Source organism: Streptomyces lavendofoliae (assembly GCF_014649735.1).
GTDB lineage: Bacteria > Actinomycetota > Actinomycetes > Streptomycetales > Streptomycetaceae > Streptomyces > Streptomyces lavendofoliae.
The window spans coordinates 1-111,899 of record NZ_BMTP01000009.1; the positions used below are offsets into that span (position 1 = coordinate 1).

General features: G+C 74.0%; 113 protein-coding genes and 2 riboswitches (1 of these 115 running past the window's edge). Of the genes, 63 read left to right on the forward strand and 50 right to left on the reverse strand.

Translation table 11 applies throughout. The features are described from left to right. Positions 1-150: 150 nt before the first annotated feature. From clsA to IE109_RS17995, 10 genes are all read left to right on the forward strand, one after another. Entirely contained in the window at positions 151-759 is a 609-nt protein-coding gene (clsA, locus tag IE109_RS17950; protein WP_189551914.1) for a cardiolipin synthase ClsA, read from the forward strand. 119 nt (positions 760-878) lie between these two features. Beyond that, complete coding sequence (locus tag IE109_RS17955; RefSeq protein ID WP_189551915.1) at positions 879-3,374, forward strand: mannose-1-phosphate guanyltransferase; 2,496 nt, start codon at positions 879-881, stop codon at positions 3,372-3,374. Between the two features lie 101 nt (positions 3,375-3,475). Continuing rightward, a complete protein-coding gene (locus IE109_RS17960; RefSeq protein WP_189551916.1) occupies positions 3,476-4,405 on the forward strand; it encodes a DUF881 domain-containing protein in 930 nt (309 codons plus the stop codon). Further along, the gene (locus tag IE109_RS17965; protein WP_064068997.1) at positions 4,402-4,734 is read left to right on the forward strand and encodes a small basic family protein; all 333 of its coding nucleotides are present in this window, start codon (positions 4,402-4,404) and stop codon (positions 4,732-4,734) included. The genes IE109_RS17960 and IE109_RS17965 overlap by 4 nt, the downstream gene beginning before the upstream one ends. A gap of 5 nt (positions 4,735-4,739) precedes the next feature. Further along, entirely contained in the window at positions 4,740-5,642 is a 903-nt protein-coding gene (locus tag IE109_RS17970) for a DUF881 domain-containing protein (protein WP_229891203.1), read from the forward strand. Positions 5,643-5,811: 169 nt separating this feature from the next. Continuing rightward, positions 5,812-6,753, forward strand: coding sequence for a double zinc ribbon and FHA domain-containing protein (locus IE109_RS34040; protein WP_189552162.1), 942 nt, complete (start codon positions 5,812-5,814; stop codon positions 6,751-6,753). A gap of 17 nt (positions 6,754-6,770) precedes the next feature. Beyond that, the gene (gene ftsR, locus IE109_RS17980) at positions 6,771-7,511 is read left to right on the forward strand and encodes a transcriptional regulator FtsR (protein ID WP_189551917.1); all 741 of its coding nucleotides are present in this window, start codon (positions 6,771-6,773) and stop codon (positions 7,509-7,511) included. Between the two features lie 53 nt (positions 7,512-7,564). Beyond that, positions 7,565-8,038, forward strand: coding sequence for a bifunctional nuclease family protein (locus IE109_RS17985; protein WP_004002801.1), 474 nt, complete (start codon positions 7,565-7,567; stop codon positions 8,036-8,038). Positions 8,039-8,363: 325 nt separating this feature from the next. After that, a complete protein-coding gene (locus tag IE109_RS17990; RefSeq protein WP_189551918.1) occupies positions 8,364-9,017 on the forward strand; it encodes a MerR family transcriptional regulator in 654 nt (217 codons plus the stop codon). 75 nt (positions 9,018-9,092) lie between these two features. Further along, a complete protein-coding gene (locus tag IE109_RS17995; protein ID WP_189551919.1) occupies positions 9,093-10,625 on the forward strand; it encodes a DNA polymerase IV in 1,533 nt (510 codons plus the stop codon). On the opposite strand, the gene IE109_RS18000 is transcribed toward IE109_RS17995, so the two are convergent. After that, positions 10,553-10,918 (reverse strand): PRC-barrel domain-containing protein, encoded by a 366-nt coding sequence (locus tag IE109_RS18000; RefSeq protein ID WP_189551920.1) that lies wholly within the window; start codon positions 10,916-10,918, stop codon positions 10,553-10,555. The two genes, IE109_RS17995 and IE109_RS18000, sit on opposite strands and share 73 nt — an antisense overlap. A 114-nt stretch (positions 10,919-11,032) precedes the next feature. Next, positions 11,033-11,132: riboswitch (glycine riboswitch) on the forward strand. Between the two features lie 184 nt (positions 11,133-11,316). Between IE109_RS18000 and gcvP the strand changes: the two genes are divergently transcribed. Continuing rightward, positions 11,317-14,202, forward strand: a complete 2,886-nt coding sequence (gene gcvP, locus IE109_RS18005; RefSeq protein ID WP_189551921.1) for an aminomethyl-transferring glycine dehydrogenase — start codon at positions 11,317-11,319, stop codon at positions 14,200-14,202. 123 nt (positions 14,203-14,325) lie between these two features. Here the strand turns inward: gcvP and IE109_RS18010 are convergent, their stop codons facing one another. Together IE109_RS18010 and IE109_RS18015 are read right to left on the reverse strand one after the other, a co-directional pair. Next, entirely contained in the window at positions 14,326-14,532 is a 207-nt protein-coding gene (locus IE109_RS18010) for a DUF5999 family protein (protein WP_189551922.1), read from the reverse strand. A gap of 251 nt (positions 14,533-14,783) precedes the next feature. Further along, positions 14,784-15,377, reverse strand: a complete 594-nt coding sequence (locus tag IE109_RS18015) for a hypothetical protein (protein ID WP_189551923.1) — start codon at positions 15,375-15,377, stop codon at positions 14,784-14,786. A 521-nt stretch (positions 15,378-15,898) separates the two neighbouring features. Between IE109_RS18015 and IE109_RS18020 the strand changes: the two genes are divergently transcribed. After that, positions 15,899-17,422 carry a glutamate-cysteine ligase family protein gene (locus IE109_RS18020; protein ID WP_189551924.1) on the forward strand — a complete coding sequence of 508 codons (1,524 nt, stop codon included), beginning with the start codon at positions 15,899-15,901 and terminating at the stop codon, positions 17,420-17,422. A gap of 265 nt (positions 17,423-17,687) precedes the next feature. After that, complete coding sequence (locus tag IE109_RS18025; protein ID WP_189551925.1) at positions 17,688-18,467, forward strand: CPBP family intramembrane glutamic endopeptidase; 780 nt, start codon at positions 17,688-17,690, stop codon at positions 18,465-18,467. 72 nt (positions 18,468-18,539) lie between these two features. Here IE109_RS18025 and IE109_RS18030 read toward each other — a convergent pair whose 3' ends face one another. Beyond that, positions 18,540-19,349 carry a PhzF family phenazine biosynthesis protein gene (locus IE109_RS18030; RefSeq protein WP_189551926.1) on the reverse strand — a complete coding sequence of 270 codons (810 nt, stop codon included), beginning with the start codon at positions 19,347-19,349 and terminating at the stop codon, positions 18,540-18,542. Positions 19,350-19,496: 147 nt separating this feature from the next. Here IE109_RS18030 and IE109_RS18035 point away from each other — a divergent pair, with 147 nt between their 5' ends. The 3 genes from IE109_RS18035 to IE109_RS18045 all read left to right on the forward strand — a co-directional run bounded on the left by IE109_RS18035 (position 19,497) and on the right by IE109_RS18045 (position 22,415). Further along, positions 19,497-20,114: a PadR family transcriptional regulator gene (locus tag IE109_RS18035; protein WP_189551927.1), complete on the forward strand. Its 618-nt coding sequence runs from the start codon at positions 19,497-19,499 to the stop codon at positions 20,112-20,114. Between the two features lie 199 nt (positions 20,115-20,313). Continuing rightward, positions 20,314-21,297, forward strand: a complete 984-nt coding sequence (locus tag IE109_RS18040) for an EamA family transporter (protein ID WP_189551928.1) — start codon at positions 20,314-20,316, stop codon at positions 21,295-21,297. Positions 21,298-21,464: 167 nt separating this feature from the next. Further along, positions 21,465-22,415 carry a DMT family transporter gene (locus IE109_RS18045; RefSeq protein WP_229891207.1) on the forward strand — a complete coding sequence of 317 codons (951 nt, stop codon included), beginning with the start codon at positions 21,465-21,467 and terminating at the stop codon, positions 22,413-22,415. 172 nt (positions 22,416-22,587) lie between these two features. Here IE109_RS18045 and IE109_RS18050 read toward each other — a convergent pair whose 3' ends face one another. Then, complete coding sequence (locus IE109_RS18050) at positions 22,588-23,253, reverse strand: pyridoxamine 5'-phosphate oxidase family protein (protein WP_189551930.1); 666 nt, start codon at positions 23,251-23,253, stop codon at positions 22,588-22,590. A gap of 36 nt (positions 23,254-23,289) precedes the next feature. Here IE109_RS18050 and IE109_RS18055 point away from each other — a divergent pair, with 36 nt between their 5' ends. Continuing rightward, the gene (locus IE109_RS18055) at positions 23,290-24,624 is read left to right on the forward strand and encodes an aminotransferase class I/II-fold pyridoxal phosphate-dependent enzyme (RefSeq protein WP_189551931.1); all 1,335 of its coding nucleotides are present in this window, start codon (positions 23,290-23,292) and stop codon (positions 24,622-24,624) included. On the opposite strand, the gene IE109_RS18060 is transcribed toward IE109_RS18055, so the two are convergent. Then, positions 24,615-25,691, reverse strand: coding sequence for a DMT family transporter (locus IE109_RS18060; RefSeq protein ID WP_229891208.1), 1,077 nt, complete (start codon positions 25,689-25,691; stop codon positions 24,615-24,617). The two genes, IE109_RS18055 and IE109_RS18060, sit on opposite strands and share 10 nt — an antisense overlap. A 38-nt stretch (positions 25,692-25,729) precedes the next feature. Here IE109_RS18060 and IE109_RS18065 point away from each other — a divergent pair, with 38 nt between their 5' ends. Further along, entirely contained in the window at positions 25,730-26,635 is a 906-nt protein-coding gene (locus IE109_RS18065) for a LysR family transcriptional regulator (RefSeq protein ID WP_189551932.1), read from the forward strand. Between the two features lie 67 nt (positions 26,636-26,702). Here the strand turns inward: IE109_RS18065 and IE109_RS18070 are convergent, their stop codons facing one another. Continuing rightward, on the reverse strand, positions 26,703-27,227 hold the full coding sequence (locus IE109_RS18070) for a Rieske (2Fe-2S) protein (RefSeq protein WP_189551933.1): 525 nt from the start codon (positions 27,225-27,227) through the stop codon (positions 26,703-26,705). 75 nt (positions 27,228-27,302) lie between these two features. After that, positions 27,303-29,435 (reverse strand): S9 family peptidase, encoded by a 2,133-nt coding sequence (locus tag IE109_RS18075; RefSeq protein ID WP_189551934.1) that lies wholly within the window; start codon positions 29,433-29,435, stop codon positions 27,303-27,305. A 34-nt stretch (positions 29,436-29,469) separates the two neighbouring features. Between IE109_RS18075 and IE109_RS18080 the strand changes: the two genes are divergently transcribed. From IE109_RS18080 to IE109_RS18110, 7 genes are all read left to right on the forward strand, one after another. Next, on the forward strand, positions 29,470-30,348 hold the full coding sequence (locus IE109_RS18080; protein ID WP_189551935.1) for a HipA family kinase: 879 nt from the start codon (positions 29,470-29,472) through the stop codon (positions 30,346-30,348). Beyond that, positions 30,345-30,728: a DUF3037 domain-containing protein gene (locus IE109_RS18085; RefSeq protein ID WP_189551936.1), complete on the forward strand. Its 384-nt coding sequence runs from the start codon at positions 30,345-30,347 to the stop codon at positions 30,726-30,728. The genes IE109_RS18080 and IE109_RS18085 overlap by 4 nt, the downstream gene beginning before the upstream one ends. Positions 30,729-30,874: 146 nt before the next feature. Beyond that, positions 30,875-31,636 (forward strand): 3-oxoacyl-ACP reductase FabG, encoded by a 762-nt coding sequence (fabG, locus tag IE109_RS18090; protein WP_189551937.1) that lies wholly within the window; start codon positions 30,875-30,877, stop codon positions 31,634-31,636. 17 nt (positions 31,637-31,653) lie between these two features. Further along, positions 31,654-32,421 carry an SDR family oxidoreductase gene (locus tag IE109_RS18095; RefSeq protein ID WP_189551938.1) on the forward strand — a complete coding sequence of 256 codons (768 nt, stop codon included), beginning with the start codon at positions 31,654-31,656 and terminating at the stop codon, positions 32,419-32,421. 119 nt (positions 32,422-32,540) lie between these two features. Further along, a complete protein-coding gene (locus IE109_RS18100; RefSeq protein ID WP_189551939.1) occupies positions 32,541-34,118 on the forward strand; it encodes an ABC transporter substrate-binding protein in 1,578 nt (525 codons plus the stop codon). A 116-nt stretch (positions 34,119-34,234) separates the two neighbouring features. After that, a complete protein-coding gene (ung, locus tag IE109_RS18105) occupies positions 34,235-34,918 on the forward strand; it encodes a uracil-DNA glycosylase (RefSeq protein ID WP_189551940.1) in 684 nt (227 codons plus the stop codon). A 225-nt stretch (positions 34,919-35,143) separates the two neighbouring features. Beyond that, positions 35,144-35,542, forward strand: coding sequence for a hypothetical protein (locus IE109_RS18110; RefSeq protein WP_189552164.1), 399 nt, complete (start codon positions 35,144-35,146; stop codon positions 35,540-35,542). A gap of 129 nt (positions 35,543-35,671) precedes the next feature. Here the strand turns inward: IE109_RS18110 and IE109_RS18115 are convergent, their stop codons facing one another. Together IE109_RS18115 and IE109_RS18120 are read right to left on the reverse strand one after the other, a co-directional pair. Next, the gene (locus IE109_RS18115; RefSeq protein ID WP_189551941.1) at positions 35,672-36,154 is read right to left on the reverse strand and encodes a hypothetical protein; all 483 of its coding nucleotides are present in this window, start codon (positions 36,152-36,154) and stop codon (positions 35,672-35,674) included. Between the two features lie 101 nt (positions 36,155-36,255). After that, positions 36,256-36,846, reverse strand: a complete 591-nt coding sequence (locus tag IE109_RS18120) for a TetR/AcrR family transcriptional regulator (RefSeq protein WP_189551942.1) — start codon at positions 36,844-36,846, stop codon at positions 36,256-36,258. Between the two features lie 83 nt (positions 36,847-36,929). On the opposite strand from IE109_RS18120, the gene IE109_RS18125 reads away from it, so the two are divergent. Together IE109_RS18125 and IE109_RS18130 are read left to right on the forward strand one after the other, a co-directional pair. Next, positions 36,930-38,165 (forward strand): FAD-dependent monooxygenase, encoded by a 1,236-nt coding sequence (locus tag IE109_RS18125; RefSeq protein ID WP_189551943.1) that lies wholly within the window; start codon positions 36,930-36,932, stop codon positions 38,163-38,165. Positions 38,166-38,175: 10 nt separating this feature from the next. After that, positions 38,176-39,084, forward strand: coding sequence for a Gfo/Idh/MocA family protein (locus tag IE109_RS18130; protein ID WP_189551944.1), 909 nt, complete (start codon positions 38,176-38,178; stop codon positions 39,082-39,084). Here the strand turns inward: IE109_RS18130 and lnt are convergent. The 5 genes from lnt to IE109_RS18155 all read right to left on the reverse strand — a co-directional run bounded on the left by lnt (position 39,005) and on the right by IE109_RS18155 (position 43,248). Beyond that, positions 39,005-40,681 carry an apolipoprotein N-acyltransferase gene (gene lnt / locus IE109_RS18135; protein ID WP_189551945.1) on the reverse strand — a complete coding sequence of 559 codons (1,677 nt, stop codon included), beginning with the start codon at positions 40,679-40,681 and terminating at the stop codon, positions 39,005-39,007. The genes IE109_RS18130 and lnt overlap by 80 nt on opposite strands. Before the next feature lie 169 nt (positions 40,682-40,850). Then, positions 40,851-41,066 carry a hypothetical protein gene (locus IE109_RS18140; protein WP_189551946.1) on the reverse strand — a complete coding sequence of 72 codons (216 nt, stop codon included), beginning with the start codon at positions 41,064-41,066 and terminating at the stop codon, positions 40,851-40,853. Positions 41,067-41,467: 401 nt separating this feature from the next. Beyond that, positions 41,468-41,647, reverse strand: coding sequence for a hypothetical protein (locus IE109_RS18145; protein WP_189551947.1), 180 nt, complete (start codon positions 41,645-41,647; stop codon positions 41,468-41,470). Between the two features lie 129 nt (positions 41,648-41,776). After that, positions 41,777-42,652, reverse strand: a complete 876-nt coding sequence (locus IE109_RS18150) for an undecaprenyl-diphosphate phosphatase (RefSeq protein ID WP_189551948.1) — start codon at positions 42,650-42,652, stop codon at positions 41,777-41,779. Positions 42,653-42,792: 140 nt separating this feature from the next. Then, positions 42,793-43,248, reverse strand: a complete 456-nt coding sequence (locus IE109_RS18155; RefSeq protein ID WP_189551949.1) for a winged helix-turn-helix transcriptional regulator — start codon at positions 43,246-43,248, stop codon at positions 42,793-42,795. A 231-nt stretch (positions 43,249-43,479) separates the two neighbouring features. On the opposite strand from IE109_RS18155, the gene IE109_RS18160 reads away from it, so the two are divergent. After that, a complete protein-coding gene (locus IE109_RS18160) occupies positions 43,480-44,649 on the forward strand; it encodes a thiolase family protein (protein ID WP_189551950.1) in 1,170 nt (389 codons plus the stop codon). Between the two features lie 49 nt (positions 44,650-44,698). Here the strand turns inward: IE109_RS18160 and IE109_RS18165 are convergent, their stop codons facing one another. Further along, a complete protein-coding gene (locus IE109_RS18165) occupies positions 44,699-45,406 on the reverse strand; it encodes a TVP38/TMEM64 family protein (protein ID WP_189551951.1) in 708 nt (235 codons plus the stop codon). Positions 45,407-45,756: 350 nt separating this feature from the next. On the opposite strand from IE109_RS18165, the gene tuf reads away from it, so the two are divergent. Together tuf and IE109_RS18175 are read left to right on the forward strand one after the other, a co-directional pair. After that, positions 45,757-46,926: an elongation factor Tu gene (gene tuf, locus IE109_RS18170; RefSeq protein ID WP_189551952.1), complete on the forward strand. Its 1,170-nt coding sequence runs from the start codon at positions 45,757-45,759 to the stop codon at positions 46,924-46,926. Between the two features lie 243 nt (positions 46,927-47,169). After that, positions 47,170-47,961: a spermidine synthase gene (locus IE109_RS18175; protein ID WP_189552165.1), complete on the forward strand. Its 792-nt coding sequence runs from the start codon at positions 47,170-47,172 to the stop codon at positions 47,959-47,961. Here the strand turns inward: IE109_RS18175 and IE109_RS18180 are convergent. Then, positions 47,923-49,239 (reverse strand): MFS transporter, encoded by a 1,317-nt coding sequence (locus tag IE109_RS18180; protein ID WP_189551953.1) that lies wholly within the window; start codon positions 49,237-49,239, stop codon positions 47,923-47,925. The two genes, IE109_RS18175 and IE109_RS18180, sit on opposite strands and share 39 nt — an antisense overlap. A 56-nt stretch (positions 49,240-49,295) precedes the next feature. Continuing rightward, the gene (locus IE109_RS18185; protein ID WP_189551954.1) at positions 49,296-50,393 is read right to left on the reverse strand and encodes a DUF8017 domain-containing protein; all 1,098 of its coding nucleotides are present in this window, start codon (positions 50,391-50,393) and stop codon (positions 49,296-49,298) included. A gap of 106 nt (positions 50,394-50,499) precedes the next feature. Here IE109_RS18185 and IE109_RS18190 point away from each other — a divergent pair, with 106 nt between their 5' ends. The 3 genes from IE109_RS18190 to IE109_RS18200 all read left to right on the forward strand — a co-directional run bounded on the left by IE109_RS18190 (position 50,500) and on the right by IE109_RS18200 (position 54,370). Continuing rightward, positions 50,500-50,952 carry a DUF4442 domain-containing protein gene (locus tag IE109_RS18190; RefSeq protein ID WP_189551955.1) on the forward strand — a complete coding sequence of 151 codons (453 nt, stop codon included), beginning with the start codon at positions 50,500-50,502 and terminating at the stop codon, positions 50,950-50,952. Positions 50,953-51,116: 164 nt separating this feature from the next. Continuing rightward, the gene (locus IE109_RS18195; RefSeq protein WP_189551956.1) at positions 51,117-53,576 is read left to right on the forward strand and encodes a beta-glucosidase; all 2,460 of its coding nucleotides are present in this window, start codon (positions 51,117-51,119) and stop codon (positions 53,574-53,576) included. A gap of 125 nt (positions 53,577-53,701) precedes the next feature. Further along, a complete protein-coding gene (locus IE109_RS18200; RefSeq protein ID WP_189551957.1) occupies positions 53,702-54,370 on the forward strand; it encodes a DedA family protein in 669 nt (222 codons plus the stop codon). A 238-nt stretch (positions 54,371-54,608) separates the two neighbouring features. Here the strand turns inward: IE109_RS18200 and IE109_RS18205 are convergent, their stop codons facing one another. After that, a complete protein-coding gene (locus IE109_RS18205; RefSeq protein ID WP_189551958.1) occupies positions 54,609-55,139 on the reverse strand; it encodes a gamma carbonic anhydrase family protein in 531 nt (176 codons plus the stop codon). A 130-nt stretch (positions 55,140-55,269) separates the two neighbouring features. Between IE109_RS18205 and IE109_RS18210 the strand changes: the two genes are divergently transcribed. Further along, positions 55,270-56,019, forward strand: a complete 750-nt coding sequence (locus tag IE109_RS18210; RefSeq protein WP_189551959.1) for an acyltransferase — start codon at positions 55,270-55,272, stop codon at positions 56,017-56,019. On the opposite strand, the gene IE109_RS18215 is transcribed toward IE109_RS18210, so the two are convergent. Then, complete coding sequence (locus IE109_RS18215; protein ID WP_189551960.1) at positions 56,020-56,886, reverse strand: DMT family transporter; 867 nt, start codon at positions 56,884-56,886, stop codon at positions 56,020-56,022. It abuts the gene before it with no gap. 92 nt (positions 56,887-56,978) lie between these two features. Between IE109_RS18215 and IE109_RS18220 the strand changes: the two genes are divergently transcribed. Next, positions 56,979-57,551 (forward strand): helix-turn-helix domain-containing protein, encoded by a 573-nt coding sequence (locus tag IE109_RS18220; RefSeq protein WP_189551961.1) that lies wholly within the window; start codon positions 56,979-56,981, stop codon positions 57,549-57,551. 163 nt (positions 57,552-57,714) lie between these two features. Here the strand turns inward: IE109_RS18220 and IE109_RS18225 are convergent, their stop codons facing one another. Then, the gene (locus IE109_RS18225; protein WP_189551962.1) at positions 57,715-58,128 is read right to left on the reverse strand and encodes a CoA-binding protein; all 414 of its coding nucleotides are present in this window, start codon (positions 58,126-58,128) and stop codon (positions 57,715-57,717) included. A 91-nt stretch (positions 58,129-58,219) separates the two neighbouring features. Here IE109_RS18225 and IE109_RS18230 point away from each other — a divergent pair, with 91 nt between their 5' ends. From IE109_RS18230 to IE109_RS18240, 3 genes are all read left to right on the forward strand, one after another. Beyond that, positions 58,220-58,846, forward strand: coding sequence for a YigZ family protein (locus tag IE109_RS18230; protein WP_189551963.1), 627 nt, complete (start codon positions 58,220-58,222; stop codon positions 58,844-58,846). 195 nt (positions 58,847-59,041) lie between these two features. Next, entirely contained in the window at positions 59,042-60,208 is a 1,167-nt protein-coding gene (locus IE109_RS18235; protein ID WP_189551964.1) for an exonuclease SbcCD subunit D, read from the forward strand. Beyond that, positions 60,205-63,291, forward strand: coding sequence for an AAA family ATPase (locus tag IE109_RS18240; protein ID WP_189551965.1), 3,087 nt, complete (start codon positions 60,205-60,207; stop codon positions 63,289-63,291). The genes IE109_RS18235 and IE109_RS18240 overlap by 4 nt, the downstream gene beginning before the upstream one ends. Here IE109_RS18240 and IE109_RS18245 read toward each other — a convergent pair. After that, the gene (locus IE109_RS18245) at positions 63,281-63,727 is read right to left on the reverse strand and encodes an Lrp/AsnC family transcriptional regulator (RefSeq protein WP_189551966.1); all 447 of its coding nucleotides are present in this window, start codon (positions 63,725-63,727) and stop codon (positions 63,281-63,283) included. The two genes, IE109_RS18240 and IE109_RS18245, sit on opposite strands and share 11 nt — an antisense overlap. A gap of 95 nt (positions 63,728-63,822) precedes the next feature. Here IE109_RS18245 and IE109_RS18250 point away from each other — a divergent pair, with 95 nt between their 5' ends. Further along, positions 63,823-64,320: a rhodanese-like domain-containing protein gene (locus IE109_RS18250; protein WP_189551967.1), complete on the forward strand. Its 498-nt coding sequence runs from the start codon at positions 63,823-63,825 to the stop codon at positions 64,318-64,320. Positions 64,321-64,327: 7 nt separating this feature from the next. Here IE109_RS18250 and IE109_RS18255 read toward each other — a convergent pair whose 3' ends face one another. Both IE109_RS18255 and IE109_RS18260 read right to left on the reverse strand, forming a co-directional pair. Further along, positions 64,328-66,019, reverse strand: coding sequence for a DUF885 domain-containing protein (locus IE109_RS18255; RefSeq protein ID WP_189551968.1), 1,692 nt, complete (start codon positions 66,017-66,019; stop codon positions 64,328-64,330). Between the two features lie 38 nt (positions 66,020-66,057). Further along, entirely contained in the window at positions 66,058-66,564 is a 507-nt protein-coding gene (locus IE109_RS18260) for an Lrp/AsnC family transcriptional regulator (protein WP_189551969.1), read from the reverse strand. Positions 66,565-66,624: 60 nt separating this feature from the next. Between IE109_RS18260 and IE109_RS18265 the strand changes: the two genes are divergently transcribed. Further along, positions 66,625-67,839 carry a trans-sulfuration enzyme family protein gene (locus tag IE109_RS18265; RefSeq protein ID WP_189551970.1) on the forward strand — a complete coding sequence of 405 codons (1,215 nt, stop codon included), beginning with the start codon at positions 66,625-66,627 and terminating at the stop codon, positions 67,837-67,839. Here IE109_RS18265 and IE109_RS18270 read toward each other — a convergent pair. Continuing rightward, the gene (locus IE109_RS18270; RefSeq protein WP_189551971.1) at positions 67,772-69,175 is read right to left on the reverse strand and encodes a GNAT family N-acetyltransferase; all 1,404 of its coding nucleotides are present in this window, start codon (positions 69,173-69,175) and stop codon (positions 67,772-67,774) included. The two genes, IE109_RS18265 and IE109_RS18270, sit on opposite strands and share 68 nt — an antisense overlap. Positions 69,176-69,402: 227 nt before the next feature. Next, positions 69,403-70,821: a MocR-like pyridoxine biosynthesis transcription factor PdxR gene (gene pdxR, locus IE109_RS18275; RefSeq protein WP_189551972.1), complete on the reverse strand. Its 1,419-nt coding sequence runs from the start codon at positions 70,819-70,821 to the stop codon at positions 69,403-69,405. Positions 70,822-70,958: 137 nt separating this feature from the next. Here pdxR and IE109_RS18280 point away from each other — a divergent pair, with 137 nt between their 5' ends. The 3 genes from IE109_RS18280 to IE109_RS18290 all read left to right on the forward strand — a co-directional run bounded on the left by IE109_RS18280 (position 70,959) and on the right by IE109_RS18290 (position 74,196). Beyond that, a complete protein-coding gene (locus IE109_RS18280) occupies positions 70,959-72,071 on the forward strand; it encodes a DMT family transporter (RefSeq protein ID WP_189551973.1) in 1,113 nt (370 codons plus the stop codon). Positions 72,072-72,266: 195 nt separating this feature from the next. Further along, positions 72,267-73,178, forward strand: a complete 912-nt coding sequence (locus tag IE109_RS18285; RefSeq protein ID WP_189551974.1) for an RNA polymerase sigma-70 factor — start codon at positions 72,267-72,269, stop codon at positions 73,176-73,178. 271 nt (positions 73,179-73,449) lie between these two features. Continuing rightward, on the forward strand, positions 73,450-74,196 hold the full coding sequence (locus tag IE109_RS18290) for a GntR family transcriptional regulator (protein ID WP_189551975.1): 747 nt from the start codon (positions 73,450-73,452) through the stop codon (positions 74,194-74,196). A 39-nt stretch (positions 74,197-74,235) separates the two neighbouring features. Here IE109_RS18290 and IE109_RS18295 read toward each other — a convergent pair whose 3' ends face one another. Then, positions 74,236-75,393 (reverse strand): ROK family transcriptional regulator, encoded by a 1,158-nt coding sequence (locus tag IE109_RS18295; protein ID WP_189551976.1) that lies wholly within the window; start codon positions 75,391-75,393, stop codon positions 74,236-74,238. A gap of 163 nt (positions 75,394-75,556) precedes the next feature. Here IE109_RS18295 and IE109_RS18300 point away from each other — a divergent pair, with 163 nt between their 5' ends. Next, on the forward strand, positions 75,557-75,994 hold the full coding sequence (locus IE109_RS18300) for a hypothetical protein (RefSeq protein WP_189551977.1): 438 nt from the start codon (positions 75,557-75,559) through the stop codon (positions 75,992-75,994). Positions 75,995-76,181: 187 nt separating this feature from the next. Here the strand turns inward: IE109_RS18300 and mug are convergent, their stop codons facing one another. The 6 genes from mug to IE109_RS18330 form a co-directional block, all read right to left on the reverse strand. After that, positions 76,182-76,727, reverse strand: coding sequence for a G/U mismatch-specific DNA glycosylase (mug, locus tag IE109_RS18305; protein ID WP_189551978.1), 546 nt, complete (start codon positions 76,725-76,727; stop codon positions 76,182-76,184). A 19-nt stretch (positions 76,728-76,746) separates the two neighbouring features. Further along, a complete protein-coding gene (gene purB / locus IE109_RS18310) occupies positions 76,747-78,189 on the reverse strand; it encodes an adenylosuccinate lyase (protein ID WP_189551979.1) in 1,443 nt (480 codons plus the stop codon). A gap of 141 nt (positions 78,190-78,330) precedes the next feature. Next, positions 78,331-79,122, reverse strand: a complete 792-nt coding sequence (locus tag IE109_RS18315) for an SGNH/GDSL hydrolase family protein (protein ID WP_189551980.1) — start codon at positions 79,120-79,122, stop codon at positions 78,331-78,333. A gap of 195 nt (positions 79,123-79,317) precedes the next feature. Next, entirely contained in the window at positions 79,318-80,334 is a 1,017-nt protein-coding gene (locus IE109_RS18320; protein ID WP_189551981.1) for a hemolysin family protein, read from the reverse strand. After that, a complete protein-coding gene (locus tag IE109_RS18325; RefSeq protein ID WP_189551982.1) occupies positions 80,331-81,788 on the reverse strand; it encodes a hemolysin family protein in 1,458 nt (485 codons plus the stop codon). The genes IE109_RS18320 and IE109_RS18325 overlap by 4 nt, the downstream gene beginning before the upstream one ends. 151 nt (positions 81,789-81,939) lie before the next feature. Beyond that, positions 81,940-82,374 (reverse strand): GNAT family N-acetyltransferase, encoded by a 435-nt coding sequence (locus tag IE109_RS18330; protein WP_189551983.1) that lies wholly within the window; start codon positions 82,372-82,374, stop codon positions 81,940-81,942. Between the two features lie 114 nt (positions 82,375-82,488). On the opposite strand from IE109_RS18330, the gene IE109_RS18335 reads away from it, so the two are divergent. Next, the gene (locus IE109_RS18335) at positions 82,489-82,725 is read left to right on the forward strand and encodes an antitoxin (RefSeq protein ID WP_189551984.1); all 237 of its coding nucleotides are present in this window, start codon (positions 82,489-82,491) and stop codon (positions 82,723-82,725) included. 34 nt (positions 82,726-82,759) lie between these two features. Beyond that, positions 82,760-83,131, forward strand: coding sequence for a fic family toxin-antitoxin system, toxin component (locus IE109_RS18340; protein WP_189551985.1), 372 nt, complete (start codon positions 82,760-82,762; stop codon positions 83,129-83,131). A gap of 34 nt (positions 83,132-83,165) precedes the next feature. Here the strand turns inward: IE109_RS18340 and IE109_RS18345 are convergent, their stop codons facing one another. From IE109_RS18345 to bioB, 6 genes are all read right to left on the reverse strand, one after another. Then, on the reverse strand, positions 83,166-83,945 hold the full coding sequence (locus tag IE109_RS18345) for an SDR family NAD(P)-dependent oxidoreductase (RefSeq protein ID WP_189551986.1): 780 nt from the start codon (positions 83,943-83,945) through the stop codon (positions 83,166-83,168). Positions 83,946-84,001: 56 nt separating this feature from the next. Further along, the gene (locus IE109_RS18350) at positions 84,002-84,646 is read right to left on the reverse strand and encodes a class I SAM-dependent methyltransferase (RefSeq protein ID WP_189551987.1); all 645 of its coding nucleotides are present in this window, start codon (positions 84,644-84,646) and stop codon (positions 84,002-84,004) included. Positions 84,647-84,737: 91 nt separating this feature from the next. Then, complete coding sequence (locus tag IE109_RS18355) at positions 84,738-85,082, reverse strand: VOC family protein (RefSeq protein ID WP_189551988.1); 345 nt, start codon at positions 85,080-85,082, stop codon at positions 84,738-84,740. A gap of 2 nt (positions 85,083-85,084) precedes the next feature. Continuing rightward, entirely contained in the window at positions 85,085-85,804 is a 720-nt protein-coding gene (gene bioD / locus IE109_RS18360) for a dethiobiotin synthase (RefSeq protein WP_189551989.1), read from the reverse strand. 1 nt (position 85,805) lies between these two features. Further along, complete coding sequence (locus IE109_RS18365) at positions 85,806-87,095, reverse strand: adenosylmethionine--8-amino-7-oxononanoate transaminase (RefSeq protein ID WP_189551990.1); 1,290 nt, start codon at positions 87,093-87,095, stop codon at positions 85,806-85,808. Continuing rightward, positions 87,088-88,263: a biotin synthase BioB gene (bioB, locus tag IE109_RS18370; protein ID WP_189551991.1), complete on the reverse strand. Its 1,176-nt coding sequence runs from the start codon at positions 88,261-88,263 to the stop codon at positions 87,088-87,090. The genes IE109_RS18365 and bioB overlap by 8 nt, the downstream gene beginning before the upstream one ends. 143 nt (positions 88,264-88,406) lie before the next feature. On the opposite strand from bioB, the gene IE109_RS18375 reads away from it, so the two are divergent. Then, positions 88,407-89,630, forward strand: a complete 1,224-nt coding sequence (locus IE109_RS18375; protein WP_189551992.1) for an 8-amino-7-oxononanoate synthase — start codon at positions 88,407-88,409, stop codon at positions 89,628-89,630. Here the strand turns inward: IE109_RS18375 and IE109_RS18380 are convergent. Next, the gene (locus IE109_RS18380) at positions 89,587-89,808 is read right to left on the reverse strand and encodes a DUF397 domain-containing protein (protein WP_189551993.1); all 222 of its coding nucleotides are present in this window, start codon (positions 89,806-89,808) and stop codon (positions 89,587-89,589) included. The genes IE109_RS18375 and IE109_RS18380 overlap by 44 nt on opposite strands. Positions 89,809-89,823: 15 nt before the next feature. Further along, positions 89,824-90,690 (reverse strand): helix-turn-helix domain-containing protein, encoded by an 867-nt coding sequence (locus IE109_RS18385; protein ID WP_189551994.1) that lies wholly within the window; start codon positions 90,688-90,690, stop codon positions 89,824-89,826. 229 nt (positions 90,691-90,919) lie between these two features. On the opposite strand from IE109_RS18385, the gene IE109_RS18390 reads away from it, so the two are divergent. Then, positions 90,920-91,351 carry an ATP-binding protein gene (locus IE109_RS18390; RefSeq protein ID WP_189551995.1) on the forward strand — a complete coding sequence of 144 codons (432 nt, stop codon included), beginning with the start codon at positions 90,920-90,922 and terminating at the stop codon, positions 91,349-91,351. A 160-nt stretch (positions 91,352-91,511) separates the two neighbouring features. Here the strand turns inward: IE109_RS18390 and IE109_RS18395 are convergent, their stop codons facing one another. The 4 genes from IE109_RS18395 to IE109_RS18410 form a co-directional block, all read right to left on the reverse strand. Beyond that, entirely contained in the window at positions 91,512-92,048 is a 537-nt protein-coding gene (locus IE109_RS18395) for a DUF6328 family protein (protein WP_189551996.1), read from the reverse strand. 42 nt (positions 92,049-92,090) lie between these two features. Further along, positions 92,091-92,567, reverse strand: a complete 477-nt coding sequence (locus IE109_RS18400; RefSeq protein WP_189551997.1) for a C40 family peptidase — start codon at positions 92,565-92,567, stop codon at positions 92,091-92,093. Positions 92,568-92,570: 3 nt separating this feature from the next. Further along, a riboswitch (cyclic di-AMP (ydaO/yuaA leader) is annotated at positions 92,571-92,744 on the reverse strand. Positions 92,745-93,072: 328 nt separating this feature from the next. Beyond that, entirely contained in the window at positions 93,073-93,390 is a 318-nt protein-coding gene (locus IE109_RS18405) for a hypothetical protein (protein ID WP_189551998.1), read from the reverse strand. Between the two features lie 3 nt (positions 93,391-93,393). Further along, positions 93,394-94,002, reverse strand: a complete 609-nt coding sequence (locus IE109_RS18410) for an ATP-dependent Clp protease proteolytic subunit (protein ID WP_189551999.1) — start codon at positions 94,000-94,002, stop codon at positions 93,394-93,396. Positions 94,003-94,062: 60 nt separating this feature from the next. On the opposite strand from IE109_RS18410, the gene IE109_RS18415 reads away from it, so the two are divergent. From IE109_RS18415 to IE109_RS18445, 7 genes are all read left to right on the forward strand, one after another. Further along, positions 94,063-94,353, forward strand: coding sequence for a type II toxin-antitoxin system Phd/YefM family antitoxin (locus IE109_RS18415; protein WP_189552000.1), 291 nt, complete (start codon positions 94,063-94,065; stop codon positions 94,351-94,353). Positions 94,354-94,749: 396 nt separating this feature from the next. Next, entirely contained in the window at positions 94,750-95,052 is a 303-nt protein-coding gene (locus IE109_RS18420) for an urease subunit gamma (protein ID WP_189552001.1), read from the forward strand. Between the two features lie 16 nt (positions 95,053-95,068). Further along, positions 95,069-95,380, forward strand: a complete 312-nt coding sequence (locus IE109_RS18425) for an urease subunit beta (RefSeq protein ID WP_189552002.1) — start codon at positions 95,069-95,071, stop codon at positions 95,378-95,380. After that, positions 95,373-97,094 carry an urease subunit alpha gene (locus IE109_RS18430; RefSeq protein WP_189552003.1) on the forward strand — a complete coding sequence of 574 codons (1,722 nt, stop codon included), beginning with the start codon at positions 95,373-95,375 and terminating at the stop codon, positions 97,092-97,094. The genes IE109_RS18425 and IE109_RS18430 overlap by 8 nt, the downstream gene beginning before the upstream one ends. 10 nt (positions 97,095-97,104) lie before the next feature. Beyond that, on the forward strand, positions 97,105-97,767 hold the full coding sequence (locus IE109_RS18435; protein WP_189552004.1) for an urease accessory protein UreF: 663 nt from the start codon (positions 97,105-97,107) through the stop codon (positions 97,765-97,767). 125 nt (positions 97,768-97,892) lie between these two features. After that, on the forward strand, positions 97,893-98,576 hold the full coding sequence (gene ureG / locus IE109_RS18440; protein ID WP_189552005.1) for an urease accessory protein UreG: 684 nt from the start codon (positions 97,893-97,895) through the stop codon (positions 98,574-98,576). Then, on the forward strand, positions 98,573-99,304 hold the full coding sequence (locus IE109_RS18445; protein ID WP_189552006.1) for an urease accessory protein UreD: 732 nt from the start codon (positions 98,573-98,575) through the stop codon (positions 99,302-99,304). Before ureG ends, IE109_RS18445 begins: the two co-directional genes overlap by 4 nt. A gap of 131 nt (positions 99,305-99,435) precedes the next feature. On the opposite strand, the gene IE109_RS18450 is transcribed toward IE109_RS18445, so the two are convergent. Together IE109_RS18450 and IE109_RS18455 are read right to left on the reverse strand one after the other, a co-directional pair. After that, complete coding sequence (locus IE109_RS18450; protein WP_189552007.1) at positions 99,436-99,729, reverse strand: DUF4190 domain-containing protein; 294 nt, start codon at positions 99,727-99,729, stop codon at positions 99,436-99,438. A gap of 234 nt (positions 99,730-99,963) precedes the next feature. Next, entirely contained in the window at positions 99,964-100,677 is a 714-nt protein-coding gene (locus tag IE109_RS18455; RefSeq protein ID WP_189552008.1) for a lysophospholipid acyltransferase family protein, read from the reverse strand. 158 nt (positions 100,678-100,835) lie between these two features. Here IE109_RS18455 and IE109_RS18460 point away from each other — a divergent pair, with 158 nt between their 5' ends. The 5 genes from IE109_RS18460 (at position 100,836) to IE109_RS18480 (ending at position 107,919) form a co-directional block, all read left to right on the forward strand. Next, positions 100,836-101,231 (forward strand): VOC family protein, encoded by a 396-nt coding sequence (locus IE109_RS18460; RefSeq protein ID WP_189552009.1) that lies wholly within the window; start codon positions 100,836-100,838, stop codon positions 101,229-101,231. A gap of 139 nt (positions 101,232-101,370) precedes the next feature. Next, on the forward strand, positions 101,371-103,956 hold the full coding sequence (gene lanKC, locus IE109_RS18465; RefSeq protein ID WP_189552010.1) for a class III lanthionine synthetase LanKC: 2,586 nt from the start codon (positions 101,371-101,373) through the stop codon (positions 103,954-103,956). After that, positions 103,953-104,081 carry a SapB/AmfS family lanthipeptide gene (locus tag IE109_RS18470; protein WP_073755677.1) on the forward strand — a complete coding sequence of 43 codons (129 nt, stop codon included), beginning with the start codon at positions 103,953-103,955 and terminating at the stop codon, positions 104,079-104,081. The genes lanKC and IE109_RS18470 overlap by 4 nt, the downstream gene beginning before the upstream one ends. A gap of 113 nt (positions 104,082-104,194) precedes the next feature. Continuing rightward, positions 104,195-106,186, forward strand: a complete 1,992-nt coding sequence (locus IE109_RS18475) for an ABC transporter ATP-binding protein (RefSeq protein WP_189552011.1) — start codon at positions 104,195-104,197, stop codon at positions 106,184-106,186. Then, entirely contained in the window at positions 106,183-107,919 is a 1,737-nt protein-coding gene (locus IE109_RS18480) for an ATP-binding cassette domain-containing protein (RefSeq protein WP_229891211.1), read from the forward strand. The genes IE109_RS18475 and IE109_RS18480 overlap by 4 nt, the downstream gene beginning before the upstream one ends. Positions 107,920-107,950: 31 nt before the next feature. Here the strand turns inward: IE109_RS18480 and IE109_RS18485 are convergent, their stop codons facing one another. After that, positions 107,951-108,559: a response regulator transcription factor gene (locus IE109_RS18485; RefSeq protein WP_229891213.1), complete on the reverse strand. Its 609-nt coding sequence runs from the start codon at positions 108,557-108,559 to the stop codon at positions 107,951-107,953. A gap of 349 nt (positions 108,560-108,908) precedes the next feature. On the opposite strand from IE109_RS18485, the gene IE109_RS18490 reads away from it, so the two are divergent. The 3 genes from IE109_RS18490 to IE109_RS18500 all read left to right on the forward strand — a co-directional run bounded on the left by IE109_RS18490 (position 108,909) and on the right by IE109_RS18500 (position 111,372). Then, positions 108,909-109,379 carry a DUF6098 family protein gene (locus IE109_RS18490; RefSeq protein ID WP_189552014.1) on the forward strand — a complete coding sequence of 157 codons (471 nt, stop codon included), beginning with the start codon at positions 108,909-108,911 and terminating at the stop codon, positions 109,377-109,379. Positions 109,380-109,548: 169 nt separating this feature from the next. After that, positions 109,549-110,868, forward strand: coding sequence for an APC family permease (locus IE109_RS18495; protein WP_189552015.1), 1,320 nt, complete (start codon positions 109,549-109,551; stop codon positions 110,866-110,868). A 105-nt stretch (positions 110,869-110,973) separates the two neighbouring features. After that, the gene (locus tag IE109_RS18500; RefSeq protein ID WP_189552016.1) at positions 110,974-111,372 is read left to right on the forward strand and encodes an SSI family serine proteinase inhibitor; all 399 of its coding nucleotides are present in this window, start codon (positions 110,974-110,976) and stop codon (positions 111,370-111,372) included. Between the two features lie 31 nt (positions 111,373-111,403). Here IE109_RS18500 and IE109_RS18505 read toward each other — a convergent pair whose 3' ends face one another. Continuing rightward, a complete protein-coding gene (locus tag IE109_RS18505; protein WP_189552017.1) occupies positions 111,404-111,562 on the reverse strand; it encodes a hypothetical protein in 159 nt (52 codons plus the stop codon). A gap of 172 nt (positions 111,563-111,734) precedes the next feature. Next, a protein-coding gene (locus tag IE109_RS18510) for a cytochrome c oxidase assembly protein (protein WP_189552018.1) crosses the window boundary here: on the reverse strand, positions 111,735-111,899 show its final stretch. 798 nt of this gene lie beyond the right edge of the window; the window shows 165 of its 963 coding nt (coding positions 799-963); the start codon falls outside the window, past its right edge — the gene reads right to left on this strand; its stop codon occupies positions 111,735-111,737.

Consider the following 111,899-nt stretch of genomic DNA (forward strand, 5'->3'; position numbering starts at 1 on the left):
CGAACAATTATTGTGGGGAAGCCCCGCACCTTATGGTGCGGGGCTTTTCTGCGTTTCAGGGGGACCCGGACACCCCTGTGCGTCGGCCGGCCCGGGCTGACGGTAAAGTCAGGGCGGCATCATCGGCACGTTTCCACAGGAGGCACCCGGGTGGAGGTACAGGAGACTCGCGTTCAGACGGACCGGGTCCTCACCATCCCCAACATCCTGAGCATGGCTCGCCTCGCCGGTGTGCCCCTGTTCCTGTGGCTGATTCTCCGCCCCGAGTTCGGCGGGCCGAAGAGCGACGGCTGGGCGTTGCTCGTCCTGATGATCAGCGGTGTCAGCGACTACCTCGACGGCAAGCTCGCTCGGCGGTGGAACCAGATCAGCAGCCTGGGGCGGCTTCTCGACCCGGCGGCCGACCGGCTCTACATCCTTTCCACGCTTCTCGGCCTGACATGGCGCGAGATCCTGCCGCTGTGGCTGACCCTGGCCCTTTTGGCCCGTGAGCTGATGCTGCTGGTGATGGTGGGAATCCTCCGCCGGCACGGGTATCCACCGCCGCAGGTGAACTTCCTGGGGAAGGCGGCGACCTTCAACTTGATGTATGCCTTCCCGCTCCTTCTGCTCAGTGACGGCAGTGGATGGCTGTCGTCACTCGCTGAAGTTTTCGGGTGGGCGTTCGCCGGATGGGGTACAACTCTGTATTGGTGGGCAGGGATCCTGTATGTGGTCCAGGTCCGCCGACTTGTCAAGGCGGATACCGTGGCCGATTGAGCCCGTCTCTCCGGTGCCATGTGGTGTGAGACAGCGCCTGTGTTCGTTCTGGGAGCACCGCTGTCACGGACGGGTGAAGTCGGCTTGACCGTCATCTTCGCAAGGAGGACGCTTCCGACATGAAGGCCGTCGTAATGGCCGGTGGCGAGGGAACCCGCCTTCGCCCCATGACCTCGAGCATGCCCAAGCCGCTCCTGCCGGTCGCCAATCGACCGATCATGGAGCATGTGCTGCGGCTGCTGAAGAGGCACGGGCTCAATGAGACCGTGGTGACCGTGCAGTTCCTCGCCTCGCTCGTAAAGAACTATTTCGGTGACGGCGAAGAGCTCGGCATGGAACTCACCTATGCCAACGAGGAGAAGCCACTCGGTACTGCGGGAAGCGTCAAGAATGCCGAGGAGGCACTCAAGGACGATGCCTTCCTCGTCATCTCCGGTGACGCGCTCACCGATTTCGACCTGACCGACCTCATCGCGTTCCACAAGGAAAAGGGCGCGATGGTCACGGTGTGCCTGACGCGGGTGCCGAACCCTCTGGAGTTCGGCATCACCATCGTGGACGAGGAAGGGAAGGTGGAGCGCTTCCTCGAGAAGCCCACCTGGGGGCAGGTCTTCTCCGACACGGTCAACACCGGTATCTACGTCATGGAGCCCGAGGTCTTCGACTACGTCGAAGCGGATGTTCCGGTCGACTGGTCCGGTGACGTGTTCCCGCAGCTCATGAAGGAAGGCAAGCCGATCTACGGCTATGTCGCCGAGGGCTACTGGGAGGACGTCGGCACGCACGAGAGCTATGTGAAGGCCCAGGCCGACGTGCTCGAGGGCAAGGTCGACGTCGACGTCGACGGCTTCGAGATCTCGCCGGGAGTGTGGGTGGCGGAGGGTGCGGAAGTGCACCCGGACGCGGTGCTCCGCGGGCCGCTCTACATCGGGGACTACGCCAAGGTCGAGGCCGGCGTGGAAATCCGCGAGCACACCGTCGTGGGTTCCAACGTCGTCGTGAAGAGCGGTGCGTTCCTGCACAAGGCGGTCGTCCACGACAACGTCTACATCGGGCCTCACAGCAATCTCCGAGGCTGTGTGATCGGTAAGAACACCGACATCATGCGGGCCGCCCGGATCGAGGACGGGGCCGTCATCGGTGACGAGTGCCTGGTCGGTGAAGAATCGATCGTTCAGGGCAATGTCCGCGTCTATCCCTTCAAGACCATCGAGGCCGGCGCCTTCGTCAACACCTCGGTGATCTGGGAGTCCCGCGGGCAGGCGCACCTGTTCGGCGCGCGTGGCGTCTCCGGCATCCTGAACGTCGAGATCACCCCCGAGCTGGCCGTCAGGCTGGCCGGAGCGTACGCGACGACGCTCAAGAAGGGCGCCACGGTCACCACGGCGCGTGACCACTCGCGAGGCGCGCGAGCGCTCAAGCGGGCCGTGATCTCGGCCCTCCAGGCCAGCGCCATCGACGTACGGGACCTGGAGAACGTGCCGCTTCCCGTCGCGCGGCAGCAGACGGCGCGCGGCAGCGCCGGCGGCATCATGATCCGTACGACGCCGGGTGTCCCCGACTCGGTCGACATCATGTTCTTCGACGAGCGGGGCGCCGACCTGTCGCAGGCGGGGCAGCGGAAGCTGGACCGGGTGTTCGCGCGCCAGGAGTACCGGCGTGCCTTCCCGGGCGAGATCGGCGACCTGAGCTTCCCGTCGAGCGTCTTCGACTCGTACACCGGATCGCTGCTGCGGAACGTCGACACGACAGGCGTGGCGGACGCGGGCCTCAAGGTCGTCGTCGACGCGTCGAACGGCAGCGCCGGCCTCGTCCTGCCCAGCCTCCTGGGACGGCTCGGGGTGGACTCGCTGACGATCAACCCCGGCCTGGACGAGTCGCGTCCCACCGAGTCCGCCGAATCCCGCCGCGCGGGACTGGTCCGGCTCGGCGAGATAGTGGCCTCGGCGCGTGCGGCGTTCGGCGTGCGGTTCGACACCGTCGGCGAGCGGCTGTCGCTCGTCGACGAGCGCGGCCGGATCATCGAGGACGACCGGGCGCTGCTCGTGATGCTCGACCTGGTGGCCGCCGAGCGGCGCAGCGGGCGTGTGGCCCTGCCGGTGACGACGACACGGATCGCCGAGCAGGTCGCGGCCTACCACGGCACGCAGGTGGACTGGACGACGACCTCGCCGGACGACCTGACGAGGGTCGGCCGTGAGGAGTCGACGATCTTCGGCGGTGACGGCCGCGGCGGCTTCATCGTCCCGGAGTTCAGCAGCGTGTTCGACGGCACCGCGGCGTTCGTGCGGCTGATCGGACTGGTGGCGCGTACGCAGCTCACGCTGAGCCAGATCGACGCGCGCATCCCGCGGGCGCATGTGCTCAAGCGGGACCTGGCGACGCCGTGGGCCGTCAAGGGCCTGGTGATGCGCAGGGTGGTCGAGGCGGCCGGCGACCGGCACGTGGACACCACCGACGGCGTGCGTGTGGTGGAGGCCGACGGCCGGTGGGTGATGGTGCTGCCCGACCCCGCCGAGGCCGTCACCCACCTGTGGGCGGAAGGTCCGGACGACGCCTCCGCCGAGGCCCTGCTGGACGAGTGGGCCGCGGTGGTGGACAGCGCGGGCTGCTGACCCCGAGTGGACCCCTGAGCCGGGAGGCGTCACTGGACGCCTCCCGGCTCTTCGGTGGGGCCATTCGGCGGTAGCCCCTCCGACGTGCGACGATGTGCGGCATGTCGCAGCAGCCCCCCGTTCGGAGCACCGGCTCCCCGCCTCCGCGTCCCGATGCGTCCATGTCGCTGCTGACCAACGTGATGGACCACGCGCTCGACGACGGGTACGCCGAGGCCTCGGCCCGCAGGGCCTCCGAGGGCGGCGGTCTGCCGCGTACGCTCCGGGCCAAACTGGGACTGGCGGCGGGGCTCGTGCTGGCCGCGCTCGTCGTCACCCTGGGGGCCGCCCAGGCGCGGATATCGGCACCGGTGGTGGCGAAGGAGCGCGAGGAGCTCATCGACCGCATCGAGGACGAGACCTCGGCGGCGGACGGCCTCGAGAAGCGGATCGAGGAGCTGCGCGCCGAGGTGGGGGAGCGGCAGCGCAAGGCGCTGGAGCAGCACGGCGGCGACCAGGGACAGCTCGTGGCGCTCCTGTCGGGAGCGACGCCGGTGCACGGCCCGGGCGTCAAGCTCGTCGTGGACGACGCCGAGGAGACCGAGGACGGCGGCGGCGGTCCGCGGGAGAGCAGCGGTTTCGCCGACACGGGCCGGGTCCGGGACCGTGATATGCAGCGGGTCGTCAACGGACTGTGGCAGGCGGGCGCGGAAGCCGTCGCGATCAACGGGCAGCGGCTGACCGCGCTGTCGGCGATCCGGGCGGCGGGCGACGCCATACTGGTCGACAACAAACCGCTGGTGCCGCCGTACACGGTGCTGGCGGTGGGGGACGGGAAGAAGCTGCGGACGACGTTCCAGGACAGCGCCGACGGGCAGTACCTGCACGTGCTGCAGGAGAACTTCGGTATCCGCACCAGCATTTCGGACCAGGGCGAGGTGCGTCTGCCGGCCGCGCCGAGCCTGATCGTACGTACAGCACAGCCGAGCGAGACCGGAGCCGGAACGGGTGACGGGCGGGGCGCGGCCGAAACAGGGAAGGGCACATCTTGATCGCCGTACTGGGCCTCGTCGTGGGAGTCGTGGTCGGACTGTTCATCCGGCCCGAGGTGCCGGCTGTGGTCGAGCCCTATCTCCCGATCGCCGTCGTGGCCGCTCTGGACGCCGTCTTCGGCGGCCTGCGGGCCATGCTCGACGGGATCTTCGTCGACAAGGTCTTCGTCGTCTCCTTCCTGTCGAACGTCGTCGTGGCCGCGCTCATCGTGTTCCTCGGCGACAAGCTGGGCGTCGGCGCACAGCTGTCCACCGGCGTGGTCGTCGTGCTCGGCATCCGGATCTTCTCCAACGCCGCCGCCATCCGGCGGCACGTCTTCCGGGCGTGAGGCCGATGAGCAACGCAGAGACACCCGAGCCGACTCCCGGGCAGTCCCCGGACCGGACGCCCTCCGAGAACCCTCCCCCGGCCCCTCCGCCGGCTGCGGCCCCGTCACCGTCGCCGGCTCCGTCGGCGGCCGCTGGTCCGGGCCCCCGGCCCGGGCCGGAACCCGGACCCGGACCGGAGGAGTCCGCACCGACCGGCCGGCAGCGGCTGATCGCGGGCCTGTGGCCGCCGCGCGTGACCCGGGCACAACTCATCGTGGCCGTCCTGCTGTTCGGGCTGGGACTGGGACTGGCCATCCAGGTCCGCTCGACCAGTGACACCGGCGCGCTGCGCGGCGCGCGCCAGGAGGACCTGGTGCGCATCCTCGACGAGCTCGACGACCGCACGCAGCGCCTGGAGGACGAGAAGGCGCGCCTGGAGGACCAGCGCACGGAGCTGGAGAACAGCTCCGACCAGGCGGAGGAGGCGCGCAAGCAGACGCTGGAGAAGGAGCGGCAACTGGGAATCCTGGCCGGTACCGTGGCGGCCCGGGGCCCCGGCATCTCGCTCACCATCGACGACGGCGCGGGCGCGGTCGAGTCGGACATGCTGCTCGACGCCATCCAGGAGCTCCGGGCGGCCGGCGCGGAGGCGATCCAGGTCAACGGCGTCAGGGTGGTCGCCGACTCGTACTTCTCGGGTGAGGCCGGCGGCATAGAGGTGGACGGGCGCAAGATCAAGGCTCCGTACCGCTTCGAGGTGATCGGGAAGCCGCAGGACCTGGAACCGGCGCTGAACATCCCGGGAGGCGTGGTACAGACGCTGGAGAAGGAGCAGGCCACCGCCACGGTCACCCGGTCGCAGAAGATCGTCGTGGACGCCTTGCGACCGGCGGAGCGGCCTGACTACGCTCGGTCGTCATCGCGGTGAGGCGGGGGTGCATGGGGGTGACGCGACAGGGGCCGGCCGACGGCGGGCCGGATCGGGGCGCGGGAACGCGGTCCGGTGTGCGCGGACGCACGGCGGGAACCGTAAGAGGGGCGCCGGGACGCGGGGTTGCGGGGGGTCGGCGCATCACATACGTGGTGCGTGATGGAAACTGTCCGGAGGATACGGACGTTGTGATGATGTCCGGGTCGGCAGGTGTGTTCATTCAGGGTTCGTCCTGCCCCACGGGCGGGTCTGTTTCGTTCAAGGGGAATCGCCCGTGAAGTTGTTTGCGAAGTTGTTCGGCAAGAGCGCACGCGAGGACCGCGGCAACACTGCCCGGCACCGCGCGTCGCGCCATGACCAGAGCGAGGAGCAGGGCGCCGAGCGCCCGCTCTTCCGTGACGAGGTTGCGCGCCCGGGTGGTGACATTCCGGGAGGCCAGGGCGCGTCTGTTGACCCTGCCGGTTCCGGCCGCATAGGTTTCGGGGACCCATCAACCTCGAGTACGGGTGGAGGGTTTACGTCCGACCCGTACGCGACGAGCGCCCACGCGGGCCAGCCGCGGCAGGAGGATTCGTCCATGCCGGTGTGTACGAGGTGCGGACACCGCAACGCCGAGGCGAGCCGGTTCTGCTCCAACTGCGGTGCGCCGCTGCGCGGGGGTGTTCCGGCGGAGCGCGCGTCCGAGACGACGTCGACGATCTCGATCTCCGGCCTGGAGGCGTACGACTCCGAGGTGACCGGCCAGACGCAGCTGCCGTCGCTGTCTCCCGAGGCGCAGGCGGCCGTCGAGGCGCTGCCGCTGGGTTCGGCGCTGCTGGTGGTCCGGCGTGGCCCGAACTCGGGCAGCCGTTTCCTGCTGGACAGTGATCTGACCACGGCGGGGCGCCATCCGCAGAGCGACATCTTCCTCGACGACGTGACGGTGTCGCGTCGCCACGTGGAGTTCCGCCGCTCGCCCGACGGCAGCTTCACGGTGTCGGACGTCGGCAGCCTCAACGGCACCTACGTCAACCGCGAGCGGATCGACTCGGTTCCGCTGGCGAACGGCGACGAGGTGCAGATCGGCAAGTACCGGCTGGTCTTCTACGCGAGCCAGCGGGGCGTGTGACCCGGCAGGGGAGGCCCATGCTGCGAACCACGACGGGCGGTGCCGGCAACGGCACCGCCGAGCAGCTGGTGAGCATCGGGACGGTGCTCAACCAGCTGCGCGAGGAGTTTCCCGAGGTCACCATCTCCAAGATCAGATTTTTGGAGGCGGAGGGGCTCGTCGAGCCGCAGCGGACGGCTTCCGGCTACCGGAAGTTCAGTCCGCGCGACGTGGAGCGGCTGGCGCGGATCCTGCGGATGCAGCGCGACCACTACCTGCCGCTGAAGGTGATCCGCGAGCACCTGGACGCGGTGGAGCGGGGCGAGCAGGTGGAGCTGCCGTCCGCTCCGGGGCCGCAGCGAGACGCCGCGGACGGGGACCCCTGGGACCCGGTGCCGGACCGCCCGACGGCCGCCAGGGTGGGCAGGGCGGAGCTCCTGGCCGCCGCGGGCGCGGGCGAGGAGGAACTCGCCGAGTGGGAGGCGTACGGGCTCGTCGTGCAGGGCGTGGACGGCGGGTACGACGCCGAGGCGGTCACGGTCGCGAAGCTTGTCGCGGATCTGGGGAGATTCGGTCTGGAGCCGCGGCACCTGCGGGCCGTGAAGGCCGCCGCCGAGCGGGAGGCCGGGCTGGTGGAGCAGGTCGTCGCGCCGTTGCGCAGACACCGTAATCCGCAGACCAGAGCCCATGCGGAGGCCACCGTGAAGGAGCTGGCGGCACTGTCCGTCCGGCTGCACGCGGCGCTGGTGCAGACGGCTCTCGGCGTCCGCTTGCCCTGATCTTGACAGGGCCCGACTATCCAAACCGGTCCGGCACGTCCTAGGGTTGCAATGTGAACGAGCTCGATGTTGTCGGTGTCCGGGTGGAAATGCCGTCCAACCAGCCGATCGTGCTCCTGCGTGAAGTGGGAGGCGACCGGTACCTCCCGATCTGGATCGGTCCGGGAGAGGCGACGGCGATCGCCTTCGCCCAGCAGGGCATGGCCCCCGCCCGGCCGCTCACGCATGACCTTTTCAAGGATGTGCTCGAGGCCGTTGGCCAGGAGCTGACCGAGGTCCGCATCACGGACCTGCGGGAAGGGGTCTTCTACGCGGAGCTGGTCTTCGCCAGTGGTGTGGAGGTGAGCGCCAGGCCCTCCGACGCCATAGCGCTGGCCCTGCGCACCGGGACCCCGATCTACGGGAGCGACGGCGTGCTCGACGATGCCGGGATCGCCATCCCGGACGAGCAGGAGGACGAAGTGGAGAAGTTCCGCGAGTTTCTCGACCAGATCTCGCCCGAGGACTTCGGCACCAGCAGCCAGTGACGCGCTGCGGCCCGTCGGCGGTGGACCCGCGGACGGGCCTCGCGCTGCCGGTGGGTGCGAGCGCCCACCCGGGGCCGCCGGTGACACCGCCGTCCGCCCGCTCTCCCGGCTCTCGCTCCGTGGTATCCCTCCGGAGCCGCGCGTGCCCGAGGCGGTCGATCGTCGGGGTGTTTCAGCCCATTCGAGTAGCCTTTCCCGCTTTTGGGATACGGGAAACCACTCTCAGGGTGATTATCACTCGGCGTGCCGAGTGTGGCGATCGTTGACGCACCCCTGGTGACTGCCTACCGTCGAGATGGCAGGTCAAGGACGGAGGGTCGGCGTGATGAGCAGCGGCGACGGTGCGACTGGGGGCCTCCCCGGACGAAGTCTGGGGCAGAGCGGGCCGTATCCGCTTCACGGGAGCGCGGCCGACCCGCGCCACGCGGGCGTGGCCGGCGTGGGCGCCGGCCCGGCGCGGGAGGACGGAGCCGATCCGGAGACCGACACGGTCGGCTACCGGGGGCCCACCGCCTGCGCGGCGGCGGGCATCACGTACCGGCAGCTCGACTACTGGGCGCGGACCGGGCTGGTCGAGCCGAGCGTGCGGCCCGCGTACGGCTCGGGGACGCAGCGGCTGTACAGCTTCCGGGACGTGGTCGTCCTGAAGATCGTCAAGCGTTTCCTGGACACCGGTGTCGCGCTGCAGAACATCCGCGCGGCCGTCCAGCACCTGCGCGCGCGGGGTTTCCGCGATCTGGAGCGGATGACGCTCATGAGCGACGGGGCCACGGTGTACGAGTGCTCGTCGCCCGACGAGGTCGTGGATCTGCTCCAGGGCGGCCAAGGAGTCTTCGGGATCGCCGTGGGCGTGGTGTGGCGGGACGTCGAAGCGGCGCTCTCGCAGTTGCACGGGGAGCGGGTCGACACCGGGGAGACGCTGGTGCGGCACAACCCGTCCGACGAGCTGGCCCGCCGGAGGCGCGACCGGGCCGTCTGAGCCGGCCGTACGCGCGCCGGGCCCCGGTGCCCGGGACCGGGGCGATTGTCAGTGGCGTAGGGCAGCATCGGTGGTGTGAGAGCCGCGCCGACCATCCTGCATCTGGACATGGATGCCTTCTACGCGGCCGCCGAGCAGGCGGCGAAGCCGAGCCTGCGCGGGAAACCGGTGGTGGTCGGCGGGCTGGGGCCGCGCGGGGTCGTCGCCACCGCGTCGTACGAGGCCCGGCGTTTCGGGGTGCACTCGGCGATGCCGATGGCGCAGGCGCGGCGGCTGGCGCCGAACGCCGCGTACCTGGTGCCCCGCTTCACGCTGTACCGGGCGGTGAGCGAGCAGGTCATGGAGCTGTTGCGGGGGCTGTCGCCCCTCGTCGAGCCGCTGAGCCTCGACGAGGCCTTCGTGGACCTGGAGGCCGGGGGAGCGGCGCGGGACGCGGCGGGCGCGCGCGAGACCGGTGAGCGGCTGCGCAGGGACATCCACGAGGTCACGGGCCTCACCGGGTCGGTGGGGCTGGCGGGCTCGAAGATGCTGGCGAAGATCGCGTCGGAGGAGGCCAAACCGGACGGGCTGGTGCTGATCGAGCCGGGGACCGAGCGGGAGCTGCTGGGCCCGAAGTCGGTGCGGATCCTGCCGGGGGTGGGACCGGCCACCGGCGAGCACCTGCGGCGGGCCGGTATGACGACGGTGGCCGACCTGGCCGGGGCCGGTGAGGACGAGCTCGTACGGCTGCTGGGGAAGGCGCACGGGGAGTCGCTGTACCGGATGGCGAGGGGGTACGACGACCGGCCCGTGGTCGCGGAGCGGGACGCCAAGTCGGTGTCCGTGGAGGACACCTTCGACGTGGACCTGCACGACCGGGTGCGGGTGCGGATGGAGGTGGAGCGGCTGGCCGAGCGGTGCGTGGGGCGGCTGCGCGGCGCGGGGCGGTCGGGGCGGACGGTGGTGCTGAAGGTCCGGCGCTACGACTTCTCGACGCTGACCCGGTCCGAGACGCTGCGGGGGCCGACGGACGATCTCGTGGTGGTGCGCGAGGCGGCGGCGCGGCTGCTGGAGGGGGTGGACACCACCGGGGGCGTGCGGTTGCTGGGCGTCGGGGTCACGGGACTCGCGGACTACACCCAGGAGGACCTGTTCGCGCAGGCCGCGGCGGAGAGGGCGGCCGCGGAGACGGGTGGCGGGGAGACGAGTGGGACGGAGGCGGGCGGGACGGACGCCGGTGGCGTGGAGGGTCGGTGGCCGGTCGGGGGCGCCGAGGGGGCGGCGGCCGGTGGGGCGGGCGTGCCGGGTGAGCCTGCCGGGCCGCAGGGCGCGGTGGGCGCGGTGGGCGCGGCGGAGGAGGTCCGGGAGGAGCGGCGGTGGATGGCCGGCCAGGACGTGCGGCACACCGAGTACGGCGCCGGGTGGGTGCAGGGCAGTGGGCTGGGGCGGGTGACCGTGCGGTTCGAGGAGCCGTGGTCGGCGCCCGGGCGGGTGCGTACGTTCCGGGCCGACGACCCGGAGCTGGCGCCGTCCGATCCGCTGCCCCTGGTGGCGGGTCAGTCCTCCTGGCCGGCGAGCTTGCCGAAGTCGCGGTCCGTGGAGGGCGGCGGCGGGAGCGCCAGGCCGTAGTGGTGGTAGAGCTGGAGCTCCTGCTCGGGCGAGAGGTGACGGCCGACGCCGAAGTCGGGGGCGTCCTTGATCAGGGCCCGTTCGTAGGGGACGTGCAGGCCGTCCTCCGCCACGTCGCTCGGCTCCAGGGGGACGAAGGCGTCGCGACCGAACAGGCCCGTCCGGACGGCGGCCCACTCCGGCTCGCCCGTCGCGTCGTCCAGGTAGACCTCGTCAATGGTCCCGATCTTGTGGCCGTTGCGGTCGAAGGCCTTGCGGCCGATCAGGCTGCGCGGATCGATATCGGTCTGCACGGTCCCTCCATCTGCTCGCAACCGCTCCCTAGGCACTACGAAAGTGCACATCGGTGACGTCGGCCACTCGAGGGATCGGGCCCGGACCGCGCTGGTAGGCTGGCAGACGGCCGCTGACCCCGTGCGGGAGAGTCCTCCGAAGGCACCTTTCGGAGGCGCCGAAGGAGCAAATCCTCCCCGGAATCTCTCAGGCACCCGGTACCGCACGGACGAGGTCACTCTGGAAAGCAGGGCGGGCGTCGGACGGCATCCGCTCTCACCGACGGTGAAAGCCGGTCCGGCCCGTATTTCGGGTGGGCCCGGTGAAGCTCTCAGGTTGAGATGACAGAGGGGGAGGCCGTCCGGGCACCCGCGCCGTGGTGCCCCTCGCAGGTCGTATCGACCAGGAGGCCTCCGCCATGACCGCCAACCGCACTCCGCTCTCCGTACTCGAACAGGGCATTCCGTTCGAGCAGCGGCACATCGGGCCCGACGAAGAGGCCCGCGCCAAGATGCTGGCGCAGGTGGGCTACGGTTCGCTCGACGAGCTCACGGCCGCCGCGGTGCCGGATGTGATCAAGAGCGCCGAGGCCCTCGGGCTGCCGGACGCGCGCACCGAGGCCGAGGTCCTGGCCGAGCTCCGCTCGCTCGCCGACCGCAACCAGGTGCTCGCCCCCATGATCGGCCTCGGCTACTACGGCACGTTCACGCCGCCGGTCATCCTGCGCAACGTCATGGAGAACCCGGCCTGGTACACCGCCTACACGCCGTACCAGCCGGAGATCTCGCAGGGCCGCCTGGAGGCGCTCCTCAACTTCCAGACCATGGTCGCCGACCTCACCGGCCTGCCCACCTCCGGCGCCTCGCTGCTCGACGAGGGCACCGCCGCGGCCGAGGCCATGTCGCTGGCCCGCCGCGTCGGCAAGGTCAAGAACGGTGTCTTCCTGGTCGACGCCGACGCCCTGCCGCAGACCATCGCCGTCATCGAGACCCGCGCCGAGCCGACCGGCGTCGAGGTCGTCGTCGCCGACCTCAGCGAGGGCATCCCGGCCGAGGTCGCCGAGCGCGGCGTGTTCGGCGTCCTACTCCAGTACCCGGGCGCCTCCGGTGCCGTCCGGGACATCAAGGCCGTCATCGACCAGGCGCACGAGCTGGGCGCCATCGTCACGGTCTCCGCCGACCTGCTGGCGCTGACCCTGCTGACGTCGCCCGGCGAGCTGGGCGCCGACATCGCGGTGGGCACCACCCAGCGCTTCGGCGTGCCGATGGGCTTCGGCGGCCCGCACGCCGGCTACATGGCCGTCCGCGACACGTTCGCCCGCAGCCTGCCGGGCCGGCTCGTCGGCGTCTCCGTCGACGCCGACGGCAACAGGGCCTACCGTCTCGCGCTCCAGACGCGTGAGCAGCACATCCGCCGCGAGAAGGCGACCAGCAACATCTGCACGGCACAGGTGCTGCTCGCCGTGATGGCCGGCATGTACGCGGTCTACCACGGCCCGGACGGGCTCAAGCAGATCGCCCAGCGCGTGCACCGCTACGCCGTCGTCCTCGCCGAGGGCCTGCGCGCCGGGGGCGTGGAGGTCGTCCACGACACGTTCTTCGACACCGTGACCGCGCGCGTGCCGGGCAAGGCGGCCGAGGCCGTCGCCGCCGCCCGCGAGAACGGGGTGAACCTGCGCCTGGTCGACGCCGACCACGTCTCCGCGGCGTGCGACGAGACCACCGGCCGCGCCCAGATCGCCGCCGTCTGGGACGCCTTCGGCGTGCACGGCGACATCGAGGCGCTCGACGCCGCCACCGCCGACGTCCTGCCCGAGGAGCGCCTGCGCTCCGACGCGTACCTCACGCACCCGGTCTTCCACGCGCACCGCTCCGAGACCGCGATGCTGCGCTACCTGCGCAAGCTCGCCGACCGCGACTACGCGCTGGACCGCGGCATGATCCCGCTGGGCTCCTGCACCATGAAGCTGAACGCGACCACCGAGATGGAGCCGGTGACCTGGCCGGAGTTCGGCCACATGCACCCCTTCGCCCCGGTCGACCAGGCGCAGGGCTACCTGACCCTCATCCGGGAGCTGGAGGAGCGCCTCGCCGAGGTGACCGGCTACGACAAGGTCTCCATCCAGCCCAACGCCGGTTCGCAGGGCGAGCTGGCCGGTCTGCTCGCGGTCCGCGCCTACCACCGCGCCAACGGCGACACGCAGCGCACGGTCTGCCTGATCCCGTCGTCCGCGCACGGCACCAACGCGGCCAGTGCCGTGATGGCCGGGATGAAGGTCGTGGTGGTCAAGACCGCCGACGACGGCGAGATCGACGTCGAGGACCTGCGCGCCAAGATCGAGCAGTACCGCGACGAGCTGTCCGTCCTGATGATCACCTACCCGTCCACGCACGGCGTGTTCGAGGAGCACGTCGCGGACATCTGCGCCCAGGTCCACGAGGCCGGCGGTCAGGTGTACGTGGACGGTGCCAACCTCAACGCCCTGGTGGGGCTGGCCAAGCCGGGCGAGTTCGGCGGCGACGTCTCGCACCTGAACCTGCACAAGACCTTCTGCATCCCGCACGGCGGCGGCGGCCCCGGCGTCGGGCCGGTCGGTGTGCGGGAGCACCTCGCCCCGTACCTGCCCAACCACCCGCTCCAGCCGAGCGCCGGCCCGGACACGGGCGTCGGCCCGATCTCGGCCGCTCCGTGGGGCTCGGCCGGCATCCTGCCGATCTCCTGGGCGTACGTACGGCTGATGGGCGGCGAGGGGCTCAAGCGCGCCACGCAGGTCGCCGTCCTCGCGGCCAACTACATCGCCAAGCGCCTGGAGCCGCACTACCCGGTGCTCTACACCGGCCCGGCCGGCCTGGTCGCCCACGAGTGCATCGTGGACCTGCGCCCGATCTCCAAGGCGACCGGCGTCAGCGTCGACGACATCGCCAAGCGGCTGATCGACTACGGCTTCCACGCCCCGACCATGTCGTTCCCGGTGGCCGGCACGCTGATGATCGAGCCGACCGAGAGCGAGGACCTGGCCGAGCTCGACCGGTTCTGCGACACGATGATCGCCATTCGCGCGGAGGTCGAGAAGGTCGCTTCGGGCGAGTGGCCCGCGGACGACAATCCGCTGCGCAACGCCCCGCACACGGCGTCCGCGCTGGGCGGCGAGTGGTCGCACGCGTACAGCCGTGAGGAGGCGGTCTTCCCGGCCGGCGTCTCGGCGGCGGACAAGTACTGGCCGCCGGTGCGCCGCATCGACGGTGCGTTCGGCGACCGCAACCTGGTCTGCTCCTGCCCGCCGCTGGACGAGTACGACCACTGACGGCCGGCCGCGGCGCGGCCACGACGGAGGGCCGGTACGGAGGTGGACTCCGTACCGGCCCTTCGCCGTGCGGTGTGTGCGGTGCGTGGTGCTGCGCGTGCGGGTGGGTCCGTGCGGTGTGCCTCAGGCGGCCGTCACGACCTTCGACGCGCTCAGTGGCCGGTGCGGCGCGATGATCTGGCCGTCCGGCAGCAGTTCACCGGTGTCCTCGAAGAGCAGGACGCCGTTGCACAGCAGGCTCCAGCCCTGTTCCGGGTGGTGAGCCACCAGGCGGGCCGCCTCCCTGTCGGCGGAGTCGGCGGTCGGACAGGCTGGCTGGTGCTGGCACATGGGTCGGTTCTTTCGCTGCGGTGTGGTGTGTGTCCTGCGGCTCGATGCGGTGTTCATGGCCGCCCCCCGTTTTGTCGGTCGGTCCGCTCCCAGTGTTGCCCCACCGGCGTCAATCCGCAGGGATTTCGCGGTAGCGCATCCTCCTCCTCAATGACGTGTCACCCGCGCGGATGGTTCAGCTCAACCACCCTGTCCGTTCGGGTGGTTCGGGATGGCCCCAGTGGGCTAGTCCGAACGGACCGGGCCGGTCATCACGCCGTTGACTCCAGCAGCGGCGGGGGGACCAGGCGCAGCGACAGGACGGGCAGCAGGTCGGCGACCCGGTACGGCAGGTGCGAGGCGATCCCCGGAGGCGCGGGCGCCAGCGGGATCAGGAGGTCGGCCGGGGCCGGTGCTCCGGTGGCCGGATCGGCCTCGGTGTCCCCGTGCAGCCACAGCGTCAGCATGTACAGGTCCGGTACGGACAGCAGGCGCGGCTGGTGGCGGGTCGCCATGGACTCCGCCTGGCGCAGGGCCCGCTCCGTCGAGGCGAGGTAGGGGCCCTCGAAGAAGTGCGAGAACGCCCATCCGTCCGGGGTGAGCACGGTGTCCGCGGCGGCCACCGGGCGGTCGCCGCCGCGGATCAGGAACCGCCAGCCGGCCAGCCGGGTGCGCGGCGCGCCGGCGGACGGAGAGATCGGGTCCCGGACGTCGAGCACGTGGAGAGGGAGCGGGAGTTCGGGGCTCAGCGGTCCCTGGACGGACCGGAGAGCGGGGGTGTGGGCCTCGCGGACGGCGGCGGAACCGAGCGCCGCGAGAACGCTGCGCAGGGCGGGCGCGGGGGCAGGGGAGACGTGCAGCGGCATGGTGGGTCGCCTCTCAGTCAAGAGACAGGGTGATGCGAGAAAGGTGCGGACGGCAGTGTCAGCTTCGGGGTCAGAGGGTGCCGGAGGGGGCCGACGGGCCGTTGCCGGACTCGACTCTCTGCCTCGTTCGCGGAGTTTATACGACGCGTGTTCACGCAATGTTTCCGCTAGCCGTCGGCGATATTACCGTCAAGGCCGAAACGGGTCCTTAATTTGCGGCTTTTCTGTAGATTTCCCGTGACGGCAAGGCCGCTGCCTGCGGTGTTGCCCGGTCCGCGGTAGGCCGAATGGCGCCGCCGTATCGGCCGTCGAAGCGTCTCACGCCGGAGGCGGCGTCGGGCGTCGGCCGCCGGTAACTGCGCGCTGTCCCATGCCTCCGGAATGTGCCGGACAAACAATGTATCCAGCCTACCGCCCACGCCCTGTCGGCGCGGGCGTTACAGATCAGTACGGCTGGGCATTATCGTCCGTGACGCGGGCGGAGGGCGCCGCGCGCCGCCCACTCGAGGAGGGACGCTTCGATGGGGGAGAAGATCGCGGCAGGCGGCTTCGACCTGTCCGATCGGCAGAGGTACCGCAGGAAACTCCAGGAGTGCCTGACGGGACTTGAGCGACTCCTTGCCGACAAGAGGTTCGACCGGCCGCGCAATCTCGTGGGCCTGGAGATCGAGCTGAATCTGGCGGGCGCCGACGGCATGCCGCGCATGATGAATGCGGAGGTGCTGGAGCGCATCGCGAGCCGGGATTTCCAGACGGAACTCGGAATGTTCAACCTGGAAGTGAACATTGCCCCGCACCGGCTCGGCGGGCGGGTCTTCGACCAGCTCGCCGAGGAGTTGCGAACGGGCCTGGCGTACGCGCACCGCAAGGCGCAGGAGGTCGACGCCGGCATTGTGATGATCGGTATTCTGCCGACTCTGTCGCAGGACGACCTGGTGTCCGGGAACCTGTCGGACGTCGACCGTTACCGGCTGCTGAACGACGAGATCGTCGCCGCGCGGGGCGAGGACTTCACCCTCGACATCGAGGGAGTGGAGCGGCTGAGCTGTACGGCGAGCTCCATCGTCCCGGAGGCGGCCTGCACCTCGGTGCAGCTGCACCTCCAGGTGACGCCCGAGCGGTTCGCCGACGTCTGGAACGCCGCGCAGGCCCTCGCCGCCGTGCAGATCGCGGTGGGTGCCAACGCGCCCTTCCTCTTCGGCCGCGAGCTGTGGCGCGAGTCCCGCCCACCGCTGTTCACCCAGGCCACGGACACCCGCCCACCCGAGCTGCAGGCGCAGGGCGTACGACCGCGCACCTGGTTCGGCGAGCGGTGGATCTCCTCGGCGTACGAGCTCTTCGAGGAGAACGTCCGGTACTTCCCCGCCCTGCTGCCGATCTGCGACGACGAGGAGCCGCTGCGCGTCCTCGACGAGGGCGGGGTCCCGGGCCTCCAGGAGCTGGCCCTGCACAACGGCACGGTCTACCGCTGGAACCGGCCGGTGTACGGCGTGGTGGACGGCGTCCCGCACCTGCGCGTCGAGAACCGGGTGCTCCCGGCCGGGCCGACGGTCGACGACGTCCTCGCCAACGCCGCCTTCTACTACGGCCTGGTCCGCGCGCTCGCGGAGGAGCCCCGGCCCGTGTGGAAGCGGCTGCCGTTCGAGGACGCCGCCGCGAACTTCGACGCGGCCTGCCGGTACGGGATCGACGCCGAGCTGCGCTGGCCGCGCCCCGGGAGGAGCGGGGTCACCACGGTTCCGGCGGTGAAGCTGGTCCGGGACGAACTGCTGCCGCTGGCCGCCGCGGGCCTCGACGCCTGGGGCGTGGAGCGCACCGACCGGGAGCGGTACCTCGGCATCATCGAGGAGCGGTGCAAGCGGCGGGTGAACGGGGCCTCCTGGCAGGTGGAGACCTTCCACCGGGCGCTGGAGGCGGGGCTCGGCCGGGAGGCCGCGCTGGCCGCGACCACCCGTCAGTACTGCCGGCTGATGCGCCAGGGGAAGCCGGTGCACACCTGGCCGGTGGGTTTCCCGGGCCGGCCGGACGCCCAGCTGGAGGGCTGAGACCACCGCCGGGCCGGGCGCGGGTCCGGCGTGCGGTGCCGGGAGCCGCGCGGGCGGGGTGCGGTGCGGGCGGGGTGCGGCGCCGGGAGCCGGGTGCCTGCCGGACGGGTGTGGTGCCGGGTCGGTGCGGTGGCGGGTGCGGGATGGCCGGGGCTCCGGGGGCTGGGGTCGGCGCGGTGTCGGCTGGGGCCGGCTGGGTGGCCGGTGCGATCGTCGGGCAAGCTGTGTCACCCATGGCGGTCGACCGAGGCAGGTGTGCGCGTACGTGGCTGGATCTCTTCCCGCGGAGGGCGCGGGGGTGCGGACCCTGCGGTCCGAGACCCTGATCGTCCTGGCCCTCTCCCTGGGGGCGAGCGGGGTCTCGGCGCTGATCAGCTTCGTCGGTTCACTGACGAAACCGGGTGGGCTGAAGGAGCAGGCGGCCACGCTCAACGGCTCGTACGCGCCCGGGCGCCCCTGGCTCGACCTGGCCTGGCAGCTCTTCGGGATCGCGACCGCGCTGGTGCCCGTCGTACTGGTGGCGCACCTGCTGACGCGGGAGGGCGCGGGGCTGCGGGCGATCGGCTTCGACCGCTCCCGGCCGTGGCCCGATCTGGGACGCGGGGCGCTGGTCGCGGCCGGTATCGGCAGCGCGGGGCTCGCCTTCTACCTGGCCGCGCGGGCCGGCGGGGCGAACCTGACGGTGGTGCCGGAGGCGCTGCCCGACGTGTGGTGGAAGTACCCGGTGCTGATCCTCTCGGCGGTGCAGAACTCCGTGCTGGAGGAGGTCATCGTCGTGGGGTACCTGCTGCGCAGGCTGGACGGGCTGGGATGGAGCCCGGTGGCGGCGCTGGCGGCGAGTTCGGTGCTGCGTGGTTCGTACCACCTCTACCAGGGCGTGGGCGGGTTCATCGGCAACATGGTGATGGGCGCGGTCTTCGTGCTGCTCTACCGGCGGTGGGGGCGGGTGGGCCCGCTGGTGGTGGCGCACGCGCTGCTCGACATCGTGGCGTTCGTCGGCTACGCCCTGCTGGCGGGCCGGGTGGGATGGCTGCCCACGGCGTGAGGCGGCCGGACCGAAGGGGCGTACGGAGGGTTCCGTACGCCCCTTCGCCGTGAACCGGACCCACCGGTCGGCTCACACCAGCAGGTCGCCCTCGATCACCGTCACCGCGTTCCCGGTGAGGAGCGTCCGCTCGCCGCGCAGCGCCGTCCGTACCAGCCCGGTGCGGGCGCCGCCCTGCAGGCCGGTCAGTTCCTTCCGGCCGAGGCGGGCCGACCAGAAGGGCGCGAGCGCGGTGTGCGCGCTGCCCGTCACCGGGTCCTCGTCGATACCGAGGGCGGGGAAGAAGCAGCGTGAGACGAAGTCGTACCCGCGCTCCGGGTCCTCGGCGGCGGCGGTGGTGATGACGCCCCGGTCCGCCATGGACGCCAGGGCGGCGAAGTCCGGCGCGAGGGACCGTACGGACCGCTCGTCCGGCAACTCGACCAGCAGGTCGCCGATGTGTGCGGCGGTGTCGTGGACACCGACGATGTCGCAGCCGAGCGCCGAGGCGAGACCGTCGGGGACGGGGACGGGTGTCAGGGGGGAGGTCGGGAAGTCCAGCGTGAGGGAGCCGTCCTCGGCCGCCGTAGCGGAGAGGATGCCGCACCGCGCCGTGAAACGGACGGTGCCGGTGGCGCGCCCGGTGGTGTGCAGGACGTGCGCGGTGGCGAGCGTGGCATGGCCGCACATGTCGACCTCGGCGACCGGGGTGAGCCAGCGCAGCGCCCAGTCGGCTTCGCCGCCGGGCGGCAGGGGGTGGGCGAACGCGGTCTCGGAGAGGTTGACCTCCGCGGCGACCTTCTGGAGCCAGTGGTCGTCCGGGAAGGCGTCCAACAGCACGACTCCCGCAGGATTGCCGGAGAAGGGGCGGTCGGTGAAGGCGTCGACGATTCGGATGCGCATGGCCCGACCGTAGGGGGGCGAGGGCCTCCGGGACCAAGGCCAATCGTGCCGCACTGGATCGACCTCACACCAGACGATTGCTCGACGAACAGTTCCGATATATCGTTGAAGCATCGCGAACGAACGATGAGGGAAGGAGTGTGCGACATGCGTACGCACCGGGGCCATGGGCACGGCCATCGTGGATGGGGCGGCGAGCGTCCGGGGGACTTCGACGGGCGGCGGGGCGCCTTCGGCCCGTTCGGACCGGGGTTCGGCGGCGGACCGTTCGCCGGCGGGCCCTTCGGAGGAGGGCCGTTCGGCGGTGGCCGGGGACGCGGCGGCCGGGCGCGGCGCGGTGACGTCCGCGCGTCGATCCTCGCGCTGCTCAAGGACCGGTCGATGCACGGCTACGAGATGATCCAGGAGATCGCCGAGCGCAGCGGCGGGACCTGGCGGCCCAGCCCGGGATCGGTCTACCCGACCCTCCAACTGCTGGAGGACGAAGGGCTGATTACCAGCAGGAGTGAGGGCGGCAAGAAGCTGTTCACGCTCACCGACGCCGGACGGACGGAGGCGGAGGCGGTCGCCGACGCGCCGTGGGAAGGTGCCGGAAGCGGAGTCGACCGGGAGGCCCTGCACGAGGTCCGGCAGGCCGGCTTCGGTCTGCTGGAGGCGTTCGGGCAGGTCTGGAAGACCGGGGACGCCGACCAGCGGCAGAAGGCCCTGGCCGTCATGAACGACGCCCGCAGGAAGCTGTACCTGATCCTCGCCGACGAGCACTGAGCCGTGCGGCCCGTCGCCGTCACGGGCTCGGCTCGTCACGGCGCCACGCCGGACGCCGCCCCCCGGGCTCGTTCGGCGGCAGTGCGCGGGCGGTGGCGCGGTGGCGGCGCGGGGGGCGGGCGGTGTGCCCGCCCGGTGAGTCGTCTCAACAGGTGTCACCGGCTTTACGCTCCTGACCGGCCGCTGCCATGATGTGCCGATGCACGCGTCTCAGGGGAGAAACGCCGGCCTGGGACTCGCCCTGGCCTCGGCGTTCGCATTCGGTGGATCAGGTGTCGCGGCCAAGCCGCTCATCGAGGCCGGGCTCGATCCGCTGCACGTGGTGTGGCTGCGGGTCACCGGCGCCGCGCTCGTGATGCTGCCCGTCGCCTGGCGCCACCGCGCCCTGCTGCGCCGCAAGCCCGCGCTGCTCGCCGGCTTCGGGCTGCTCGCCGTCGCCGGGGTCCAGGCCTGCTACTTCGCGGCCATCTCCCGCATCCCCGTCGGTGTCGCGCTCCTCATCGAGTACCTCGCCCCCGCCCTGGTGCTCGCGTGGGTGCGCTTCGTGCAGCGCCGGCCGGTCACGCGTGCCGCCGGGGCAGGTGTGGTTCTCGCCGTCGGCGGCCTGGCCTGCGTCGTCGAGGTGTGGTCCGGGCTGCGTTTCGACCTCGTGGGGCTGCTGCTCGCCCTGGGTGCCGCCTGCTGCCAGGTCGGCTACTTCGTCCTGTCCGACCACGGCGGCGACGAGGCCGAACCGGTCGATCCGCTCGGTGTCATCGCCTACGGGCTGCTCATCGGCGCCGTCGTCCTCACCTTCGTGGCACGACCGTGGGGCATGGACCGGCAGGTGCTCGGCGGCACCGCCGACATGGGAGGCGCCGCCGTCCCGGCGTGGCTGCTGCTGGGGTGGATCGTGCTGGTCGCCACCGTCGTCGCGTACGTCACCGGCGTCATCGCCGTCCGCAGGCTCTCCCCGCAAGTGGCCGGAGTGGTGGCCTGCCTGGAGGCGGTCATCGCGACCGTTTGCGCCTGGGTGCTGCTCGGGGAGCACCTCTCCGGGCCGCAGATCCTGGGCGGCGCGGTGGTACTGGTGGGCGCCTTCATCGCCCAGTCGTCGACGCCCAAGGCGCCCTCGGGCCCGGTGGCCGGATCGGACCGGGCGGCGGCCGGGGACGAGTTGTCGGCCGGGCGGACCGCCACGTAAGGTCTCGGACCATGCACGCGACCGTACTTCCGCCGCCCGCCGCGTAACGCGGGCGGCACCACCCCTCCTGACGCGGACCGGCCCGGGCAGTCCCCGGGTGGCTCGTCGCTGCCCGCGTGCGCAGTCGAACGGCCCCTCAACCGTCTGTTGTCGTACGGAGAAGTCACGTGTCCGACCTGTCCGCTGTGCCCATCGGGCGCAGCCTCTTCTATCTGATCGTCGCCGGGGTCGCCTGGGGCACCGCCGGGGCGGCCGCCTCGCTGGTGTTCCTGGTGAGCGACCTCGGCCCGCTGGCCCTGTCGTTCTGGCGCTGCGCCGGCGGCCTGGTGCTGCTGCTCGGCGCGCTGGCGGTACGCCGCCGTCGCGCGGCGAGGGCGGCCGAGTCCCGCCGGCGGTGGGCGCTGCGCGTCCTCGGTACGGGGATCGGGCTCACCCTCTTCCAGAGCGCCTACTTCGCCGCCGTCGAGTCGACCGGCCTCGCGGTCGCCACGGTCGTCACGCTGGGCGCCGGGCCCGTGCTCATCGCGCTCGGCGCCCGGCTGACCATGGGGGAGCGGCTCGGGCGCGGCGGGGTGATCGCGGTCGTGGGCGCGCTGGCCGGGCTCGTCGTGCTGGTGCTCGGCGGCGGTGGCGTCGCGGTGCGGCCCGCCGGGGTGGCCCTGGCGGTGCTGTCGGCCGCCGGGTACGCCGGGATCACCCTGCTGACCCGGTGGCTCGGACGGGACGGCGGCGGGGGTGACCCGCTGGCCACGAGCACCTGGGCCTTCGCGGTCGGCGCGGTCGGGTTGCTGCCGATGGCGGCGTCCGAGGGACTGGTCCCGCACACCGCCGAACCGGCCGAGGTGGTGGGGCTGCTGGTGTACGTGGCGGCCGTGCCGACCGCGCTCGCGTACGCGCTGTACTTCGCGGGCGCGGCCGTGGTGCGCGCGGCGACCGTCTCCGTGATCATGCTCCTGGAGCCGGTGAGCGCGGCCGTCATCGCGGTCACGGTCCTGGGCGAGCGCCTGACCGGGGCGACCGTGTGCGGCACGGTCCTCCTGCTCGCCGCCGTCGTCGGGCTGGCGGCGTCGGAGGCGCGCGGCGCGATGGGCAGGCGCCGGGCGGAGGCGCCGGCCTGAGCCGGTCGCGCGGGCCGACGGGCGAGGCCGGGGCCGGGGAAGCCGGGGGCCGGGACCGCGGGAACCCGAGGCGGGGGACCGGGACCGCGGAGCCCGGGGGCCGGGGAGCGAGGCGCCGGAGCGCGCCCCGGGGCCTCGCTCCCGGCCGCCCCCGCCCCGGCGGTCGCGTCGCTCAGAGCGCGGCGAGGTAGCCGGGCAGAGGGACGGACGGGTCCATGTCGTCGGCCGGGACGGGGGCGCCGTACGCCGTGCGGACCGGCACCACGCCCGTCCAGTGCGGGAGCCCGAGGTCCTCGGGCTCGTCGTTGGGGCCTCCCGTCCGGAGCTTCGCGGACACCTCGGCGAGGTCCAGCCGGAGGACGGCGGTCGCGGCGAGCTCCTTGCCGTTGGCCGGGCGCGAGTCGGCGGAGCGGCCGGGGACCACGTGGTCGACGAGGGCGTCCAGCGCCGTGCGCTTCTCGTCCGCGTCGGTCACCTGGTGGGCGGTGCCGTGGACGACGACCGAGCGGTAGTTGAGGGAGTGGTGGAAGGCCGAGCGGGCCAGCACCAGGCCGTCGACGTGCGTGACGGTCAGGCAGACGGGCAGGCCCGGGTCCGCCTGGCCCGCCATGCGCAGCGGGCGCGATCCGGTGGACCCGTGGACGTAGAGACGCTCGCCCACACGGCCGTACAGGGTCGGCAGGACGACCGGTGCCCCGTCGCGGACGAAACCGAGGTGGCAGACGTACGCCGCGTCGAGTATCGCGTGCACCAGTTCCCGGTCGTAGGCGGCGCGCTCACGGGAACGGGTCGGCACGGTGCGGTCGGTGGGCTGGTAGGCGGTCTCGGTGCCCGGCATTTGCGCTCCCTATTGCACTAGTGCATAATCTGGTTTGTGCTAGGAGAGTATCGGATCGTCGGGCGGCGCGCATCGGAGATCGCCGCGAGCGTCGAGCGGGCCGTGGGGTCCGGAGAGCTGGAGCCGGGCCAACTCCTGCCGCCCATGCGGGAGTTGGCGTCCGAGCTGGGCGTGAACCCCAACACGGTCGCCGCCGCCTACCGCACCCTGCGAGAGCGGGGGGTGATCGAGACGGCCGGGCGCAGGGGCAGCCGGGTGCGGCCGCGCCCCGCCACCACCGCGCGCGGGTCCCTGCGGATCGACGCGCCGGCGGGCGTGCGGGACGTGGGCCGGGGCAACCCCGACCCGGCCCTCCTGCCGCCGCTCGGAGAGGCACTGGCGGTTGCCGCGCGGTGCGCGGCCGAGGAGCCCGTGCTCTACGGGCAGGCCCCGGTGGACGAGGACTTCGCCCGGCTCGCGCGGGCGGCGCTGGACGCCGACGGGGTGCCGGACGGGCCGGTCGCCGTCACGTCCGGCTCGCTGGACGCCATCGAGCGCGTGCTCTCCGCCCACCTGCGGCCGGGTGACGCCGTGGCGCTGGAGGACCCCGGCTGGGGCGCCCTCCTCGACCTCGTACCGGCGCTCGGGCTGAAACCCGTGCCCGTCGCCCTCGACGACGACGGCCCGCTGCCGGACGCGGTGGAGCGGGCGGTGCGCGACGCCGGGGCGCGGGCCCTGATCGTCACCGACCGGGCGCAGAACCCGACCGGTGCGGCGGTGGGCGCGGCGCGGGCGGCGGAGCTGCGGCGGGTGCTGGCCGCGCATCCGGGCGTCCTGCTGATCGAGGACGACCACGGGCACGGGTTCGTGGACGTGCCGCTGCACCCGCTCGCGGGGGTGACCGACCACTGGGTGCTGGTGCGGTCGGTGGCCAAGGCGTACGGGCCGGACCTGCGGGTCGCCGCGCTGACCGGCGACGCGGTCACCGTCGACCGGGTGCTGGGCCGGCAGAACCTCGGGCCCGGCTGGGTGAGCCATCTGCTGCAACGGGCCGTGGTGCACCTGTGGCGGACCGGCGCGGTGGACACGCGGGCGGTGGCGGCGGCGTACGCGGACCGGCGCGACACACTGGTGGCGGCCCTGGAGAGGCGGGGCGTCCAGGCGCACGGGCGCAGCGGCATGAACGTGTGGGTGCCGGTGGCCGACGAGACCGGCGCGGTGGCCCGCCTGCTGCACGCCGGGTGGGCCGTGGCGCCGGGGGCCCGGTTCCGGATGGCCGCGGGGCCGGGCGTACGGATCACCGTCTCGGGCCTGCCGCCGGCCGGTCTGGAGCCGCTCGCGGACGCGGTGGCCGCGGCGGCCGGTCCGGTGCGGGCGCGCAGCTACGGCTGACGGGCCGGGCCGGCCTTGGGGCGGCTCTGCGTGAGGGCCGCCCCGGCCAGCACGATCAGGGCCCCGACCGGGGTGTTCCAGGTCAGCGCCTCGTCCAGGAGCGTCACCCCGGCGGCGGTGGCGATGACCGGAATGAAGTAGGTGACCATCTGGCCGGTCGTGGGGCCGACCTCGGCGACGATCCCGTACTGGATCAGGACCGCCAGGCCGGTGCCCAGCGCCCCGAGCGCGATCACCGCGAGCAGCGGCACGACCGGGAAGGCGGCCGGCCACGTGGTGAACAGCGGGGTGACGAGCGCCAGTTGCAGGGTGGCGAGGAAAAGCTGAGCCCCGGTGAGCGACAGGTGCGACTCGCTGCGGCCCGCGAGCGTACGACGGACGTATATCCAGCCGATGGGGTAGCTCAGCGAGGCCAGCAGCGCCATCGCGGTACCCGTGGCGTCCAGCCCGGAGAAGCCCTGCCACGCCCCGAGCACCGTCAGGACGCCGATGAAGCCGATCCCGAGCCCGGCCACCCGGCGGCGCGTCGGGCGGTCCTCCGACAGGGCGACCAGGGACAGGATCATGCCCCACAGCGGGGAGGTGGCGTTGCAGATGCCGGCCAGCGTCGAGGGGATGGTGAGCTCGGCGTACGCGAAGAGGGAGAACGGCAGGGCGTTGAGGAAGAACGCCGCCACCATGAGGTGGCCCCAGGTGCGGACGCCACGCGGCGGGCCGGCGCGCTTCACCGCCATGGCGACGGCGAGCACCGCCGTACCGAACAACAGGCGGCCGAACGTGACCTGGAAGGGGGCGTAGGCGGTGGTGCCCACCTTGATCAGCAGGAAGCTGAAGCCCCAGACCAGGGAGAGCAGGGCGAAGCGGACGCGCCAGTCGACCGCGGGGCGCCGTGCGGGCGGTGCGGCGTCACCGGTCGGGCCGGCGGCGCCCGTGGGATCCGCGGCTCCGGCGGGGTGTGCGGCGCCCATCGGCGCGGCGCCGGGGGAGGTGGGGGTCGGCGAGGGGTCGGAGGCTGCGGTCGCGGTGCTCATGACGACCACCTTGGCCTCCACGACGTCGTAGAACAAGCGAGATTTCGTGGTGACATTCGCTTAGCATTGCTTACATGTTGAACCTGGAGCGCCTGCGGACCCTCGACGCCCTCGCCCGCCACGGCTCGGTGAGCGGCGCGGCGGACGGGCTGCACGTGACGACCTCGGCGGTGTCGCAGCAACTCGCCAAACTGGAGCGGGAGGTGGGCCAGCAGCTCGTCGCCAAGAACGGGCGCGGCGTGCGGCTGACCGACGCGGGCCTGCTGCTGGCCGACCACGCGGCGCGGATCCTGTCCCAGGTGGAGCTGGCGCAGGCGGACATCGAGGCCCAGCGCGGCCAGGTGGTGGGCGAGGTGCGGCTGGCCGGGTTCCCCACGGCGGCGCGCGGGCTGTTCCCGGCGGCCATCACCGCACTGCGCGGGGACCACCCCGACCTGGTCGTCCGGATCAGCGAACTGGAGCCCGAGCAGGGTGTCCGCAAGGTGCTGCGCGGCGACATGGACCTGGCCGTCGTGCTCGACTGGAGCAACAAGCGGCTTCCCGTGCCCGCCGGTCTGGCCAGGGCGGAGCTGCTGGACGACACCGCCGACGTGGCGCTGCCGGCCGGGCACCCCCTCGCCGGGCGGGCGGAGCTGGACCTGGAGGAGCTCGCCGACGAGGACTGGGTGTCGTGGCCGGAGGGCGAGTTCTGCTACGAGTGGCTGATGTTCACCCTGCGCTCGAAGGGCATCGAGCCGCGCATCGCGCACCTGGCCGGCGAGCACCACACCCAGCTGGCGCTGATCCGGGCGGGCCTCGGGGTGTGCGTCACGCCCCGGCTGGGGCGCGGAGCGGTCCCGGAGGGCGTCGCCCTGGTGCCCGTACGCCATCGGATGCGACGGCACATCTACGCGGTGTGGCGCACGGACGCGGATCGCCGGCCTTCGATCAGGGCGGCGGTGGAGGCGCTGCGCGAGGTGGGCCTGGCGGTCGGCAGCTGACGGGTGGCGGGTGACGGCGGTCGCGGGCGGGGTCGGGGCGGCACCTCGGCCGGCGCCCGACCCGGGATCACGCCAGCTTGATCACACCGCCCTCGACGGTGATCGGCGCGGGCGGCAGCGGGGCGGTGGCCGGGCCCGCCTTGACACTGCCGTCCGCCGCGTCGAACGCGCTGCCGTGGCAGGGGCAGTTGATGACCCCGTCGGCGACGTCCTTGACCGCGCAGCCCGCGTGCGTGCACTTCGAGGAGAACGCCTTGAACGCGCCCGCCGTCGGCTGGGTCACCACGACATCCCCGACGACCTTGCCCCCGCCCTCGGGGATGTCCGTCGTCCTCGCCAGCACCTTGCCGCCGGAGCCCGATCCGGCACCCGGCCCCGATCCGGCACCCGGCCCCGATCCGGCACCCGGCCCCGATTCGGCACCGGGGGCGGCTCCGGTGCCGCCCCCGCCCGCCGGGGCGTTCCCGACGGACGCTGCTGGGGAGTCCGATTCCCCGCAGGCGGTGAGCACGGCGGCCAGGCCGGCCCCGCTCGCCGCGGCGACGACCGTACGGCGCGCCACCGCCCTGCCGGTCCCCTGCGATCCGGTCATTACGGCACCCCTTCCCTGGTGGTCGACCCGACGCCGACGCGTCATGCAGGAGTACGGGAGGGCCGCCGGGGCCGTTCACCCACCCAGGGACCTCTTCAGGAACGCCACCTCCGCCGTCAACTGGCCACTGACCACCTCTTCGCGGGTGACCTGGTGTGTCGCGCCGGGGAGCGGGACGAATGAATGCGGCCGACCGGCCGCCAGCAGCGCGGCGGAGAACCGCAGGGTATGGGCGGCCACCACATTGTCGTCGGCGAACCCGTGCATCAGCAGCAGTGGCCGGGTCAGCAGGTGTGCGTGCGCCACATGGGAGGAGCGCATGTAGTTCTCCGGCTGGACATCGGGGTGGCCGAGGAAGCGCTCCTCCCAGTGGGTGTCGTACAGCAGGCGGTCGGTCGGAGCCGCGCCCGCCACGGCCGCGTGGAACACGTCCGGCCGGTGGAGCACCGCGCCGATCGCGAGGTAGCCGCCGTACGACCAGCCCCGGACGCCCACCCGCGCGAGGTCCAGGTCCGGGTACCGCTCGGCCGCCGCGCGCAACGCGTCCACCTGGTCCTCCAGGGGCGCGGTCAGCCGGTCGCCGTGGATCGCCGTCTCCCACGCCCGGCCGCGCCCCGGGGTGCCGCGCCCGTCGGTGACCAGCACCGCGAAGCCCTGCTCGGCGAACCACTGCGCCACCGCGCCGTACCAGCCGCTCGCCCGCACGGCCAGTTGGACGCCGTGCCCGGCGTACGGGCTGAGCAGCACGGGCAGCCGGCCCGAGCCCGGCACGTGCCAGGACGGCAGGTGGAGGTGGGCGCGCAGCTCCCGCGCGCCAAGCGACAGGTGGACCGGCCGGGGCGTCACCGGGGGCGACGCGGTGAGCACGGCGATGCTCCCGGCGGGCGTCCCGCCGCGCAGGACCGTCACCGTCCGCCCCTCGGGCGTCCGGCTGTCCAGGACCACGGTGTCACCGCCCATCGCCGCCGTGTGCACGCCCTGCTCCCGGCTGACCCGGTCGAACCCGGTCTCCGGGTCGTACGCCCACACGTGCGTCTCGGCGGGGTCCTCGCTCGCGGTGAAGAACACCCGTTCGCCGGCCGCGCCCAGAACGGCCCGGACCTGCAGTCCCGGCGGACTCGGCACGCCGCCGACGCGCAGGCCGCGTGCGTCGTCGCGTACGGCGGCGACGACCGGCGTCCCGGAGGCGGTCCGCAGCGGGACGCCCGGCGTGAGGTCCACCCAGGCGGGGTCGGTGCGCAGCGCCAGGGGGCGGGTCGCGCCGGTGGCGGGGTCGACGGCCAGCCACCGGACCGACCGCTGGTCGCGCGTCTGGACCTCGGCGAACGGCCCGGCGCCGTCCCACCCGGCGGCCGTGACGTACTCGTACCGGGTGTCCGTCCACTCGCCCGGCGGATGGGCCGCCGCGTCCGCCCGCTCCGGCAGCCGGACGGGTGTCCGCCGCCCGCCGAGGCGCAGGACGTGCAGCGACACCTCGGCGTTGGCCGTGCCGGCGGCCGGGTAGCGGACGGCGCGCGGCGGCCTCGCCGGATCGGCGGGGTCCGCGAGGTACCACCGGCCCACGCGCGCGTGGTCCGTCCGCACCACCAGCAGGGCGTCCCCGTCCGGGGACCACCAGTGGCCGCGCAGCCGTCCGACCGACTCGGCCGACACGTGGTCCGACAGCCCGTACGTCACCTCCGGACCCTCCGGCACGGCCAGCGGCCGGTCCTGAGACCCGTCGGCGGTGCGGACGACGCGCAGGACCCCGTCCGTCACGTACGCGACCAGCGAACCGTCCGGCGAGAGCCTCGGGTCGACGGCCGGCCCCGCCGTCGGGACCCGCCACGGGGCGCCGCCGCCGGTGCGCACCGTCCACACCGCGCCGCCCAGCGCGAACACCGCCACCCGCGCGTGCCGGTCGACGGCGTAACCGGTCACGCCGGTCGACGTCACCCGGGCCCGCTCCCGGCGCACCCGCTCCGCCTCCGGCACGTCGTCCTCCGCGTCGCCGCCCAGGGCGGCCGGGTCGGCGAGCAACCGCTCCTCGCCGTCCTCGTACAGCCACAGCCGCCCGGCCGGGTCGGTCCCGGAACCGGTGCGCACGAACAGCACCCGCCGGCCGTCCGGGGAGACGGTGAAGGCGCCGGGAGCGCCCAGTGAGAAGCGGCGGGTGCGGGCGAACCGACGGGGGAAACCGGGCACTTGGAGGGTCGTCGCGGCGATCATGGGGAGGATCATGACAGCCACGTAGGCTGGGGGAATGCTTTCCGAAGTCACAGCGACCCGCTACGTCACGCCCTTGCGTGAGGGCGGCTCGCTCCCCGGGATCGTCGAGGCCGACGACCTCGGCACGTACGTCATGAAGTTCACCGGCGCGGGGCAGGGCCGCAAGACCCTCGTGGCCGAGGTCGTCTGCGGGCAGCTCGGCCGCCGGCTCGGCCTGCGCGTGCCGGAGCTGGTCACCATCCAGCTGGACCCCGTCATCGGACTCGGCGAGCCCGATCAGGAGGTGCAGGAGCTGCTCAAGGCGAGCGGCGGGCTGAACCTCGGCATGGACTACCTGCCCGGGTCGCTCGGGTTCGACCCGCTCGCCTACACCATGGACCCGGTGGAGGCGGGCCGGGTCGTCTGGTTCGACGCCCTGATCAACAACGTCGACCGCTCCTGGCGCAACCCCAACATGCTGGTCTGGCACGGCGAGCCATGGCTGATCGACCACGGCGCCACCATGATCTGGCACCACAACTGGCCCGGCGCGCGGGCCTCCGCCGCCAAGCCCTACGACGCCTCGGACCACGTCCTCGCCCCCTTCGCGCCCGACGTCGACGCCGCCGCGGCCGAGCTCGCGCCCCTGGTCACCGAGGAACTCCTGACCGAGGTGGCCGCCGACGTCCCCGACGAGTGGCTGGTCGGCGAACCGGGCTTCGACACGCCCGACGCGCTGCGCCGGGCCTACGTCGAGGCGCTGCTGCCGCGCGCCGCCACCATCCACGAGCGGCTCACCCTGGGGAAGCGGACCGAACGGGGGCCGTCCCGGGCGCCCGGGTGGCTCACCGACCACCTGACCCCCTGGCCGCACCCCACCAAGGACGGCGGGACCGGCGGGATCGGCGCGAGGACCGAGGACGGCACCACGTGAGCGGCCGGGACGTCTTCGAGTACGCGCTGCTGCGAGTCGTGCCGCGGGTCGAGCGCGGTGAGTGCTTCAACGCCGGCGTGGTGGTCTACTGCCGCGCCAAGGCTCTCGTGTGCGCCCGTACGCACCTGGACGAGGCGAAGCTGCGGGCCCTGGACCCGGCGGCCGACGTGACCGGCGTACGGGCCGCCCTGCACGCAGTGGAGGGCCTCTGCCAGGGCGGTGATCACGCCGGGCAGGCGGCGCGCGACGACGCCGGGCGGCGCTTCCGGTGGCTGATCGCACCGCGCTCCACCGTGGTCCAGCCCGGGCCGGTGCACACGGGGCTGACCGCCGATCCGGAGGGCGAGGCGGAACGCCTGCTCGACCTGCTGGTGCGCTGAGTGACCGGGCGCACCCGGCGGGCCGTTGACACCGGGTGCCAGGGTCTCTAGCGTCTCGTCTGCTGAAGGTACTAAGCGGTCGCTCACCGGCATGGACGTTGCCGGCCGAGCCGCTTATCCGGGATCCAAGGGCGAGGAGAACCAGCATGTCCACCACCGAGCAGCGCGTCGCCGTCGTGACCGGGGCCGCGCGGGGCATTGGCGCCGCCACCGCGGTCCGGCTCGCGGCCGAGGGTCGCGCCGTCGCCGTACTCGACCTCGACGAGGCGGCCTGCAAGGACACCGTCGAGAAGATCACCGCGGCGGGCGGCAAGGCCGTCGCCATCGGCTGCGACGTCTCCGACGGCGCCCAGGTGGAGGCCGCCGTGGCGCGCGTCGCCACCGAGCTCGGGGCGCCGACGATCCTCGTCAACAACGCGGGCGTGCTGCGCGACAACCTGCTGTTCAAGATGAGCGAGTCCGACTGGGACACGGTCATGAACGTGCACCTGAAGGGCGCGTTCCTGATGGCCAAGGCCTGTCAGAAGCACATGGTCGACGCGGGCTTCGGCCGCATCGTCAGCCTCTCCTCGTCCTCCGCGCTCGGCAACCGAGGCCAGGCCAACTACGCCGCAGTCAAGGCCGGCCTCCAGGGCTTCACCAAGACCCTCGCCAAGGAGCTCGGCAAGTTCGGCATCACGGCCAACGCCGTGGCGCCCGGCTTCATCGTCACCGAGATGACCGCCCAGACCGCCGCGCGCGTGGGCATGGGCTTCGAGGAGTTCCAGGCCGCCGCCGCCACCCAGATCCCCGTCCAGCGCGTCGGCCGGCCCGAGGACGTCGCCCACGCGATCGCCTTCTTCACGGGTGACGACGCCGGCTTCATCTCGGGCCAGGTCATGTACGTGGCCGGCGGCCCGCTCAACTGAACGGAAGGGTGACGGTCATGACCGCACAGGAACTGCCCCCGCTGTCCGGCAAGGTCGCCCTGGTGACGGGCGCCAGCCGGGGCATCGGCTACGGCGTCGCGGAGGCCCTCGTCGCGCGTGGCGACCGGGTCTGCATCACCGGCCGCGGCGAGGAGGCGCTCAAGGAGGCCGTCGAGAAGCTGGGCGCCGACCGCGTGATCGGCGTCGCCGGCAAGGCCCACGACGAGGCGCACCAGGCCCTGGCCGTGGAGCGCACCATGGAGGCGTTCGGCCGCGTCGACCACCTGATCAACAACGCGGGTACGAACCCGGTCTTCGGGCCCATGGCCGAGATGGACCTGAACGTCGCGCGCAAGGTCTTCGAGACCAACGTCATCTCCGCCCTCGGCTTCGCCCAGCAGACGTGGAAGGCGTGGCAGAAGGACAACGGCGGCGCCATCGTGAACATCGCGTCCGTCGCGGGCATCGCGCCGTCGCCGTTCATCGGCGCCTACGGCATGAGCAAGGCCGCCATGGTCAACCTGACCCTCCAGCTGGCGCACGAGTTCGCCCCCCGGGTCCGGGTCAACGCGATCGCCCCGGCCGTCGTGAAGACGAAGTTCGCCCAGGCCCTGTACGAGGGCCGCGAGGCCGAGGCCGCGGCCGCGTACCCGCTGGGCAGGCTGGGGGTGCCCGAGGACATCGGCGGCGCCGCCGCGTTCCTCACCTCCGACCAGTCGGACTGGATCACCGGCCAGACGCTGGTCGTCGACGGCGGAATCTTCCTCAATGCCGGAGTCGGCTGATCCGGATTTACCCGGTTGACCGCTGAATGCCTCGAGTGCCCCGCCCGGCCACCACATTGACCTGGCGGGGCACTGCGGTATGGTCGGCCGACCCATGGCTGAACGAGGAGCGTGCGCACGTGTTCAACCGGACCAGTCTGCAGGCGGCTGCAGCCCTTGCGTCCATATCCCTGCTGGCGGGATGCAGCCTCTTTTCGGGCGATGACGCCGATGGGGAGAGCAAGATCGTAGTCGGTACGACGAGCGAACCCAGCACGCTCGACCCCGCCGCTGCCTGGGACGGTTCCTGGGAGCTCTACCGGAACGTCTTCCAGACCCTGCTGAGCTTCCCGACCGGCAGCGCGACCCCCCAGCCGGACGCGGCCGAGTGCAAGTTCACCGACACCGTGAGCAAGGTCTTCGAGTGCCGGCTCAAGGAAGGGCTGGCGTTCTCCGACGGGGCCGAGCTCGACGCCCGCGCCGTGAAGCACTCCATCGACCGGATCCGCACGATCAACGCCAAGGGTGGCCCCGCCCCGCTCCTCGGGTCCCTCGACAAGATCGTCACCAGTGGCGACCTGACCGTCACGTTCCAGCTGAAGAAGTCGGACGCCACCTTCCCCTACATCCTGGCCACGCCCGCCATGTCCATCGTCCCGCCGGACCGCTACCCTGCGGACGCGCTGCGCGAGGACGGCAAGCTCACCGGTTCCGGCCCCTACGTGCTGGACTCGTACGAAGAGGGCACCCGGGCCGAGCTGACCAAGAACCCCACCTACAAGGGGTTCGCCAACCGCAAGAACGACGCCGTCACCATCCGGTACTTCAAGGAGTCCGAGGCGATGGTCGGCGCTCTCCGCAAGAAGGAGATCGACGCCACCTACCGCGGTCTGACCGCCGAGGAAGTCGTCCAGTTGCAGGAGAAGAGCCCGGAGAACGAGGGGCTCCAGCTGGTCGAGTCGACCGGCGCGGACATCCGCTACCTGGTGTTCAACGCCCAGGACCCGTCCGTGAGCAAGGTCGCCGTCCGCCGGGCGATCGCCCAGGTCGTCGACCGCGACGCGCTGGTCGCCAAGGTGTACCAGGGCACCGCCGAGCCGCTCTACTCCATGGTCCCCAAGGGCATCGCCGGACACACCACCGCCTTCTTCGACCGGTACGGCGACCCGGACGTCGGCAAGGCGGAGAAGCTCCTGGAGGAGGCGGGCGTCGACGGACCCGTCGACCTGACCCTCTGGTACACCACCGACCGCTACGGATCGGCCACCGAATCGGAGTTCCAGGAGCTCAAGCGGCAGCTGGAGGCGTCCAAGCTGTTCCGCGTGACCCTGAAGGGCAAGCCGTGGAAGGAGTTCCAGGCGGGCTACCAGAAGGGCCAGTACCCGGCGTTCGGCCGTGGCTGGTTCCCCGACTTCCCGGACCCGGACAACTTCATCGCACCGTTCGTCGGCAAGGAGAACGTGCTGTCCACGCCGTACGTCCGGCCGGAGATCACCGACCAGCTGCTCCCCAAGTCGCGCAAGGTCAGCGACCGGGGAGCGGTCACCGAGGAGTTCGAGCGGGCGCAGGAGATCCTGGTGGACGACGTCCGGCTGCTGCCGCTGTGGCAGGGCAAGCTCTACATCGCGGCGAGCGAGGAGATCGCCGGCGGTGAGCGCGCGCTCGACCCGCAGACGGTCCTGCAGATGTGGGAGTTGCAGCGCAAGACCAGTTGGTGAGCCGGGCGGGGACCGCCGGACCGGACGGCGGGCGCCCGGCGGCGGGACCGGTTGTCAGTGGTCGCCGGTAGGTTCTGTGAACAGACAAGGCGATCACCCCACCGGAGGTTGTTGACGTGACCGACACCGACATGCTGCCCGAGTCCTGGCGCGGCGTCCTCGGAGACGAGCTGCAGAAGCCCTACTTCGAGCAGCTCACCGAGTTCGTCGAGGAGGAGCGGGCGAAGGGGCCGGTCTATCCGCCGCGCGAGGAGGTGTTCGCCGCCCTCGACGCCACTCCGTACGACGAGGTCAAGGTCCTCATCCTCGGCCAGGACCCGTACCACGGCGAGGGGCAGGGGCACGGACTGTGCTTCTCCGTGCGGCCGGGCGTCAAGACGCCGCCCTCGCTGCGCAACATCTACAAGGAGATGCAGGAGGAGCTCGGGCACCCCGTGCCGGACAACGGCTACCTGATGCCGTGGGCCGAGCAGGGTGTCCTGCTCCTCAACGCGGTGCTGACGGTCCGGGCCGGCGAGCCCAACTCCCACAAGGGCAAGGGGTGGGAGAAGTTCACGGACGCGGTGATCCGCGCGGTGGACGCGCGGCCCGACCCCGTCGTCTTCGTGCTGTGGGGCAACTACGCGCAGAAGAAGCTGCCGCTGATCGACGAGAGCCGCCACGTGGTGGTGAAGGGCGCGCACCCCTCGCCGCTGTCCGCGAAGAAGTTCTTCGGCTCCCGCCCCTTCACCCAGATCGACAAGGCCGTCGCCGATCAGGGGCACGAGCCGATCGACTGGCGCATCCCCGACCTGGGCTGACCTCCGGCACCGGCTCGCCCGGGCGTCGTGCCGGGCGGAGTCGCCTCGCAGCGCGCCCCGCCTGAGCGGCATCGCGGGCGACTGCGGATAGCGTCGGAACACCGTCCCGGCCTCGCCGGCCCGGGGCCGGTCGCCGACGGACGAGTGGAGGCCGCAGTGCGGGAGCAGCAGCAGGACGCGTCGGACGCGTCGGAGGACGCCGTCCTGACCAGGATCGGGCAGACGATGATGCTGCTCCACGGAGGCGACCGGGAGGAGGCGCGCAACCGCTTCGGCCGCCTGTGGGAGCAGCTCGGCGCGGACGGCGACCCCCTTCAGCGGTGCACCCTGGCGCACTGCATGGCCGATGCCCAGGACGACCCGTACGACGAGCTGGCCTGGGACCTGCGTGCGCTGACCGCCGCCGAGGGGGTGGGCGGCGGCGGTCACGTGGCGGTGCGGGCCCTGTACCCCTCGCTGCACCTCAACCTCGCGGCCGACTACGTCAAGCTGCGGCGCCCCGACGCCGCGCGGATCCACCTGGACCGCGCCCGCGCCGCCTCCGCCACCCTGGACGACGATCGGTACGGAGCCGGAGTCCGCGCCGCCATCGCCCGCCTGGCGGAGCGCCTCGCCGCCGAGTGACCCCGCTTCCGCGGGGGCGGGGAAGCCGGGCCGCCGCCGGGCGGGCCCGCTCCGGAGCGCCGCTGTCGCGCGGTGCGCGGAATCCGTACGCGTACGCCTCCCGGGCGAGGGCCCGTACGGCCTGGCGGGTCAGTGGCCGTACGCCTCCCGGCAGAGCTCGGCCTGCCGGCTGTGCGGGTCCCAGCCGCCGTGGGCGCGGCCGAGGGCGCACACGTCGGGGACGGTGCCCGTGACCGCGACGGTCGGCAGGGCCGGGGGGCGGACCCGGGGGAGCTGCTCGCGGAGTCGCTCCGGTGGGGACACCCGGGGCTGCCGGGCGGCGGGTGGCGCCGCGTGCGGGGTGGCGGGCGGCGCGGCGCCCGGCGCCCGGTCGGACACGGCCCGGGACGGGGGCCGCGGCGCGGGCTCGGCGGCCGGCGGCGGCAGCGCCGCCTCCAGCGCCTCCCGGGCGGGGCCCTCGACGATCTGCGGCGCGGCGTCCTGCTCCGCCGCGCGGCTCGCCTCCGGGGCGGCCGGTACGACAGCGGGGCCCGCGTCCACCGCCACGCACCCGGAGACGGCGGCCACGGCGACGGCCGCCAGCACCCTCGCTGCGATTCTGGTTCGATGCACCCAGCAACTCTGCTCGCTCACCGACCCGTTGAGACTCCCTACCGGTGGTTATTGGCCCGCACGGGTGATGGCCGGCGGTGCGGGTGCGGCCGTCGGAGGGATCAGCGCCCGGCCGGAGGGCGGCCGAAGAGCATGCCGCCGAGCAACTCGGCGAAGCCGGTGCGCAGTTCCTCCCGGCTCGGTGCGGCGGAGTGGAACGGCCCCACCGCGCAGGAGAACATCACCCCCTCGCACCAGGCGATCAGGGACAGCGTGTGCGCTTCGGGCCGGGCCGAGCCCGCCGCGCGCATCAGCGCCGTCAGCGGCTCCCTGAACCGGCGGCCGGTCTCGTCGTAGAACGCGCGCAGCTCCGGGCGGCGGGTGGCCTCCAGGGCCAGCTCGTAGCGGGCGACGAGCAGCTCGCGATGGCCGGTCAGGTAGCGGTGCAGGGCCAGGGACACGGCGTCCAGTAGTCCGTCCGGGTCGGCGTCCGGGTCCGGCAGCTCCTCGACGTTCAGGACCTGCGCCTCCCGGTCGGCGAGCCGGCGGACCGCCGTCTCCAGGAGGGCCTGCCGTGTGCGCGCGCTGTTGGACGTCGACCCCTGGGGGAGTCCGGCGGCCTCGTCCACCGCGCGGTGGGTCAGCCCGCGCATGCCCCGCTCGGCGAGCAGGGCCAGGGCGGTGTCGGCGATCAGGTCGGCACGTGCGGTCATACGGACAACCTACCGCCCGCACTACATCCGTAGTACGGTAAGGAGGTCACTACAGCTGTAGTAAACGGCCTCCCGGAGGAGCCATGGACAACCGGACCACCACGCCCCACGCCGTCGTCATCGGCAGCGGGATCGGTGGCCTCACCGCCGCCGTCGCCCTGCACGCCCGTGGCTGGCGCGTCACCGTCCTGGAGCGCGCCGCGTCGCTCCAGCCGGTCGGCGCCGGCATCGGCCTGGCGCCCAACGCGCTGCGCGCCCTCGACGTCATCGGCGCCGGCGACGACATCCGCGCCCTCGCGACCTGGCAGGGCGACGGCGGCATGCGCGCCCCCGACGGCCGCTGGCTCGCCCGGACGAGCGCGCGGGCGGCCACCGAACGGTTCGGCGACCTGCTGGTCCCCGTCCACCGGGCCACGCTCATCGACATCCTCGCCTCCCGCCTGCCGGACGGAACCGTCCGCACCGGCACCCCCGGCACGCTCACCGACCCGGGGGCCGCCGCCGGGGGCCGCCGCGCCGTGGTCACCACCCCGGACGGCGACCTGCCGGCCGACCTCGTCATCGGCGCCGACGGCATCAACTCCGCCGTCCGCCCCGTACTGTTCCCCGGCCACCCCGAGCCGTCGTACGCGGGCCTCACCACCTGGCGCGTCGTCGTGCCCGCCCCCGACCGGCCCTTCGCCCCCCACGAGACCTGGGGCCGCGGAGCACTCTGGGGCACCCAGCCGCTCAAGGACGGCCGCGTCTACGCCTACGCGGCGGCCGTCGCCCCCGCGGGCACACGCGCCCCCGACGACGAACGCGCCGAACTGCGGCGCCGCTTCGCCGACTGGCACGACCCGATCCCCGCCCTCATCGACGCCGCCGCCCCCGGCCAGGTCCTCCGGCACGACGTCCGCCACCTCACCACCCCGCTGCCCGCCTTCCACCGGGGCCGGACCCTGCTGCTCGGCGACGCCGCCCACCCCATGGCCCCCATGCTCGGACAGGGCGGCAACCAGGCCATCGAGGACGGCGTCGTGCTCGCCCACCACCTGCCGCCCCACGGCGACCCCGGCGCCGGACTCGCCGCGTACTCGGCCGCCCGCGTACCGCGCACCACCGGCGTCGTCCGCGCGTCCGCCCGCGTCGCCCGGCTGCTGACGTTCACCAGCGCCCCCGCCGTCGCCGTGCGGGAGACCCTGATGTCCCTCTCGCGCTTCGGCCCCGGCCTCGCGCTGCGCGCCTTCGACGGGATCGCCGACTGGCGACCGCCCCAGCGCACGTATTCTGACCGGGCGCAGGGCCCCGGGGACGGGCACGAGCACGCACGGCGATAGGGAGACCACTGTGAAGATCGGCTGCATCGGACTCGGCGACATCGCGCGGAAGGCCTACCTGCCGGTGCTCACCACCGTCCCGGGAGCCGAACTGCACCTCCAGACCCGTACCCCGGCCACCCTCTCCCGGGTCGCCGGGACCTACCACGTGCCCGCCGGCCGGTGCCACACCGACCTGGACTCGCTGCTGGCGGCCGGGCTCGACGCGGCGTTCGTGCACGCCCCGACGTCCGCGCACGCCGAGATCGTCAGCCGGCTGCTCGAAGCCGGCGTGCCGACGTACGTGGACAAGCCCCTGGCGTACGAACTCGCCGACTCCCGCCGCCTGGTGGAGCTCGCCGAGCGGCGCGGCGTCAGCCTCGCCGTCGGGTTCAACCGCCGCCTCGCACCCGGCTACGCGCAGTGCCTGGACCACCCGCGCGAGCTGATCCTCATGCAGAAGAACCGGGTCGGGCTGCCCGAGGACCCGCGCACCCTGGTCCTGGACGACTTCATCCACGTCGTCGACACCCTGCGCTTCCTGCTGCCCGGACAGGTCGAGCACACCGGCGTCCGGGCCCGGATCCGCGACGGCCTGCTGCACCACGTCGTGCTCCAGCTGTCCGGCGACGGCTTCACCGCCATCGGCATGATGAACCGGATGAACGGCTCCACCGAGGAGATCCTCGAAGTGTCAGGGCAGGACACCAAGCGCCAGGTCGTCAACCTCGCCGACGTCATCGACCACAAGGGGCAGCCCACCGTCCGCCGGCGCGGCGACTGGGTGCCGGTCGCCCGCCAGCGCGGGATCGAGCAGGCCGTGCACGCCTTCCTCGACGCCGTACGGGCCGGGCACAGGCTCAGCGCCCGGGACGCACTCGCGACCCATGAGCTGTGCGAGCGGGTGGTACGGGAGTGCCTGGAGCAGTCCGCCGCCTGAGCCACCGGCCGCCCGCCGAGGCGCCCAGCGCCGCCAGCACCGCCAGCGCCCCGTACACCGCCCAGTCGCCGAACCGGACGTAAGGGGTCGTCGTCGCGCCGGCCAGCGGAACCTCGTACACCGCGGCCGCGCCGAGCTCCGTACCGAGCGGGGCGCCGACGCGGCCGCCGTCCGGCCCGTACACCGCGCTCACCCCGGTCAGCGTCGCGTGCACCATCGGCCTTCCCGTCTCGGCGGCCCGCAGCGCCGCCAGCGAGGCGTGCTGCCCGGGCGCCCAGCTGTCCTGGAACGTCGACGTCGCCGACTGCGCCACCAGCACCCGCGCGCCCTCACGGACCAGGTGACGGCTCATGTCGGGGAACGCCGTCTCGAAGCAGACCAGCGGGCCCAGCCGCAGCCCGCGCTCCCCGGCCGTCATCACCACCGGCCGGTCACCGCGCCGGCGGTCCTCGGCCGCCGCCTTGCCGACCGACGTGGCCCAGCCCAGCACGGAACGGAACGGGACGTACTCTCCGAACGGCACCAGCCGCATCTTGTCGTACCGTTCGCCCGTGGTGCCTTCGGGGCCCACCAGGACGCTGCTCTTGTAGATGCCCGGCCGGTCGGCGCGGCGCGCGTCCACGTTGACCAGCACCTCCGCGCCGACCAGCCGCGACAGAGCCGAAAGCCGTTCGGCGTACTCGGGCCGAGCCGTCAGGTCCGAACCGACGCTGCTCTCGCCCCACACCACCAGGTCCACGTCACCCCGGCCGGCCAGCTCCCGCGTCAGCTCCTCGCCCCGGGCGAACCGCCGTTCCGCCCCGCCCGCCCCGTCGATGACGCCCGGCTGCACGACGGCGACCCGGACGTGCCCGGCCGTTTGGGGGGCCGGCGACCACCACCCGGCCGCCGCGACGGCGACCGCGCACGCGGTGAGTCCCCCCGCCGCCGTCAGCCGCAGGGCGCGCACCGACACCAGCAGGGCCACCGCCGTGTTGACCGCCACCACGAGCAGCGTCACCAGCCACACGCCGCCCAGTGACGCCACCCGCAGGGCGGCCGGCACCTGCCACTGACTGGCCCCCAGCAGCCCCCACGGTCCGCCCAGGCCCTCCCAGGACCGGACCAGTTCGACCACCAGCCAGCCCGACGGCACGACGGCGAGCGCCGCCGAGGCACGCGCGCGTGACGGCGCCCCGGCCAGCATCAGCCGCACCAGCGCACCCCACGGCGCCCACAACAGCCCGAGCAGCGCGGCGAGGAGCAGGATGAACACGTGCAGGCTCGGCATCAGCCAGTGGTGGACGGCCAGCATGAACCCGGTACCGCCCAGCCAGCCGTCCAGCGCCGCCCGGCGTCCGGTGGGGGCCGTGCGGACCAGCAGCATCCAGGGCACCAGCGCCACGTACGCCCACCACCACAGGGACGGCGCGGGGAAGGCGAGCGCGGGCAGGGCTCCCGCCGCCACGGCGGCCCCGCCCCGCCACCAGGGCGACTCCGGCCGCCACCAGGGCGACGCCGACCGCGCTGCCGCCGGCCGTCGTTCCTCGTCGGCGCGCCGGCCGACCACGTTCCCCTTGCGCCCCCCGTCGCCCCGCCGGGCGACCGCGTTCCGCATTCCGCGCCTCCTCGCGCAGTGGGCTCCGCTGACGCCTCCAGTGTGCGGGAACCGCTCATTCCGCCGACAGTACGCCCCGGTCGCGCCGCCTGGGGGCCCGGCGGGGACCGGGTGCCGGTGCGCCGGGCGGCATTGCGCCCGGGGCCGCGACCGGGGCCGCCCCGGTGCGTCAGGCGGCCTCCCAGTGGTGGGCCCGGCCGCCGCGCCATTCCACGAGGCGGGGGTCGTCCAGCGACACGTCCGCCTCGTCCAGCCCGGCGCGCCTCAAGAACTCCAGGAGGTCCGCGTCGTTGTGCGCGAGCCCCGCGATCCGTCCGCGAATCGTGACGCGCCGCCCGCCGCCGGGGGAGGGGCGGTGCACGACGACGGGTGTCTGGCCGGCCATGGGACCAGGGTGCGCCGCGCGGCGGGTGATCGCAGCACGAGCGGCCACCGGCCCGGGGGGCGGCGGGGGGACGGCGACGAGCCGGTTCACACGGGGTGTGAACGCCATGCGTGCGTATGTGTGCCGTGCGCCCTCGCGCCGGACCCCGTCGTGCGGGAGGCTCGCAGCGCGTACCCGGGACGGAGGACCCGGGCATCGGGCCGCCGGTCACCCCCCTGCCGGCGGCCCCCGCGCGTGTCCGCGAGCCCCGGCCGTCGGGCTGCCGGCGACCGCCGGATGCGGTCCGGCAGGGTGCGGGCGGCCTCGTCGAGGTCAACGTCGGCCGGAGCCCGGAGGCGGAGCCCGGAAGCGGAGCCCGGAGGCGGAGCCCGGAAGCGCAGGCGCCCGGGGGTCGCCGAGGGTTACGCGGCCTCGGTGACGTCCCCCTGCGGCGACGAGCGGGCGTACTGGAGCACCAGGGCGCTGTAGATCCGCTGCTCGTCCGGCGACAGCTGCCCGCCCGAGCGCACCCACAACTCGCGGATCGCCGCGTTCAGGGCTTCGGCGTCCGGGGTGGGCAGGTCGTCGGGGGATCGGGTCATGGCACCCAGCGTAGGCAGAGGGCCGGGGGGTCCGGCTACTTCTGGGGGTGCTTTGTGACCAACCTCCCCCGGGCCGGCCCCTGTGGCCGGTGTCTCGACGCTCCCGGCGGGCCGGGGGTCAGGGGGCGGTCAGCCGCCGGACTCGCCGGCGTGCGGGCTGAGGACACCGAGGCCGACCAGTGCGAACAGCACCAGGCCGAGCAGGATCCGGTAGATCACGAACGGCATGAAGCTCTTGGTCGTGATGAACTTCATGAACCACGCGATCACCGCGTACCCGACCCCGAAGGCGACGACCGTCGCGAAGATCGTCGGGCCCCACGACACATGACCGCCCTCGGTCGCGTCCTTGAGCTCGAACAGGCCGGAGGCCAGCACCGCGGGGATGGCGAGGAGGAACGAGTACCGGGCCGCCGCCTCGCGGGTGTAGCTCATCAGCAGGCCGCCGCTGATCGTCGCGCCGGACCGGGAGACGCCGGGGATCAGCGCCATCGCCTGGCACATGCCGAAGATCAGGCCGTCCCTGACGCCGAGGTCCGTCAGGGTCTTCCGCTCGGGCGCGGCGCGGTGCCGCCCGCCCTCCTCCACCCGGGCCGCCAGCCGGTCGGCGATGCCCAGGACGATGCCCATGACGATCAGGGTCGTGGCGATCAGGCGCAGGTCGCGGAAGGGGCCCTCGATGTGGTCCTTGAGGGTGACGCCGAGCACGCCGATGGGGATGGAGCCGACGATGACCAGCCAGCCCATCTGGGCGTCGTGGTCGGCGCGCATCGCGCTGTTCGTCAGCGAGCGGAACCAGGCGGAGACGATGCGCGCGATGTCCTTGCGGAAGTAGATGAGTACGGCCGCCTCCGTACCGATCTGGGTGATCGCCGTGAAGGCCGCGCCGGGGTCGTGCCAGCCCGCGAAGGCCGCGGTGAGGCGCAGGTGCGCGCTGGATGAAATGGGGAGGAACTCCGTCAGCCCCTGGACGAGCCCGAGGATGAGTGATTCGAACCAATTCATGGGGCTACGGCCGTCCCGAAGGTGCTCGTGCGGTCAATGGGGGGCGGCCGCTGATCGACGGCCGGTCGGTGCGCAGCGTACAGCCCCCAGGTGAATGAACCGGTCCCAGGCCCCGGCCGGAGCCGCGTGGGCCGGCCGTCTCAGGCCCCGGCCGGGCCCGCCGTGGTCCAGCCCGGGGCCCGCACGTGGGGGGTCAGGCTGTCGGTGGGCGCCTGTCCGCCGCAGTGGGCGCACACCACGACGGGGCTGAGCGGGGCGCCGCAGGAGTGTTCGACGACGGTGGGCGGCTCGGCGTTCAGGTACCGGTCGCCCCATGCCATCAGGGTGAGCAGGACGGGGTGGAGGTCGCGCCCCGCGTCGGTGGGCCGGTACTCGAAGCGGGGCGGGCGCTCGCTGTAGGCGGCCTTCTCCAGGATGCCCGCGTCGACGAGGCGGCGGAGGCGGGCGGTCAGGACGTCGCGGGGGGCGCCGGTGTTGCGGGCGATGCGGTCGAAGCGGCGTACGCCCAGGAACACCTCGCGCAGCACCAGGAGCGCGTACTTCTCCCCGACGAGCGCCAGGGTGTCCGCGATCGAACAGGGGCGGGGCTCCTTCATGCGGCGTCCTCCATGCGGTCGGTCCAGGTCGTGCCGGGTCGGTCCAGGTCGTGCCGGGTCGGTGCGGGACACCTCGTACGGGTCGGTACGGGACACGCCGTACCGGTCCACACGGGCCGCACACCCAAGAGGGTTGGATTTCCCAACCCACTCGGCTAGGTTACCGGTTCCCAGGTAAGTCCAGATTTCCAACTCACTCGCCCACTCCCGCGCGAAAGAGGAGCCGTACCCATGCGCGACGCCGTCATCGTCGAGGCCGTCCGGACCCCCATCGGCAAGGGGAAGCGGAACGGTGCCCTGGCCGGAACCCACCCCGTCGAGCTGCTCTCCCACACCCTCCGCACACTCGTCGAGCGCAGCGGGATCGATCCCGCGCTCGTCGACGACGTGATCGGCGGCTGTGTCGACCAGGTCGGCGAGCAGGCCATGAACACCACGCGGTACGCCTGGCTGGGCGCCGGGCTGCCCGAGTCGGTGCCGGCCACCACCGTCGACCGCCAGTGCGGCTCCTCCCAGCAGGCGACGCACTTCGCCGCGCAGGGCGTGCTGTCGGGCGCGTACGACATCGCCGTCGCGTGCGGCGTCGAGTCGATGAGCCGCGTCCCCATGTGGTCCAACGTGCCGCCCGGCGCCGACCCCTTCGGCCCCGGTGTCGCCGCCCGCTACCCCGAGGGCCTGGTCCCGCAGGGCATCAGCGCCGAGCTGATCGCGGCCAAGTGGTCCATCGACCGCACGGCGATGGACGAGTACGCGGTGACGTCGCACCGGCGCGCCGCCGCCGCCTGGACGGGCGGGCTGTTCGACGCCGAGGTGGCGCCCCTCGCGGACCTCAGCAGCGACGAGTGCGTCCGGCCCGGCACGACGCCGGAGGTGCTGGCCGGGCTGCGGCCCGCGTACCACGACCCGGCCTTCGCCGAGCGGTTCCCGCAGATCGCCTGGTCCGTCACCGCCGGCAACGCCAGTCCCGTCAACGACGGGGCGTCGGCCGTGCTGGTCATGTCCGGCGACACCGCCCGGCGGCTGGGTCTCCGGCCGCTCGCCCGGCTGCACAGCTTCGCCGTCACCGGCTCCGACCCGCTGCTGATGCTGACCGGCGTGATCCCGGCGACCGAGAAGGTGCTGCGCAGGGCCGGACTCCGGCTCGACGACATCGACCTGTTCGAGGTCAACGAGGCCTTCGCCGCCGTCGTCCTCGCCTGGCAGCAGGAGACCGGCGCCGACCTGGCCCGCGTCAACGTCCACGGCGGGGCGATCGCGCTGGGCCACCCGCTGGGCGCCAGCGGCACCCGGCTGACGACGACGCTGGTCCACGCCATGCGTGAACGCGGGGCCCGCTACGGCCTCCAGACGATGTGCGAGGCGGGCGGACTGGCCAACGCCCTGGTCCTCGAGGCGCTGTGAGCGTCACCGGAGCGCTGTGGGGGAGCACCGGCCCCCCGGCCGGCGGTGCTCACCGGCTGTCGCGCAGGCGGTGCCGCTTGCACCAGGCGACCACCGCCCCGCCCAGCCCGCTCAGCACGATGAACCCCATCGCGAACAGGAAGGCGGGCGAGGTCGGCGACGCGGCCTCGCTCCCGGCCACCACGTAGGCCGCCGTGTTCGGGATGGACCCCAGCCCCGTCGCCAGCAGGAACGGCGCGTACCCCATCCGCGACACCGCGGCGCAGTAGTTGGCGGCGGCGAACGGCACCCCCGGGAACAGCCGGATCGCCAGCATCGAACGGAACCCGTGCCGGCTCAACTGGCCGTCAGCCGCCTCCAGCCAGCGCCCCCGCACCAGCGGCCGCAGCGCGTCCTGGCCCAGCAGCCGGCCGAGCGTGAACGCGATGCCGGCGCCCAGCACCGTCCCGGCCACCGCCGCCGCGAGCCCCGCCTGCGAGCCGAACAGCGCCCCCGCCGCCAGGTTCAGGATCGGCCGCGGTACGAAGGCGGCGGTGCACAGCCCGTACGCCAGCGCGAACAGCACCACCGCGCCAGCGCCGCCCACCTGTGGTGGCCAGCCCGCCGCGAGCAGCCGCTGTGGCTCGTACAGCACCACGGTCACCGCGGCGGACGCGAGGACGACGAGGAGCAACGACAGCCGCGACCACGGCGACAGAAGGGCGCGGGAGCAGCGGACGGCGAGACCGGCCTGGGGCCTGGTGACGGGGTCGAGCATCCGGGGAGACTAACCGACATGGCCCGGTGATCGCCGTAACGTCCGCCTCACGCATGCCACAGCGGCCCCGGCGGCCCCATCGGCACCACCCGCCCCACCCGCGCCGAAATTCGGTCGACGCGGACGGCCGTCTCGGCCATGATCGGCGCATGTTCCGGTACGCCTTCCCCGCAGCGCCGTCCGCAGTCGCGGACGCGCCGAAGGCTGCCGTCGCCCCGGCGCTCCTGATCCTCGACGGCGCCCGAAGCTGACCCTCCCCCGTTCGTCCGGCGGACCCCGCAGGGGGAGGGTCGGCCAGGCCGCGGGGTCCCTCACACGCTTCGAGTTCCGGGAAGGAACCGCCAACAGCCATGCCCAAGACGGCATACGTGCGGACCAAGCCGCACCTCAACATCGGCACCATGGGCCACGTCGACCATGGCAAGACCACCCTCACCGCCGCCATCACCAAGGTCCTCAGCGAGCGCGGGACCGGCACGTTCGTGCCGTTCGACCGGATCGACCGGGCGCCGGAGGAGGCCCAGCGCGGCATCACCATCAACATCGCGCACGTCGAGTACGAGACCGACACCCGGCACTACGCGCACGTCGACATGCCCGGCCACGCCGACTACGTCAAGAACATGGTCACCGGGGCCGCTCAGCTCGACGGGGCGATCCTCGTCGTCTCCGCGCTCGACGGGATCATGCCGCAGACCGCCGAGCACGTGCTGCTCGCCCGCCAGGTCGGCGTCGACCACATCGTCGTCGCGCTCAACAAGGCCGACGCCGGCGACGAGGAGCTGACCGACCTGGTCGAGCTGGAGGTCCGGGAGCTGCTGACCGCCCACGGCTACGGCGGCGACGCCGTCCCCGTCGTACGGGTCTCGGGGCTGAAGGCCCTGGAGGGCGACCCGCGGTGGACCGGTGCCGTCGAGGCGCTGCTCGACGCGGTGGACACCTATGTGCCGATGCCCGTGCGGTACGTGGACGCGCCGTTCCTGATGCCGGTGGAGAACGTGCTCACCATCACCGGCCGCGGCACGGTCGTCACCGGTGCCGTCGAGCGCGGCACGGTACGGGTCGGCGACCGCGTGGAGGTGCTGGGCGCCGACACGGAGACGGTGGTCACCGGGCTGGAGACCTTCGGCAAGCCGATGGAGTCGGCCCAGGCGGGCGACAACGTGGCGCTGCTGCTGCGCGGGGTCCCGCGCGACGCGGTCCGCCGCGGTCACGTCGTGGCGGCTCCCGGGAGCGTCGCGCCGCGCCGCCGCTTCACCGCGCGGGTCTATGTCCTGTCCGGGCGCGAGGGCGGGCGGACCACGCCGGTCACGACCGGCTACCGGCCGCAGTTCTACATCCGCACCGCGGACGTCGTCGGCGACGTCGACCTCGGCGAGGCGGCCGTCGCGCGCCCCGGCGACACGGTCACCATGACCGTCGAGCTGGGCCGCGACGTGCCGCTGGAGCCGGGCCTCGGCTTCGCGATCCGCGAGGGCGGCCGTACGGTCGGCGCCGGCACGGTGACCGAGGTGCTGTGAGCAGCGCCGCCCGCCGCCGCCGGGGGGACGCCCCCGCGGCGGCGGGCGCGCGCCCGCCCGCCAGGCCGACCGGCCCGTCCGCGCCGCGCCCCCTCGGGTGCCCGCCGGACGCGCGGGACGGGGCGCCCGCCGCCCGGGCGGGGGGGGGCGTCGTCGCGGGGTGGGCACAATGGGGCGGTGAACGACCCCCGGCCCGAGCCGCTGCCCGTCCTGCGTGCCGTCGATCACGGCACCGCCAAGCTCATGCCCGACGTGGACCGCGACCGGGCGTGGCTGCTGACGATCGACGGCGCGCCCCAGTCGTACGTCGACCTCGACGACCCGGCGCACCTGGAGTTCGAGTACGCCCGCCGGCTCGCCCACGCCGTGGACTGCGCGGCGCCCGGGGGTGAGCCGCTCGACGTCGTGCACCTGGGCGGCGGGGCCCTCACCCTGCCGCGCCGGCTGGCCGTCACCCGGTCCGGCTCCCGGCAGGACGTCGTCGAGGCCGACCGGGGGCTCGTCGCGCTCGTGGCGGAACACCTCCCGCTGCCGCCCGGCAGCGGGATCACCGTGCACGGCGCGGACGCCCGGGCATGGCTGGAGGCGGCGCCCGCGCGGTCGGCCGACATCGTCGTCGCGGACGTCTTCGGCGGGTCGCGGGTGCCCGCGCACCTGACGTCCCTCGCGTACGCGCGCGCCGCGGAACGGGTGCTGCGGCCCGGCGGGACCTACGTGGCCAACCTGGCGGACGGCGCCCCCTTCGCGTTCCTCCGCTCCCAGCTGGCCACCTTCGCCGCCGTGTTCGCGCATCTCGCGCTGATCGCCGAGCCCGCCGTGCTGCGCGGCCGGCGGTTCGGCAACGCCGTGCTCGTCGCCTCGCGGGGGGAGATCGACACCGCGCGCCTGGCGCGGCTGGCCGCCGCCGACGCCTTCCCCGCGCGCGTGGAGCACGGCGAGTCGCTGGCCCGGTTCACCGGCGACGCGCGGCCGGTGCGCGACGAGGACGCCGTCCCGTCACCCGAGCCGCCCGGCGGGACCTTCGGCATCGGATGACGGTACGGGGACGGCCGCCTGCGCGGCGACCTCCTTCGTACGCCGCGTCAGGTTCCGTACGTCGGGCACCACCAGTACCAGTGCCGTCACCAGCACCACCAGGGCCGCGCAGCCCCACAGCGCCGGCGACCGGCCGAACGCGCTCTCCGCCGGTCCCGCCAGCGCCGTCGACAGCGGCAGCATGGCGGTCGAGCCGAACCAGTCGTACGCCGAGACCCGCGACAGCTTGTCCTCCGGGATCTCCTGGTGCAACGCGGTCATCCACGCCACACCGAAGATCTCCAGCGAGACGCCGCACACGAACATGGCGGCGATCAGCCCGCCCACCGGCAGCGGCACGGCCAGCGCGGCCGACGGCAGCGCCAGCGGGAAGACGCACAGGGTCCCGACCAGAAGCATCCGGCGCGGCTTCCAGCGCATCGCCAGCAAAGCCCCGCCCACCGTGCCGACCCCGAACGCCGCGAGCGCCAGGCCCCAGGGCCGCGCCCCGCCGAGTTCTTCCCGGGCGACCAGCGGCCCGTACACCGACTCGGCCGCGCCGACCACCGCCACCACGACCGAGAACTGGGCGACGATCGCCCAGAGCCAGGGGCGCCCCGCGAACTCCTGCCAGCCCTCGCGCAGGTCGGCCAGCAGCCCGCCCCCGGGCGGCCGCTCCCGGATGTGGCCGACGTCGAGGAAGGCGCGCAGCGCACCCGCCGCCGCGAACGCCGCCGCGTCGATGGCGAGCACCCAGCCGGGGCCGAACGCGGCGATCATCGCGCCGCCGAGCGCGGCGCCGCCGATGCCCGCGCCGTTCATGGCCATCCGGAACATGGCGAAGGCGCGGCTGGCCTGTTCGCCGCTGACGCTGGACATCAGCATGCCCTCGGCGGCCGGGTTGAAGAACGCCTGGCCGGTACCGCACAGGGCGGTGAGCAGCATCATCTGCCACAGCCGCGGTTCGCCCGCCAGCACCAGGACGGCGAACACCGCCTGGGAGGCGCAGTTGAGGGCGTTGGCCGCGACCATCACCCGGTGGCGGGGGAACCGGTCGGCCACCGCCCCGCCTATGAGGAGGAACAGGACGAGGGGCAGGGTGCGGGCCGCGGCCACCAGGCCCACGTCGCCGCCGTCGCCGCCCGTCTCCAGCACCGCGAAGGCCGCCGCGATCAGGGCGCCGTGGGTGCCCAGGTTGGTGACGATCGCGGCGGCGGTCAGCAGCGTGTAGTTGCGCCCGGCCCACTCGGGGCGCCGGGGGCGAAGGCCCTTGCGGGGGGCGGCAGCGGGAGTACTCACTCCCGGACTATCCCCGGCGACCCGCCCTCACGCCAAACCGATATCGGCGCGGACGGTCAGGACCCGCCGTCGGCCAGCCGGACCGTGGCGAGGATCTTCCGGATGGTGGCGTCCTCCACCTCGTCCGGGATGCCGGCGTTGGCGTAGAGGACCCAGCTGACGAAGTCGCCCTTGGCGTTCTTGAAGGAGAAGGCGATGGACTTGCCGTCCGTGTCGCACTTGCCCTCCTTCTTGGTGTTCAGGGCGGTCGCCGTGGCGACGTGCCCCGTCAGCCCGGACGTGGTGGTGAACGGGGTGGCCTTGGTGACCTTGACCGTTCCCTTGGGCTCGGTCTGCGCGTAGCCGGCCCACACCCAGTTGCCCGCCTCGTTGTACGCGGCCTCGGCCGTGTTCTTGGCGCCCTGGCCGCCCTTGGTGCCGACCATGGCCAGGCCGTGCTCCTCCTGGCGGCCGTCCTTGTTGGCGTCCTCGGTGCACCACTTGCTCTTGTACTCGGCCGGGGCGGACATGATGACGACGGAGCTGCCGTCGCCCTTCTTCTCGTCCTCGAACCCGACGCTCGTGCCCGCGCCGACGACCTCCCAGTCGGCCGGTACGTCGAACTGGGCGCTGCGCTTGGGGTTGTGAACGACCTTCCAGCCCGGAATGCTCGGCTTGGCGGCCGTGCTGCCGTCGCGCGGGTTGCCGGAGGGGGCCAAAGGGGCCTCGGAGGACTTCGAGACGCTCTTCGAGGGCTTGGGGTCCTGGCCGGCGGTGGTGCTCTTGTCGTCGTCCTTCAGCACCAGGAACCCGGTGACGCCGGCGGTGACGACGACGGCGGTCGCCGCGACGATCGCGACGAGGGCCGTCTTCCGCTTGTCGTCGCCGCCGTGGGGCGGCGGTACGGGCGCGCCGGGGGGCTGACCCGGGACGGCGTACTGCTGGACGGTGGGCTGCTGGTACGGGTTGGGCTGCGGGTACCCGGGGTGACCGGGGTAACCGGGCTGCTGGCCGCCCGGGTCCGTCGGGTAGCCGGGCTGCTGCGGCGGAGCGCTCGGCGGCGGCGGAGTCCCCGGCTGCTGGTACGGGTTGGGCTGCTGGTACCCCGGCTGCTGGTACGGGTTCTGGTCCTGCGGGTTCTGCTCGCCCCCGGGCGGCTGCTGTCCTGGCCACATGGCGAGTAACCATAGAGGGGCGGCGTGACGGGTGCCACGCCCGCCCCCGGCAGGAGGCGTCCGCGCACGCCTTCCCGCCGTTACTACTGCCTGGTAACTTCGGGGCATGTCCGAGACCGCGCCGAACATCGGCGACATGCTGCTGGCCACCGTCCCGATGGCCAAGACCCTGAACCTCGAGGTCGTCGAGGCGACCGCCGAGCGGGCCGTACTCCGCCTCCCCGACCAGGGTGCCTTCCACAACCACGTCGGCGGGCCGCACGCGGGCGCGATGTTCACGCTCGGGGAGTCCGCCAGCGGCGCCATCGTCATCGGGGCGTTCGGCGACCAGATGAACCGCGCCGTGCCGCTGGCCGTCAAGGCGGAGATCGGCTACAAGAAGCTCGCGATGGGTCCCGTCACCGCGACCGCGACGCTCGGCCGCACCAAGGCGGAGGTCGTGGCCGAACTCGACGCCGGGCAGCGCCCCGAGTTCCCGGTGAACATCGCGATCACCCGCGAGGACGGCGCCGTGACGGGCGAGATGACCATCATCTGGACGCTGCGCCCGCACTCCTGAACTCCTGACACGCGGGGCCCCGCGACAGACGAGGCCCCGCGGCCAAGCGCGCGTGGTCGGACGCGCGCGTGAAGACCGCCCCCGCACCCCTCTTCGGGTGCGGGGGCGGCCGTGTCCCACCGCAGAGCGCACAGATTGCCCGCCGCAGTGCGCATAGTGCGGCTATGTCACGAAAAGTCTCCCGCAGGACCACGCTCCGGCTGCTCACCGGAGCCGCCGCCGTCGCCGCGTCCACCACCGGCCCCCTGCCCGCCCGGGCCGCCGCGCCCGCCACCGGTGACGGCCACGTGGACGACCTGCTCGCACGGCTCACCCTCGACGAGAAGCTCACCTTCCTGCACGGCGCCAAGGACCCCGCGAGCCTCGGCCAGGCCGGCTGGATCCCCGGCGTACCCAGGCTCGGCATCCCGCCCCTGCGGCTCGCCGACGGCCCCGCCGGGGTCCGCGTACGGGCCCGCGCCACCGCCCTGCCCGCCCCGGTGATGCTGGCGAGCGCCTTCGACCCGGCCCTCGCCCGCGAGTACGGCCGCGTCATCGGCCACGAGGGCCGGGCACTCGGCCAGGACGTCCTGCTCTCGCCCATGGTGAACCTGATCCGCACCCCCTACGCCGGCCGGAACTTCGAGACGTTCAGCGAGGACCCGCTCCTCACCGCCGACCTCGTCGCCGAGGAGATCCGCGGCATCCAGGACGAGGGCCTGATCGCCACCGTCAAGCACTTCGCGCTGAACAACCAGGAGAAGGACCGCACCAGCGTCGACGTCCGGATCGGCGAACAGGCCCTGCACGAGACGGAACTGCGCGGCTTCGAGGCCGCCGTCGCCGCCGGCACCGGCGCGGTGATGGGCGCGTACAACAAGGTCGACGGCAGGCACGCGTGCGAGAACCGGGACCTGCTCACCGGGATCCTGCGCGACCTGTGGGGCTTCGACGGCTGGGTGATGAGCGACTGGGACGCCACCCACAGCACCGTCCCGTCCCTCACCGCGGGCCTCGACATGGAGATGCCCGCCGGCCGGTGGTTCGGCGATCCCCTGCGCCGCGCCGTCCGGGACGGCACCCTCGCCGAGGACGTCGTCGACCGCTCCGTACGCCGCGTCCTGACCGTCATGGGCCGGTTCGGGCTCCTCGACGGCACCGCCCCCGCCCGGCCCGCCACCCGCGACCGCGACGCCGGGGCGCGCCTCGCCCACCGGGTCGCCGTCGCCGGTGCCACCCTGCTGCGCAACGAGCACGACACGCTGCCGCTCACCGGGCCCGCCGCCCGCTCCCTCGCCGTCATCGGCCCCACCGCCTCGGTCCCCTTCGCCGCAGGCGGCGGCAGCGCCCACGTCGTCCCCGACCGGGCCGCCGCCCCGCTCGACGCCATCACCGCCCGCGCGGGCGAGGGCGCCACCGTCACCCACGCCCTGGGCGAGGACCTGTACGGCAAGCCACTCCCGGTCCGCGGGGCGTCCTTCGAAGGACAGCGCGTCCGGCCCGGGAAGACCTACACGTACGAAGGGACGTTCACCGCCGACGGCCCCGACGAGTGGACCTTCGTCGTCCACTACAACGGCACCCGCCCCAAGGTCCACGTGGACGGCACCGAACTCTTCGCCCTCCAGGACCGCGAGGCCGAACTGTTCGCCGGCTTCGGGCTGGTCTCCACCGCCCCCGACGGCCTCAAGGTCCGCCGCCGCACGCTCGCCCTCACCGCCGGACGCCACACCCTGCGCGTCACCGCCGAAGGCGGTGCCCAGGGCCAGCTGTTCCGGCTGCGCCGCATCACCACCGCCACCCGCGCGGCGGACGTCGCCGCGGCGGTACGCGCGGCCCGCGCCGCGCACAGCGTGGTGCTGTTCGCCTACGAGGACGCCGCCGAGGGCCGCGACCGGACCACCCTGGCCCTCCCCGGCCACCAGGAGGCGCTGATCGACGCGGTGACCGCCGCCAACCCGCGTACGACCGTCGTCCTCAACACCTCGTCCGCCGTCACCATGCCCTGGCTGGACCGCACCGGCGCCGTTCTCCAGATGTACTACCCCGGCCAGGAGGGCGCCGCCGCGACCGCCGACGTGCTCTTCGGGGACGCCGACCCCGGGGGCCGTCTCACCCAGACCTTCCCGGTCTCCGACACCCGCCACCCCACGGCCGGCGACCCGCGCCGCTACCCCGGCACCGGTGGCGTCCAGGAGTACTCCGAGGGCGTCCGCACCGGCTACCGCTGGTACGACGCGGAGGGCGTCGAGCCGCTGTTCCCCTTCGGTCACGGCCTGTCGTACACGAGCTTCGCCTACACCGGCCTCGTCGTGACCCCCGCACGCGGCGGCGGGCTCACGGCGCGCTTCACCGTCCGCAACACCGGACGGCGCACCGGCGTCACCGTCGCCCAGCTGTACGCCGGTCCCTCGCCGGACCTGACGCTGGACCAGCCGGACCGCGTCCTGGCCGGATACCGCCGCATCGAGCTGCGGCCCGGCCAGGTCCGGCACGTCTCCGTGCCGATCGCCGCCCGGACACTGTCCTGCTGGGACCCGGAACGCCACGCCTGGGTGCTCGGCACCGGCACCCGTACCGTCCGGCTGGGAGCGTCCTCGCGCGATCTGAGGCTCACCGCGCGGGCGGAGGTCCTCCCGCGGTGAGGAGGTAGGCTGCCCGGCGTGCGCGCCTCGCTCGCGCCGCACGCCGGGCAGTATGCCGGGCAGCACGCAGCCGCACGCCGGGCAGCACGCCGGGCGGCACGCCATCGACGACGGAGGAACCGGCCTTGCACGTCCAGGAGTGGCTCGAGACCGTTCCCGCGGTCAGCATCTACGTCCTGGTGGGGGTGGTGATCGGGCTGGAGAGCCTCGGCATCCCGCTGCCCGGCGAGATCGTCCTCGTCAGTTCGGCGCTGCTGGCCTCCCAGCACGGCGACATCGACCCGTGGATCCTGGGCGCGTGCGCCACGGCGGGCGCGATCATCGGCGACTCGATCGGCTACGCCATCGGCCGCAAGGGAGGCCGGCCCCTGCTCGCCTGGCTGGGCGGAAAGTTCCCCAAGCACTTCGGCGAGGCCAACATCGCGATGGCGGAGCGGTCGTTCGAGAAGTGGGGCATGTGGGCCGTCTTCTTCGGACGGTTCGTGGCGCTGCTGCGGATCTTCGCGGGCCCGCTCGCGGGTGTGCTGCGCATGCCGTACTGGAAGTTCGCCATCGCCAACGTCTTCGGCGGCATCCTGTGGGCGGGCGGCACCACGGCCGTCATCTACTCCGTCGGCGTGGTCGCCGAGGCATGGCTGAAGCGTTTCTCCTGGCTGGGGCTCGTCCTCGCGGTCCTGGTGGGCCTGACCTCGATGCTGATCCTGAAGAACCGCGCGAAGAAGGCGGCCGCCGCCGCGTCCGCCGCCCCGTCCCCCTCCCCGGCCCCCGAACCGGCCCCGGTCACCGTCGACTGACCCCGCGTCCCGGTCGCCCCGCACGGGCGTGCCGAGCGCCGGCGGGGGCGCCGACCGGCGACGGGCGTGCCGGCCCTCCCGCCGCCCGGGCGGACCGCCGTGGTGCCCCGCGCGGCCCGTGCGGCTTCGGGAGGACCGACGGCCGGGCGGACCGACGGCCGGTACGCCGGCGCGCTCGTCGACCGAAGAACGCCGGCCGCCCGCGGACCGGCGCACCGCGACGACCGGGGGCCGGGCGTCAGGAGGCGTGGGCCTCGCCGTGGGCCCTGGCCAGCTCCAGGTACATCGCGGCGTTCAGCTTGATGCCCTCGCGCTCCTCGGCCGTCAGCTCCCGCTTCACCTTGGCGGGTACGCCCGCCACCAGGGAGCCGGGCGGGACGCGCATCCCCTGCGGCACCAGCGCCTGTGCGGCGATGAGGGAACCGGCGCCGATGTGGGCGCCGTTGAGGACCGTGGCGCCCATGCCCACCAGCACGTCGTCCTCGACGGTGCAGCCGTGCAGGACCGCGTTGTGCCCGACCGACACGCGCTCGCCGACCGTGACGGGGAAGCCCGGGTCGACGTGCACCGTGCAGTTGTCCTGGATGTTGCTGTCGGCGCCCAGGACGATCGGCCCGCAGTCGGCGCGCAGCACCGCGTGGTACCAGACGCTCGACCCCGCCGCCATCGTCACCTCGCCGACCACCACGGAGGTCGGCGCCGCGAACGCCTCCGGATGCACGTCCGGACGCCTGCCGCCCACCCCGGTGATCAACGCCCGCTCTGCCATCGCCTGCTCCTCGTGTTGCGAAGTCGCGCCAGGGGAACGTTAGGCGACCGCCGCTCCGGCGGCGACGGTGGGGCGAACATCACAGGGCGGCGCGCCGATGGGGCGCGATCCGGACGACTACCGTGTCCGGGTGCCGAAGAACAGAAACACGTTCTCCTCCCTGGCGGCCTGGCGGCGCCGGGTCCTCACCCGGGCCGTGCACAGTGGCCGGCGATGGGTGCAGGAGACCGGTGCCGTCACCGCCGAGCGCCCCGGGCGGCTGCGGTTCCGCCGGCTGGGTCCCGGCACCCGGCTGGCGTTCCCGCAGGGCACCGTGTTCGGCGAGGAGTGGATCGAGCTGGGCGACCACTGCATCATCGCCGAGCAGGTGACGCTCACCGCAGGGATGATGCCCGGGCTCGACCTGGGGCCCGACCCGGTCCTGACCCTGGGCAACGGCGTCGTCCTCGGGCGCGGCAGCCATGTCGTCGCCGACGCGCCGGTGACCGTCGGCGCGGACACCTTCTGCGGGCCGTACGTCTACATCACCTCGACCAACCACAGCTACGACGACCCCGACGAGCCGGTCGGCCGCCAGTGGCCGCGCTCCGCGCCGGTGGAGGTGGGGCCGGGCTGCTGGCTCGGGACCGGCGCGGTGATCCTGCCGGGCGCCCGGCTCGGCCGCAACGTGGTCGTCGCCGCCGGGGCCGTCGTCCGCGGCGAGGTGCCCGACCACGCGGTGGTCGCCGGGGCGCCCGCCCGCGTCGTACGACGGTGGGACCCCGAGCGGGGCTGGCAGCCCCCGCTGCGCACGCCCGCCCCCGTACCCGTGCCCGAAGGGGTCACGCCGCAGCAGCTGGCGGCGCTGGCGGAGCTCGACCTCGACCTCGGCACGGCCTGATCAGCCGGCCGCCAGCAGGACTGTGCCGGCCAGCGCCAGGCCCGCCCCCGCCGCCTGCACCGCCCTCAGCCGCTCCTTGAGCACGCCCCGCGCGGCGAGCGCCGTGACCACCGGGTAGAGGCTGGCGAGTACGGCGGCCACGGTGACCGGGCCGTTCTGCGCGGCGATCGCGTACGTCCCGTTGGCCGCGACGTCCGCCAGGCCGACGAACGCCAGCGCGGGCAGCGACGCCCGCACCACCCGTATCCCGCCGTCCTTCGGCAGGGCACGGCCGCCCCGCTTCACCGAGGCCCACAGGGCCGCGCCGCCGACGGTCACATTGGTGACGCGCTGCACGAACAGGGCGAGGAACAGCCCGGTGAGGGTCGTGGACGCCTCCGCGATCAGGGCCATGACGGAGCCGAAGCCGAAGGCCGCGACCAGCGTCAGCAGCACCGCCCGGCGCCGCACCGGCGCACCGCGCAGCTCGGGCCCGCCCGCCAGGACCACGCCCGCCAGCGCCACCCCGATGCCGGCGAACTGGAGCAGTCCCGGCCGGTCGCCGACCAGCAGGCCCACCGACACGGGGACGACGACGCCGAGGGAGCCCAGCGGGGAGACGACACCCATCGGGCCGAGGGCCAGGGCCTTGTAGAAGGCGAGCATGGCGGCCGGTCCGACCGCTCCGGCCGCCACCGCGTACCAGAGGCGGGGTCCGGCCTCCGTCCAGCCGCCCGTCGCGACGACGACGGAGCCCAGGACCACGACCGCGATCAGCTGGGACGTGACGACCACGGTCAGGGCGGGGACGCGCCGGGTGAGCAGCCCGCCGCCGAAGTCGGCCAGCCCCCACAGGACGCTGGTGGCCAGGGCGAACAGTGCTGTCACGGTGATCCTCGCAGTACAGTGCGGTGAACAGTGGGTGCAGCACACCGTAGTGCACTTCACTGAACTTTATCAGTCAATATATTGGACGGAACGTGTCGGACCTCGACCAGCTCACGCAGTCGCTCGCCCGCAACCTCAAGCGCTGGCGCGGTGAGCGCGGCTTCACCCTCGACGCGCTCGCCGCCCGCGCCGGGGTCAGCCGCGGAATGATCATCCAGATCGAGCAGGCCCGCACGAACCCGAGCGTCGGCACCACCGTGAAACTCGCCGACGCCCTCGGCGTGTCCATCACCACGCTCCTCGATTACGAGCAGGGGCCGCACGTCCGCCTGGTACCGCGGGAACAGGCGGTACGAATGTGGTCCACCGACCGGGGCAGCAGCACCACCCTCCTCGTCGGCGCCGAAGCCCGGGGCCCCCTGGAACTGTGGGCCTGGACACTGATGCCCGGCGACGCCAGCGCCTCCGACCCCCACCCGGACGGCACCACCGAACTGCTCCACGTCACGGCCGGCGAACTCACCCTCGTGGTCGACGGCACGGACCACCGGGTACCGGCCGGCACCTCCGCCGTCTTCGAGTCCAACGTCCCGCACGCGTACCGCAACGACGGCACCGAGGCGGTCGAGATGACCATGGCGGTCTCCATCCCGCCCGTCCGCTGATACGCCCCGCCCGCGTCCGCCGAGGCACCCCGCCGGCCACCGGTCCCGTCACCGGCCGGCGCCGAGCGGGTCCTGACCGGCGGCGGCCGGCCAGGGCGCGGACGCACCGCGCCCGGCGGACCCGTGCGGCCCGCCGGGCACGGCCGTCCCCGACGACCGGGGATCAGCGCAGGCCGAGCCGCGGGATCTCGATCGCCGGGCACCGGTCCATGACCATCTCCAGCCCGGCGGCCGTGGTCCGCTCGTACGCCGCCTCGTCGACCACCCCCAGCTGGAACCACACCGCCTTCGCGCCCTTGGCCACCGCCTCGTCCGCGACGGCCCCCGCGAGCCGGCTGTTCACGAACACGTCCACCACGTCCACGGGGAACGGGATCTCCGCCAGCGAGGCATACCCCCGCTCCCCGTGCACCGTCTCCGCATGGGGGTGGACCGGCACCACACGCTTGCCGAACCGCTGGAGCACCGCCGCCACGCCGTACGCGGCACGTGCCTGGTTGTTGGAGAGCCCCACCACCGCCCAGGTGTCCCCGGACTCGGTCAGGATCTTCTCGATGGTGTCCGTCTCGCCGGTCACGCTCCGCCTCCCGCATGTCGTCTTCCCTCGTTGCGCCAACGGCCACCCACCGCCGGAGATTCCCCGGCACCGGGCCGCATAGGGTGGCGGGATGCAGGAGCAGTACCGGACGGTCGCCCGCGCGGGCGTGCACGAGACCGAGATCAACCGATCGCGCTTCATCTGCGCCCTCGCGCCCGCCGCGACCGAACAGGAGGCGCAGGACTTCGTCGCACGCGTCCGCAGGGAGCACCCCACCGCCACCCACAACTGCTTCGCGTACGTCATCGGCGCCGACGCCGCCGTGCAGAGGGCGAGCGACGACGGCGAGCCGGGCGGCACGGCCGGCGTGCCCATGCTCCAGATGCTGCTGCGCCGCGAGGTCCGGTACGTCGCCGCCGTCGTCACCCGTTACTACGGCGGTGTGAAACTCGGTGCCGGCGGGCTCATCCGGGCCTACGGCGGCGTGGTGGGCGAGGCGCTCGACGCCGTCGGCACCCTCACCCGGCAGCGCTTCCGGCTCGCCACCGTCACCGTCGACCACCAGCGGGCCGGGAAGCTGGAGAACGACCTGCGCGCGACCGGGCGCGCGGTGCGCGACGTGCGGTACGCCGAGGCGGTCACCCTCGAGGTCGGCCTGCCCGGCGCCGACGTCGACGCCTTCCGCGCCTGGCTCGCCGACGCCACCGCCGGAACCGCCCGGCTGGAACTGGGCGGCGAGGCGTACGGCGACGCCTGACTTGCACGGCGACGCCTGACGCGTACCGCCCTCCGGCACGCCCGCCGGGCCTCCGAGGCCCCGCCCGTTCCCGGGGAAAACGAGGTCCGTGACGAACCAGGGGCCGGACACCGTTAGCGTGTACGGGGTTCACGACGGTGCCCGTGCGGGTCCCGGGGGCGGAGGAGCGGTACACATGCAGGTCGGAGCGGCATCGTGAGAATGCTGCACACATCGGACTGGCACCTGGGGCGGTCGTTCCACCGGGTGAGCCTGCTCGAAGCGCAGGCCGCGTACCTCGACCACCTCGTGGCGGCGGTCCGCGAGCACGACGTGGACGTCGTCCTGGTGGCGGGCGACATCTACGACCGCGCCGTGCCGCCGCTGACCGCCGTGGAACTGTTCGACACCGCCCTGCACCGGCTCGCCGACGCCGGGGTGCCCACCGTGATGATCTCCGGCAACCACGACTCGGGCCGCCGGCTCGGCGTCGCCGCCGGGCTCATCGAACGCGCCGGGATCCACCTGCGGACCGACCCGGCCGGCGCCGGCACCCCCGTCCTGCTCGCCGATACCCACGGCGACGTGGCGTTCTACGGGTTCCCGTACCTCGAACCCGCCCTCGTCCGCGACCAGTTCGGCGCCGACAGGGCGGGGCACGAGTCCGTGCTGACGGCCGCCATGGCCAGGGTGCGCGCCGACCTCGCCGGCCGCCCGCCCGGCACCCGTTCCGTCGTCCTCGCCCACGCCTTCGTCGCGGGCGGCGCACCCAGCGACAGCGAGCGCGACATCACCGTCGGGGGCGTGGCCGCCGTGCCGTCCGGCGTCTTCGACGGCGTCGACTACGTGGCCCTCGGGCACCTGCACGGCAGCCAGACGATCACCGAGCGGATCCGCTACTCCGGCTCGCCCCTCGCGTACTCCTTCTCCGAGGCCGGCCACCGCAAGACGATGTGGCTCGTCGACCTGGACGGCGACGGGACGGTCCGGGCCGAACGGATCGACTGCCCGGTGCCCCGCCCCCTCGCCCGCCTCCGGGGCCGGCTCGACGACCTGCTCGCCGATCCCGCGCTCGACCGCCACGAGGACGCCTGGGTCGAGGCCACCCTCACCGACCCGGTCCGCCCCGCCGACCCCATGGCGCGCCTCACCGAGCGCTTCCCCCACACGCTCAGCCTCCTCTTCGACCCCGAGCGGCCCGACGACGAGACCGGCGCCTCGTACGCGCGGCGCCTGCGCGACCGCGACGACCAGCAGGTCGCCGAGGACTTCGTCGCCCACGTACGCGGCGGCGCGGGCCCCGACGACCAGGAGCGCGCCGCACTCCTGCGCGCCTTCGACGACGTCAGGGTGGACATGGCACGACGCGAGGTGACCGGATGAGGCTCCACCGGCTCGACATCACCGGCTTCGGCCCGTTCGGCACCACCCAGTCCGTCGACTTCGACACGCTCTCGCAGGCCGGCCTGTTCCTCCTGCACGGCCCGACCGGCGCGGGCAAGACCTCCGTCCTCGACGCCGTCTGCTACGCCCTGTACGGGGCCGTGCCCGGCGCCCGCCAGAGCCCCGGCACCTCGCTGCGCAGCGACCACGCCCCCACCGGCACGTACACCGAGGTCGTGCTCGACCTGACCGTCGCCGGCCGCCGGCTGGAGATCACCCGGCGCCCCGCCCAGCCGCGCCCCAAGAAGCGCGGCGGCGGCTTCACCACCGAGAAGGCGCAGTCCTGGCTGCGCGAGTACGACGCGGAGAGCCGCTCCTGGAAGGGGCTCAGCCGCTCGCACCAGGAGATCGGCGAGGAGGTCACCCAGCTGCTCGGCATGAGCAGGGACCAGTTCTGCCAGGTGGTGCTCCTGCCGCAGGGCGACTTCGCGCGGTTCCTGCGCGCCGACGCGGAGGCGCGCGGCAGGCTCCTCGGCCGCCTCTTCGACACCCGGCGCTTCGCCGCCGTCGAGGAGCGCCTCGCCGAACTCCGGCGCGCCGCCGAGCAGCAGGTGAAGGACGGCGACGAACGGCTCCTCGCGCTCGCCCACCGGATGGCCCAGGCGGCCGGCGGCGCGGCCGGCGAATGGCCCGCCGCCGAGGGCAGGCCCGGTGACCCGGGGCTCGCCGAGGCCGTCCTGTCCTGGGCGGCCGTCGCCCGGTCGGGCGCCCGCGAGGCCCGGGACGTCGCCGCGTCGGCGCTCGCCGCCGCCGAGGAGCGGCAGGCCGCCGCGCGGCGCGCCCTGGACGAGGAGCGGGAGCTGGCCGCGCGGCAGCGGCGCTACGAGGACGCCCGGCGCCGCGCCGGCGAACTGGACGCCCGGCGGGCCGAGCGCGACGGGTGGGAGGCCCGTCTGGAGCGGGGCCGCAAGGCCGAGCGGGTGGCCGGCCCGCTGAGCCTGCGCGAGGACACCGAGCGGGAGCACCGCGCGGCGCTGCGGGCCCACGAGCGGGCGGTGGCCGGTCTGCCGCCGGACCTCGCCGACGCCGGTGCCGAGCACCTGGCCGCGCTGGCCGGGAGGCTGCGGGTGGAACTCGGCGGCCTGGACGGCGCCCGCCGGGCGGAGCGGCGGGCCGGGGAACTCGTGCGCGAGCGCGCCGAACTGGACCGGCAGGCCCGTGCCGACGAGGACGCCCTCCAGGACGCGGACGCGTGGCTGGCCGGCTGGGAGGCCACGCGCCGCGCCCTCCGGGACCGGGTGGAGGCCGCGCAGGAGGGCGCCACCCGCGCCGAGCACCTGGCCGGCCGCCTGGAACCGGCCCGTCGCCGGCTGGCCGCCGCCCGACGCCGCGACGCGCTGGCGGACGACGTCGCCGCCGCCTCGGCCCGGCTGACCGCCGCGCGCGAGCGGGCCAACGCCGCCCACGAGAGGTGGCTGGACCTGCGCGAGCGCCGCCTGCGCGGTATCGCCGCGGAACTCGCGGACGCCCTCGCGGAGGGTGAGCCGTGCGCGGTGTGCGGCTCGTGCGACCACCCGGCACCGGCCCGCGCGGACACCGGTCACATCGACCGGGCGACGGAGGACGCGGCCTACGAGGCGCACACGCGGGCGGACGAGATCCGCTCGGCGGCCGAACGCGACCTGGCCGTCGCCCGGGAGGCACTGACCGCCGCCCGCGCGGAGGCCGCCGCGGCCCCGCGCCCCGGCGACGCCCCGGTGGACACCGGCACCGCGGTCACCGACCTCGTCGGTGCTGGTGCCGGTGACGGTCAGCCGTCGGTGGCCGGCCTCGCCGGCGAGGTGGCGCGGCTGGAGCGCGCGTACGCCGAGGCGCGTGAGGTGGCGGGCGGCGGGCACGCGGCGCGGGAGGAACTCCAGCGGGCCGAGGAGGAGCACCGGCGCAGGCTGGAGGTGCGGCAGCAGGCCGAGCGCCGTGCCGCCGCGCGGACCTCGCGGCGTGAGGCGCTCGACCGGGAACAGGCGGCCGTGGACGCCGAACTCGCCCGCGTCCCGGGTGGGGCCGTCGCCGGGCACGCCGCGTCCCTGGAGCACCGGATCGCCCGCCTCACGGAGGCCGCCGAGGCCGTCCGTACCGTCGAGGACACGGCCCGCCGGCTCAAGGAGGCCGACGACCGGCTCGCCGACGCCGCGTTCCGGGCCGGCTTCACCACACCGGCCGCCGCGGCGGCCGCACTGCTCGACGACGCGGCGCACCGGGACCTCCAGCGGCGGCTGGACGCCTGGCAGGCCGAGGCGGCGGCCGTCGCCGACCGGCTCGCCGAACCGGAGACGCGGGCCGCCGCCGGGCGCCCACCCGCCGACCCTGAGCGCGCCCGGGCCGCCCACGCCGCCGCCGACCGCGCCGCCCGCGACGCGGACTCCGCGCTGGCCGCCCACCGCGAGCGGTGCGACGAGCTGGCCCGGTTGTCCCGGCAGGCCGCCGTCGAGGTACGGCGGCTGGGGCCGCTGCGCGAGGAGTACGAGCGGGTGGCACGGCTGGCCGGGCTGACCGCGGGCACGTCCGCGGACAACGAGCGCAAGATGCGGCTGGAGTCCTACGTGCTGGCGGCCCGGCTCGAACAGGTCGCGGCGGCCGCGACGGCGCGCCTGGCCCGGATGTCGGCCGGCCGCTACACGCTCGTCCACTCCGACGCCCGGGCGGGCGGCAAGCGGGCGGGTCTCGGCCTGCACGTCGTGGACGCCTGGACGGGCAGCGAGCGCGACACGGCGACGCTGTCGGGCGGCGAGACGTTCTTCGCGTCCCTGGCGCTGGCACTGGGCCTCGCCGACGTCGTGACCGACGAGGCCGGTGGCGTTCGGCTCGACACGCTCTTCATCGACGAGGGGTTCGGCAGCCTCGACGACCAGACGCTCGACGAGGTGCTGGACGTCCTGGACTCGCTGCGCGAACGGGACCGCAGCGTCGGCATCGTCAGTCACGTCGGCGACCTGCGCCGCCGCATCCCCACCCAGTTGGAGGTCGTCAAGGGGCGCGGCGGTTCGGCGGTGAGGCTGCGCGGCGGAGGCGCCTTCAGCGGCTGACCGGCCGCCGGGGGAGCGGCGACGAGTAGACGACGCTCGTGGTCACCGAGCCGAGGACGGCGATCTTCCCGGTGACCTCCTCCAGGTGCCGCATCGACCGGGCCGCGACCCGCAGCACGAAGCAGTCGTCGCCGGTCACGTGGTGCGCCTCCAGAACCTCCGGCGTGGTGTCCAGCATGTCGTGGAACGGCTTGTAGTTGCCGAGGGGGTAGCGCAGCCGTACGAAGGCGAGGATCGGCAGCCCGAGGCGTTCCGGGTCCACCACCGCGCTGTACCCGGTGATCACACCGGCCTCCTCAAGCCTGCGGACCCGCTCGGTGACGGCGCTCGCGGACATGGCGACGGTACGGGCCAGCTCGGCGAAACCGGCCCGGCCCCGTTCCTGGAGTGCCGCGAGGATGCGCCAGTCGGTGGCGTCCGGTGAATATCCCGTCATGGACGAGGAATAGCAGGGGATTCCCCGGCGGGACAAGGTATTCACCGGGGATCGTCACTTCACCGGGATGACCGGCCGGCCGTAGATTTCCGGACATGACGACGACGCCACTCACCACCGCCCCTGCCGCCACCAACCCCGTCCTGCGAGTCCCGCCCGCCTCGCCGGCCTCCGCCGCCGCGTACTTCGCCGCGAGCCTGGCCTTCCACGCGGACGTCTCCGACGTGGCCGTCGCGCTCGCCGCCGGCGGCGACCCGGGGTTCGTGGTCCTCGACTCCCGCTCGGCCGCGTCCTGGGACCAGGGCCACGTCCCCGGCGCGGTCCACCTGCCGACGGCGCTGGTTCCCGAGCAGGCCGAGCAGCTCCTGGACAGGTCCGTGCCGGTGGTCACCTACTGCTGGGGACCGGGGTGCAACGGCGCCACCCGCGCGGCCCTCGCCCTGGCCGGACTCGGCTACCACGTCAAGGAGATGCTCGGCGGCTTCGAGTACTGGGTCCGCGAGGGCTTCCCGTACGAGACCCCGGAGGGCCTTCGTACCCGCGACGCCGACCCCCTCACCGCCCCGGTCGACACCGCCGACTGCGGCTGCTGACGGATCGTCACAACCGGGCCAGTTCCTCCACCAGGTCGTCCAGGCCCAGCGGGCCCTGCGACAGCGCGGCCATGTGCCACTTCTTCGCGTCGAAGGCGTCACCGTGCCGCCGGCGGGCCCGCTCCCGGCCCAGCAGCCAGGCTCGCTCGCCCAGCTTGTAGCCGATCGCCTGTCCGGGCATCGACAGGTAGCGGGTCAGCTCGCTCTCCACGAACGCCGGCGGGCGGCTGGTGTGCCGCCGGAAGAACTCCTGCGCCAGCTCCGGCGTCCAGCGCTCACCCGGGTGGAACGGCGAGTCCGCCGGGATCTGCAGGCCCAGGTGCATGCCGATGTCCACGATCACCCGGCAGGCGCGCATCATCTGGCAGTCCAGGTACCCCAGTCGCCGCTCCGGGTCGGGCAGGAACCCCAGCTCGTCCATGAGCCGTTCCGCGTACAGCGCCCAGCCCTCCGCGTTCGCGCTCACCCCGCCGATCGTCGCCTGGTACCGCGAAAGCCGGTCGGCCACGTGCACCCACTGCGCGATCTGGAGGTGATGGCCGGGCACACCCTCGTGGTACCACGTCGACACCAGGTCGTAGACCGGGAAGCGGGTCTCCCCGTCGACCGGCAGCCAGGTGCGGCCCGGACGGGAGAAGTCCTCCGACGGGCCGGTGTAGTACGGGGCCGCCGCGCCCCCCGGCGGGGCGATGCGCGACTCCACCCGCCGCACCCGCTCGGCGAGTTCGAAGTGCGTGCCGTCCAGCGCCTCGATCGCCTCGTCCATCAGCCGCTGGAGCCAGACCCGCACCTCCTCGACGCCCTCGATGTGGGTGCCGTGCTCGTCGAGGTGGGCGAGCGCCTCCCACGGCCCGGCACCCGGGAGGATCCTGTCCGCCTCGGCCCGCATCTCGGCGAGGAGCCGGTGGTACTCGCCCCAGCCGTACGCGTACGCCTCGTCCAGGTCGCAGTCGCTGCCGTTGAAGTACCGCGACCAGCGGGCGTACCGCTCACGGCCCACCGTGTCGGGGGCGCCCTTCACGGCCGGCGCGTACACGTCGCGCATCCAGTCCCGCAGCGACTCCAGCGCCCGGGTGGCGCCGCGGGCGGCGGCGTCCAGCTCCGGGCGCGGCCCGGCCGGGGCGGCCGACACGAACTCCTCGAACCAGCCGCGTCCCGTGCCGTCACCGCCCGTCCATCCGGTGAGCTGCCCGATGAAGGTCGCGGTGGCCCGAGGGCCGCCCAGCAGCCCGCGCTCCAGGCCCAGTTCGAGGGACTCGCGGTAACCGGCGATCGCGGCCGGCACCGCCCGCAGCCGCTCGGCGACCGCGGCCCAGTCACCGGCCGTCCCGGTGGGCATCACGGTGAAGACGATGCGCACGCTGTGCACGGGCGAGCGCATGTTGCCGACCGTGCGCAGACCCTCGCCCGCCTCGTGGACCGCCAGTTGGGCGGTGAGGCGCTCCCGCAGGAGCCGCCCGCAGCGCCGCTCGGCGTCGCTGTCCGCGCCGGGCAGCCGCTCGGCCGCGTCGAGCCGGGCGAGCGTCTCACGGGCCAGCCGGGCGATCTCTTCCTGACCGGCGGGCGAGAAATCCGGAAGGAGTCCCGCGCTCTTCTCCACACCCAGGTAGGTACCGGTGATCGGGTCGAGTTCGATGAGCGCGTCGACATAGGCGTCGGCGACCATGCGGGGGAGCGCGCTGCTGGAGGTCTCTGGCATGAGGCCATCCTGGTATGCCACGGGCCCGGTCGTCACCCTCATCCGTCCCGGTCGGCCGACACATGAGCGGGCGCGCCGGGCGGCAGCAGGGGCCCGCACTCCCACTGCTGGAAGATCAGCCGGGTCTCCACCCGGGCGACCTCGCGCTGGGAGGTGAACTCGTCCAGGACGAGTCGCTGCAGGTCGGAGGGGTCCGACACGGCCACGTGCACCAGGTAGTCGTCGGGGCCGGTCAGGTGGAACAGCGCCCGCGACTCCGGCAGGGCGCGGATGCGGTCGACGAACGGGCCGATCAGCTCCCGCCGGTGCGGACGCACCTGCACCAGCAGCAGCGCCTCCAGGCCGCGGCCGATTTTGGCCGGATCGAGACGCAGCCGGTTGCCGAGGACGACGCCCGTGCGCCGCAGCCGTGCCACCCGGTCCAGGCAGGTGGAGGGCGCGACCCCCACCTCGGCGGCCAGGTCGCGGTACGTGGTCCGGGCGTCGTTCTGCAAAAGGCGAAGTATGTGCAGATCGACCGTGTCCAGGACGACAGAATCGTTCATTCGCCGAACGTAACACGGGCCTTTCCCGCTACTCCCCGGTATCTGTTCACAGTGCCCTCCATGGACACCCTGCCTTACAACGCCTCGCCCGCCCTCCCCACCCCGAGGGCGCTGGCCACCGAAGCCGTGCACGCCGGACGCGACGACCTCGCCGCCCAGGGCCTGCACGCCGTCCCGCTCGACCTGTCCACCACGTACCCCTCCCACGACGCGAGAGCCGAGGCGGAACGCATCGACGCGTTCGCCACCACCGGCGCCCGCCCGGACGGTCCGCCCGTCTACGCCCGGCTCGACAACCCCACCACCGCCCGATTCGAGACCGCGCTCGCCCGGCTGGAGGGCACCCAGAGCGCCGTCGCGTTCGCCAGCGGCATGGCGGCCCTGACCGCCGTCCTGCTCGTCCGGGCGAGCATGGGGCTGCGGCACGTGGTGGCCGTCCGGCCGCTGTACGGGTGCAGCGACCACCTGCTGACCGCCGGGCTCCTCGGTACGGAGGTCACCTGGACCGACCCGGCGGGCATCGCCGACGCCATCCGCCCCGACACCGGGCTGGTGATGGTCGAGACCCCCGCCAACCCCACGCTCGCCGAGGTGGACATCCGCGCCGTCGCCCTCGCCTGCGGTTCGGTGCCGCTCCTCGTCGACTCGACGTTCGCCACCCCGGTGCTCCAGCGCCCGGTGGAGCACGGGGCGCGGATCGTGCTGCACAGCGCCACCAAGTACCTCGGTGGGCACGGCGACGTCCTCGCCGGCGTGGTGGCCTGCGACGAGGAGTTCGCCGGCAGGCTGCGCCAGGTGCGGTTCGCCACCGGCGGCGTCCTGCACCCGCTGGCGAGCTATCTGCTGCTGCGCGGGCTGTCCACGCTGCCGGTCCGGATGCGGGCCGCCGCCACCACCGCCGCCGACCTGGCGCGCAGGCTCTCGGCGGACCCGAGGATCGCCCGGGTGTACTACCCGGAGATCGGCGGCGCCATGGTCTCCTTCGAGGTGTACGGCGACCCGCACGACGTGATCGCCGGAGTACGGCTGATCACGCCGGCGGTCAGCCTCGGCAGCGTCGACACCCTGATCCAGCACCCCGCGTCCATCAGTCACCGCATCGTCGACCAGGACGACCGGCGCTCGGCGGGCGTCAGCGACCGGCTGCTGCGCATGTCGGTCGGCCTGGAGGACGTCGAGGACCTGTGGCGCGACCTGACGGAGGCGCTCAGCGCTCGGCCCGGCCGGTCTGCCGCTGAGGACGGCGCGCGGGAACGCCGTTCAGTCGCGCGGTGATCACCAGGGTGCCCTCCTCGATCTGGTAGTCCAGCGGCAGGTTGAGCCCCCGCATCGCGGCGACCATGCCGGTGTTGGACGACTGCGTCACGGCGTACACGCTCTCGCAGCCCGCCTCCAGCGCCAGCCCCACCAGGCGGTTCAGCAGCTCGGAGCCGATGCCGCGGCGCTGCCAGTCGTCCTCGACGAGGAGGGCCACCTCGGTCTCGTCGCCGTCCCACAGCAGGTGGCCGAGGGCGACGAGCCGGCCGGACGCCGTCTCGACGGCGAGCGTGCGGCCGAACCGCGGGCTCAGCAGGTGGTTCAGGTAGCTGTCGGCGTCGCCGACCGGCCCGTGGTACCGCAGGCCCAGGGTGCGGGCCGAGCAGCGGTCGTGCATGGCCCGGGCGGCGTCCAGGTCGCTCTGGTCGGCGCGGCGGACCGTGATCTCGTTGCCCTCGGGGAGGGTCAGGACGTCCTGGCTGCGCGGGATGCGCGGTCCGAGGCGGGCGTCCAGCTCCACGAGGGCGCGGGCCCGGGCGAACTCGGTGGGCGTGAACGGCAGGTACGGCCGCTCGATGGTGATGGCGCCACCGTGGGGGTCGCGCAGCCGCATCACGGTCTCCCCGTCCTCCAGGGCGCCCTCCACCGGGGCCGTCGCCCCGGTCGGGCGGCCGGTCGGGGAGACGGCCGGCAGCGAGTGGATCGTGCACCGGCCGAGCAACTGCCGCAAGGCCAGCGGCAGTTCGGCCGCGTCCAGCGCGGTACGGGTGGCCAGTCCCAGGACCCGCGCCGGGGTGTCCACCAGGTCGTGGGCGTCGGCGCGCTCGGTCCAGGTGCCGGTGCCGCCCGCCGCCGCGACCTCCCGTGTCAGCGTCGCCGCCTGGAGCGAGGCGGGAGCCCGTAGCAGGAACTCGTCGACCGTGCCGTCGGCCAGCGGGTGCGTCTGCAGGGTCAGGATGTCCACGTGCAGGTGGGCCAGCGCCGTGCACAGCGCGGCCAGGCTGCCGGGCTCGTCCCGGACGGTGGTCCGCATCCGCCACAGCGCCGTACCGGCCGTCGTGTCCCGGCCGGTGGCGGTCGTCCGGCCGGTGGCGGTCGCCGCCGGGCCGCCGCCGGTATCGGGTTCGGCCGGCGGGGCGTGGCTGTGGCGCCGTGCCCACCAGGTGTGGAACGCCGCCGTGGCGACCAGGGCGACCGCCGACACGGCGAGGAGGTAGGGGCCGTCGGGGCCGTGCGCGATGGTGTTGGCCACCGCGTCCGCGACGGCCACGGCGGTGAACAGGGCGGCCAGCTCGACGAGGTCCCGCCGCCAGTGGTGGCGGCGGCGGTGCTTCACGGGAGTCGCGTCAGTCATGGCTTCACTGTGACCCAGTGGTGTTGCGCGATCACAAACGCTTTGTGACTGATGGGTTAAGCGTGCGTCTGGTCGCTTACATCCGGTTTTCAACCGAATGGGTCGCGCGGGGACCGCCGAGGTCCGCCGGGGGACGTCGCCGCGCTCCGGCGCCACCCGGACGTCGCCCCTCTGCGGCCGAACGTACCGTCCGGCGGCGCGTGCCGTGAACCCCCGTGCGGCCGGCGTCAGTTCCGCTGGGCCAGCGCCATCAGCCGTACGCCCCGCGCGATCTCGGCCGGCGAGAGGTGGGCGTACCCGAGGACCAGCCGGACGTCCGCGTCGTCCGGGCGCGCCGACGCGAACTCGCTCAGCGGCCGCAGCGCAACCCCCGCCGAGACCGCCCGCTCCAGGAACACCGCCTCCGGCGCGCCCGCCGCGTGGCGCCCCGGCACGCGCGCGATGACGTGCAGACCGGCCGCGATGCCGCTGACCTCCGTACCGGGGAGGTGCTCGGCCAGGGCGGCGATGAGCGCGTCCCGCCGCTCCCGGTAGGCGCGCCGGCAGCGGCGCAGGTGGCGGTCGTAACCCCCGCTCGTGACGAAGTGGGCGAGCGCGGCCTGGTCGAGCGACGGGTTGCCCAGGTCCATGGTGCGCTTGCGCTCGACGACCTCGTCGGCGAGGGACTCCGGGACCAGCATCCAGCCCAGGCGCAAGCCGGGCGCCAGGGACTTGCTGACCGAGCCGGTGTAGACCACGCGTTCGGGGTCGAGGCCCTGGAGCGCGCCCACGGGCGCGCGGTCGTAGCGGAAGTCGCCGTCGTAGTCGTCCTCGATGAGGTGGCCGTCCACCGTGCGCGCCCAGTCGAGGAGCCCGGCGCGGCGCCGGGCGGAGTAGCCGATCCCGGAGGGGAACTGGTGGGCGGGCGTGGTGAGCACGGCCCGCAGTCCGGACGCGGCCAGGGGCGCCGGGGCGAGCCCCTCGGCGTCCAGGGGCAGCGGAACCGTCCGCAGGCCCGCCGACGCGAAGAGCGCGGTGGGTTCGGGACTGCCCGGATCCTCGGCGCCCAGGGCCCGCAGGCCGCGCGCCCGGAGCACGAATCCCAGCAGCGTCATCGCCTGCGAGACGCCCGAGCACACCACCACCCGCTCCGGGTCGGCCACCACCCCGCGCCGCCGCGCCAGCAGCGCGGCCAGGGCCGTCCGCAGCTCCGGCAGCCCACGCGGATCGGGGTACCCCAGCGCGCGGTGCGGCAGCCGGGACAGCGCGGCCTTCTGGGCGGCCCCCCAGGCGGTACGGGGGAACAGCGACAGGTCCGGCGTGCCGGGGCGGAAGTCGACCAGGGCGCCCGCCGTCCCCGGGGCCAGGTCCCGCGCGGCCGGCGCGGCCCGGCGTGCCGCGTCCCCCACCCAGGTCCCGGCACCCCGGTCGCTGCGCAGGTAGCCCTCGGCCGTCAACTGCTCGTACGCCTCGGTCACCAGCCCACGGGACACCCCGAGGTCGGCCGCCAGCTCCCGGCTGGACGGCAGCCGTGTCCCGGCCGCGAGCCGCCCCGACCGGACCGCGTCGCGCAGCGCCGACTGGAGCGCCCGGCCCCGCCGCCTGGGCGGCGCCGCGACCGCCGGCACCAGCAGCTCCCAGGCGCCCCCGCCCCACTCGTCCGTCATGACCCCGACCTTAGGGCGCCCGCCGGGCGGTCCGCCCCCGGCCCCCGCGCCAGGGGCCGCGTCCGCGAAGTGGTCCCCGAACACGGGAGGGAAGTGGCCCTTCAGCGGGACCACCGCCCCCGCCTAGCGTCGACGGCATGAACCGCAACCGGATCCGCGGTATGTCGCTCGCGGCCTTCGCCTGTGTCCTCGTCGGAGCGTCCTTCACCGCCAACAGCGTGCTCGGCGACTACCCGCACGCGGGAGGGCAGGCCATCCGCTACGGCCTGGCCTTCCTCCTGCTGCTGCCCCTCGTGGGACGGGGCGCGGCCACCGCACTACGGGCCCTGACGCCCCGCCAGTGGGGGCGGGTCGCGCTGCTCGCCGCAGTGGGGATGGTCGGGTTCAACCTGGCGGTCCTCGCCGCCGAGCGCACCGCGGAGCCCGCCATCCCCGGTGTGTTCGTCGGCTGCGCGCCCGTGGTGGTCGCCGTGCTGGTGCCCGCGGTCAACGGCCGGCGGCCCACCCGGCCGGTGCTGTACGGGGCGCTGCTCGTCGCCGCCGGGGCGTTCACCGTGCAGGGGTGGGGGCGTACCGACCTGGCGGGGATCGCCTGGTCGGTGGGGGCGCTGCTGGGCGAGGTCGGCTTCGCCGTCCTGGCCGTGCCGGTCCTGAAGCCGCTCGGCCCGAAGCTGCTGTCGGCCACCGTGTGCTGCGTCGCCGCGCTCGAATCGGCCGTCGCGGGGCTGCTGTCGGACGGCACCGCCATGGTGCGCGTACCGACCGGGCAGGAGTCGGTCGCGCTGCTGTGGCAGGCGGCGGTCGTCACGGTCGTGGGATTCGTCTGCTGGTACATGGGCGTCCAGCGGATCGGGGCCGAGCGCGCGACCCTGTTCTCCGGGCTCATCCCGGTGTCGGCGGCGATGACCGCGCCGCTCGTCGCCACCGGTTCCTACGGGCTCGCGCAGGGCGTCGGCAGCGCGCTGGTCGGCGCGGGAGTCGCGCTCGGCTCGGGTGTCCTGCGCGCCCCGGCCCCCGCGGTGGTGGCTCCGGTGCGGGGTGACGGTCCGCTCCGCGCGGACACCCCGCCGGATCGGCAGCCGGTGGCCGGTGGCAGGCACGGGGGCGAGGGGTACGAGGGCGACGGGCGGCCGGGGGACGGGCGGCGGGGCGACGCGCGGCCCGGGAACGTCCAAGGGAGGGACCTCGCGACCGGCGGCCGGTACCCCGCGCGGGCCGATCGCCCCGGCGGCGGCCGGTCCCTCGGATGACCGGCGCCCGGGACGTGCCGCGGGCGCACCCGAGCGGTCCGGGGGCCGTCGCGCCCGCCCCGTACGGCGCGGTCCGCCCCGCCCCGGCGCACCACCGCCGCCGTGGAGACACCGGATCGCCGCCGATCGCCGCCGTACGGGCGCGAGTCGGGGGGCGGACCGGGCCGGTCGCGGCGCGTGGCGCATGATGGGGCGGTGGCAACGGACACGGAGACAGCACCCGGCACGGACGCCGACGACACCGCCCGCCTCTTCGAGGCCCACCGGCCCGTCCTGACCGGGGTGGCCTACCGGATGCTCGGCCGCGTGGCCGACGCCGAGGACGTGGTCCAGGAGGCGTGGCTGCGCTGGTCGGCCACCGCGCGCCCGGACGTCCGCGAGCCGCGCGCCTACCTCGTGCGCGTCACCACCCGGCTCGCCATCGACCGGCTCCGCCAGGCGCAGGCCCGCCGCGAGGCGTACGTCGGCCCGTGGCTGCCCGAGCCGGTCGTCACCGACTTCGGCCCGACCGTCCCCGACACCGCCGAGCGCGCGGTGCTCGCCGACTCCGTGGCGCTGGCCGTCCTGGTCGTCCTGGAGTCCCTCTCCCCGCTGGAGCGCGCGGTGTTCGTGCTGCGCGAGGCGTTCGGCTTCCCGTACGCGGAGATCGCGGCCACCCTCGACCGGTCGGAGGCGGCCGTACGGCAGCTCGCGGGGCGGGCCCGCCGGCACGTCGACGAGGGCAGGCCCCGCTACGACGTCGACCCCGCCGAGCGGCGCGACCTGACGGAACGCTTTCTCGCCGCCGCCGCCGGCGGCGACCTGGAGGGGCTGCTCGCCCTGCTCGCCCCGGACGCCCGGCTCATCAGCGACAGCGGCGGCAAGGCCAAGGCGCCCCTGCGCGTCATGGAGACCGCCGACAAGATCGGCCGGTTCATGTGCGCCGTCGCCGGAGGAACCGCCGCGGACGCCGCGTTCCGCACCGTCGAGGTCAACGGCGCGCCGGCCGTCCTCGTCCTCGCCGGCGGGCACCCGGAGACCCTGCTCCAGGTGGACGTCGTGGACGGCAGGATCCAGCGCATCTACATCGTACGGAACCCGGACAAACTCACCTCTCTCCAGCCCTGACCCGCTCGCAGAGCCGCCTGCGGAAGCGCCCACGGAACCCCGCGCAGGCCCCGCGTCCCTCCGGACCGCGGGGCCTTCCGCGTACGCCCGCCGTCCGCGCGAACAGCCTGTGAACGCTCCACGACAAGGCTCGACCGCGCAGGGTGACCGGCCGACGATTGGTCTTGACCAAGGGTGTGTGCCGTCCTATGGTCACAAGGGTTAGTGCAGGAACCTTTAATAAACAAGGCACGGAAAGCCGCCGGGAGTCCGGCGATTGCGGAGGATCAGGGTGGGGACCACGCAGCTGGAATCGGTGCCGGAGCCCAAGTACTGGCACCTGAAGACCGTGATCGGCGAAGCGCTGGACACGGAGTTCTCCGTGGGGGAGATCCTGCCCAACGAGCGGGACCTGGCCGCCCGTTTCGGCGTCGCCCGCGCCACGCTCCGTCAGGCCCTGGAGCAACTGGAGCTGGAGGGCCGCCTCCAGCGCCGCCGGGGTGTCGGCACCACCGTCGCACCGCCCCGCGTGGGGGTGGACGTCTCCACCACGCAGGCGCAGTGGCCCGGCTCCGGCGAGGAGACCTGGCAGCCCGTCGACTGCTCGCCGACCGCCCCGCCCGCCGCCGTGGCCCGCCTCCTCGACCTCGACGGGGGCACCGGCGAGCCCGTGCACACCGTGCGGCGACTGCGCGTGACACATGGTCAGGCCGTGGCGGCCGAGCAGCTGTACGTCCCCGCCCGCTCGGTACCGGACCTCACCGCCATCGACGCCCCGTCGGGACCGGCCCGCGCCCGCAGCGTGCTGCGGGAGCTGCAGCGGCTCACGCTGGAGGGCCAGGACCGCTCCGTCGAGCTGGGCTCCGCCCGCGCGGACGACGCCAAGGAGCTCGACCGGCTGCCCGGCGCGCCCGTCCTGGTCGTCACCACCCGGTACCTGACGGACGGCCGTACCGCCGCCGTCTCCGTCGCCACCTACCGGGCCGACACCTGCCGGCTCACCTTCGGCGACGCCGGCGACTTCGGCATCGCCTCCTGACCCGGCCCCCCGCCCGCCCCGCCGTGCCCGGCCCGCCGCTCAGCGGCGGGCCGTCACCGTACCCTCGACCGCGAACAGCTGCTCCTCCACGTGGTCGAGCGCCAGCCGCAGCGCACCCGTCGCCACCGCCGCCTCGCCCAGCAGGGACAACGCCACCCGGGGCGGACGCAGACAGAACCGCGCCAGCTCCTCCCGCAGCGGCTGGAGCACCCCGTCCAGGCCGGCCGCCCAGCCGCCGACCACCACCAGCTCCGGATCGAGCGCCAGCACCAGCGCCGCCACGTCGTGCACCAGCCGCTGGATGAAGCGGTCCACCGCCTCCCTGGCCCGCGCGTCCCCCTTGCGGGCCAGCGCGAACACCTCCGCCACCGCCTGCTCGTCCAGCGGGTGCAGGGGCTCGTCCGTGGTCGACAGCAGCGTCTCCGGCGTCGCCCCCTGCCCCAGCAGGTGCAGGGCGCCGATCTCCCCGGCCGCCCCGCCGAACCCCCGGTGCAGCCGCCCGCCGATCAGCGAACCGGCCCCGGGGCTCAGCCCGGCGAGGACGAAGACGATGTCGTCCGAGTCGGTCGCCGCGCCCTTCCACTGCTCGGCCACGGCCGCCGCGTTGGCGTCGTTCTCGACCAGCACGGGGCACCGGAACGACCGCCGCAGCCGCTCGCCCAGCGCCAGCCCCGTCCATCCGGGCAGCGCCGTGCCGAGCCGTACGGTCCCGTCCGCCTCCACGATCCCGGGCGTCCCGACGCCCACCGCCCGCAGACTCCCGCGCGCGACCCCGGTGCGCCGCAGGACGTCCGCGACGACGGCCCGCACCCGCTCCAGTCGCTCGTCCGCCGACGCCGTCTCCGGCACCGCGCGGGAACCGGCGCCGATGATCCGCCCGTCCAGCCCCGACATCAGCGCGGCGACCCGGTGCGGACCGATCTCGATGCCCAGCAGATGGCCCGCCTCCGCGCGGAACCGGAACCGCCGCGCCGGCCGCCCCTGCCGCCTGGCCTCGCCCTCCTCGGGCGCCGCCTCGACCACCAGACCGGTGCCGATGAGCCCCTCGACCACGCCCTCGACGGTCGGCCGGGACAGCCCCGTGATCCGGGTGAGGTCGGTGAGCGTGCGCGCGTCGGCGCCGCGCAGCGCGTGGAGTACCACCGCGGAATTGATCCGCCGCAACAGCGACGGGTCCCCGCCGGTCAGCCGGCTCACCGTGTGTCCTCCCAGCTAGAACGCATGTCTGCCGGATGGTACTCAATGACCCGGTCGGGTTGTCACACCCCTCGCCGGGGACGGGCCACCGGCGCCGGGGACGGGGCGCCCGCGGGAAACTGACGGAACGCCAATTGTCAGTGCCCCGGGCTTTACTGGAGCCATGACCACCGCACGGCACCTGGCGACCATCGATCAGCTGCGCTCCCGTCCCTACCCCCGGGAGTCGGGCGAGACGGCCCCGGGCCGCGGCGGGGCCGGCTACCACCTGGTGGAGCTCGCCACGAGCGAGGACTTCTGGGACGACGACGGCACCCGGCGCGAGAGCGTCGAGGACCAGTACGAGGCCGAGCGCGACGCCCTCGCGTCGCTGCTCACGGTCCGCTGGGGCGCACCGCAGGTGTTCAGCCTGTGGTCGGTGTCCGACCGGGTCATGTCCGGCGAGGAGATACCCGACCCCTGGGACACGCTGAGCCGGTCCGTGCCCGACGTCCACCTCTGGCGGGTGGACGGGCACTGGATAGCCCTCGGCGTCTCCCAGTGGGACAAGGAGCTGCCCTTCCAGCTGGTCGCCGCCGTCACCCGGATCGACCCGCCCTGAGACCCCGGCCCGCCGGCCGGGAGCACCGGCGGGCGTCCCCCGGGGTGACGGGCGCGCCCGGCGCGCGGCTGGAGCCGCGGTGGGCCGCGAGCGTGCGGGAGGCGTGTGCGACCCTCCGCACCGAGTCGGGCCTCGCGGCGGCAGTCGTCGCCTGGGACCTGCCGGGCGCGACCGGCGCCGCCTGCGGCTACCGGCGCTCCTCCCGCGCCGCCTCCCGCAGCCGGGCGAACTCCTCCGCCATCGTCTCCAGCGTCCAGTGCGCGTTCAGCCCGCTGGGATTGGGCAGAGCCCAGATCCGGGTGCCGCCGATCGTCCGCTCCTGCGGCCCGATCCGCGCCTTGGGCTCCCCGAAGGCCGTGCGGTACGCGGTGATCCCCGCCACCGCCAGCCAGCGCGGGCGCAGCCGTTCCACCTTGAGCGCCAGCAGCCGGCCCCCCTCGCGGAACTCCTCGTCACTCAGCTCGTCGGCCCGCGCGCTCGCCCGCGCCACCACGTTGGTGATGCCGAGCCCGTACGTCAGGAGCTCCTCCTGCTCGGAGGGGCGCAACTGGCGTGGGGTGAAACCGGAGCGGTGCAGCACCGGCCAGAAGCGGTTGCCGGGCCGGGCGAAGTGGTGTCCCGTCGCGGCGGACATCAGGCCCGGGTTGATGCCGCAGAACAGTACGGACAGGCCGCCCGCGATCACGTCGGGGACGACGCGGTCGCGGGCGGCCAGGAGTTCCTGTGGAGTCATACGGGTCGTGTGCCCCGGGTCAGAGGATCGCACCCGGGACGTAGCCGGCGGCCTCCGGGTGCTGCTCGGCGATCTCCTCGATCCGGGCGACCACCGCACCGACCTGGTCGGCGGCGGCACCCGTGAACGACAGCTTGTCCGCCATCGCCGCGTCCAGCTGCGCCCGGTCCAGCGGGAGGCGGTCGTCGGCGGCGAGCTTGTCGAGGAGCTCGTTGCGCTCGGCGCCCCGCTCCCGCATGGCCAGCGCCGACGCCACCGCGTTCTCCTTGATGGCCTCGTGCGCCATCTCGCGGCCCACCCCGGCGCGCACCGACGCCATCAGCACCTTCGTGGTGGCCAGGAAGGGCAGGTAGCGGTCCAGCTCGCGGGCGACGACGGCGGGGAACGCGCCGAACTCGTCCAGCACGGTCAGGAACGTCTCCAGCAGCCCGTCCAGCGCGAAGAACGCGTCGGGCAGCGCCACCCGGCGGACCACCGAGCACGACACGTCGCCCTCGTTCCACTGGTCGCCCGCCAGCTCGCCGGTCATCGACGCGTAGCCGCGCAGGATGACCATGAGGCCGTTGACGCGTTCGCAGGAGCGGGTGTTCATCTTGTGCGGCATGGCGGAGGAGCCGACCTGGCCGGGCTTGAAGCCCTCGGTGACCAGCTCGTGCCCGGCCATCAGCCGGATCGTCTTCGCCAGCGACGACGGCGCCGCCGCCAGCTGCACCAGCGCCGTGACGACCTCGTAGTCGAGCGAGCGCGGGTAGACCTGGCCGACCGAGGTGAAGGCGTTGCCGAAGCCCAGGTGGCCGGCGATCCGCTGCTCCAGCTCCGCCAGCTTCGCGGCGTCCCCGCCCAGCAGGTCCAGCATGTCCTGCGCGGTGCCGACCGGGCCCTTGACGCCGCGCAGCGGGTAGCGGCCCAGCAGCTCCTCCAGCCGCGCGTACGCCACCAGCAGCTCGTCCGCCGCGGTGGCGAAGCGCTTGCCGAGTGTGGTGGCCTGGGCGGCGACGTTGTGCGAGCGCCCCGCCATGACCAGCTCGCCGTACTCACCCGCCAGCTTGCCCAGCCGGGCCAGCACGGCCACCGTGCGGTCGCGCATCAGCTCCAGCGACAGCCGGATCTGCAACTGCTCGACGTTCTCGGTGAGGTCGCGCGAGGTCATGCCCTTGTGCACCTGCTCGTGGCCCGCGAGCGCGTTGAACTCCTCGATCCGCGCCTTCACGTCGTGGCGCGTGACCTTCTCACGCTCGGCGATAGACGCCAGGTCGACCTGGTCGAGCACCCGCTCGTAGTCGGCGAGCGCGGCCTCCGGCACCTCGATCCCGAGGTCCTTCTGGGCACGCAGCACGGCGAGCCACAGTTGGCGCTCCAGCTTCACCTTCTGCTCGGGGGACCACAGGACGGCAAGCTCCGCGGAGGCGTAGCGGCCGGCCAGGACGTTGGGGATGCGAGGCTTCGCAGACACAGCAGTCACATGACCGGATTCTACTGGCGGTTTCTGCAGGTCGGCGCCGCGGTCCGGATTGTGGCTTGCTACGAAGGAGCCATGGCGGCCGGTACGCCCGCCGCCACCGGGCCCTCGCACGCGCCGCCGGGTCCCCCCGAGCCCGCGCCGCTACGGGAGCGGAGACTCGTCGTCGAGGAGGTACGGCAGCAGTTCCGGCCGCTTGGCCGGCCGGCCGTCGCCGGAGGACCGGCCGGTCAGCCGCCGCCCGATCCAGGGGCCCAGGTGCCGGCGGGCGAACCGCACGTCGGCGATCCGCCGGGCCGGCCAGGCGATGGGCACCGGCGGCGGCAGCGGCGCCCGCCAGTCCTCCTCCGCCTCCAGGCCCAGGGCCTGCCACACGGCCTCGGCCACCCGCCGGTGGCCCTCCGAGGTCAGGTGCAGCCGGTCCAGGTCCCACAGCCGCGGGTCGCCCATGACCTCGGCGCCGTACAGGTCGACGACGAGAGCGCCGTGCCGGGCCGCCAGCCGCTCGACATGGGCGAAGAGCTCCTCCATGCGCGGGCGGAAGCGCTCCATCACCGGACCGTCGCGACCGGGGCTGCGCATCAGCACCAGCTGCCCGCACGCGGGGGCCAGCCGCTCCACGGCCTCCTCCAGCAGGCCGCGCACCCGGCCCATGTCGCACTTCGGGCGCAGGGTGTCGTTCAGCCCGCCGACCAGGGTCACGACATCGGGCTTCATGGCCGCCGCCAGGTCCACCTGCTCGTCGACTATCTGGCGGATCAGCTTGCCGCGCACGGCGAGGTTCGCGTACCGGAAACCCGGCGTACGGGCGGCGAGGCGGGCCGCCAGCAGGTCGGCCCAGCCCCGGTAGGAGCCGTCGGGCAGCAGGTCCGACATGCCCTCGGTGAAGCTGTCGCCGACCGCGACAAAACTGTTGTAGGTGGCATTCATCTCCATGGCGGAGCGATCGTACCGCGACGCGCCGGCGGGCCCGCAGGGAGCCGGAGGGGCAGGGCGGACCCCGGAGGCCGGGCCCCCCGCACAGGCGCCGGCCGAGGCGCTCACCCGTCCGCCGGCCGCCGGGGGAGACCCGGCGGCGCGACCTACGTGCCGGACCCACGCGGCCGGGCCGGACCTACGTACCGGCCGGACCTACCCGGCCGGGCGGCCGACCAGTTCCCGCAGGACGTCCTCCATGGTGACGAGTCCGGCCAGCTTGCCGTCGTCGTCCAGCACGGCCGCCAGGTGCGTCCGGCTGCGCCGCATCGCGGTCAGGACGTCGTCCATCGGCGTGGCCGCCCGGACCCGGGCGATCGGGCGCATCGCCGTCACCGGGAAGGGCACGTCGCGCGGCGTCGCGTCCAGAGCGTCCTTGACGTGCAGGTAGCCGAGGATGCGGCGGGCCGAGTCGACCACCGGGAAGCGGGAGAACCCGGACTCGGCGGCCAGCGCCTCCAGCTCCTCGGGCGTGGTCCCGACCCGGGCGTGCAGCACCCGCTCGACCGGCATCACCACGTCGCGGACCGGTCGGCGCCCCAGCTCCAGGGCGTCGTGCAGCCGCTCGGCCGCCCGGTCGTCGAGCAGACCGGCGTCGCCGGCGTCCGTGACCATCCGGGCCAGCTCGTCGTCCGAGAAGGTGGCCGACACCTCGTCCTTCGTCTCCACCCGCATCAGCTTCAGCAGGGCGTTGGCGAACGCGTTGATCGTGAAGATCACCGGCTTCAGCGCCCGTGCCAGCGCCACCAGGGGCGGACCCAGCAGCAGGGCCGTGCGCGTCGGTTCGGCCAGGGCGATGTTCTTCGGCACCATCTCGCCCAGCAGCATGTGCAGGTACGTGGCCAGCGACAGGGCGATCACGAACGAGATGGGGTGCACCAGCCCGTGCGGCACGCCGACCGTGTCGAACACCGGCTCCAGCAGGTGGGCGATGGCGGGCTCGGCGACCACGCCGAGCACCAGGGTGGACAGCGTGATGCCGAGCTGGGCCGCCGCGAGCAGCGCCGAGACGTGCTCCAGGCCCCAGATGACGCTGCGCGCCCGCCGGTCCCCGGCCTCCGCCCCGGCCTCGATCTGGCTGCGGCGCACGGAGATCATCGCGAACTCCGCGCCCACGAAGAACGCGTTGACCACCAGGGTCAGCAGACCGATCAGCAACTGGATCGCGGTCATCGGCCGGCCTCCCCGCCCTCGTAGGCGCGGTCCTTGTGCCGCGTCGGCCCCTCGTGGGTCCCGCGCCGGCCGGATCCGCTCATCCGTCCCTCGGTATCGCGGCCGTCGCCGTCGCCGTCGCCGTCGCCGTCGTCGTCCTCGTCCGCACCGTCGACCGGGGCGTGCAGCATCACCCGCGCGGCGCGGCGCCCGGAGGCGTCGACCACGTCGAGCAGCCAGCCGTCCACGGCGACGCTGTCGCCGACGGCCGGGATGCGGCCCAGCTCGGTCGCGACGAGCCCGGCGAGGGTCTCGTAGGGTCCGTCGGGCACGCGCAGGCCGATCGTCTCCAGCTGGTCGGTCCTGGCGGCGCCGTCGGCGGACCACAGGATCCGCCCGTCGGCGTCCTCGCCCGCCCTGGCCAGGTCGGGCGTCTCGTGCGGGTCGTGCTCGTCGCGGACCTCGCCGACGACCTCCTCGACGATGTCCTCCAGGGTCACGACCCCGGCCGTGCCGCCGTACTCGTCTATGACGACGGCCATCGTCGTCTTGCCGGACAGCCGGTCCAGCAGCCGGTCGACGGTCAGCGACTCCGGTACGAGCAGCGGCTCCCGGAGGATCTCGGCGACCGGCTTGCGGTGCCGCTGCCCGGCCGGGACCGTCAGGACGTCCTTGATGTGCGCGATGCCGATGACCGAGTCCAGGCTGTTGCGGTAGACGGGGAAGCGGGACAGGCCGGTCGCGCGGGTCGCGTTGGCGACGTCCTCGGCGGTGGCCTGGGCCTCCAGGGCGGTGACCTGGACGCGCGGCGTCATGACGTTCTCCGCGGTCAGTTCCGCCAGGTTCAGCGTACGGACGAAGAGTTCGGCGGTGTCCGGCTCCAGGGAGCCCGCGCGGGCGGAGTGGCGGGCCAGGGCGACCAGCTCCTGCGGGCTGCGGGCCGAGGCCAACTCCTCGGCCGGCTCCATACCGAGCCGCCGCACGATGCGGTTGGCCGTGTTGTTGAGGTGGCTGATCAGCGGCCTGAACGCGGCGGTGAAGATCCGCTGCGGCGTGGCGACGACCTTGGCGACCGCCAGCGGCGAGGAGATGGCCCAGTTCTTCGGGACGAGCTCGCCGACGACCATCAGGACGACCGTCGACAGCGCCGTACCGAGAACCAGCGCGATCGAGGACGCGACGGACGACGACAGTCCCACGCCCTGGAGCGGGCCGCGGATGAGCTTGGCGATGGACGGCTCGGACAGCATGCCGACGACCAGGTTGGTGACGGTGATGCCGAGCTGCGCGCCGGAGAGCTGGAAGGTGAGGGAGCGGACGGCCTTGAGGGCGCCGGCCGCCCCGCGCTCACCCCGCTCGACGGCCCGTTCGAGCTCCGAGCGCTCGACGGTCGTCAGCGAGAACTCGGCCGCGACGAACGCGCCGCACGCGAGCGACAGCAGCAGCGCCACGAGGAGCAGGAGCACTTCGGTCATCGGTTCACCTCCGTTCCATGATCGGCCACGGAGGGGACGGACGCGCGATCTCGGCTACGGCTACTACTGGGAGGCTCGCCCATGGGCGGACGCTCACACCTTCCGATCGGGGGGTATCTGGTTCCTCCATGGTAAAGGATCAGCAAAGTGATCACTTCGTGTGCGGTCGGAGGGGCTTGACCCAGCGGCTCCACTCCGGCTGGGCGGTGTAGCCGGCCGCCCGCCAGGCGGGGTGCGCGCGCTCGTTGCGGTCCAGGACCATGGCGTCGGCCCGCCGGCCGCCGAGCCGGACGAACCTCTCCTCGGCCGCCGCGAGGAGCGCGGTGCCGACGCCCTGCCGGCGGTGGTCCGGGTGGACGGCGAGGCGGTAGAGGTGGCAGCGCCAGCCGTCGAAGCCCGCGATGACGGTCCCGACCGGCTCGCCGTCGCGCACCGCGACGATCAGCGCCCCGGGGTCCCGGGCGATCAGCCGCTCCACGCCGTCCCGGTCGTCGCTCACGCTGGTGCCCTCCGCGGCGACCTTCCAGAAGGCGAGGACGGTGTCGACGTCGGCCGGCGAGGCGGTCCGTATCCGAAGATCATCCATGCCGCCATCATCGGGCACCGCGAGGCCGGCCGGTCGCGCGGGTCCCCATGGCGCGGCGGGCGCGGGCCCCGCCGGGGCTTGTCGGTGCTAGCGCCGTCACGCTAGCGTGGTGGTGTGGCGAAGACCCAGCTGAACGTACGCGTCGACGAGACCACCGCCGAGGCCGCCCGCCGCCGGGCGCGGCAGCGGGGCGTCAGCGTGAACCGGTACATCGAGGAGCTCGTCCAGCATGACGCGGGCGAGGCGGGCCGTGCCTTCGTGGAGGCAGCGGCCGACTTCATGAAGCGGTACGAATCGGTCTTCGCCGAGGAGTTCGGCGCCCCGGACCGCGGCGCGCCCGGCGAGCGATGACCCACACGACGACGAGGGCGGGCGCACCGCTCGTATGAACCTGTCGATCGACCTCGCCTGGCTCCTCATGGTCGCCGAGCAGCAGACCCCCGGCGACCCCCGCGTCACGGACTGGGGCGCGCTGGTCGCCGCCGTCAGCCGGCACCAGGCGGAGATCTTCGGCGTCCCCGTCTACGGCGACCCGCACGCCCGGGCCGCCGCGCTGCTGCAACTGCTGCTGCACGTGCCCGCGCTGGAGCACTCCAACGCCATGTACGCCTCCGCCGTCGCGTACGGCTACCTCGTCGCCTCCGGGCTGGACGTCGCCACCTCCCCGGAGCGGGTCCGGGACCTGGCCCGGCTCGTCAAGGCGGGCGAGGCGGACGTCCGGGCCATCGCCGCCGAGCTGCGCCGGTGGAGCCGCTGACCGCGCCCCTCCGGGACGGTCACCCCGCACGCGGTCAGTGCACGGACAACCCGCCGTCGACGAACAGCGCCTGCCCGGTGACGTACGCGGAGGCGCCGCTCGCGAGGAACACCGCCGCGCCCGCGAAGTCGTCCGCCAGCCCGTTGCGCCCCACCATCGTCCGCGCGGCCAGCGCCGCGACCGTCTCCGGGTCCTCCTGGAGCCGGGCGTTGAGAGGGGTCAGCACGAAACCGGGCACCAGCGTGTTGGCCGTGACGCCCCGGGACGACCACGCCTCCGCCTGCGAACGGGCCAGCGACTCCAGGCCGCCCTTCGACACCCCGTACACCCCGCTCCGCACGAACGCCCGGTGCGCCTGCTGGGAGGTGACGTGGATGATCCGCCCGAAGCCCCGCTCGGCCATGCCCGGTCCGAAGCGCTCGCCCAGCAGGAAGGGGGCTTCCAGGTTCACCGCCATCGTGGCGTCCCAGACGTCCTCGCCCACCTCGCCCATCGGCGGCCGGAGGTTGATCCCGGCGCTGTTGACGAGGATGTCGGGCTCCCCGTACACCCCGGCAGCCGCCTCCGCCGCCGCCCGTACCCCGGCGCGGGTGGACAGGTCACCGCTCACCCACGCCGCCCGGCAGCCGTCGGCCAGCAGTTCGTCGGCCGTGGCGGCCAGCTCCGCCTCCCGGCGGGCGACGATCACCACGCTCGCCCCGGCCCGTGCGAGGGCGCCCGCGACGGCCCGGCCGATGCCGGAACTGCCGCCCGTCACCAGGGCGACGCGGCCGTCCAGCGAGAAGAGGTGCGAAAGGTAGGTGTGCGCGTTCATGACCGCACACTAGTGCGCCCGGCGCGCCCGCCCCGGCCCGTGGAGAGGGGAAGGACTCAGTCCGGTCGCCGCGCCACACCGAGCACACAGGTCGAGGCCGGTGTCGCCGGGCCGCTCTCCGGAATCCTGAGGCGGCGGTACGAGACGATCTCGAACCCGGCCGCCCCGATGGCGGCCAGCGGGTCCCGGGCCGTGTGACAACCGCCGAACAGCAGCGGCCACACCGTGCGGTCCAGCGTCCGCTGCACCGTCGCCAGCGCGCGGCCCTCGCCCACCCCGTGCTCGAAGAACCGCAGTTCACCGCCGGGCCGCAGCACCCGCCGCAGCTCCGCCAGCGCCCGCGGCAGGTCCCGCACCGTGCACAGCACCAGCGACGCGACCGCCGCGTCGAACGCCTCGCTCTTCAGCGGCAGCGCTTCCGCCACCCCCGGCACCACGTCCACCGGCACCTCGGCGCGCAGCCCCGCGGTCGCGGCCAACCGCCGCAGCCGACGCTCCGGTTCGACCGCGACGACCTCCGCCACGGTGCCCGGGTAGTGCGCGAAGTTCAGCCCGTTGCCCGCGCCGACCTCGACGACCCGGCCGGAGAGCCCGGCCAGCAGCGCGCGCCGGTGCGCGGCTACCCCGCCCCTGGCGTCCACGGCCACGCTCACGCGCGCGTAGCACCGTGCGAACAGCGGATGGTGGACGGTGTCCCGCATCGCGGACCTCCGGGGAGAGGGGCAGGAGGGGAGGACCCCGGCAAAAGGCCGGGGCCGGACACGGTCAGTGTCCTCCCGCCGGCGTCCCCCGTCAGCCCGTCACGAAGCAGAACTCGTTGCCCTCCGGGTCGCGCAGCACCTGGAAGTCGCCCTGCTCGTCCGCCACGACGCCCCCGACGCGCTCCGCGCCGAGCCGGACCGCCGCATCGGCGGCGTCCGCCACGGCGCCGGCCTCCAGGTCCAGGTGGAGCCGGTTCTTCGCGGCCTTGCCCTCCGGCACGCGCTGGAAGGCCACCCGTACGAAACCGGGGGGCTCCACGTACGACCAGTCGGGGCTCCGGTCCACCGGCTCGCCGCCCAGCAGCGCGGCCCAGAAACGCACCAGCGCCGCCGGGTCGGCACAGTCGAACACGATCTCGCTGACCACAGCACGCATGATCAGCGGCCTACGGCGGCGGCGAACCCCGCCGCATCCCAGGTACCGCCCAGCTCGGGGGCGAGCCACCGCGCCGCGCGCCGCCGGAACACACCGGGCGCCAGCGCCCCGGCGCCCGAGGGCACCGCGCCGAGCAGGGGCGCGCCCGCCACCGCCGGGAGGTCCGCGAGGTTGCACCGCTCCGCGAGGCCCGGCTCGTCCGGCCAGCTGCCCACGACCACGCCGGCCTGGGTCAGCCCCCGTGCCCGCAGCGCCTCGGCGGTGAGCGTCACCATGTTGAGCGTGCCGAGCCCGGCGGGCGCCACCACCAGCACGGGGGCGTCCAGCAGCCCGGCCGCGTCGGCGAGCGTGCCGCCCTCCTCGTCGTACCGCACGAGCAGCCCGCCCGCGCCCTCGACCAGCACCAGGTCGTGGTCCGCCGCCAGTTTCCGCGCGGCGTCGGCCACCTCGCCGGGGCCGACCGGGGCCATCCCGGCCCGCCGCGCGGCCGTGTCCGGCGCCAGCGGCTCGGGGAACCGCGCCAGTTCGACCGGGACGACCCCGTCCCCGGCGAGCCGTACCACCTCGTCGGCGTCGCCCCGCTCGCCCGGGCCGACCCCGGTCTGCGCGGGCTTCAGCACCGCCACCGACCGGCCCGCCGCCCGCGCCACCGCCGCCAGGGCCGCCGTGACCACGGTCTTGCCGATCTCCGTCCCCGTGCCGCTGACCACCAGTACCGACATCTCAACCCTCCCGCGCCGCCGCGACCACCCCGCGGCAGATCCGTGCCACATCGTCATCACCGGTGATGTACGGCGGCATCACGTACACCAGGTCCCTGAACGGCCGCAGCCACACGCCCTCACGGACCGCCGCCGCCGTCGCGGCCGCCACGTCCACCGGACGGTCGAGCTGCACCACGCCGATGGCGCCGAGTACCCGCACGTCCCGGACCCCCGGCAGCCCGGAGGCCGGCGCCAGTCCCTCGCGCAGCCCCCTCTCGATCCGCCCGACCTCCCGCGCCCAGTCCTGGCCGAGGAGCAGGTCGATCGAGGCGCACGCCACGGCGGTGGCGAGCGGGTTGCCCATGAACGTCGGGCCGTGCGCCAGCACCGGCACCTCGCCCCGCGAGATCCCGTCCGCCACGCGCGAGGTGCACAGCGTGGCGGCGAGCGACAGGTACCCGCCGGTCAGCGCCTTGCCCAGGCACATCACGTCCGGAGCCACCCGGGCGTGCTCGGCCGCGAACAGCGTGCCCGTCCGCCCGAACCCGGTGGCGATCTCGTCGAACACCAGCAGGACGTCGTGCTCGTCGCACGCCTCCCGCAGCACCCGCAGGTACGCCGGGTCGTGGAACCGCATCCCGCCCGCGCCCTGTACCACCGGCTCGACGATCACCGCGGCCAGCTCGTCCGCGTGCCGCCCGACCGACGCCCGCAGCTCCTCGGCGTACGACTCCTCGTACGCCACCGGCGGCGGGCCCACGAAGACCTGCCGGGGCAGCGCCCCGGACCACAGCTCGTGCATCCCGCCCTCGGGGTCGCACACCGACATCGGCTGCCAGGTGTCGCCGTGGTAGCCGCCGCGCCAGGTCAGCAGCCGCCGCTTGGCGGGGCGGCCCACGGACCGCCAGAACTGGAGGCACATCTTGACGGCGACCTCCACGGCCACCGATCCCGAGTCGCTGAGGAAGACGTGCCGCAGCGGCTCCGGAGTGATCTCCACCAGCCGGGCGGCCAGCCGGACGGCGGGCTCGTGGGTGAGACCGCCGAACATCACGTGGCTCATCCGGTCCAGCTGGCCGCGCGCGGCCTCGTTGAGCACCGGGTGGTTGTAGCCGTGGACGGCCGACCACCACGACGACATGCCGTCGACCAGTTCCTCGCGCCCCTGCGCGGGGACGGCGAGCCGCAGCCGCACCCCGGCGGCGGACTCCACGACGAGCGGGTCCGTCCGCCCCGGCATGGGGCCGTACGGGTGCCAGACGTGTGCCCGGTCGAGGGCGATCAGCTCGGCCGCGTCGACCTCACGCATTGGGCGCGAGGTCGGTGCCGGCGCCCCGGCGCCGCACGGCGACCAGGTCGGTCCGCGCCTGGTCGGCCGGCGCGGGCGCGGGCACGGCGGCGGGCGCGGGCTCCTCCGAGGAGCACACCGAACCCGAACCGCAGCCCCCGCCGGTCCCGCAGGAGGCGGCGTCCGCGCGGTGCCCGGGCAGCGTGGTGGTGTCGGTGCCCTCCACCTCGAAGCCGGCGTCCGCGATCATCTCCAGGTCCGCCTTGCCGGCCTGGCCCTCGCTGGTGAGGTAGTCGCCAAGGAAGATCGAGTTGGCCAGGTGCAGCGCCAGCGGCTGGAGCGTGCGCAGGTGCACCTCCCGGCCGCCCGCCAGCCGGACCTCCACGTCCGGGCAGACGAACCGGACCATCGCCAGGATGCGCAGCGCCCGCTGCGGGGTGAGGTTCCACTCCTTGGCGAGCGGGGTGCCCTCGAAGGGGATCAGGAAGTTCACCGGCACCGAGTCGGGGTCCAGCTCGCGCAGCGCGAAGACGACGTCGACCAGGTCCTCGTCGCTCTCGCCCATGCCCGCGATCAGCCCGGAGCAGGCGGACAGACCGGCCGCGTGCGCCTTCTGCACCGTGTCGACCCGGTCCGCGTAGGTGTGCGTGGTCGTGATGTCCCCGTACGTCCCCTCGGACGTGTTGAGGTTGTGGTTGTACGCGTCGGCGCCCGCCGACCGCAGCCGCTCCGCCTGGCCGTCGGAGAGCAGACCGAGGCAGGCACAGACCTCGACGCCCTCGTTCTCCTCCTTGATGGCCTCGATCGTCCGGGAGACCCGGTCGACGTCCCGGTCCGTGGGCCCGCGACCGCTGGCCACCAGGCAGACCCGCTTGGCGCCGCCCGCGACACCGGCGGCCGCCGCCTTCGACGCCTCCTCCGGCTTCAGCCAGGTGTACTTGAGGATCTCCGCCTTGGAACCGAGCCGCTGCGAGCAGTACGAACAGTCCTCGGGACACAGACCGGACTTGAGGTTGACCAGGTAGTTGAGCTTCACCCGCCGCCCGAACCACTGACGGCGTACCTTCCCGGCCGCGGCCACCACATCCAGGAGCTCGTCGTCCGAGGTCGCCAGCACGGCGAGCGCTTCTTCGCGGGTCGGCAGCTCGCGCCGAAGCCCCTTGTCCACCAGCGTGTTCAGCAGGTCCATGACGCTGATCCTGGCCTACGGCACGGCCCCGGGCCAAGGAGGAACTCCACAGGAGAGCCGGTTTCGAGTGTGTGTATAACCACACTCCGGTACCGCCCCACCACTATTAGGGTCTGTTCGCTGTCTACAAAAGGGAACCGGACATGCCCCAGGCTCCGCTCGACCGGCCGATCGCCCCGCCCGTCGGCTCGCCCTTCGACTGGATCGACTCCGAGGCGCGCCGCCGCGCGGACGCCGGTCTCGTCCGCACGCTCCGCCCCCGGCCGGCCGTGCCGGACCTGCTGGACCTGGCGAGCAACGACTACCTCGGCCTGACCCACCACCCGGACATCACCGCGGCGGCGGCCGACGCGGCCCGACGGTGGGGCGCCGGCGCCACCGGCTCCCGGCTGGTGACCGGCACCACCGAGCTGCACACCGAGCTGGAGCGGGAGCTGGCCGCCTTCTGCGGGTTCGAGGCGGCGCTTGTCTTCTCCTCCGGGTACGCGGCGAACCTCGCCGCCCTCACCGCGCTGAGCGCGCGCGGCTCCCTGATCGTCTCGGACGCGGGCAACCACGCCTCGATCGTGGACGGCTGCCGGCTCTCGCGCGCCGAGACGGCCGTCGTCCCGCACGCGGACCCGGACGCGGTGGACAAGACGCTCGGCGCCCACCCCGGGCGGCGGGCGCTCGCCGTCACGGACTCGGTCTTCTCCGTCGACGGGGACGCGGCGCCGCTGGCCGGGCTCGCGGCGGCGTGCCGGGCGCACGGCGCGGCGCTGGTGGTCGACGACGCGCACGGCCTCGGCGTGCTGGGGGAGGGAGGGCGGGGGGCGCTGCACGCGGCGGGGCTCGCGGGCGACCCGGACGTGGTCGCCACGCTCACCCTCTCCAAGTCGCTGGGCAGCCAGGGCGGGGCGGTGCTCGGCCCCGCCCGGGTGATCGACCACCTGGTCAACGCCGCCCGGACGTTCATCTTCGACACGGGTCTCGCCCCGGCCGCCGCGGGGGCGGCGCTGGCGAGCCTGCGCCTGCTGCGCGGCGAGCCCGCCCTGGCCGGCCGGGCGCGCGCGGTGGCGGCCACCCTGCACGCGCGGCTGACCGGGGCGGGCCTGAGCGCCGTGCGGCCGGACGCCGCCGTCGTCTCCGTGCGGGCCCCTTCCCCCGAGCAGGCGGTGCGGTGGGCGGCCGACTGCCGGGCCGGGGGGCTCGCGGTGGGGTGCTTCCGGCCCCCGTCGGTGCCGGACGGCATCTCGCGCCTCCGGCTCACCGCGCGGGCCGACCTGTCGGAGCGTCAGGTGGACGAGGCGGTCGCCACGATCCTGCGGACCGCGCCGGTGCCGGTCAGCCGGTCGGCTCCGGGGAGCCGGCCTCCTTCAGGGAGGTGACGAAGGAGGCCCAGGCCGTCGCGGAGAAGCGCAGCGGCGGCCCGGCGGTGTCCTTGGAGTCGCGCACGGCCAGGCGTGCGGGGTCGAGACGGGCGGCCTCGACGCAGTTGTTCATCCCCACGCTGCGGCTGCTGCGCCGCCAGCGAGGGACGTCGTGCGGTGCGGGGTGAGCGGTCATGGGGGGTGCCTCTCGCTACGCGCCGTCACCGATCCCGGCGATGAGGTCCGATGTGTCCTCGGGCGACAGGGCTTGCGCCTGCATGGTGCGGAAGGCGGCGCCGTACGCCCTGAGTTCCTCCGTGCGTTCGAGATAGAGGCTACTCGTCAAGTGGTCAAGAGAAACCACGTCCAGATCAGAAGTGTTCGGAAAGGAGAAGATAACGAAAGATCCCGACAGTCCGACATACTCGCCCCGGGCGAACGGCACCACCTGGAGCCGCACATGGGGCAACCGTGACCACTCCAGCAACCGGCACAACTGCCGCCGCATCACCTCCGGTCCGCCCACTCGCCGCCGCAGCACCGCCTCGTCCAGCACGGCTTCCAGCCGCAGCGGGGGGTCGGCGCGCAGCACCTCCTGCCGCGCGACCCGGACCCGCACCAGCGCGTCGACGGTCGCCGGCGGCACCCCGTCCAGCGCCGCCCGCGTCACGGCGCGGGCGTACTCCGCCGTCTGGAGCAGGCCCGGCACCACCGAGGTCTCCAGCGTGCGCGCCCGGCACGCCTGCGCCTCCAGGCTGATGAAGTCCTGGTACGGCGGTGGCAGCACCCCCCGGTACGCGTGCCACCACCCCGCCCCGCCGCCGTCCGCCGCGCCCGACAGCGCCTCCAGCGCAGCGCGCGAGCGGGGTTCGCGCACTCCGTAGGCGTCGAGCAGCCGGGCCACGTCCGCACCCGTCACTCCGCTCGTACCGGTCTCGATCCGGCTCACCTTCGACTGGTGCCAGCCCACCAGCCGCGCGGCGTCACGGCTGGTGAGCCCCGCGGCCAGGCGCAGCCCGCGCAACTCCTCGCCGAGCTTGCGCCGGCGCACCGCCGGGCCGTGCCGTGTGCCTCGCATGACCACCTCCTGCCGCCGCCGGGCCAACCCCCCAGTCTGCCGCCCAAATCCGGTCTCGCGTAGCAGAGTTCACCGCTTCGAGCGACAGATATATGCAGATCCTGGAGGATCGCCCTCACCGGGGGCGACATAAGTGGCAGTCTGGCGCGAAGCGTATTCCGAGGCCGTCCTCACAAAACATCCGGTACGTGTCGGAGTCCGGCCCCGGTGGGAAAGGGACGGCGTCGCCATGGCAGACCATCAGGAAGCATCCGTCACCTTGCCGAGCGATCCCGTCTCGGTATCCGCCGCCAGAAGATACGTGGCGGACGTCCTCACGGAATGGGGCCTGCCCGACGGCGCGGACACGGCGGACACGGTCCGGCTGATCGTCTCGGAGCTCGCCACCAACGCCGTCCAGCACACCTTCGGAAAGTCTCCGACGTTCACCGTCGACGTACGGCTGGAGCGCGACGAGCGGCTGCGCATCGGCGTCACCGACAGTCACCCGCGCTGGCCGCGGCGGCTCCCCGCGGCCGTCCAGCAGGACAACGGGCGCGGCATGGTCATCATCCGCTGGCTCGCGGCGGAGTGCGGCGGCCGTCTGTCGGTCACCCCGACCCCGGAGGGCGGCAAGACCGTCTGGATCGCCCTCCCGTGGACCACCCCGGTCCAGACCTGAGCCCTCCCCGGCGCCCGGGCGCCAGCGCGCCCCCGCAGGCCCCGGCGGACTTCACCAGTCCCGGCAGTCTCTCACCACCCCCGGCAGCCCCAGCAACCCCGCACAGCCGCTCGACAGGCCGGGCGGACCCCGCGGGCCCCCGTCGCCCCGCCTCCCGGCCTCACCGTCGGCGGAAGCGCCGCCCCGGACGTGCCGGCACAGGCCGCTCCGGCGGCCGGGTGCCCAGACGGTGCCGCACCAGCCGGGGGAGCAGCCCCCACAGGCCGGCGCACACCAGCAGGGTGAAGGCACCCGCCGCGAGGCCCTCGGGGCGGCCGTGCACCACGTCGACGACCAGCGACACGGACGAGGTGAGGGCCAGCGCCAGGACGGCGAGCCCGATCTTCGCGAGCCGGGACGACACGGCGACGATGCGGACCTTGGCGCCCTGCTGGAAGAGCGTCCGGTGCAGGGCGGCCGGGGCGGTGAGCAGGGCGGCCGCCACCACCGAGAGCAGCAGTGTGACGACGTACGTGCCGCGCTGGTAGGAGTCGAGCGAGGTGAAGCGCGGTGTGAAGGCCAGCGTCAGCAGGAAGGCGAAGAGGATCTGGACGCCCGTCTGGGTGACGCGCAGCTCCTGGAGCAGCTCGGCGAAGTTCCGGTCGGCACGCTCCAGGGGCGTCTCGTTGCGCGCGGTGCGGGGGATCTCGCCGGACATCTCCCACGAGTACCCCCGCACCGCCGCTCATGCCCGCTGGGCTCAGCGGACGCGTCCGTACCAGACCGACTTCGACCAGATCTTGTCCAGCTTCACGACCGATCCTGACTTCGGTGAGTGCCAGATCTTGTTGTTACCCGCGTAGATCCCGACGTGGTAGACGTTGCTCCCCCGGTGGAAGAACACGAGGTCGCCCTTCGTCCGGCTGGACGCCGAGATGTGGCGGGTCTTGTTGTACTGCTGCTGCGCGGTGCGCGGCAGCGCCTTGCCGGCCTTCTTGTACGAGTACAGCGTGAGCCCGGAGCAGTCGAACCGGGACGGGCCCGCAGCTCCGTACTTGTACGGTGCGCCCTTCTTGGACGCGGCGATGTTCAGCGCCTTGGTGGCGTGCGCCGGGGCGGCCTGCGCCTCGGTCACGGCGCCGGGCGCCAGCATCTGGCCGCCGACGGCGGCGAGGGCGAGTGCCGAGACGGCACCGGCCCGGGACAGCAGAGACGGGACATGAATCTGCGCGTTCATGCGCAACCCTTCGTCAGCCGCCTGTGAAGGATGACCTGTCGGGTTCGGGCTGGCGAAGTTGCCCGGCCGCTGACGCGGCTTCACCCCAAGGGCGACCGATGGGACGAACATCGATTCGGTCACCCGTACTGCTCGGGTCCTCCACTCCTGCCGATCCACTCCTGTCGACCAGTCATCCGGGCGGCGGCAGGACTCGGCGTCCGCCCGGACCGCCCCGCCGCGGCGGCGGGGGCTTGTCGTCGTCTGGGATCTTGACCCATGTCGGGGTGAAATTCCGAGTCGAAACGGCCTTTTGTGAGGCTCCTCACGACTGATCCATTCGGGTGGACAGGGCCGATTTGGCGCCCGGCGGCGTGACATCGATGATCCCCGTACCAGCGACGGAACCTGATATTCCGCCAGATGTGTACACGGAGCGCGCAAGTCGCGCCGTACGAAATTCGTCCGGTTGCGTACGCTGAACGGGGGAGCGTTCCTCGTACTCCTGAGCCCATCCGGGGGAGGGCTAGATCGGTCCCGTGTCTCGATTTTGAGGCACCGTCACGCGGCTCGCGCGCCGTTCGCCGTCAAGGACCCGGAGCGCCCGCGCCAGCGTATGGGCATGCACATCGGTCTCGCCGCGCTCGTGCATCGAGGTCAGCGCGTCGCGGAGCGCCGTCGCGCGCCCGACGAGGGCCTGCGCCGCGCGCAGGGCGCTGTAGGTGTGCGAGGCGCGCGCCGGGTGCGCCCGCCCCACGAGGTCGACCACTTCGAGCCAGCTGTCGACGAACGCGCCTTCGGCCCGGGTCAGCGCGGGGAGCGGCGGGTGTTCGGGAGCCGTCACCGGTCACCTCGCCCGGCGAGTGACGACCTGGTCGATTAGGCCGTACGCCACGGCGCCGGCCGCGTCGAGGACCGTGTCGCGCTCCAGGTCGGCGTCGACGCGCTCGCGGTCCCGGCCGGTGTACCGGGACAGGGCGGCGGCCAGCAGGTCGCGCTGCCGCAGCGCCTCGCGGGCCTGGAGGTCCGGGTCCGACGGCTGTCCGGGCAACGGCTCGCCCGGCGCCGGCTGCCGCACCAGGACGCGCGACCCCGGCAGGGCCAGGCGCTTGCCGGGCGTCCCCGCGGCGAGCAGGACGGCGGCGGTCGACGCCGCCTGTCCGACGCAGGTCGTCCCCACGTCGCAGCGCACGGCCCGCATCGTGTCGTGGACGGCCGACATGGCGCCGACCGGGCCGCCGGGGGAGTTGATGACGAGCGAGATGTCCCGGTCGGGCGCGGCGTGCTCCAGGTACAGGAGCTGGGCGATGACGTCGTTGGCCGCGGTGTCGTCGAGGGGGGTGCCGAGGAGGATGATCCGCTCCTCGAGCAACGTGGAGTACGGGTCGACCGTGCGGGTGCCGGAGCCGGCGCGCTCGGTGAAGCCGGGCAGGACGTACCGGGCCGGATGGCTCATGACGGGCTCCTCGATCTCTGTGCAAAATGTACAGGACGTACAGGCCGTTATCATGGGAGCATGGCCTACGAGATTCCGGTGACGCAAGCCCGGGCAGAGCTCGCCGATCTGATCAACCGCGTCGTCTACGGCGGTGAACGGGTGGTCGTCACGCGCCACGGCAAGCCGCTCGTGGCGCTGGTGTCGGCCGCCGACCTGGAACGACTCGAAGCGGAGCGGCCGGCGCGGGAGCCGGTGGTCCGGTCCGTCTCCACCGTCCGCGACGCCGGCGCCTCCGCTCCGGGCGAACAGGGCCGCTTCGGCATCGCCGCCGAGCACCGCCCGGACGGCCCGCGCCGGCCCGGCCGCTGACCGGGCGGGAGTCCGGCGACTTCCCCGCCGCCGACCGCTACGGAGCGGCCCCCCGTCCGGCGCGGGCGGGGCCTCCGTCCGGTGACGCCGTGGCGTACGTCCCCGGCCCGGCGCCCGCCCGTATGCGGCCGGGCGCCGGGCCGGTTCGTTCCTGCCGACCGTCGCGCCCGGCGGGCCCGTCACGCCGACCGCGTGGCCGGCACCGCCCCTTCCGCGGACCCGCGCCGCTGTTCTCCATGGCCGGGCAAAGTGCCGGTTAACCTGCCGGAAAAACTTCTGCCAGAGATTGAAATATCTCTGCGCCACACTCGTTCCCGCAGGTCAACAGAGTGTTGAAGCCGGATAGGGTCCCGCTGCGCCCGGGACCGGATCGGGCGGGAGACTGTGAGGTGGAACGTGCAACTGACCCCGCACGAGCAGGAGAGACTGCTCATCCATGTCGCCGCAGACGTGGCGGAGAAGCGCAGGGCACGCGGCGTACGGCTCAACCACCCGGAGGCCGTCGCCCTCATCACCTCCCACATCCTGGAAGGTGCCCGCGACGGCCGTACCGTCGCCGAACTCATGGCGACCGGCCGCAAGGTGCTCACCCGCGACGACGTGATGGACGGCATCGCCGAGATGATCCACGACGTCCAGGTCGAAGCCACCTTCCCCGACGGCACCAAGCTCGTCACCGTCCACGACCCGATCGTCTGACGGGGGCACGGCACCGATGATCCCCGGAGAGATCCTGTACGCGGACGAGCCCGTCCCCCTCAACGAGGGCCGCCCCGTCACCCGCCTCACCGTCCTCAACGCCGCCGACCGGCCCGTCCAGGTCGGCTCCCACTACCACTTCGCCGAGGCCAACCCCGGCCTCGACTTCGACCGTCCGGCCGCGCGCGGCCTGCGGCTCAACATCGCCGCCGGTACCGCCGTACGCTTCGAACCCGGCATCCCGGTCGACGTCGAACTCGTACCGCTCGCCGGGCTGCGTGTCGTCCCCGGCCTGCGCGGACAGACCGGAGGGCCCCTCGATGGCTGAACTCACCCGGCCCGTGTACGCCGACCTCTTCGGCCCCACCACGGGCGACCGCATCCGGCTCGCCGACACCGACCTGCTGGTCGAGATCGAGGAGGACCGCTCCGGCGGACCCGGACGCGCGGGCGACGAGGCGGTGTTCGGCGGCGGCAAGGTGATCCGCGAGTCCATGGGCCAGTCCCGGGCGACCCGCGCCGAGGGCGCCCCGGACACCGTCATCACCGGCGCGGTCGTCATCGACCACTGGGGCGTCGTCAAGGCCGACATCGGCATCCGGGACGGCCGGATCACCGGCATCGGCAAGGCCGGCAACCCCGACACCATGGACGGTGTCCACCCGGACCTCGTCATCGGACCCGAGACGGAGATCATCGCCGGCAACGGCAAGATCGTCACCGCCGGCGCCGTCGACGCCCACATCCACTTCATCTCGCCGACCGTCGTCGAGCAGGCGCTCACCTCCGGCATCACCACCCTCGTCGGCGGCGGCACCGGACCCGCCGAAGGCACCAAGGCCACCACCATCACCCCCGGCCCCTGGCACCTCGCCCGGATGTTCCAGGCGCTGGAGACGTACCCCGTCAACATCGGCCTGCTCGGCAAGGGCAACACCGTCTCGCACGAGGCCATGCGCTCCCAACTCCGGGGCGGCGCGCTGGGGTTCAAGATCCACGAGGACTGGGGGGCCACCCCCGCCGCCATCGACGCGTGCCTGCGGGTCTGTGAGGAGTCCGGCGCCCAGCTCGCCATCCACACCGACACCCTGAACGAGGCCGGGTTCGTCGGCGACACCCTCGCCGCCATCGCGGGCCGGACCATCCACGCCTACCACACCGAGGGCGCGGGCGGCGGTCACGCGCCCGACATCATCACCGTCGTCTCCGAGCCGTACGTCCTGCCCAGCTCCACCAACCCCACCCGCCCGCACACCGTCAACACCCTCGACGAGCACCTCGACATGCTCATGGTGTGCCACCACCTCAACCCGGCCGTACCGGAGGATCTGGCCTTCGCGGAGTCCCGTATCCGCCCCTCGACCATCGCGGCCGAGGACATCCTGCACGACCTGGGCGCCATCTCGATCATCTCCTCCGACTCCCAGGCCATGGGGCGCGTCGGCGAGGTGATCCTGCGGACCTGGCAGACCGCCCACGTCATGAAGAAGCGCCGGGGCGCGCTGCCGGGCGACGGCCGCGCCGACAACCGCCGCGTATGTCGCTATGTCGCCAAGTACACGATCAACCCGGCCGTCGCCCAGGGCCTCGACGGGGAGATCGGCTCCGTCGAGACCGGCAAGCTCGCCGACCTCGTCCTGTGGGAGCCGGCGTTCTTCGGCGTCAAGCCGCAGACGGTGATCAAGGGCGGCCAGATCGCCTACGCGCAGATGGGCGACGCCAACGCCTCGATCCCCACGCCCCAGCCGGTCATGCCCCGGCCCATGTTCGGCGCACTCGGCGCGGCGGCCGCGGCCGGCTCGGTCAACTTCGTCACCGGGGCCGCCCTCGACGACGGCCTGCCCGAACGCCTGGGTCTCGCCAAGGAGTTCCGCGCCATCACCAGCACGCGGGGCGTCACCAAGGCCGACATGCGCGAGAACGACGCCCTGCCACGCGTCGAGGTGGACGCCGACACCTTCACGGTGACGATCGACGGCGATCCGGTCGACCCGGCACCCGCCGCCGAACTGCCCATGGCCCAGCGCTACTTCCTCTTCTAGTGAGTACGTGATGACCCGTGCCGCCCTCCTCGTCCTCGCCGACGGACGGTTCCCCGCCGGCGGCCACGCCCACTCCGGCGGGGCCGAAGCGGCCGTCAAGGCGGGACGTATCCGGGACGCCCGCGACCTGGAAACCTTCTGCCGGGGCCGTCTGCACACCAGTGGGCTCACCTCCGCCGGTCTCGCCGCCGCGGCCGCCCTCGGCCACGACCCCGCCGCGCTCGACGAGGCCGCCGACGCCCGGACCCCGTCACCCGCCCTGCGCGCCACCGCCCGCAGGCTCGGCCGCCAGATGCTGCGGGCCGCCCGCGCCACCTGGCCGGGCGACGAACTCGACGCCCTCGCACGGGCGTTCCCGCGTGGAGCCCACCAGCCGGTGGTCCTCGGGCTGGCCGCCCGGGCGGCGGGCCTCGGCCCGCGGGACGCCGCGCACTGCGTGGCCTACGAGACGGTCGGCGGCCCGGCCACGGCGGCCGTCCGCCTGCTGAGCCTCGACCCCTTCCAGGCCACCGCCGTCCTGGCCCGTCTCGCGCCCGAGATGGACCAGGTGGCGGAACGGGCCGCGCGGGCCGCCCATGACGGGATCGACGCGCTGCCCGCCGCGTCGGCGCCGCTGCTCGACATCACCGCCGAGCAGCACGCGGCATGGCCCGTACGCCTTTTCGCCTCCTGACGGCGCCACCGCCGGGTGCCACGGGGCGCCCGCCGGGCGCCGCCGCCCCGCCCGCCGCCCGGTGTCGGCGCCCGGCCCGCCCGCCGACGAACCCCCGACCCTCCTCCCACGAGACAAGGACGACCATGCACCTCGACCACAGCCACGACGGCCCCGCCGCCGTCGGCGCCGACGCCCACCGACCCGACGGCACCCGCCGCGCCCTGCGCATCGGCCTCGGCGGGCCCGTCGGTTCCGGCAAGACCGCCACCGTCGCCGCCCTCTGCCGGGAGCTGCGCGACCAGCTGTCCCTGGCGGTCGTCACCAACGACATCTACACCCGCGAGGACGCCGAGTTCCTGCTGCGCAACGCGGTGCTGCCGCCCGAGCGCATCCAGGCCGTGGAGACCGGTGCCTGCCCGCACACCGCCATCCGGGACGACATCTCCGCCAACCTCGAAGCGGTGGAGGACCTGGAGGACGCGGTCGGCCCGCTGGACCTCATCCTGGTCGAGTCCGGCGGTGACAACCTCACCGCCACCTTCTCCAAGGGCCTCGTCGACGCGCAGATCTTCGTGATCGACGTGGCGGGCGGGGACGACATCCCGCGCAAGGGCGGGCCCGGTGTCACCACCGCCGACCTGCTCGTCGTCAACAAGACCGACCTCGCCCCGTACGTCGGCTCCGACCTGGAGCGGATGGCCCGCGACGCCAAGGAGCAGCGCGGCGACCTGCCCGTCGCCTTCACCTCGCTGCGCGGCGAGCGGGGCGTCGGGCCGGTCGCCGACTGGGTGCGCGAGCGGCTCACCGCCTGGACCGCCACGGCATGAGCGTCCACGCCACCGCCCGGATCGTCGCCACGCCCACCGGCCTGCCCGTGCTGGAGAGCGACGGGCCGCTCGCCCTGCGGCGCACACGGGCGACCGGCCCGTACACGCGGGTCACCGTCGTCGGCGCCATGACCGCGCCGCTCGGCGGTGACCGGCTCGCCGTCGAGGCGGAGGTACGGGACGGGGCACGGCTCACCGTCGACGCGGCGGCCGCCACGGTCGCGCTGCCGGGCCGGGACGGCGGGCACGCCCGGTACGACGTGCGCCTGAGCGCCGGCGACGGGGCGGAGCTGCACTGGCTGCCGGAGCAGCTGGTATCCGCGTACGGCTCGGACCTGCGGATGCGGACGAGGGTCGACCTGGCGGCCGGCGCCCGGCTCGTGCTGCGCGAGGAGCAGGTCCTCGGCCGGCACGGCGAGGAGCCCGGCACCCTCACCACGCGCCTCACCGTCCGGCGCGCCGGACGCCTCCTGCTGGACCAGGAACTGGCCTACGGCCCGGGGGCGCCGGGCGGCTGGGACGGCGGAGGGGTCCTGGCGGGGAACCGGGCTGTCGGCCAGCTCCTCGTGGTGGACCCGGCCTACGACGAGAAGGCCGCCGAGCCCCGGCTCATCGGGGACTCGGCGGCCCTCGCACCGCTGGCCGGGCCCGGCGTCCTGGTGACCGCGGTGGCCCCCGACGCGCTGCGCCTGCGGCGCGTCCTGGACGAGGCGCGGGCGACCCTGTGACGGCGGAGCGGCGGCCCGGCACGGATCGTGCGGGCCGCCGCTCACGACGGGACGTGCGGTCCGCGGCTCAGCACGGACCGTGCGGCCGGTCGACGGGGTACGTGCCGTCAGCCGCCGGCTCGTACGTGGCGTCAGCCGCCGACGTACCAGGTGAAGCCGCCGGACGAGGCGGCGACGGCGATCAGGATGGCGAAGACGATCAGGTCGACGACACCGAGGGCTATGGCCGCCTTCGCCATGCCGGCCCCGCCGCGGCCCGCCTTCGCCTGCTTCAGGGCGACCGCACCGAAGATGATGGCGAGCGGTCCGAGGATGACGTTGAAGAACAGCACGCCGACGATGCCGCAGACGAGCCCGGCGATGGCGAGACCGTTCGTACGGGACTGCGCCTGCCCGTGCGCACTGCTGGTGCCGTAACCGGCCATGGCAACTCTCCCTGCTCGGGGTGGACTTGTGAAGGTCCTTGTTGCCCGTCGTGCCGGTCCCATGCCCGCCGGGTGAAACTCCGTGCCGATCTCTTCACGGTGACCGCGCCGCACACCTTGGCGGACCGCTCCGGCCGGTTGCCGCGCGACGCGTCGGCCGCGCCCGTCGCGCCCTCCGGCTCGTGCTCGATGATCCGGTGGCCCGCCCCCGCGCCCGCCCGGCACCGCGCGGGCTCAGCGGCGGAACCGGGGGAACCTCCGCTGCTGTTCGGCCTGTTCGGCCTCCTTCACCTTGGCCGCGTAGTCGTCCACGTACTCCTGGCCGGACAGCGCCAGAATCCGGTACATGATCTCGTCGGTCACGGCGCGCAGGACCGTGCGGTCGTTCTCCATCCCCGCGTACCGGGAGAAGTCCAGCGGCTCGCCGAAGCGGATCGTCACCCGTTTGATCTTCGGTACGACCTGGCCGGGCGGCTGGATCTCGAACGTCCCCACCATGGCGCACGGGATCACCGGGACGCCCGCCTTCAGCGCCATCACGGCCACCCCGACCTTGCCCTTGTAGAGCCGCCCGTCGTGCGAGCGGGTGCCCTCCGGGTAGATCCCGAGCAACTCGTCCCGGGCCAGCACGCCGAGCCCCTCCCGGATCGCCGCCTGCCCGGCCTCCTTGCCGGAGCGGTCCACCGGGATCTGCCCGGCGCTGCGGAAGAACGCGGCGGTCAGCCGGCCCTTGACGCCGGGGCCCGTGAAGTACTCCTGCTTCGCCAGGAAGGTGATGCGCCGCTTGAGGACCACCGGCATCAGAAAGTGGTCGGAGAAGGACAGGTGGTTCCCCGCGACGATCGCGGCACCGTCCTGCGGGATGTGCTCCAGCCCCTCGGTCCTCGGCCGGAACAACAGCCGCAGCACCGGCCCGAGGAGAACGTGTTTGAGCAGGTAGTAGAACACTTGCTGGCTCCCTACTGCACCGGATCGGCTCGGATCGGTTCGGCTCTGTGCGTTCTACCAGGCCGCCAACCAGCTGGAGGGGGATCAGTGTAGGTGCGCGTGTCGTGACCGGGAACCAGGCGCGTGATGCGCGACCCGGTTGCGGGCACAAGGGGTGCATGACCGTACCCAAGAGCAGTGTCCTGGTCCTCGACAGCGCCGAGCCCGAGGCCCTCGCGGAGTTCTACGCCGGGCTCCTCGGTGCCAAGACCCGGCGCGGAACCGATCCCGACTTCATCGAGGTGGTCGGCAACGACGGCGTGTGCGTGGCCGTCCGGCGCGACCACGGCTACGCGCCGCCCAGCTGGCCCCGCCCAGACGACTCGCAACAGGCGCATCTGCACATCCTGGTAGCCGAGGACGACATGGACGAGGCGGAGCGCGAGGCGGTCGGCCTCGGCGCCCGGCCGGTGGAGACCCGGGACAACTCCGGTCCGAGGGACGTGCGGACCTATGCCGACCCGGCGGGTCACTCCTTCACCCTGGTCGCGAGGGAGGGCCGGTCGGCGGGGTAGGGCGGTGCCGACGGCGGGGGAGCGGCAGGTTACTCATGCGTTCCGCACGGCCGGTTGCTGACGCTTGTGACTGTTGCCGCCCCTGCCCGGGGTGACAACGTCTTCCCCGTCGTCACCGCCGCCGATGGAGGGAGCAGGAGTGATCAAGGGCTACGCCACCTTCTGCGACGCGGACCGCCACTTCTACGACGCGCCGTACCGGCTGTCCACCGAGGGCACCGACCGCCGTGGCGCGCAGTACGAGGCGGCTCTCGCGCCGGTTCCCGAAGGGTGGCGCCGGCACCGCAGCGGTGACTGGCTGGCCCTCCGCCCCCTCGACATCACGCTGCCGGCGCAGGGCTGGAAGATCCACGTATCCGCCTGCCTGGACAACGCTGAATCGATTCTTTCCCGAGTGATGGAGTACTGCCTCGCCCGGGGCATCGCCTTCAAGTTCGTCCCCAGCCGCTATCTGCTGCACACCCGCAACGCCAAGTACGCCGACCGCGCCGCCAGCGGCAAGTTCATCACCGTCTATCCGGCGGACGACGCACAGTGCCACCGGACCGCCGACGACCTGGCCGAGCTGCTCGCCGGGGAGCCCGGCCCGTACATCCTCAGCGACCTCCGCTGGGGCGAGGGACCGGTGTACGTCCGCTACGGCAGCTTCACCCGGCGGCACTGCTACGGCGAGAACGGCGAACTGTGCCCCGCCGTCGAGCATCCCGACGGACACCTCGTCCCCGACCTGCGCGGACCGGTCTTCCAGATACCCGACTGGATCGAGCCCCCCGCCTTCCTGCGGCCCCATCTCGACGCACGGGCCGCCGTGACGGTCACCGACATCCCGTACGCCATCGACAGCGCCCTGCACTTCTCCAACGGCGGCGGGGTGTACGTCGGCCACGACCGCCGCACCGGCGAGAAGGTCGTCCTGAAGGAGGGCCGCCCCCACGCCGGGCTGGCCGCCGACGGCGCCGACGCGGTCACCCGCCTCCGGCGCGAGCGGACCGCTTTGGAGCGGCTCGCCGGACTGCCCTGCACCCCCGAGGTGAAGGGGACCTTCGTCCTCGGCGACCACCACTTCCTCGCGATGGAGTTCCTCGAGGGCAAGCCCCTCAACACCTTCTTCGCCCGCAGGCACCCGCTGATCGAGGCCGACCCGACCCCCGAGTCCCTCGCCGAGTACACCGCCTGGGCCCTGCGCGTCCACCGCCTGGTGGAGGAGGCCGTCGACGCGGTGCACGCACGCGGAGTCGTCTTCAACGACCTCCACCTGTTCAACATCATGGTGTCCGAGGACGAGACGTCCGTGGCGCTCCTGGACTTCGAGGCCGCGGCCCACATCGACGAGGGCCGCCGCCAGACCGTCGCCAACCCCGCGTTCGTCGCACCGGCCGACCGGCGCGGCTTCGCCGTCGACCGCTATGCCCTGGCCTGCCTGCGGATCGCCCTGTTCCTGCCGCTGACCAGCCTCTTCCCGCTGGACCCGGGCAAAGCCCGGCACCTCGCCGACATCGCGGCGGCGCACTTCCCCGTGCCGCGCGACTTCCTCGACGAGGCGGTCCGGGAGATCGCGGGGGACACCGGGAGCGGGCCGTACCTGCCCGTGGAACCCGGCGACTGGCCGCGCAGCCGCGACTCCATGGCACGCGCCGTGCTCGCCTCGGCCACTCCCGGGCGCGAGGACCGCTTCTTCCCCGGCGACATCGCCCAGTTCGCCGCCGCGGGCGGCGGGCTGACCTTCGGCTACGGAACCGCCGGCGTCCTGTACGCCCTGGGGGAGACGGGCGCCGGGTCCTGCCCGGAGGCCGAGGAGTGGCTGCTGCGCCGCACCAAGGAACCCGAGTCCGGCACACCCATCGGCTTCTACGACGGCCTCGCCGGCATCGCCTGGACCCTGGACCGCCTCGGCCACCCCGAACGCGCCCTGGAACTCGCCGAACTCACCCTCCAGCGGCCCTGGGAGGACATCGCCCCGGACCTGCACGGCGGCCTCGCGGGCCTCGGTCTCGCCCTCGACGCGCTCGGCATGCCCGACGCTGCGCTGCGCTGCGCCGACCTCGTCGCCCGCGCCCTTCCCGGCATCTCCCGGGCCGGGCTGCTGTACGGCGCGTCCGGCCCCGCGCTGCTCTTCCTCCGGCTGTACGAACGCACCGGCGACACCGGGCTGCTGGACCTGGCCGCCGACGCGCTCCGGCGCGACCTCGCCCGCTGCGTCACCAGCGCGGGCGGCACCCTCCAGGTCGACGAGGGGTGGCGGACCATGCCGTACCTGGGCGCCGGCAGCGTCGGCATCGGCATGGTGCTCGACGACTACGCCGCCCACCGCGACGACGCCGCCTTCGAGCAGGCGCGGCGCGACATCGTACGGGCCGCCCAGGCCACCTTCTACGCCCAGCCCGGGCTTTTCCGCGGGGCGGCCGGCATGGTGCTGTACCTCAGCCGCACCACCGCGCCCGGCCCCGGGACGGCCCCCTCCGACGTACGGCGCCAGATCGACGCCCTCGCCCGGCACGCCGTGCCGTACCAGGGTCATCTGGCCTTCCCCGGCGAGCAGATGATGCGGCTGTCCATGGACCTGGCCACGGGTACGGCCGGCTGCCTCCTCGCCCTCGGCAGCGCCGCGTCCGACGGACACGCGCACCTGCCGTTCCTCCCGCCGCTCCGGCGGCCCACGAGCCGGCCCCAGCCAGGGGCCGAGACAGAGCACATCGTCCCCGTGAAGGAAAGGAATCGATCATGACGCTTCTCGACCTGCAGTCGATGGAGACCCCGAAGGAAGAGGCGACGGGCGACATCGCCACGGGCAGCCGCGCGAGCCTGCTGCTCTGCGGTGACAGCAGCCTGAGCGTCACCACCTGTAACTGACCCGCCCCGGTCGCGCGGTGCCGAATGCGCGCGGCCGAACGGATCAGACGGTCCCGGGCGGTTCACTCCGCCCGGGACCGTCCCCGTCCCGCCCGAGGAGGACGCCGCTCCCCATGACCTCCCCGTCGCACCCGGAAGCCGGCCCGCGCGTGCCCGCGCGCCCCCCCTCCGCCCCACCGCCCCGGGACGCGCCCCCCGAGACCCACCCCGCCGACGGTCCGACGGTCCGCGCGACCGGCGCCGCCGGGCCGGCCGACTTCGGGCCCGCCCCGGTCGAGGAGCCGGCCGCCCCCGGTTCCGCCGACACGGCCGGCCCCGGAGCCGGATCCGCCGACACGACGGCCGGCAGCCGGGGAACCGGCGCCCTCGACGGGGCGGCCAAGTCCGGGGCGGGCGGCCGGCCGAGGGAGGCCGATCGCGTGCTGTGGGGCGCCGTCCGGCACAGCGGGGCGCGGGCCGTGGCCATCCTGGTCTGCTCCGTGGGGGCCGCACTGGCCGCCCTCGCCGAGCCTGCCGTCCTCGGGCGGAGCCTCGACCTGCTGCTCGCCGGATCCGCCGCCGCACCCCGCTGGGTGGCCCTGTGCGCCGCGCTGATCGTCGCCGAGGTCGTCCTCGACGCCCTGGTGGCCCTGCTGACCGGCGCCACGAACGCCCGGTCCACCGCCTGGCTCCGCCACCGCGCCCTCGGCCGCCTGCTCGCCGCCTCCCCGCACCGGGCCGCGGCCCGCTTCGCCCCCGGGGACCTCGCCACCCGGCTGACCGCCAACGCCACCGAGGCCGGCACCGTCCCGGCGACCGCCGCGAGCGCCCTCGCCACCGTCCTCCCGCCCCTCGGGGCCCTCGTCGCGCTGCTCCTGATCGACCTGTGGACGGCCGCCGCCTTCCTGGCCGGCGTACCGCTGCTCGTCCTGCTGCTGCGGGCCTTCGCCCGCACCTCCGCCCGGACCGTCTCCCGCTACCAGCAGGTGCAGTCCGGCATGGCGGACCGCCTCGTCGAGGCGCTGACCGGCGCCCGGACGATCGCCGCCGCCGGCACCGCCGCGCGCGAACGGCGCCGCATCCTCGCGCCCCTCCCCGAACTCGCCGCCGAGGGACGCGCGATGTGGCTCGTGTACGGCCGCGCCGTCGCCCGCAGCGGTGTGCTGATGCCCCTCCTGGTGAGCGTCGTCCTCGCCGTCGGCGGCGTCCGGCTGGCCTCCGGAGACCTGGGCGTGGGCGACCTGGTCGCCGCCTCGCGGTACGCGGCCCTCGCCGCCGGCGTCGGTTCGGTCGCCGCGGCCCTCGGCGGGCTGGTCCGCGGCCGGGCCGCCGCCCGCCGCACCGCCGAGCTCCTCGCCCTCCCGGCGGTCCCGCACGGCCGGGAGGCGCTGCCCGCCGACGGCGCGGGGGCGCTCGAACTGCGCGGCGTGACCGTCGTACGGGACGGGGCGACCGTCCTGCACGACGTCGACCTGCGGGTCCCCGGCGGGACGACCGCCGCCGTGGTCGGCCGGTCGGGCGCGGGCAAGTCCCTGCTCGCCGCCGTCGCGGGCCGGCTCGTCGACCCCGACGCCGGACACGTCCTGCTGGACGGCGTCCGACTGGACCGCGTCGACCCCCGGCAGCTGCGGCGGGAGGTCGGGTACGCCTTCAGCCGGCCGGCGCTGTTCGGGGCGACGGTCGGCGCGGCCATCGCGTTCGGCGCCGACCCGGCGCCGCCGGACACGGTCCGGACCGCCGCCCGCGCGGCCGGCGCGGACGCCTTCGTCGTACGGCTGCCCGACGGCTACGACACGCCGCTCGCGGACGCGCCGCTCTCCGGCGGCGAGTTCCAGCGCCTGGGCCTGGCACGGGCGTTCGCCCACGCGGGCCGCCTGCTGATCCTCGACGACGCGATGTCCGGCCTGGACACCGTCACCCAGCGGCAGGTGGAGCGGGCGCTGGTCCACGACGTCCGGCCGGGCACCCGGCTGGTCGTCGCCCACCGGCTCTCCTCCGCGGCCAGGGCCGACCTCGTGGTGTGGCTGGAGGACGGCCGGGTACGCGCCGTCGGACCGCACCGGACGCTGTGGCGGGAACCCGCGTACCGGGCCGTCTTCGCCTCGGCCGGCCCGGAGGAGGCGTGACGGCGGGCCGGGTCCTCCCCGAGGGGCGGCGCTTCCTGCTGCGGCGCAGGCGCGACGTACTGCGCCTCGCCGCCTGGTCGTTGCTGGAGTCCGCCCACACCTTCCTCGGCGGCTACGGCGTCGCCCGGGCCCTCGACGACGGCTTCCTCGCCGGGCGTACCGGAACCGGCCTGCTCTGGCTGGCGGTGGCCGCCGCCGGGGCGCTCCTCGGCGGGCTCGCCGTACGGGGGGTGTTCACCGGACTGGCGGGCCTGGTCGAACCGCTGCGGGACGGCCTCGTCCGCCGTGCCGTGGCGCACGCACTCACGGCGGCGGTCGCCGATCCGGCGCGCGCCGAGCGCGCGGCGGGAAGCACGGCCGTCTCCCGGCTCACCCACCAGACCGAGATCGCCCGCGACAGCTTCGCCGGACTCGTCCTGACCGCCCGTTCCTTCGTGTTCACCGCCCTCGGGGCACTGGTCGGCATGGCCTCGCTGGAGCCCGCGCTGACGCTCGTCGTGCTGCCGCCGCTGCTGCTCGGACTGGCCGTGTTCCTCGCCACCCTCGCCCCCATGGCCGCCGTGCAGCGGGCCTTCCTCGACGCCGACGAGGCCCTGTCGGCCCAGGTCGGAGCGGTCGGCGCCGGGCTGCGGGACGTGGCCGCGTGCGGCGGCGAGCGGCACGTCGCCGCCGAGGCGGGGCGGCTCGTGGACGCCGAGGCCCGGCTCTCCCGCCGCCTGGCCCGCTGGGCGGCCGTCCGCACGCTCGCCCTGGGCGCGGCGGGCCGGCTGCCCGTCGTCGCCCTGCTGGTGGCCACCCCGTGGCTGCTGCGCGAGGGGGTCACCGCGGGCGCGCTGCTCGGCGCCCTCACCTATCTCGTACAGGCCCTGCTGCCGGCGCTGGACGCGCTGATGACCGCGCTGGGCGCGGCGGGCACGCGACTGCTGGTGGTCCTGGAGCGCTTCACCGACCCGCCGGCCGACGCCCCGGTGCCCGCGACGCGGGCCCCCCGGTCGCCGGTGTCCGCGACCCCGGCGGAGGACCGTCCCGCACCCGCCGGCCCCGGCGCCGGGCAGCCGGCCGCCGAACTGCGCGGCGTCAGCTTCGCCTACGGCCCCGGCGCGCGCCCGGTGCTGGACGGACTCGACCTGGTCGTCGGGCCGGGGGAGCACCTCGCCGTCGTGGGGCCGAGCGGCATCGGCAAGTCCACCCTGACCGCCCTCCTCGCGGGGCTCGTCGCCCCGACCGGGGGCACGGTCACCGTGCCGGGCGCCCCCGCCCTGCTGCCGCAGCAGGCGTACGTCTTCACCGGCACCGTCCTGGACAACCTCCGCTACCTCCACCCCGGCGCCACCCCCGACGAGGTGCGGCGGGCGGTGGACGCCCTGGGACTCGGGCCGCTCGTCCGCAGGCTCGGCGGCCCGGACGCGGTGATCGACCCGGGCCGGCTGTCGCAGGGCGAACGGCAACGTCTCGCGCTCGGCCGCGCCTACCTGTCGCCCGCCCCGCTCCTGCTCCTGGACGAGGCGACGTGCCACCTCGACCCCGACACGGAGGAACGGGCCGAGCGCGCGCTCGCCGCCCGGCCCGGCGCCCTGGTCGTCGTCGCCCACCGCATCTCGTCCGCCGTGCGGGCGGACCGGGTCCTGGTGCTGGACGGCGACCGCGCCCAGTGCGCCCCGCACGACGAACTGCTCGCGCGTTCGGCCCTCTACCGGGACCTCGCCGGGCTGTGGCAGCCCGACGCGGCCTGACCCGCCCGGCCCGCCACAGCCGTCCGGCCCCCTACACCCACCCGGCGCACTGCGATATCCGGATCGCGTCTATCCGGTTGCGCGCGCCCACCTTCCGGGTGGCCGACGCCATGTAGTTGCGCACCGTCCCGTTCGACAGGTGCAGGCCCCGCGCTATCTCCGCGATGGACTCCCCCTCCGCCGCCCGGGCCAGCACGCTCAGCTCCCGCGCGGTCAGCGGCATCCTGGACGCCTCCAGAAAACCGAAGGCGAGCGACTCGTCCACGAACCGCTCGCCCTCCGCCACCTTGCGGATGCCCCGCACCAGGCGGTGCGGCGAACCGTGCTTGTCCACGTAGCCCAGCGCCCGCGCCTCGAACGCCCGGCGCAGCGCCCCCGGCCGCCCCGCCGACGCCAGCACCAGCAGCGCCGTACCGGCGCCCAGCAGCTCCCGGTCCGCGTCCGCCCCGCCGTCCAGCAGCCCAGCCGCGCCCGGACAGTCGAGGTCGACCACGCACACGTCCGGCCGTAACGCCCCGACGTGCCTCGCCGCCGAGCGCCACCCGGCCGAGAACACGTCGAACGCCCCCTCCGATTTCAACAGCGCCACGAGCGCCGATCTCAGCAGACTGACGCTGTGCAGAACAAGCACCTTCGTCACGTTCCATCCCCTCCCTGGGATCCCCCCCGGCCGAGCACGCCGGGTTGCCGTTCGGCCACCCATGCGGCTTCCCCGAGCGGCGCGGCTGGAACATTGCCCTGAGGTACGCGCGGGGCGCACACCCAGCGCCCCAAGCGCCCCTTGCGCTACCGTGCGCGCACGAGTGCATCCTCTGAGTGTTCCCCGCACGTTGACGAGGGACGGACAGTGGCCGGGCGGCACCCGGTTGCCGGCCGGACGGGCGGCGCGCCACCACGCGGTCGGCGGCGGTCGCGTGGTGGCAGGCGGCGCGTCGCCGGAAAATGGCGGGGTATGCGGTGGTCCTCCGTACGACGAGGAGGGTGGACCCATGACGTACACGACCGACCGGCCCGTGACCCCGGAGGGCGAGACCGAGCTGCCCACGGTGCGCTCCCTGCGGGAGCTGGGCGATCTCGTGGAGCGCCGGGGACCGCTCTACGTCCGCTGGTCACGGGGCCCGGCCCGCGACCTGGACGCGAGCCGCAGCGTCGACGAGCTCACGGGCATCCCCATGCCGGGCCTGTCGGCGAACCCGCTCCAGGTGGAGTCGTGGTGGGGCGACCGCTCCCTGCGCCTGTGGGTCGCGCGCCGGCTGTACGACTACTGCCACCTGCGACGCGACCGGGACGGTGACGTACGTCCCTGGACACTGCGCGGGCGCGAGGTCGGCCGCGGCCCCGACAACGAACCGCTGGTGTGCGACATCGAACCGGTCAGCTGGATCGACCTGGCCGTCATCGAGGAGGCGCAGGACGAGGTGGCCCGTCAGCGCCGCCCCTGGGGCCCCATGCGCCGCTGACCACCCGCCCGGACCGCCGGAGGGGCGCTCGCCCGCACCCGGCGGCCTCCTCCCCCACCCCCGGCTCCCGGCCCGCTTCCGCTCCGGGACCTTCCGCCCCACGCCGACCCCCTCCCACCAGTGACCAAGGTCCCGTCTGCCGGTCGGCATCCGGGGCAGACGGGCCCTCATGTCGACAGCGAACGATCAGCCGCTCAAGCGCGCGCTCACCACCCCTCTCCTGTACTTCTTCATCCTCGGTGACGTCCTCGGCGCCGGCGTGTACGTCCTGATCGGCCAGGTCGCCGCCGACTCCGGGGGCGCCGTCTGGGTGCCGCTCGCCGCCGCCCTCGCCCTGGCCATGCTGACGGCGGCCTCCTACGCCGAGCTCGCCACCAAATACCCGCGAGCCGGTGGCGCCTCCCACTACGCCACCCGCGCCTACGGCCCGTTCGCCGGCTTCCTGGCCGGTTTCTGCATGCTCGCCGCCGGGATCGTCTCCGTCGGCGCGCTCGCCCGGGGCTTCGCCGGGGACTACCTGACGGCCTTCGTCACCCTCCCCGTCGCCCTGGTCGCGGTGGTCTTCCTGGCCGCCCTCGCCCTGCTCAACGCCCGCGGCATCCAGGAGTCCACCCGCGCCAACGTGGTGGCCACCCTCGTCGAGCTGGGCGGGCTGGCGATCGTCGTCGTCCTGGGCGCCTGGCTGCTGCTGCGGGGCGAGGGCGACCCCGACCGGCTCACCCGGCTCGGCACCGCCGAGCACGGCGCCGCCGCCGCCGTGCTGAGCGGCGCGGTCCTCGCGTACTACTCCTTCGTGGGCTTCGAGACCTCGGTCAACGTCGCCGAGGAGACCCGCGACCCCCGGCGCTCCTACCCGCGCGCCCTGTTCGGCGCGCTCGCCACGGCCGGCGCGGTGTACGTCCTGGTGGGCCTGGCCGCCTCCGCCGCCGTGCCGACCGGGACGCTGGCCGCCTCCAGCGGTCCCCTGCTGGAGGTGGTGAAGGCGGCGGGCGGCGTACCGGTCTGGCTGTTCAGCGCGATCGCGCTGGTCGCCGTCGCGAACGGCGCCCTGCTGACCGGCATCATGTCCTCCCGGCTCGCCTACGGCATGGCCCGTGACGGGCTGCTGCCCGCCGCCCTGACGAAGGTGCTGCCGGGCCGCCGCACCCCGTGGGCCGCCATCGCGCTCACCACGGCCCTGTCGATGGTGCTGGCCCTCACGGGCAGCGTCGCCACCCTCGCCTCCACCCTGGTGCTGCTGCTCCTGGTGGTGTTCTTCATGGTCAACACCGCCGTGCTCGTCCTGCGCCGCGACCCGGGCGTCCCCGGGCACTTCCGGGCGCCGACCGTCCTCCCGGTCCTCGGCGCCGCCTCCTGCGTGCTGCTCGCCACCCAGGTCGAGCCGGAGGTCTGGCTGCGCGGACTGATCGTCCTGGGCGTCGGCCTGGTCCTCGCCGCGGTGGCCGCCGCCCGGCGCGACGGGGAGCGGACACCCGCCCGGACCCGGTGACGTGTGGGCCGTCCGCGGTACCGCGCGGCGCGGCGGCTTGCCGCGGCCCCCGGACGGGGGTGCCCTGGCCCTGCGTGCCCACACCTGAGGCCCCGGGAGTACCAGATGTCCCTCCGCGCCACCGCCGCAGCAGCCGTCCTCCTCGCGCTCGCCGCGGCCGTCCCCGTCCACGCCGACACCCAGGAGCCCGTCCTCGACGGGGAGACCGGGCTCTTCCTCACCGTCTCGGGCGGTGACGAGAGCTGGATCCGCGGCGTACGGCTGCGCTGCTCGCCCCGCCCCAGCGGCCCGCACCCCGACGCCGAGGGGGCGTGCGCGGCCCTGGACGCGGCGCACGGGAACCCCGACCGGCTCGTCACCGACCCGCACCCGTGCACCAAGAGGTTCGACCCCGTCACCGCCCGTGCGGTCGGGGAATGGCGCGGCCTGCGGATGGACTGGCGCAAGACGTACCCGAACGTCTGCGTGCTGGACACCGCGACGGGACCGCTCTTCCGGTTCTGAGGGCTCCCGGCCGGCGGCTCGGCCTGCCCGGTCACGAGTCCCGGGTCGCCGCCATCCCGATGGTCACCAGTCCCAGCACCACCCAGCCGAACCACAGCCAGCCGTTGCTGCCGAGCGCCACCGTGTACGCCGTGGTCACCACCAGCGCCCCGATGGTCAGCCCGCTCATCGTCTTCGTGGAACCGGACATGCGCGTCCTCCTCATGGCGGCCGTACCGCCATGGTCGCCCCGGAGGGGGGCCCGGCGCTACTGCCCCGGCGTCACCGGCCCTACGGGCCCGCCCGGCCGGCCCGCCCGGCCGGCCGGTCCTGCGAGCCCGGGCGGCGCACCCGGCGCCACCGCCCCGGCGCGCGGCCCGGTGCTACCGCCCGCGCGCCTGGAGGGAGGCGAGGTAGGCGTTGTACGCCTCCAGTTCCTTGTCCCCGTCCCGGTCGGCCGCCCTGTCCGTGCGCACCGCCTGACGCTGCTCGGACCGGTACCACTGGTAGACCAGCGCGATCAGCACCAGCACCGACGGGATCTCGCT

Bases quoted from the DNA above. Each gene is read 5' to 3' on its own strand.
- IE109_RS17955 (WP_189551915.1), top strand. From the start codon at position 879: ATGAAGGCCGTCGTAATGGCCGGTGGCGAGGGAACCCGCCTTCGCCCC.
- IE109_RS17960 (WP_189551916.1), top strand. From the start codon at position 3,476: ATGTCGCAGCAGCCCCCCGTTCGGAGCACCGGCTCCCCGCCTCCGCGT.
- IE109_RS17970 (WP_229891203.1), top strand. From the start codon at position 4,740: ATGAGCAACGCAGAGACACCCGAGCCGACTCCCGGGCAGTCCCCGGAC.
- ftsR (WP_189551917.1), top strand. From the start codon at position 6,771: ATGCTGCGAACCACGACGGGCGGTGCCGGCAACGGCACCGCCGAGCAG.
- IE109_RS17990 (WP_189551918.1), top strand. From the start codon at position 8,364: ATGAGCAGCGGCGACGGTGCGACTGGGGGCCTCCCCGGACGAAGTCTG.
- gcvP (WP_189551921.1), top strand. From the start codon at position 11,317: ATGACCGCCAACCGCACTCCGCTCTCCGTACTCGAACAGGGCATTCCG.
- IE109_RS18010 (WP_189551922.1), bottom strand. From the start codon at position 14,532: ATGTGCCAGCACCAGCCAGCCTGTCCGACCGCCGACTCCGCCGACAGG.
- IE109_RS18015 (WP_189551923.1), bottom strand. From the start codon at position 15,377: ATGCCGCTGCACGTCTCCCCTGCCCCCGCGCCCGCCCTGCGCAGCGTT.
- IE109_RS18020 (WP_189551924.1), top strand. From the start codon at position 15,899: ATGGGGGAGAAGATCGCGGCAGGCGGCTTCGACCTGTCCGATCGGCAG.
- IE109_RS18030 (WP_189551926.1), bottom strand. From the start codon at position 19,349: ATGCGCATCCGAATCGTCGACGCCTTCACCGACCGCCCCTTCTCCGGC.
- IE109_RS18035 (WP_189551927.1), top strand. From the start codon at position 19,497: ATGCGTACGCACCGGGGCCATGGGCACGGCCATCGTGGATGGGGCGGC.
- IE109_RS18040 (WP_189551928.1), top strand. From the start codon at position 20,314: ATGCACGCGTCTCAGGGGAGAAACGCCGGCCTGGGACTCGCCCTGGCC.
- IE109_RS18050 (WP_189551930.1), bottom strand. From the start codon at position 23,253: ATGCCGGGCACCGAGACCGCCTACCAGCCCACCGACCGCACCGTGCCG.
- IE109_RS18065 (WP_189551932.1), top strand. From the start codon at position 25,730: ATGTTGAACCTGGAGCGCCTGCGGACCCTCGACGCCCTCGCCCGCCAC.
- IE109_RS18070 (WP_189551933.1), bottom strand. From the start codon at position 27,227: ATGACCGGATCGCAGGGGACCGGCAGGGCGGTGGCGCGCCGTACGGTC.
- IE109_RS18075 (WP_189551934.1), bottom strand. From the start codon at position 29,435: ATGATCGCCGCGACGACCCTCCAAGTGCCCGGTTTCCCCCGTCGGTTC.
- IE109_RS18080 (WP_189551935.1), top strand. From the start codon at position 29,470: ATGCTTTCCGAAGTCACAGCGACCCGCTACGTCACGCCCTTGCGTGAG.
- fabG (WP_189551937.1), top strand. From the start codon at position 30,875: ATGTCCACCACCGAGCAGCGCGTCGCCGTCGTGACCGGGGCCGCGCGG.
- IE109_RS18095 (WP_189551938.1), top strand. From the start codon at position 31,654: ATGACCGCACAGGAACTGCCCCCGCTGTCCGGCAAGGTCGCCCTGGTG.
- IE109_RS18110 (WP_189552164.1), top strand. From the start codon at position 35,144: ATGATGCTGCTCCACGGAGGCGACCGGGAGGAGGCGCGCAACCGCTTC.
- IE109_RS18120 (WP_189551942.1), bottom strand. From the start codon at position 36,846: ATGACCGCACGTGCCGACCTGATCGCCGACACCGCCCTGGCCCTGCTC.
- IE109_RS18125 (WP_189551943.1), top strand. From the start codon at position 36,930: ATGGACAACCGGACCACCACGCCCCACGCCGTCGTCATCGGCAGCGGG.
- lnt (WP_189551945.1), bottom strand. From the start codon at position 40,681: ATGCGGAACGCGGTCGCCCGGCGGGGCGACGGGGGGCGCAAGGGGAAC.
- IE109_RS18140 (WP_189551946.1), bottom strand. From the start codon at position 41,066: ATGGCCGGCCAGACACCCGTCGTCGTGCACCGCCCCTCCCCCGGCGGC.
- IE109_RS18145 (WP_189551947.1), bottom strand. From the start codon at position 41,647: ATGACCCGATCCCCCGACGACCTGCCCACCCCGGACGCCGAAGCCCTG.
- IE109_RS18150 (WP_189551948.1), bottom strand. From the start codon at position 42,652: ATGAATTGGTTCGAATCACTCATCCTCGGGCTCGTCCAGGGGCTGACG.
- IE109_RS18155 (WP_189551949.1), bottom strand. From the start codon at position 43,248: ATGAAGGAGCCCCGCCCCTGTTCGATCGCGGACACCCTGGCGCTCGTC.
- IE109_RS18160 (WP_189551950.1), top strand. From the start codon at position 43,480: ATGCGCGACGCCGTCATCGTCGAGGCCGTCCGGACCCCCATCGGCAAG.
- IE109_RS18165 (WP_189551951.1), bottom strand. From the start codon at position 45,406: ATGCTCGACCCCGTCACCAGGCCCCAGGCCGGTCTCGCCGTCCGCTGC.
- tuf (WP_189551952.1), top strand. From the start codon at position 45,757: ATGCCCAAGACGGCATACGTGCGGACCAAGCCGCACCTCAACATCGGC.
- IE109_RS18175 (WP_189552165.1), top strand. From the start codon at position 47,170: ATGCCCGACGTGGACCGCGACCGGGCGTGGCTGCTGACGATCGACGGC.
- IE109_RS18185 (WP_189551954.1), bottom strand. From the start codon at position 50,393: ATGTGGCCAGGACAGCAGCCGCCCGGGGGCGAGCAGAACCCGCAGGAC.
- IE109_RS18190 (WP_189551955.1), top strand. From the start codon at position 50,500: ATGTCCGAGACCGCGCCGAACATCGGCGACATGCTGCTGGCCACCGTC.
- IE109_RS18195 (WP_189551956.1), top strand. From the start codon at position 51,117: ATGTCACGAAAAGTCTCCCGCAGGACCACGCTCCGGCTGCTCACCGGA.
- IE109_RS18205 (WP_189551958.1), bottom strand. From the start codon at position 55,139: ATGGCAGAGCGGGCGTTGATCACCGGGGTGGGCGGCAGGCGTCCGGAC.
- IE109_RS18230 (WP_189551963.1), top strand. From the start codon at position 58,220: ATGCAGGAGCAGTACCGGACGGTCGCCCGCGCGGGCGTGCACGAGACC.
- IE109_RS18240 (WP_189551965.1), top strand. From the start codon at position 60,205: ATGAGGCTCCACCGGCTCGACATCACCGGCTTCGGCCCGTTCGGCACC.
- IE109_RS18245 (WP_189551966.1), bottom strand. From the start codon at position 63,727: ATGACGGGATATTCACCGGACGCCACCGACTGGCGCATCCTCGCGGCA.
- IE109_RS18250 (WP_189551967.1), top strand. From the start codon at position 63,823: ATGACGACGACGCCACTCACCACCGCCCCTGCCGCCACCAACCCCGTC.
- IE109_RS18255 (WP_189551968.1), bottom strand. From the start codon at position 66,019: ATGCCAGAGACCTCCAGCAGCGCGCTCCCCCGCATGGTCGCCGACGCC.
- IE109_RS18260 (WP_189551969.1), bottom strand. From the start codon at position 66,564: ATGAACGATTCTGTCGTCCTGGACACGGTCGATCTGCACATACTTCGC.
- IE109_RS18265 (WP_189551970.1), top strand. From the start codon at position 66,625: ATGGACACCCTGCCTTACAACGCCTCGCCCGCCCTCCCCACCCCGAGG.
- IE109_RS18270 (WP_189551971.1), bottom strand. From the start codon at position 69,175: ATGACTGACGCGACTCCCGTGAAGCACCGCCGCCGCCACCACTGGCGG.
- pdxR (WP_189551972.1), bottom strand. From the start codon at position 70,821: ATGACGGACGAGTGGGGCGGGGGCGCCTGGGAGCTGCTGGTGCCGGCG.
- IE109_RS18280 (WP_189551973.1), top strand. From the start codon at position 70,959: ATGAACCGCAACCGGATCCGCGGTATGTCGCTCGCGGCCTTCGCCTGT.
- IE109_RS18300 (WP_189551977.1), top strand. From the start codon at position 75,557: ATGACCACCGCACGGCACCTGGCGACCATCGATCAGCTGCGCTCCCGT.
- mug (WP_189551978.1), bottom strand. From the start codon at position 76,727: ATGACTCCACAGGAACTCCTGGCCGCCCGCGACCGCGTCGTCCCCGAC.
- IE109_RS18315 (WP_189551980.1), bottom strand. From the start codon at position 79,122: ATGGAGATGAATGCCACCTACAACAGTTTTGTCGCGGTCGGCGACAGC.
- IE109_RS18320 (WP_189551981.1), bottom strand. From the start codon at position 80,334: ATGACCGCGATCCAGTTGCTGATCGGTCTGCTGACCCTGGTGGTCAAC.
- IE109_RS18325 (WP_189551982.1), bottom strand. From the start codon at position 81,788: ATGACCGAAGTGCTCCTGCTCCTCGTGGCGCTGCTGCTGTCGCTCGCG.
- IE109_RS18330 (WP_189551983.1), bottom strand. From the start codon at position 82,374: ATGGATGATCTTCGGATACGGACCGCCTCGCCGGCCGACGTCGACACC.
- IE109_RS18340 (WP_189551985.1), top strand. From the start codon at position 82,760: ATGAACCTGTCGATCGACCTCGCCTGGCTCCTCATGGTCGCCGAGCAG.
- IE109_RS18345 (WP_189551986.1), bottom strand. From the start codon at position 83,945: ATGAACGCGCACACCTACCTTTCGCACCTCTTCTCGCTGGACGGCCGC.
- IE109_RS18350 (WP_189551987.1), bottom strand. From the start codon at position 84,646: ATGCGGGACACCGTCCACCATCCGCTGTTCGCACGGTGCTACGCGCGC.
- IE109_RS18355 (WP_189551988.1), bottom strand. From the start codon at position 85,082: ATGCGTGCTGTGGTCAGCGAGATCGTGTTCGACTGTGCCGACCCGGCG.
- bioD (WP_189551989.1), bottom strand. From the start codon at position 85,804: ATGTCGGTACTGGTGGTCAGCGGCACGGGGACGGAGATCGGCAAGACC.
- IE109_RS18365 (WP_189551990.1), bottom strand. From the start codon at position 87,095: ATGCGTGAGGTCGACGCGGCCGAGCTGATCGCCCTCGACCGGGCACAC.
- bioB (WP_189551991.1), bottom strand. From the start codon at position 88,263: ATGGACCTGCTGAACACGCTGGTGGACAAGGGGCTTCGGCGCGAGCTG.
- IE109_RS18375 (WP_189551992.1), top strand. From the start codon at position 88,407: ATGCCCCAGGCTCCGCTCGACCGGCCGATCGCCCCGCCCGTCGGCTCG.
- IE109_RS18380 (WP_189551993.1), bottom strand. From the start codon at position 89,808: ATGACCGCTCACCCCGCACCGCACGACGTCCCTCGCTGGCGGCGCAGC.
- IE109_RS18385 (WP_189551994.1), bottom strand. From the start codon at position 90,690: ATGCGAGGCACACGGCACGGCCCGGCGGTGCGCCGGCGCAAGCTCGGC.
- IE109_RS18390 (WP_189551995.1), top strand. From the start codon at position 90,920: ATGGCAGACCATCAGGAAGCATCCGTCACCTTGCCGAGCGATCCCGTC.
- IE109_RS18395 (WP_189551996.1), bottom strand. From the start codon at position 92,048: ATGTCCGGCGAGATCCCCCGCACCGCGCGCAACGAGACGCCCCTGGAG.
- IE109_RS18400 (WP_189551997.1), bottom strand. From the start codon at position 92,567: ATGAACGCGCAGATTCATGTCCCGTCTCTGCTGTCCCGGGCCGGTGCC.
- IE109_RS18410 (WP_189551999.1), bottom strand. From the start codon at position 94,002: ATGAGCCATCCGGCCCGGTACGTCCTGCCCGGCTTCACCGAGCGCGCC.
- IE109_RS18415 (WP_189552000.1), top strand. From the start codon at position 94,063: ATGGCCTACGAGATTCCGGTGACGCAAGCCCGGGCAGAGCTCGCCGAT.
- IE109_RS18425 (WP_189552002.1), top strand. From the start codon at position 95,069: ATGATCCCCGGAGAGATCCTGTACGCGGACGAGCCCGTCCCCCTCAAC.
- IE109_RS18430 (WP_189552003.1), top strand. From the start codon at position 95,373: ATGGCTGAACTCACCCGGCCCGTGTACGCCGACCTCTTCGGCCCCACC.
- IE109_RS18435 (WP_189552004.1), top strand. From the start codon at position 97,105: ATGACCCGTGCCGCCCTCCTCGTCCTCGCCGACGGACGGTTCCCCGCC.
- ureG (WP_189552005.1), top strand. From the start codon at position 97,893: ATGCACCTCGACCACAGCCACGACGGCCCCGCCGCCGTCGGCGCCGAC.
- IE109_RS18445 (WP_189552006.1), top strand. From the start codon at position 98,573: ATGAGCGTCCACGCCACCGCCCGGATCGTCGCCACGCCCACCGGCCTG.
- IE109_RS18450 (WP_189552007.1), bottom strand. From the start codon at position 99,729: ATGGCCGGTTACGGCACCAGCAGTGCGCACGGGCAGGCGCAGTCCCGT.
- IE109_RS18460 (WP_189552009.1), top strand. From the start codon at position 100,836: ATGACCGTACCCAAGAGCAGTGTCCTGGTCCTCGACAGCGCCGAGCCC.
- IE109_RS18470 (WP_073755677.1), top strand. From the start codon at position 103,953: ATGACGCTTCTCGACCTGCAGTCGATGGAGACCCCGAAGGAAGAGGCG.
- IE109_RS18475 (WP_189552011.1), top strand. From the start codon at position 104,195: ATGACCTCCCCGTCGCACCCGGAAGCCGGCCCGCGCGTGCCCGCGCGC.
- IE109_RS18490 (WP_189552014.1), top strand. From the start codon at position 108,909: ATGACGTACACGACCGACCGGCCCGTGACCCCGGAGGGCGAGACCGAG.
- IE109_RS18495 (WP_189552015.1), top strand. From the start codon at position 109,549: ATGTCGACAGCGAACGATCAGCCGCTCAAGCGCGCGCTCACCACCCCT.
- IE109_RS18500 (WP_189552016.1), top strand. From the start codon at position 110,974: ATGTCCCTCCGCGCCACCGCCGCAGCAGCCGTCCTCCTCGCGCTCGCC.
- IE109_RS18505 (WP_189552017.1), bottom strand. From the start codon at position 111,562: ATGTCCGGTTCCACGAAGACGATGAGCGGGCTGACCATCGGGGCGCTG.